The 113,220-nt window shown below is 63.8% G+C and carries 98 protein-coding genes and 26 tRNA genes (2 of these 124 cut by a window edge); 84 read left to right on the forward strand and 40 right to left on the reverse strand.

Annotation, left to right across the window (positions count from 1 at the left end):
• The 36 genes from KUF59_RS13475 to KUF59_RS13650 all read left to right on the forward strand — a co-directional run.
• Nucleotides 1-456, forward strand: partial view of an extracellular solute-binding protein gene (locus KUF59_RS13475; protein ID WP_408918095.1) — the end only. Its footprint begins 876 nt before the window's first position; the window shows 456 of its 1,332 coding nt (coding positions 877-1,332); its start codon lies off the left edge, out of view; its stop codon occupies nt 454-456.
• Between the two features lie 110 nt (nt 457-566).
• Nucleotides 567-1,493 (forward strand): ABC transporter permease subunit, encoded by a 927-nt coding sequence (locus KUF59_RS13480; RefSeq protein WP_258769555.1) that lies wholly within the window; start codon nt 567-569, stop codon nt 1,491-1,493.
• A 4-nt stretch (nt 1,494-1,497) separates the two neighbouring features.
• The gene (locus tag KUF59_RS13485; protein WP_212461644.1) at nt 1,498-2,418 is read left to right on the forward strand and encodes an ABC transporter permease subunit; all 921 of its coding nucleotides are present in this window, start codon (nt 1,498-1,500) and stop codon (nt 2,416-2,418) included.
• A gap of 9 nt (nt 2,419-2,427) precedes the next feature.
• Nucleotides 2,428-3,189 carry a glycerophosphodiester phosphodiesterase family protein gene (locus tag KUF59_RS13490; protein ID WP_212461645.1) on the forward strand — a complete coding sequence of 254 codons (762 nt, stop codon included), beginning with the start codon at nt 2,428-2,430 and terminating at the stop codon, nt 3,187-3,189.
• On the forward strand, nt 3,186-4,715 hold the full coding sequence (locus KUF59_RS13495) for an alkaline phosphatase D family protein (protein WP_212461646.1): 1,530 nt from the start codon (nt 3,186-3,188) through the stop codon (nt 4,713-4,715). Before KUF59_RS13490 ends, KUF59_RS13495 begins: the two co-directional genes overlap by 4 nt.
• Before the next feature lie 98 nt (nt 4,716-4,813).
• Nucleotides 4,814-5,761 (forward strand): sugar-binding transcriptional regulator, encoded by a 948-nt coding sequence (locus tag KUF59_RS13500; protein WP_258769556.1) that lies wholly within the window; start codon nt 4,814-4,816, stop codon nt 5,759-5,761.
• A 155-nt stretch (nt 5,762-5,916) separates the two neighbouring features.
• Nucleotides 5,917-6,936: a zinc-dependent alcohol dehydrogenase gene (locus tag KUF59_RS13505; protein WP_212461648.1), complete on the forward strand. Its 1,020-nt coding sequence runs from the start codon at nt 5,917-5,919 to the stop codon at nt 6,934-6,936.
• Between the two features lie 64 nt (nt 6,937-7,000).
• Entirely contained in the window at nt 7,001-7,390 is a 390-nt protein-coding gene (locus KUF59_RS13510; protein WP_212461649.1) for an NUDIX hydrolase, read from the forward strand.
• 465 nt (nt 7,391-7,855) lie between these two features.
• Complete coding sequence (locus KUF59_RS13515; protein ID WP_212461760.1) at nt 7,856-8,059, forward strand: hypothetical protein; 204 nt, start codon at nt 7,856-7,858, stop codon at nt 8,057-8,059.
• Between the two features lie 153 nt (nt 8,060-8,212).
• Nucleotides 8,213-8,286 (forward strand) — tRNA-OTHER (locus tag KUF59_RS13520).
• Nucleotides 8,287-8,290: 4 nt separating this feature from the next.
• A tRNA-Leu gene (locus tag KUF59_RS13525) sits at nt 8,291-8,367 on the forward strand.
• A 63-nt stretch (nt 8,368-8,430) separates the two neighbouring features.
• Nucleotides 8,431-8,505, forward strand: a tRNA-Val gene (locus tag KUF59_RS13530).
• A 4-nt stretch (nt 8,506-8,509) separates the two neighbouring features.
• Nucleotides 8,510-8,585, forward strand: a tRNA-Val gene (locus tag KUF59_RS13535).
• A 7-nt stretch (nt 8,586-8,592) separates the two neighbouring features.
• Nucleotides 8,593-8,666 (forward strand) — tRNA-Ile (locus KUF59_RS13540).
• 8 nt (nt 8,667-8,674) lie between these two features.
• Nucleotides 8,675-8,758, forward strand: a tRNA-Lys gene (locus KUF59_RS13545).
• A 10-nt stretch (nt 8,759-8,768) separates the two neighbouring features.
• A tRNA-Leu gene (locus KUF59_RS13550) sits at nt 8,769-8,851 on the forward strand.
• Between the two features lie 3 nt (nt 8,852-8,854).
• Nucleotides 8,855-8,929, forward strand: a tRNA-Asp gene (locus KUF59_RS13555).
• Nucleotides 8,930-8,966: 37 nt separating this feature from the next.
• Nucleotides 8,967-9,041, forward strand: a tRNA-Ile gene (locus KUF59_RS13560).
• A 19-nt stretch (nt 9,042-9,060) separates the two neighbouring features.
• Complete coding sequence (locus tag KUF59_RS13565) at nt 9,061-9,597, forward strand: HNH endonuclease (protein ID WP_212461650.1); 537 nt, start codon at nt 9,061-9,063, stop codon at nt 9,595-9,597.
• Between the two features lie 37 nt (nt 9,598-9,634).
• A tRNA-Arg gene (locus KUF59_RS13570) sits at nt 9,635-9,710 on the forward strand.
• 400 nt (nt 9,711-10,110) lie between these two features.
• Nucleotides 10,111-10,195 (forward strand) — tRNA-Tyr (locus KUF59_RS13575).
• Nucleotides 10,196-10,201: 6 nt separating this feature from the next.
• Nucleotides 10,202-10,275, forward strand: a tRNA-Gly gene (locus KUF59_RS13580).
• 4 nt (nt 10,276-10,279) lie between these two features.
• Nucleotides 10,280-10,355 (forward strand) — tRNA-Phe (locus KUF59_RS13585).
• A gap of 84 nt (nt 10,356-10,439) precedes the next feature.
• A tRNA-Asn gene (locus KUF59_RS13590) sits at nt 10,440-10,515 on the forward strand.
• A gap of 54 nt (nt 10,516-10,569) precedes the next feature.
• Nucleotides 10,570-10,644 (forward strand) — tRNA-Glu (locus tag KUF59_RS13595).
• Between the two features lie 7 nt (nt 10,645-10,651).
• Nucleotides 10,652-10,728 (forward strand) — tRNA-Arg (locus KUF59_RS13600).
• 8 nt (nt 10,729-10,736) lie between these two features.
• A tRNA-Pro gene (locus tag KUF59_RS13605) sits at nt 10,737-10,815 on the forward strand.
• Nucleotides 10,816-10,818: 3 nt separating this feature from the next.
• A tRNA-Gln gene (locus KUF59_RS13610) sits at nt 10,819-10,893 on the forward strand.
• Nucleotides 10,894-10,896: 3 nt separating this feature from the next.
• A tRNA-Cys gene (locus tag KUF59_RS13615) sits at nt 10,897-10,972 on the forward strand.
• 25 nt (nt 10,973-10,997) lie between these two features.
• Nucleotides 10,998-11,084: transfer RNA gene (locus KUF59_RS13620), tRNA-Ser, on the forward strand.
• Between the two features lie 26 nt (nt 11,085-11,110).
• A tRNA-Gly gene (locus KUF59_RS13625) sits at nt 11,111-11,186 on the forward strand.
• 1 nt (nt 11,187) lies between these two features.
• A tRNA-Glu gene (locus KUF59_RS13630) sits at nt 11,188-11,264 on the forward strand.
• 31 nt (nt 11,265-11,295) lie between these two features.
• Nucleotides 11,296-11,372, forward strand: a tRNA-Gln gene (locus tag KUF59_RS13635).
• A gap of 7 nt (nt 11,373-11,379) precedes the next feature.
• Nucleotides 11,380-11,449 (forward strand) — tRNA-Met (locus tag KUF59_RS13640).
• Nucleotides 11,450-11,516: 67 nt separating this feature from the next.
• A tRNA-His gene (locus KUF59_RS13645) sits at nt 11,517-11,591 on the forward strand.
• 3 nt (nt 11,592-11,594) lie between these two features.
• A tRNA-Trp gene (locus KUF59_RS13650) sits at nt 11,595-11,669 on the forward strand.
• A 252-nt stretch (nt 11,670-11,921) separates the two neighbouring features.
• Here the strand turns inward: KUF59_RS13650 and KUF59_RS13655 are convergent.
• On the reverse strand, nt 11,922-12,605 hold the full coding sequence (locus KUF59_RS13655; RefSeq protein WP_212461651.1) for a response regulator: 684 nt from the start codon (nt 12,603-12,605) through the stop codon (nt 11,922-11,924).
• A 126-nt stretch (nt 12,606-12,731) separates the two neighbouring features.
• Nucleotides 12,732-13,262, reverse strand: coding sequence for a MarR family winged helix-turn-helix transcriptional regulator (locus KUF59_RS13660; protein WP_258769557.1), 531 nt, complete (start codon nt 13,260-13,262; stop codon nt 12,732-12,734).
• Nucleotides 13,263-13,420: 158 nt separating this feature from the next.
• Here KUF59_RS13660 and KUF59_RS13665 point away from each other — a divergent pair, with 158 nt between their 5' ends.
• The 4 genes from KUF59_RS13665 to KUF59_RS13680 all read left to right on the forward strand — a co-directional run bounded on the left by KUF59_RS13665 (nt 13,421) and on the right by KUF59_RS13680 (nt 19,803).
• The gene (locus KUF59_RS13665; RefSeq protein ID WP_258769558.1) at nt 13,421-15,379 is read left to right on the forward strand and encodes an autotransporter domain-containing protein; all 1,959 of its coding nucleotides are present in this window, start codon (nt 13,421-13,423) and stop codon (nt 15,377-15,379) included.
• Nucleotides 15,380-15,395: 16 nt separating this feature from the next.
• The gene (locus tag KUF59_RS13670) at nt 15,396-16,598 is read left to right on the forward strand and encodes an ABC transporter substrate-binding protein (protein ID WP_212461750.1); all 1,203 of its coding nucleotides are present in this window, start codon (nt 15,396-15,398) and stop codon (nt 16,596-16,598) included.
• Nucleotides 16,599-16,604: 6 nt separating this feature from the next.
• Nucleotides 16,605-17,669 (forward strand): alkene reductase, encoded by a 1,065-nt coding sequence (locus tag KUF59_RS13675; protein ID WP_212461654.1) that lies wholly within the window; start codon nt 16,605-16,607, stop codon nt 17,667-17,669.
• A 352-nt stretch (nt 17,670-18,021) separates the two neighbouring features.
• The gene (locus KUF59_RS13680) at nt 18,022-19,803 is read left to right on the forward strand and encodes an acyl-CoA dehydrogenase family protein (protein ID WP_212461655.1); all 1,782 of its coding nucleotides are present in this window, start codon (nt 18,022-18,024) and stop codon (nt 19,801-19,803) included.
• Nucleotides 19,804-19,831: 28 nt separating this feature from the next.
• Here KUF59_RS13680 and KUF59_RS13685 read toward each other — a convergent pair whose 3' ends face one another.
• Nucleotides 19,832-20,872 (reverse strand): LacI family DNA-binding transcriptional regulator, encoded by a 1,041-nt coding sequence (locus KUF59_RS13685; protein WP_212461656.1) that lies wholly within the window; start codon nt 20,870-20,872, stop codon nt 19,832-19,834.
• 262 nt (nt 20,873-21,134) lie between these two features.
• On the opposite strand from KUF59_RS13685, the gene KUF59_RS13690 reads away from it, so the two are divergent.
• The 17 genes from KUF59_RS13690 (at nt 21,135) to arfA (ending at nt 41,550) form a co-directional block, all read left to right on the forward strand.
• On the forward strand, nt 21,135-22,208 hold the full coding sequence (locus tag KUF59_RS13690) for an ABC transporter ATP-binding protein (protein ID WP_212461657.1): 1,074 nt from the start codon (nt 21,135-21,137) through the stop codon (nt 22,206-22,208).
• A 99-nt stretch (nt 22,209-22,307) separates the two neighbouring features.
• Nucleotides 22,308-23,528 (forward strand): ABC transporter substrate-binding protein, encoded by a 1,221-nt coding sequence (locus KUF59_RS13695; RefSeq protein WP_212461658.1) that lies wholly within the window; start codon nt 22,308-22,310, stop codon nt 23,526-23,528.
• Nucleotides 23,529-23,634: 106 nt separating this feature from the next.
• Nucleotides 23,635-24,567 (forward strand): carbohydrate ABC transporter permease, encoded by a 933-nt coding sequence (locus KUF59_RS13700; RefSeq protein ID WP_212461659.1) that lies wholly within the window; start codon nt 23,635-23,637, stop codon nt 24,565-24,567.
• Nucleotides 24,564-25,418, forward strand: coding sequence for a carbohydrate ABC transporter permease (locus KUF59_RS13705; protein ID WP_212461660.1), 855 nt, complete (start codon nt 24,564-24,566; stop codon nt 25,416-25,418). The genes KUF59_RS13700 and KUF59_RS13705 overlap by 4 nt, the downstream gene beginning before the upstream one ends.
• Nucleotides 25,419-25,445: 27 nt before the next feature.
• Entirely contained in the window at nt 25,446-26,201 is a 756-nt protein-coding gene (locus KUF59_RS13710; RefSeq protein ID WP_212461661.1) for an SDR family NAD(P)-dependent oxidoreductase, read from the forward strand.
• Nucleotides 26,202-26,221: 20 nt separating this feature from the next.
• The gene (locus KUF59_RS13715; RefSeq protein WP_212461751.1) at nt 26,222-28,213 is read left to right on the forward strand and encodes an alpha-glucosidase; all 1,992 of its coding nucleotides are present in this window, start codon (nt 26,222-26,224) and stop codon (nt 28,211-28,213) included.
• 163 nt (nt 28,214-28,376) lie between these two features.
• A complete protein-coding gene (locus KUF59_RS13720) occupies nt 28,377-29,975 on the forward strand; it encodes an ABC transporter substrate-binding protein (protein ID WP_212461662.1) in 1,599 nt (532 codons plus the stop codon).
• Nucleotides 29,976-30,059: 84 nt separating this feature from the next.
• Complete coding sequence (locus KUF59_RS13725) at nt 30,060-31,070, forward strand: ABC transporter permease subunit (protein ID WP_212402907.1); 1,011 nt, start codon at nt 30,060-30,062, stop codon at nt 31,068-31,070.
• Nucleotides 31,067-31,975, forward strand: coding sequence for an ABC transporter permease subunit (locus tag KUF59_RS13730; RefSeq protein WP_212461663.1), 909 nt, complete (start codon nt 31,067-31,069; stop codon nt 31,973-31,975). Before KUF59_RS13725 ends, KUF59_RS13730 begins: the two co-directional genes overlap by 4 nt.
• A gap of 18 nt (nt 31,976-31,993) precedes the next feature.
• Nucleotides 31,994-33,022, forward strand: coding sequence for an ABC transporter ATP-binding protein (locus tag KUF59_RS13735; RefSeq protein ID WP_212461664.1), 1,029 nt, complete (start codon nt 31,994-31,996; stop codon nt 33,020-33,022).
• Nucleotides 33,019-33,996, forward strand: coding sequence for a peptide ABC transporter ATP-binding protein (locus KUF59_RS13740; RefSeq protein ID WP_212461665.1), 978 nt, complete (start codon nt 33,019-33,021; stop codon nt 33,994-33,996). The genes KUF59_RS13735 and KUF59_RS13740 overlap by 4 nt, the downstream gene beginning before the upstream one ends.
• A gap of 341 nt (nt 33,997-34,337) precedes the next feature.
• Nucleotides 34,338-36,239: an ABC transporter substrate-binding protein gene (locus KUF59_RS13745; RefSeq protein WP_212461666.1), complete on the forward strand. Its 1,902-nt coding sequence runs from the start codon at nt 34,338-34,340 to the stop codon at nt 36,237-36,239.
• A 6-nt stretch (nt 36,240-36,245) separates the two neighbouring features.
• Nucleotides 36,246-37,256, forward strand: coding sequence for an ABC transporter permease (locus KUF59_RS13750; protein ID WP_212461667.1), 1,011 nt, complete (start codon nt 36,246-36,248; stop codon nt 37,254-37,256).
• The gene (locus tag KUF59_RS13755; protein WP_212461668.1) at nt 37,256-38,119 is read left to right on the forward strand and encodes an ABC transporter permease; all 864 of its coding nucleotides are present in this window, start codon (nt 37,256-37,258) and stop codon (nt 38,117-38,119) included. The genes KUF59_RS13750 and KUF59_RS13755 overlap by 1 nt, the downstream gene beginning before the upstream one ends.
• Nucleotides 38,119-39,150: an ABC transporter ATP-binding protein gene (locus tag KUF59_RS13760; protein ID WP_249140734.1), complete on the forward strand. Its 1,032-nt coding sequence runs from the start codon at nt 38,119-38,121 to the stop codon at nt 39,148-39,150. The genes KUF59_RS13755 and KUF59_RS13760 overlap by 1 nt, the downstream gene beginning before the upstream one ends.
• A complete protein-coding gene (locus KUF59_RS13765; RefSeq protein ID WP_212461669.1) occupies nt 39,147-39,968 on the forward strand; it encodes an ABC transporter ATP-binding protein in 822 nt (273 codons plus the stop codon). Before KUF59_RS13760 ends, KUF59_RS13765 begins: the two co-directional genes overlap by 4 nt.
• Nucleotides 39,969-40,005: 37 nt before the next feature.
• The gene (gene arfA / locus KUF59_RS13770) at nt 40,006-41,550 is read left to right on the forward strand and encodes an arabinosylfuranosidase ArfA (protein WP_212461670.1); all 1,545 of its coding nucleotides are present in this window, start codon (nt 40,006-40,008) and stop codon (nt 41,548-41,550) included.
• A 16-nt stretch (nt 41,551-41,566) separates the two neighbouring features.
• On the opposite strand, the gene KUF59_RS13775 is transcribed toward arfA, so the two are convergent.
• On the reverse strand, nt 41,567-47,818 hold the full coding sequence (locus KUF59_RS13775; protein WP_212461671.1) for an AAA family ATPase: 6,252 nt from the start codon (nt 47,816-47,818) through the stop codon (nt 41,567-41,569).
• A gap of 418 nt (nt 47,819-48,236) precedes the next feature.
• On the opposite strand from KUF59_RS13775, the gene KUF59_RS13780 reads away from it, so the two are divergent.
• Together KUF59_RS13780 and KUF59_RS13785 are read left to right on the forward strand one after the other, a co-directional pair.
• Nucleotides 48,237-48,437, forward strand: coding sequence for a DUF1858 domain-containing protein (locus KUF59_RS13780; RefSeq protein ID WP_212461672.1), 201 nt, complete (start codon nt 48,237-48,239; stop codon nt 48,435-48,437).
• A gap of 222 nt (nt 48,438-48,659) precedes the next feature.
• Nucleotides 48,660-49,403 carry a CbiX/SirB N-terminal domain-containing protein gene (locus KUF59_RS13785; protein ID WP_212461673.1) on the forward strand — a complete coding sequence of 248 codons (744 nt, stop codon included), beginning with the start codon at nt 48,660-48,662 and terminating at the stop codon, nt 49,401-49,403.
• 5 nt (nt 49,404-49,408) lie between these two features.
• Here the strand turns inward: KUF59_RS13785 and KUF59_RS13790 are convergent, their stop codons facing one another.
• Nucleotides 49,409-50,002 carry a UbiX family flavin prenyltransferase gene (locus KUF59_RS13790; RefSeq protein WP_212461674.1) on the reverse strand — a complete coding sequence of 198 codons (594 nt, stop codon included), beginning with the start codon at nt 50,000-50,002 and terminating at the stop codon, nt 49,409-49,411.
• The gene (locus tag KUF59_RS13795) at nt 49,999-51,519 is read right to left on the reverse strand and encodes a UbiD family decarboxylase (RefSeq protein ID WP_212461675.1); all 1,521 of its coding nucleotides are present in this window, start codon (nt 51,517-51,519) and stop codon (nt 49,999-50,001) included. The genes KUF59_RS13790 and KUF59_RS13795 overlap by 4 nt, the downstream gene beginning before the upstream one ends.
• A 101-nt stretch (nt 51,520-51,620) precedes the next feature.
• Here KUF59_RS13795 and ubiT point away from each other — a divergent pair, with 101 nt between their 5' ends.
• The 6 genes from ubiT (at nt 51,621) to KUF59_RS13825 (ending at nt 56,392) form a co-directional block, all read left to right on the forward strand.
• Nucleotides 51,621-52,163 carry a ubiquinone anaerobic biosynthesis accessory factor UbiT gene (gene ubiT / locus KUF59_RS13800; protein WP_212461676.1) on the forward strand — a complete coding sequence of 181 codons (543 nt, stop codon included), beginning with the start codon at nt 51,621-51,623 and terminating at the stop codon, nt 52,161-52,163.
• Between the two features lie 2 nt (nt 52,164-52,165).
• Nucleotides 52,166-53,143 carry a ubiquinone anaerobic biosynthesis protein UbiU gene (gene ubiU / locus KUF59_RS13805; protein ID WP_212461677.1) on the forward strand — a complete coding sequence of 326 codons (978 nt, stop codon included), beginning with the start codon at nt 52,166-52,168 and terminating at the stop codon, nt 53,141-53,143.
• A 39-nt stretch (nt 53,144-53,182) separates the two neighbouring features.
• Complete coding sequence (ubiV, locus tag KUF59_RS13810; protein ID WP_212461753.1) at nt 53,183-54,070, forward strand: ubiquinone anaerobic biosynthesis protein UbiV; 888 nt, start codon at nt 53,183-53,185, stop codon at nt 54,068-54,070.
• Nucleotides 54,071-54,216: 146 nt separating this feature from the next.
• On the forward strand, nt 54,217-55,554 hold the full coding sequence (locus KUF59_RS13815) for a hypothetical protein (protein WP_258769559.1): 1,338 nt from the start codon (nt 54,217-54,219) through the stop codon (nt 55,552-55,554).
• Nucleotides 55,555-55,580: 26 nt separating this feature from the next.
• The gene (locus tag KUF59_RS13820; RefSeq protein ID WP_212461679.1) at nt 55,581-56,084 is read left to right on the forward strand and encodes a DUF2249 domain-containing protein; all 504 of its coding nucleotides are present in this window, start codon (nt 55,581-55,583) and stop codon (nt 56,082-56,084) included.
• Nucleotides 56,081-56,392 (forward strand): metal-sulfur cluster assembly factor, encoded by a 312-nt coding sequence (locus KUF59_RS13825; RefSeq protein ID WP_212461680.1) that lies wholly within the window; start codon nt 56,081-56,083, stop codon nt 56,390-56,392. The genes KUF59_RS13820 and KUF59_RS13825 overlap by 4 nt, the downstream gene beginning before the upstream one ends.
• Before the next feature lie 113 nt (nt 56,393-56,505).
• Here KUF59_RS13825 and KUF59_RS13830 read toward each other — a convergent pair whose 3' ends face one another.
• Nucleotides 56,506-57,693: a GGDEF domain-containing protein gene (locus KUF59_RS13830; RefSeq protein WP_212461681.1), complete on the reverse strand. Its 1,188-nt coding sequence runs from the start codon at nt 57,691-57,693 to the stop codon at nt 56,506-56,508.
• 164 nt (nt 57,694-57,857) lie between these two features.
• Entirely contained in the window at nt 57,858-59,876 is a 2,019-nt protein-coding gene (locus KUF59_RS13835) for a putative bifunctional diguanylate cyclase/phosphodiesterase (RefSeq protein ID WP_212461682.1), read from the reverse strand.
• A 330-nt stretch (nt 59,877-60,206) separates the two neighbouring features.
• On the opposite strand from KUF59_RS13835, the gene KUF59_RS13840 reads away from it, so the two are divergent.
• The 5 genes from KUF59_RS13840 (at nt 60,207) to KUF59_RS13860 (ending at nt 66,302) form a co-directional block, all read left to right on the forward strand.
• The gene (locus KUF59_RS13840; RefSeq protein ID WP_212461683.1) at nt 60,207-61,058 is read left to right on the forward strand and encodes a 3-hydroxybutyryl-CoA dehydrogenase; all 852 of its coding nucleotides are present in this window, start codon (nt 60,207-60,209) and stop codon (nt 61,056-61,058) included.
• Nucleotides 61,059-61,354: 296 nt separating this feature from the next.
• Entirely contained in the window at nt 61,355-62,839 is a 1,485-nt protein-coding gene (ccoG, locus tag KUF59_RS13845) for a cytochrome c oxidase accessory protein CcoG (RefSeq protein ID WP_212461684.1), read from the forward strand.
• A 71-nt stretch (nt 62,840-62,910) separates the two neighbouring features.
• The gene (locus tag KUF59_RS13850; protein ID WP_212461685.1) at nt 62,911-63,375 is read left to right on the forward strand and encodes a group III truncated hemoglobin; all 465 of its coding nucleotides are present in this window, start codon (nt 62,911-62,913) and stop codon (nt 63,373-63,375) included.
• A 345-nt stretch (nt 63,376-63,720) separates the two neighbouring features.
• Entirely contained in the window at nt 63,721-64,377 is a 657-nt protein-coding gene (locus KUF59_RS13855; protein ID WP_212461686.1) for a QcrA and Rieske domain-containing protein, read from the forward strand.
• 197 nt (nt 64,378-64,574) lie between these two features.
• Nucleotides 64,575-66,302, forward strand: a complete 1,728-nt coding sequence (locus KUF59_RS13860) for a methanol/ethanol family PQQ-dependent dehydrogenase (RefSeq protein ID WP_212461687.1) — start codon at nt 64,575-64,577, stop codon at nt 66,300-66,302.
• A gap of 305 nt (nt 66,303-66,607) precedes the next feature.
• Here the strand turns inward: KUF59_RS13860 and KUF59_RS13865 are convergent, their stop codons facing one another.
• The 7 genes from KUF59_RS13865 to xoxF5 form a co-directional block, all read right to left on the reverse strand.
• The gene (locus KUF59_RS13865) at nt 66,608-66,877 is read right to left on the reverse strand and encodes a hypothetical protein (protein WP_212461688.1); all 270 of its coding nucleotides are present in this window, start codon (nt 66,875-66,877) and stop codon (nt 66,608-66,610) included.
• 55 nt (nt 66,878-66,932) lie between these two features.
• A complete protein-coding gene (locus tag KUF59_RS13870; RefSeq protein WP_212461689.1) occupies nt 66,933-69,248 on the reverse strand; it encodes a xanthine dehydrogenase family protein molybdopterin-binding subunit in 2,316 nt (771 codons plus the stop codon).
• A 2-nt stretch (nt 69,249-69,250) separates the two neighbouring features.
• Nucleotides 69,251-69,703 carry a (2Fe-2S)-binding protein gene (locus tag KUF59_RS13875; RefSeq protein ID WP_212461690.1) on the reverse strand — a complete coding sequence of 151 codons (453 nt, stop codon included), beginning with the start codon at nt 69,701-69,703 and terminating at the stop codon, nt 69,251-69,253.
• A 690-nt stretch (nt 69,704-70,393) separates the two neighbouring features.
• Nucleotides 70,394-70,957, reverse strand: coding sequence for an S-(hydroxymethyl)glutathione synthase (gene gfa / locus KUF59_RS13880; RefSeq protein WP_212461691.1), 564 nt, complete (start codon nt 70,955-70,957; stop codon nt 70,394-70,396).
• A 32-nt stretch (nt 70,958-70,989) separates the two neighbouring features.
• On the reverse strand, nt 70,990-72,099 hold the full coding sequence (locus KUF59_RS13885) for an S-(hydroxymethyl)glutathione dehydrogenase/class III alcohol dehydrogenase (RefSeq protein WP_212402830.1): 1,110 nt from the start codon (nt 72,097-72,099) through the stop codon (nt 70,990-70,992).
• Between the two features lie 61 nt (nt 72,100-72,160).
• Nucleotides 72,161-72,682: a c-type cytochrome, methanol metabolism-related gene (locus KUF59_RS13890; RefSeq protein WP_249140706.1), complete on the reverse strand. Its 522-nt coding sequence runs from the start codon at nt 72,680-72,682 to the stop codon at nt 72,161-72,163.
• A gap of 80 nt (nt 72,683-72,762) precedes the next feature.
• Entirely contained in the window at nt 72,763-74,571 is a 1,809-nt protein-coding gene (xoxF5, locus tag KUF59_RS13895) for a lanthanide-dependent methanol dehydrogenase XoxF5 (RefSeq protein WP_212461692.1), read from the reverse strand.
• A gap of 520 nt (nt 74,572-75,091) precedes the next feature.
• Between xoxF5 and KUF59_RS13900 the strand changes: the two genes are divergently transcribed.
• The gene (locus KUF59_RS13900) at nt 75,092-76,060 is read left to right on the forward strand and encodes a helix-turn-helix domain-containing protein (RefSeq protein ID WP_212461693.1); all 969 of its coding nucleotides are present in this window, start codon (nt 75,092-75,094) and stop codon (nt 76,058-76,060) included.
• A 78-nt stretch (nt 76,061-76,138) separates the two neighbouring features.
• Here the strand turns inward: KUF59_RS13900 and KUF59_RS13905 are convergent, their stop codons facing one another.
• The 4 genes from KUF59_RS13905 to KUF59_RS13920 form a co-directional block, all read right to left on the reverse strand.
• Nucleotides 76,139-76,564, reverse strand: a complete 426-nt coding sequence (locus KUF59_RS13905) for a hypothetical protein (protein ID WP_212461694.1) — start codon at nt 76,562-76,564, stop codon at nt 76,139-76,141.
• A 150-nt stretch (nt 76,565-76,714) separates the two neighbouring features.
• Entirely contained in the window at nt 76,715-77,737 is a 1,023-nt protein-coding gene (locus tag KUF59_RS13910) for an FUSC family protein (RefSeq protein WP_212461695.1), read from the reverse strand.
• A gap of 85 nt (nt 77,738-77,822) precedes the next feature.
• Nucleotides 77,823-78,794, reverse strand: coding sequence for an ABC transporter substrate-binding protein (locus KUF59_RS13915; RefSeq protein ID WP_309500978.1), 972 nt, complete (start codon nt 78,792-78,794; stop codon nt 77,823-77,825).
• 97 nt (nt 78,795-78,891) lie between these two features.
• Entirely contained in the window at nt 78,892-79,518 is a 627-nt protein-coding gene (locus KUF59_RS13920) for a LysE family translocator (RefSeq protein WP_212461697.1), read from the reverse strand.
• 205 nt (nt 79,519-79,723) lie between these two features.
• Between KUF59_RS13920 and KUF59_RS13925 the strand changes: the two genes are divergently transcribed.
• Nucleotides 79,724-81,187, forward strand: a complete 1,464-nt coding sequence (locus KUF59_RS13925; protein ID WP_212461698.1) for an FAD-dependent monooxygenase — start codon at nt 79,724-79,726, stop codon at nt 81,185-81,187.
• 70 nt (nt 81,188-81,257) lie between these two features.
• On the forward strand, nt 81,258-81,923 hold the full coding sequence (locus KUF59_RS13930) for an HAD hydrolase-like protein (RefSeq protein ID WP_258769562.1): 666 nt from the start codon (nt 81,258-81,260) through the stop codon (nt 81,921-81,923).
• Nucleotides 81,924-81,953: 30 nt separating this feature from the next.
• Here the strand turns inward: KUF59_RS13930 and KUF59_RS13935 are convergent, their stop codons facing one another.
• From KUF59_RS13935 to KUF59_RS13945, 3 genes are all read right to left on the reverse strand, one after another.
• The gene (locus tag KUF59_RS13935) at nt 81,954-82,991 is read right to left on the reverse strand and encodes a medium chain dehydrogenase/reductase family protein (RefSeq protein ID WP_212461700.1); all 1,038 of its coding nucleotides are present in this window, start codon (nt 82,989-82,991) and stop codon (nt 81,954-81,956) included.
• Nucleotides 82,992-83,139: 148 nt separating this feature from the next.
• Nucleotides 83,140-84,678: a L,D-transpeptidase gene (locus KUF59_RS13940; RefSeq protein WP_212461701.1), complete on the reverse strand. Its 1,539-nt coding sequence runs from the start codon at nt 84,676-84,678 to the stop codon at nt 83,140-83,142.
• A 273-nt stretch (nt 84,679-84,951) separates the two neighbouring features.
• Entirely contained in the window at nt 84,952-88,020 is a 3,069-nt protein-coding gene (locus KUF59_RS13945) for an ABC transporter substrate-binding protein (RefSeq protein ID WP_212461702.1), read from the reverse strand.
• 301 nt (nt 88,021-88,321) lie between these two features.
• Here KUF59_RS13945 and KUF59_RS13950 point away from each other — a divergent pair, with 301 nt between their 5' ends.
• A complete protein-coding gene (locus KUF59_RS13950) occupies nt 88,322-89,641 on the forward strand; it encodes a solute carrier family 23 protein (RefSeq protein WP_212461703.1) in 1,320 nt (439 codons plus the stop codon).
• Here KUF59_RS13950 and KUF59_RS13955 read toward each other — a convergent pair.
• The 3 genes from KUF59_RS13955 to KUF59_RS13965 are packed head-to-tail and all read right to left on the reverse strand — an operon-like array spanning nt 89,638 to nt 92,649.
• Nucleotides 89,638-90,606 (reverse strand): type 2 periplasmic-binding domain-containing protein, encoded by a 969-nt coding sequence (locus KUF59_RS13955; RefSeq protein ID WP_249140707.1) that lies wholly within the window; start codon nt 90,604-90,606, stop codon nt 89,638-89,640. The two genes, KUF59_RS13950 and KUF59_RS13955, sit on opposite strands and share 4 nt — an antisense overlap.
• Nucleotides 90,603-90,971: a c-type cytochrome gene (locus tag KUF59_RS13960; protein ID WP_212461704.1), complete on the reverse strand. Its 369-nt coding sequence runs from the start codon at nt 90,969-90,971 to the stop codon at nt 90,603-90,605. The genes KUF59_RS13955 and KUF59_RS13960 overlap by 4 nt, the downstream gene beginning before the upstream one ends.
• Nucleotides 90,972-90,984: 13 nt before the next feature.
• Entirely contained in the window at nt 90,985-92,649 is a 1,665-nt protein-coding gene (locus KUF59_RS13965) for a methanol/ethanol family PQQ-dependent dehydrogenase (RefSeq protein ID WP_212461705.1), read from the reverse strand.
• Nucleotides 92,650-93,053: 404 nt separating this feature from the next.
• Between KUF59_RS13965 and KUF59_RS13970 the strand changes: the two genes are divergently transcribed.
• The 4 genes from KUF59_RS13970 (at nt 93,054) to KUF59_RS13985 (ending at nt 95,162) form a co-directional block, all read left to right on the forward strand.
• Nucleotides 93,054-93,458 carry an EF-hand domain-containing protein gene (locus tag KUF59_RS13970; protein WP_212461706.1) on the forward strand — a complete coding sequence of 135 codons (405 nt, stop codon included), beginning with the start codon at nt 93,054-93,056 and terminating at the stop codon, nt 93,456-93,458.
• Nucleotides 93,459-93,635: 177 nt separating this feature from the next.
• On the forward strand, nt 93,636-93,716 hold the full coding sequence (gene pqqA / locus KUF59_RS13975) for a pyrroloquinoline quinone precursor peptide PqqA (protein WP_012029362.1): 81 nt from the start codon (nt 93,636-93,638) through the stop codon (nt 93,714-93,716).
• Nucleotides 93,717-93,963: 247 nt separating this feature from the next.
• Entirely contained in the window at nt 93,964-94,842 is an 879-nt protein-coding gene (locus KUF59_RS13980; RefSeq protein ID WP_212461707.1) for a hypothetical protein, read from the forward strand.
• 110 nt (nt 94,843-94,952) lie between these two features.
• Nucleotides 94,953-95,162 carry a hypothetical protein gene (locus KUF59_RS13985; RefSeq protein ID WP_212402846.1) on the forward strand — a complete coding sequence of 70 codons (210 nt, stop codon included), beginning with the start codon at nt 94,953-94,955 and terminating at the stop codon, nt 95,160-95,162.
• Between the two features lie 11 nt (nt 95,163-95,173).
• Here the strand turns inward: KUF59_RS13985 and KUF59_RS13990 are convergent, their stop codons facing one another.
• From KUF59_RS13990 to KUF59_RS14010, 5 genes are read right to left on the reverse strand one after another with little or no spacing between them, the layout of a single operon-like run.
• On the reverse strand, nt 95,174-95,521 hold the full coding sequence (locus KUF59_RS13990; protein ID WP_212461708.1) for a hypothetical protein: 348 nt from the start codon (nt 95,519-95,521) through the stop codon (nt 95,174-95,176).
• Nucleotides 95,522-95,547: 26 nt separating this feature from the next.
• The gene (locus KUF59_RS13995) at nt 95,548-96,339 is read right to left on the reverse strand and encodes a pentapeptide repeat-containing protein (RefSeq protein ID WP_475647874.1); all 792 of its coding nucleotides are present in this window, start codon (nt 96,337-96,339) and stop codon (nt 95,548-95,550) included.
• A gap of 43 nt (nt 96,340-96,382) precedes the next feature.
• On the reverse strand, nt 96,383-97,111 hold the full coding sequence (locus KUF59_RS14000) for an ABC transporter ATP-binding protein (RefSeq protein WP_212461709.1): 729 nt from the start codon (nt 97,109-97,111) through the stop codon (nt 96,383-96,385).
• Complete coding sequence (locus KUF59_RS14005; protein WP_212461757.1) at nt 97,101-97,838, reverse strand: ABC transporter permease; 738 nt, start codon at nt 97,836-97,838, stop codon at nt 97,101-97,103. The genes KUF59_RS14000 and KUF59_RS14005 overlap by 11 nt, the downstream gene beginning before the upstream one ends.
• Nucleotide 97,839: 1 nt before the next feature.
• Complete coding sequence (locus tag KUF59_RS14010) at nt 97,840-98,820, reverse strand: ABC transporter substrate-binding protein (protein ID WP_212461710.1); 981 nt, start codon at nt 98,818-98,820, stop codon at nt 97,840-97,842.
• An 86-nt stretch (nt 98,821-98,906) separates the two neighbouring features.
• On the opposite strand from KUF59_RS14010, the gene KUF59_RS14015 reads away from it, so the two are divergent.
• Nucleotides 98,907-99,266: a hypothetical protein gene (locus KUF59_RS14015; RefSeq protein ID WP_212461711.1), complete on the forward strand. Its 360-nt coding sequence runs from the start codon at nt 98,907-98,909 to the stop codon at nt 99,264-99,266.
• Between the two features lie 125 nt (nt 99,267-99,391).
• On the opposite strand, the gene KUF59_RS14020 is transcribed toward KUF59_RS14015, so the two are convergent.
• Together KUF59_RS14020 and KUF59_RS14025 are read right to left on the reverse strand one after the other, a co-directional pair.
• Complete coding sequence (locus KUF59_RS14020; protein WP_212461758.1) at nt 99,392-100,213, reverse strand: quinoprotein dehydrogenase-associated SoxYZ-like carrier; 822 nt, start codon at nt 100,211-100,213, stop codon at nt 99,392-99,394.
• 47 nt (nt 100,214-100,260) lie between these two features.
• Nucleotides 100,261-101,187 carry a quinoprotein relay system zinc metallohydrolase 2 gene (locus KUF59_RS14025; RefSeq protein ID WP_212461712.1) on the reverse strand — a complete coding sequence of 309 codons (927 nt, stop codon included), beginning with the start codon at nt 101,185-101,187 and terminating at the stop codon, nt 100,261-100,263.
• A gap of 129 nt (nt 101,188-101,316) precedes the next feature.
• Between KUF59_RS14025 and KUF59_RS14030 the strand changes: the two genes are divergently transcribed.
• The gene (locus KUF59_RS14030) at nt 101,317-102,201 is read left to right on the forward strand and encodes a substrate-binding domain-containing protein (RefSeq protein WP_212461713.1); all 885 of its coding nucleotides are present in this window, start codon (nt 101,317-101,319) and stop codon (nt 102,199-102,201) included.
• Between the two features lie 6 nt (nt 102,202-102,207).
• Nucleotides 102,208-102,762, forward strand: a complete 555-nt coding sequence (locus KUF59_RS14035; protein WP_212461714.1) for a PQQ-dependent catabolism-associated CXXCW motif protein — start codon at nt 102,208-102,210, stop codon at nt 102,760-102,762.
• A gap of 19 nt (nt 102,763-102,781) precedes the next feature.
• Here the strand turns inward: KUF59_RS14035 and KUF59_RS14040 are convergent, their stop codons facing one another.
• The 6 genes from KUF59_RS14040 to KUF59_RS14065 form a co-directional block, all read right to left on the reverse strand.
• The gene (locus KUF59_RS14040) at nt 102,782-103,081 is read right to left on the reverse strand and encodes a copper-binding protein (protein ID WP_212461715.1); all 300 of its coding nucleotides are present in this window, start codon (nt 103,079-103,081) and stop codon (nt 102,782-102,784) included.
• A gap of 136 nt (nt 103,082-103,217) precedes the next feature.
• Complete coding sequence (locus tag KUF59_RS14045; protein ID WP_212461716.1) at nt 103,218-103,832, reverse strand: BAR domain-containing protein; 615 nt, start codon at nt 103,830-103,832, stop codon at nt 103,218-103,220.
• The gene (locus KUF59_RS14050) at nt 103,829-104,677 is read right to left on the reverse strand and encodes an ABC transporter permease (RefSeq protein WP_212461717.1); all 849 of its coding nucleotides are present in this window, start codon (nt 104,675-104,677) and stop codon (nt 103,829-103,831) included. Before KUF59_RS14050 ends, KUF59_RS14045 begins: the two co-directional genes overlap by 4 nt.
• Nucleotides 104,674-105,483 (reverse strand): ABC transporter ATP-binding protein, encoded by an 810-nt coding sequence (locus tag KUF59_RS14055; RefSeq protein ID WP_212461718.1) that lies wholly within the window; start codon nt 105,481-105,483, stop codon nt 104,674-104,676. Before KUF59_RS14055 ends, KUF59_RS14050 begins: the two co-directional genes overlap by 4 nt.
• Complete coding sequence (locus KUF59_RS14060; protein ID WP_212461719.1) at nt 105,480-106,448, reverse strand: YVTN family beta-propeller repeat protein; 969 nt, start codon at nt 106,446-106,448, stop codon at nt 105,480-105,482. The genes KUF59_RS14055 and KUF59_RS14060 overlap by 4 nt, the downstream gene beginning before the upstream one ends.
• Nucleotides 106,449-106,470: 22 nt before the next feature.
• Entirely contained in the window at nt 106,471-107,652 is a 1,182-nt protein-coding gene (locus KUF59_RS14065) for an ABC transporter substrate-binding protein (protein ID WP_212461720.1), read from the reverse strand.
• A gap of 140 nt (nt 107,653-107,792) precedes the next feature.
• Here KUF59_RS14065 and KUF59_RS14070 point away from each other — a divergent pair, with 140 nt between their 5' ends.
• A complete protein-coding gene (locus KUF59_RS14070; RefSeq protein WP_212461721.1) occupies nt 107,793-108,296 on the forward strand; it encodes a DUF3280 domain-containing protein in 504 nt (167 codons plus the stop codon).
• A 177-nt stretch (nt 108,297-108,473) separates the two neighbouring features.
• On the opposite strand, the gene fghA is transcribed toward KUF59_RS14070, so the two are convergent.
• Both fghA and KUF59_RS14080 read right to left on the reverse strand, forming a co-directional pair.
• Nucleotides 108,474-109,319, reverse strand: a complete 846-nt coding sequence (gene fghA / locus KUF59_RS14075; protein ID WP_212461722.1) for an S-formylglutathione hydrolase — start codon at nt 109,317-109,319, stop codon at nt 108,474-108,476.
• Nucleotides 109,320-109,400: 81 nt separating this feature from the next.
• Nucleotides 109,401-110,021 (reverse strand): response regulator, encoded by a 621-nt coding sequence (locus KUF59_RS14080; protein WP_212461723.1) that lies wholly within the window; start codon nt 110,019-110,021, stop codon nt 109,401-109,403.
• A 148-nt stretch (nt 110,022-110,169) separates the two neighbouring features.
• Between KUF59_RS14080 and KUF59_RS14085 the strand changes: the two genes are divergently transcribed.
• Both KUF59_RS14085 and KUF59_RS14090 read left to right on the forward strand, forming a co-directional pair.
• Complete coding sequence (locus tag KUF59_RS14085; RefSeq protein WP_212461724.1) at nt 110,170-111,534, forward strand: ATP-binding protein; 1,365 nt, start codon at nt 110,170-110,172, stop codon at nt 111,532-111,534.
• A 157-nt stretch (nt 111,535-111,691) separates the two neighbouring features.
• On the forward strand, nt 111,692-113,220 hold the 5' portion of the coding sequence (locus KUF59_RS14090; RefSeq protein ID WP_212461725.1) for a TonB-dependent receptor. It continues 910 nt past the right edge of the window; 1,529 of the gene's 2,439 nt are visible here — the first part of the coding sequence; it begins with the start codon at nt 111,692-111,694; the stop codon falls past the right edge of the window.

Below are 113,220 nucleotides of genomic sequence, written 5' to 3' on the forward strand. Positions count from 1 at the left end.
GATATCAATCCGCCCCTCAACAGCACCATCGGCGGCGGCGCCATCTGGGTCTTGAAGGGCCACACGCCCGAGCGCTATGAGGCGGTCGCAGCCTTTCTGAATTTCGTCGCGCAGCCGGAAACCCAGGTGTGGTGGCATGGCGCAACCGGCTACGTTCCCGCCACGAACCGTGCCTATGCACTTGCGCGAGAACGTGGCTACTACAAGGATCATCCGACCAGAGAGATCGCGGTACTACAGCTTTCACGTGGTACGCCGAACGAAAACTCGCGCGGCTTCCGCTTCGGCAATTTCGTGCAGACCATGCTGGCGCAGCGCCAGGAGGTCGAGGCGGTGTTTGCGGGCCAGAAGCAGCCGCAGCAGGCGATGGATGATGCGGTCAAGCGGGGCAACGAGATCTTGCGGCAGTTCGAGAAGCTCAATGCCGGGAAGACTCCGGAAACCGAGCGTCCATGACCTTGCGCCTGTCCCTCGCGTGGCGTGACGCGCGCGCCCCCGTGCTTCAGAGAACGCACGGGGGCGGCCAGTCCAAGGCCGGGCCGGGTGCGGCCGTCGGCCGATCCCGCGTGTCGGGGAAGACACGTCGTCCCGCGCAAGAGGCAGGGCTGAAGCGCGCCAATTTCGGCGACGGCCCCGGCCTGCCGACGCTGCTTCTGCTGCCGCAATTGCTGATTCTCCTGTTCTTCTTCTTCATCCCGTCGCTGCGGGCGCTGACCCAATCCGTCCTGCTCAGCGATCCCTTCGGAACCACCGTTCAGTTCGTGTGGTTCGATAACTTCAAGACGCTGTTTGCGAGCAGCGAGTACCGCCAGTCGATCGCGGTGACGTTCTGGTTCACGGTGGCGCAGAATGTGCTCACGCTGGGCAGTGCACTGGTGCTCGCCTTTGCCACCGACAGGATCGTACGGGCGCGTTCGGTCTATCGCACGATCATTCTGTTGCCATATGCGATTGCGCCGGCGATCGCGGGTATCTTGTGGGCCTTCCTGTTCAATCCGGCGGTTGGCCCGCTCGCGCAGATGCTGCACAGGCTCGGCATCGCCTGGGACCCCAACCTCAATCCGACCGATGCGCTGATCCTGGTGACGCTCGCCGCGTCATGGAAGCACATCTGCTACGACTACATCTTTCTGGTCGTGGGTTTGCTCGCGGTGCCGGTGTCGCTGATGGAGGCCGCCGCGGTGGACGGCGCCGGTCCGATCCGCCGCTTCGTCTCCATCGCGCTGCCGATGCTCGGACCCACCATCTTCTTCCTCACCGTGATGAACTTCATCTATGGCTTCTTCGAAACCTTCGCCATCATCGATGCAGTCACCAAGGGTGGTCCGGCCGGTGCAACCAACATTCTGGTCTACAAGGTCTTCGTCGACGGCTTCGTCAATCTCGACCTCGGCTCTTCGGCCGCACAGTCGGTTCTTTTGATGAGCTTCGCGCTGATCTGCACGCTGCTGCAATTCCGCTACTTCGACCGCAAGGTCAATTACGGAGTCTAGCCGTATGGTGGAGCGCTCGCCCGTCCTTAGCATGGTCTGTCACGCGATCCTGATCGCCGGCGCGCTGACGGTCTGCATACCCCTGTATTTCGCGTTCGTGGCGGGTTCGCTCACGGTGGCCGAGGTTCAGAAGGTGCCGCTGCCATGGGTTCCGGGCGGCCAGTTCTTCGATAACCTGCAACTGGCCTGGAGCAAGGGCAATTTCAGTCGCACCTTCACCAATTCGATCGTCGTGGCTCTCGGCATCACCGCCGGTAAGATCGCGGTGTCGCTGCTCTCGGCCTTCGCGATCACCTACTTCCGGTTCCGCTACCGGATGCTCGCATTCTGGCTCATCTTCGTTTCGCTGATGCTGCCGATCGAGGTCCGGATCGTGCCGACCTTCGAAGCCGTGGCCAATGCGGCAGTGCCGCTGCAATGGCTCGCCGACGCCCTGCATGTGGCAGACCTGTGGGGCTGGATCAGCGGCCACGACGTCGCGATCAGCCTCGAATGGAACATGGTCAACACCTATCCCGGGCTGATCCTGCCGCTGATCGCCTCGGCCACCGCCACCTTCCTGTTTCGCCAGTTCTTCCTGACGGTCCCGGACGAACTGTGCGAGGCGGCGAGGCTGGACGGCGCGTCGCCGCTGCATTTCTTCTGGAGCATCCTGCTGCCGCTGTCCGTGCCGAACATGGTGGCGCTCGCCATCATCCTGTTCCTGTTCGGCTGGAATCAATATCTCTGGCCGCTGCTGTTCACGACCGATAAGGACATGGCAACGGCCGTCATTGCCCTGAAGGGGCTGATCCCCCGCTCCGACAGCGAGCCAGCCTGGAACGTTGCCATGAGCGGCGCGCTCCTCACAATGTTGCCACCGGCGCTGGTCGTCCTGCTGTTACAGCGCTGGTTCATCAAGGGTCTCATCGACAGCAGCAAGTAGGGACTGACCATGGTTTTCATCGCCGGGCATCGCGGCGCGCGCAATCTTTGGCCGGAGAACAGCCTTACGGGCTTCCGCAACCTGTGCAAGGAGGGTGTCGATGCGGTCGAGTTCGACGTCCATCAGAGCGCGGATGGCGGGCTTGTCGTGATCCATGACCCGCTGCTCGACCGCACCGCATTCGATAGCGGACCGGTTGGCGAGCGCAGCCTGAGACGGCTGACGGCAACGCGTCTTCGCGATGCCGGCGACGAATGCATTCCGACCCTTGGCGAGGTGCTCGATGTGTTCAGCGAAACGACGCTCGAGCTCCACATCGAGATCAAGACGGATGCGCTCGGCAATCCCTATTCGAGCCTCGAGGCGCGGCTGATCGACGAGATCAAGCGCCGGGGCCTGGAACGGCGTGCCGTCATCACCTGCTTCGTGCCCGGCGTGATCGCGACCGTGCGCCGGCTGTGGCCGGAGGCGCGGGTGCTCGCCTCGCTCGACCGCCGTTCGGCGGAGATGATGGGCGGAATCGCGTGCGCGCTGGCGCAATTTGCCGCCATTCCCGGCTGCATCGTCGCGGTCGAAAAATCGCTCCTCGCCCTCACACTGCCGCTGGCCCTTCAAATGCTCGGATCCGAGCGTCTCGGTGCATGGGTGATCAATGAGCCGGAGGATATCACCTACTGGCTTGCCCAACCGGTGCGGCAGATCACGACCGATCGGCCTGATCTTGCCGTGAGCATTCGCCGCAAGCTCGAAACCGTGCCGGCGCGTCCATGATTCCCCGCCGCCGCTTTCTCGTGGGATCGCTGGCGAGCGCCGCCTTCGCCGCGCCCGCCGGGTTCGTGCGGGGAACGCCGGTCGCCTTCAGCGCAGATCCCTTCACGCTCGGTGTTGCGTCCGGATGCCCGCGACAGGATCGTGTCATCCTGTGGACCCGGCTTGCGCCACAACCTCTCGACGGCGGCGGCATGGGCGACGCTCCCGTGGATGTCGAGTGGCAGGTCGCCGAGGACGAGGCCTTCTCCCGCATCGCCTCCCGCGGCGTGGTGCGGACGACGGCAGAGCTTGCGCATTCCGTGCATGCCGAGGCGACGAGATTGCGGCCGGATCGCGTCTACTGGTATCGCTTCCGCGCCGGTCCGGCGCTTAGCCCGGTGGGACGCACCCGGACCGCGCCGGCCGAGTCCGCGCGCCCGTTCCGTTTTGCCTTCGCATCCTGCCAGCAATACGAGCAGGGCTATTTTGCCGCCTACCGCGACATGGCCGCGCGCGATCTCGACCTGGTCGTGCATCTCGGCGACTACATCTATGAGAAATCCTGGGGATCGCACCACGTCCGCCAGCACGGCGTCGGCATCCCGACGACGCTCGAGGAATTCCGCAACCGCTACGCGCTCTACAAGAGCGATCACGACCTGCAAGCCGCGCACGCCGCCTTTCCCTGGCTGTCGATCTGGGACGACCATGAGGTGATGGACGACTATGCCAATGATCGCTCCTACACCGTGCGCGATCCCGGGCAATTCCTGAGGATCCGTGCGGCAGCCTATCAGGCCTATTACGAGCACATGCCGTTACCGCCCTCGGCACGTCCACGCGGCGCGGATGCCACGATCTACGAGCACTATCGCTTCGGCGACATGCTCGACGTGCTGCTGCTCGACGATCGACAATATCGTTCGGCATCGGCCTGTGTCGGAAGCGGGCGTCCGACCTGGGTGTCCGACTGTGCGGGCCGGACGGACGAAACGCGGACGATGCTGGGCGAGAAACAGGAACAATGGCTCGATGCGCGCCTGCGCGAGTCTCGCGGCCGCTGGACGATCGTCGCGCAGCAGACATTGATGGCGCAGGACAAGCGGGAAGGGGACGACGGCGCGCATTTCTGGATGGACGGCTGGGACGGCTATCCCAACGCCCGCCGCCGTCTGCTTGATTCGCTCGTTGCGCATCGCAGGCGAAACCCGATCGTGATCGGCGGCGACCGTCACGCCTTCTTTGCCGCCGATCTCAAGCATGATTTTGCCCGGCCTGGCGGTCCCACCATTGCGACCGAGTTCGTCGGCACCTCCATCAGCTCGGACGGGCCGAGCGAGAGCAGTGTGCGCAAGGCACTGGCGGAAAATCCGCATCTCGCCTATGCGCGTGGCGACAGGCGCGGCTATGCGACCGTCGAGCTCGACGCCCGCCATTGCACCGTGGGGTTCGAGGCGCTCGACGACGTCAAGGACGCTGGGAGTGCCGTGCGCCGGCTGACGACATTTGTGGTCGAGGACGGCGCGCCGGGGGCGAAGGCCGCATGACGAGCACCCGCATGTCCCCGCATTTGACGAATGATGAAGGATCGCCTCAAATGATCCGACGTCTGACCATGCCTTAGGCCGCTGCGGGGGGCTGCGCCGTGACCGATCAAACTATCCTGCGGGTCGCCTGGCTCTACTACATGGAGAACCTGACCCAGGCCGAGATCGGCGAGCGGCTGGGGCTGACCCGCGCCCGCGTCAACCGCATGCTGTCGGATGCTCGGCAGACCGGCATCGTCAACATCCGCCTCAACTCCGCCTTTGCGAGCTGCACGGAGCTGGAGCACCGGTTGCGTCGGGAATGCGGCCTCGAGGACGCGGTCGTCATCCCGAGCCCGGAGAATCCCGAGCTGGTCGGAAGCCTGATCGGGATGGCGGCGGGAGCCAATCTGTCGAAATTTCTCGAACAGAAGCGCCCGCGCATCATCGGGATCGGCTGGGGCGCGACCTTGCGCGAGACCATCCGTTACGTCACGCCGGCGGACTATCCCGATCTTTCAATCGTCTCGATGATGGGCGGCCTGTCGCGCGGACTCGAGCTCAACACCTTCGAGATCGCGGGCGAGCTCGCGCACCGGCTGCATGCCCAGTGCAGCTATCTGGCCGCGCCGATTTTTGCCAGCAGCCGGCGCTCGCGCGACACCTTCCTGGCCCAGGAGGTCTATCAGGAGGTGCTGAACAGCGTCGAGCGGATCGACCTTGCGCTGTTGAGCATGGGAGACCTGACGCCGCGTTCGCTGCTGGTGCGGCATGGGCTGCCGCCGGACGTGAAGGCCGAGCATCTGCGGGCTGCGGGCGCCGTCGGCGACGTGCTCGCACAGTTTCTCGACAAGTCCGGCCGGCCCATCGATCACGGCATCAACAGCCGCGCCATCGCGCTGTCGCTCGAGAAGCTGGCGCGCGTGCCGACCTCGATGCTGATCGCCGGGGGCCTCAACAAGGCGCCGATCATCGCCGCGGTGCTGCGCGGCCGGATCGGCAAGGTGCTGGTGACGGACGAGAACGCCGCCATCGCCGCGCTGAAACTGATCGACAAGCAGAAATAGCCGCGTTTTCGCAAACGAACGTTTGATCTGCGCTTTCGACGCTGATGCCGGCGTGATCGCCGACTTGCGCCCCGAGGGATGCAAAAGCATTTGTCACTTCAGCGTTACATATGTAATATGAGGAAAACAATTGCTCAAAGAGGGATGGCGTCGACATGCGCGCTGCGGTGCTCCAGGACATTCGCGATATCCGCATCCTCGATATCCCCGAGCCGAGGCCGGTGGCGGAGGACGATCTCATCGTTCGCGTCAAGGCTGTCGGCGTCTGCGGCAGCGACCTGCATTCCTACCTCGAGGGCGGAACGACCGGCCCGACGCGGGTCAGGCCGTTCGTCCTGGGTCATGAATTCTCGGGTGTCCTCACGCCGGACTCGGCGCGCAAGGCGGGACTGTCGGCTGATGCGCTGGTGGCTGTCGACCCGTCCATTCCCTGCGATCATTGTGAATGGTGCCGCCGCGGTCAGACCAATCTGTGCCCCAACGTGAAGTTCCTCGGCTATGCGCCACACAACGGCGCCATGGCCGAATTTGTCTGCGTGCCCCGATCCGCCGTGCATGTGGTGCCTGACAGCATCGACCCGGCCGGCGCAGCGATCCTGGAGACGCTCGGCGTTGCGATCCATGCCATGGATCTGGCGCGTCCGCGACTTCTGGAAACCGTGGCGGTGCTTGGCTGCGGGCCGGTGGGATTGCTGTTGGTGCAACTCGCGCGGCTCGCGGGTAGCGGAAAGATCATCGCGATCGACCCGGTCGAGCAGCGGACCGCGCTGGCGTGCGACCTCGGTGCGGATGGGGCGTGCCGCAGCTACGCCGGGGTTGGCGACCTCACCGAAGGCCGCGGCGTCGATCTGGTGATCGAGGCGACCGACTCCTCGCACGGCTTCGAGCATGCCGCGCGCTGTGCCCGTATCGGTGGCCGGGTCGTTCTCGTCGGCATTCCCGAGAACAACCAGTACATCCTGAGCGGCGCGGAATCGCGTCGCAAAGGCTTGTCGATCAAATTTTCACGCCGCATGCCGGAGGTCTATCCGCGGGCCATCGCGCTTGCGCAGGGAGGGCAGGTCAAGCTCACGCCGCTCGCCACGCATCGCTTCTCGCTCGACCAGACGCCTGCCGCGTTCGAGCAACAGGTCGCGCGACGAGACGGAATCATCAAGGCGATCATTAGTCCGTAGATTGACGGGTTGTCTCGCCGAGAATCCGGCGCAATGATTGCTGGCAAGAAGCTGGTTGGTGGTGATGGCGAAATCGTCGAAACTGGTTGTCGCGAAAAAGGGCCGCGTCCTGATGGTCAGACGCAGGCGCGACGGTCTATGGATGTTTCCAGGGGGCCGCCGGCGGGCGGGTGAGAGCGAAAGGAGCTGCCTTCGTCGCGAGATCAAGGAGGAGCTCCCCAAGCTGAAGCTTGGGCCGTTGAAGCTCTGGAAGGAAGTGAAGGCGAAGAACCGCCTGTCCGGCCGCCGGATGAGTGACGCGATTTTCCTGGCGAAGAAGGTGTCAGGTGACCTGAAAGTCGGGGACAAGAAGGAGATCGACAGAGCAGTCTGGCGGAAGCCGCGCGGCGTCAGATTGACGCCGACCTCGCGCTACATTCGCGACAAGCTGTTTCCAAGACGAGGGCGCCGTTAAGTTCAGCTCGCAGGGTCCAAAACGAAGATTGCCTGAAATTGTTGGCCCTCGATCTTCACGCCGCCGACAGCCGTCGATCGACCGGATAGCTGTGTCATTGGAACGTATTAGCCTTCCGAAAACGTTCGTTAACGCTGCCGGCGGGCAGCGCTCGTTGCAAAATAGTTTGGCGACGGCTCTTGACGGATTCGCCAATCTCTGTGCATACCGCTGCCCGACAAAACGCCGTCGAACTCGCCGGCGCTCTTTAAGGACCGAAACCGTGTTGCGATTGCGCTCACATATCGTCGCGAAAGCCGCCGCCGCGCTGCCGTTTAATCGGCCGTGCGATTGGTCGTGCATGTCCGCGACGGAACAAGGTCCAAGCTATCTGACGAAGCCCGATCATCTCGGGACGACCAGGATAGCAGGCAGAGCGTAACAGGCAGCGGGAATCCGCCCTCTGCCAAAAAGGCGGAGGGCAATATGGCCCGCAACAGCACCACCAAGACAGGACTCGAGAGCCGTACCCGCGAGAAGATTTTCTCCTCGCCGGTCGCGCTCGCCTTCGTGCGCACCGTTGTGGCGCTCCGAGGGATCTCCGAGACCGAAGCCCGCCAGATTTATCTCGACTACATCAACCGATCGCCGCGGTCGGCGGATCACCGTGGCCGCCGCGTGATGACGTGAAGTGATGTCGAATTCAGGATGATCGCCCCTGCAAGGACATAAGGCGATCCGCTGACCGGTACCGGTCTCCTTTGGTGGAGCGGCAAACGGTGGTTTCAGGCAGCGAATGTTTTTCTGTTGGCCGGGGTCGTCCCGGTCGTTTGTAGATTTTACGCCGGCGCAGCGCAGCGGAAGAGTACGTTCTTGAGGTGCGAGACCGCGCGTTCGCTTCTGCGCCGCTGGCACCATTTCGCTCCACTAGCCCAACTGGTAGAGGCGACGGACTTAGATTCCGTGCGGTGGCGGTTCGAATCCGTCGTGGAGCACCAAACATTGCATCACCGCTATCATCTATCTGCCGTGGTTCTTGCCCGGCGAACCCATCCTTTAGCGCGCGCTTAGCTCAGCGGAAGAGCGCCTGTCTTACATGCAGGATGTCGGCCGTTCGATCCGGTCAGCGCGCACCAGCTCGCGTCCGTAGCTCAGTCAGGAGAGCGCCGCTGTGACACGGCGGAGGTGGCAGGGGCAGAGCCTGCCGGACGCACCATCAATTCCCTCTCGTAGCTCAGTGGTAGAGCAATCGCTTGATAAGCGATCGACGGATGTTCGATTCATCACGGGAGGACCAGACACAACGGACCTGTGCCCCCAGCGGCGAAGGGAGCGGATTCTTAATCCGTCGCGAAAGCATCGTCGGTTCGAGTCCGACCAGGTCCTCCAAGCAAAATTCGCGCTCGTGGCGAAACTGGTAGACGCGCCGTCTTGAGAGGGCGGTGGGAGACCATGCCGGTTCGACCCCGGCCGAGCGCACCAATGGCCCATGTACCCATCTGGCGAAGGGACCGGATTGTCGATCCGGGAAGGCGAGTTCGATCCTCGTCATGGGCGCCAAATTCCAGGATGTAGCTTAGCCCGCCATCCTGACCACGGGCGTCTAGCTCAACGGTAGAGCCGGCGGCTCATAACAGTCCAAGTATCGATTCAAATCCGGTGGCGCCCACCACCAAACAGAGGAGAGGGCAATGTTCGCAGCAAACCCGGCCCTTGTCCTCAACGCCGACTTCCAGCCGCTGTCCTATTTCCCGTTGTCGCTGTTCAACTGGGAGGACGCCGTCAAGGCGGTCGTGAGGGGATCGCATGTCGTGGTCGCCGAATACGACCAGGTCGTCCGCAGCCCCTCGACCGTGATGCGGCTGCCGTCGGTGATCGCACTGCGCGAGTATGTGCGGCCGCCGGTTCGGGTCGCCTTCACCCGGTTCAATGTCTTTCTCCGCGATCGCTTTCGTTGCCAGTATTGCGGCGACCAGCATCTGCGCGGCGAATTGACGTTCGATCACGTCATCCCGCGGGCGGACGGCGGCCAGACGTCCTGGACCAACATCGTGGCAGCCTGCAGCCCCTGCAACACGCGCAAGGACCGCTTGCATCTCAGGCCGCTGCGGAAGCCGTTCGAGCCGACGCAGCACGACCTGATGGCAGCCCAGCGTCTGTTCCCGCCGAACTTTCTGCACGAGACCTGGCGCGACTATCTGTACTGGGATGTCGAGCTCGAGAAGTAACGGCGCCGGCGGCGGGCTGCTGCCGTCGGCGAACCATCACCACGTAGCTCAACTGGATGAGTGCGACCCTCCGAAGGTCGAGGATGCAGGTTCGAGTCCTGCCGTGGTGGCCAATTCGATACTCGTCAATCTGGACAGTGAACCGGCGCCGCCGGCCTCGATTGGAAATCGAGTGGGCGCTTCGGCGCTGGGGATCAGGGCCTCCGCTGTCCGCCAACTAAAGCGCGATGAGATTTGGATAAATCGTCATCGCGCTTTAGCTCTTTGTTTGATCATGATCTCCGCGCAAACGCGTTCCGCGTTTGTCGCGAGGGAAAACCGCTTCACACTTTTCCGGATCATGCTCTAGGAGAGTCAACCGGACAGGCGCGCCGGCACGGCTTCGAACACCGATGGCACCGCAAGGTGTGAGGCTCAGGTCCTCGGCTCTCCGCCAAAAACGATCGCGCCAGGCCGGATGTACGCCGGCGCCGCTGAGGAGTTTGTAGCCTCGGCACCATTTCGCGACAATCCGGGTAACGTCAAGTCTGGGGACTGAGCGGGCCTGTAAAGCCTGCGCCTTTGTGCCTGCCTGGTTCGATTCCAGGGTTACCCACCACCACATGCAGACGTAGCTGGAAGGTCGAGCACCTGAGTGCCACTCAGGAGATTCGGTTTCGATTACCGACGTCCGCACCATCTAGCCCAGTTAGCAAATCTGGTGATTGCACGCGTTTGAAGAACGCAGGAGGCCAGTTCAAATCTGGCGCTGGGCACCATTTTCAGGGGCAGGCAGCGGGCTGCAGTTGATCCTTGCAAGATCGACGTCCGGAGTTCGACTCTCCGTTGCTCCACCACTTCATTCCCGTCGAGCCATCTCGGTGAAGGCGCTCCGCTGTTAACGGAGGAAGGCACGTTCGAATCGTGCGGCGGGAGCCAATTCACTACTTCCGATCTCCGGTCTGACTTAGGCCGCCGAAGCGGAAGCGACATGCTGCCATCGTCTAGCGGCAAGGATGCCCGGTTTTCAACCGGTCGACGCGGGTTCGATTCCCGCTGGCAGTACCACATTCATCTTCCCGTAGCTCAACTGGATGAGTAGCGCGCTACGAACGCGAAGGTATGCAGGTTCGAGTCCTGCCGGGAAGGCCAATCATCATCAGCGCGTAGGGGAGCCCGGCCGTCCCCACCTGCCTTGGAAGCAGGGGATCGGTGGTTCGAATCCACCCACGCTGACCATTATGGCGCGCTGGCCGATCGGCTAGGCGACGGATTCTGAATCCGTCCAGACAGGTTCGACTCCTGTGCGCGCAGCCAATTTGGCCCCGTGGCGAAACAGGAACGCGGCGGTCTGCAAAACCGCCATGAGCCGGGGCAGCACCGGCCGGGGCATCCAGCATGCCGGGATCATCATGTGAATTGGAGAGTTGGCCGAGCGGTAAGGCAACGCGGTGCTAACGCGTCGAGTCCTTTGGGATGCACAGGTTCGATCCCTGTACTCTCCGCCAATCAGTCGTTGCGGCTACTCAGTCTTGCGGGCGTGGCGTAGTGGGCTGCGTGCCTGTCTTCCAAACAGGAGGTGTTCGGTTCGATCCCGGCCGCCCGCGCCAGCCTGCCATCGCCTGGTGCTAAGGGTACGGCGCCTTCAACGCTGGACTTCGCGGGTTGAACTCCCGTTGGCAGGACCAAATAGCAAGACCAAATAGCAAGACCAATTCTGGGCGCGCCGCCAAGTTGGCCAGGGCGCCGGATTTTGATTCCGGTTACCGCAGGTTCGAGCCCTGCTGCGCTTACCAATTCCTCGCGGGGCCTCGGTAGGGAAGGGGCCGGCTCTCATAAGGCTGGAGTGGCGGGTTCGACCCCCGCACCCGCGACTATGTCTGGCGCTCGCTGCCTACCTGCGCCGCTCCCTCCGGCGCGGATGGTGGCCATCAATCTCTCCTGATTTCGTTCAATGGCAGGATGCTCGGTTGTGGACCGGGAGACGCGGAGTTCGATTCTCCCAATCAGGACCAGATACCGGCTTAGTTCAGTGGCAGAACGCGGGCCTCCAAAACCCGATGTCGACTGTTCGATTCAGTCAGCCGGTGCCAACTCCGGAGAGAAGAACAGCTCGGGGTAAAGCTCTTCGCGAAACCCATCTATTATGCTGATGGGTATCGCAAGGGCTCTGCCCATCCTGCGAGCTGACGCAGTGATAGCGATGTCGTCACTCGGGTGAGGGCTGATGGCTGATAGCCCAGACGTAAGCCGCCACCGCGTCGACATCCGCTAGCTCCAAGTCGCCGTCCCTTCCAGGGGGCAGTGGCAGGGGCTGTCGAGCCCACAATGCGGCCTGCGGCCTATCAGGCGAATCCTTGCGCAAACCTGCCGGAGCCATCGCCGGCCAGGTTCGCGAACTCGATCTTCGACATCTCGACGATGGCCTTGGTGCGGCTTGCGACCTTGAGCTTGCGGAGGATCTCGGAGACATGCACCTTGACCGTCGACTCGCAGACATGCAGTTCGTGAGCGATCTGTTTGTTCTGCAGCCCGCGGTGGATCAGCTCCAGAACCCGCACTTGCTGTACGGTAAGATCATTCATGCGCTTCAGCAGCTCTTGCACCGGTCCGTTGCAGAGATCTGCACAGCCAATTGTGCGGTAGCCGCTGGGAAGATAAATCGAACCTCCCAGCACGATGCCGATAGCACGCACGAGTTCTTCCTTCGAGGTCGATTTGGGAACGTATCCGGATACGCCCAGAGAGAGTGCGCTTGCAATGATTTGGGGATCCTTGTGGCACGAAACGACGGCGATCGGATTCCGGGGAAAGGCTTTACGGATGCGAACAAGGCCGGATAGTCCCGTCGTTCCGGGCAGGGAAAGGTCGAAGATGGTCAGATCGATCTCGCTCGACGAGAGCGCGGCAAGCGCCTCGTCGACGGTCGCCGCCTCAAGGATTTCGACATCCGGCACGGCGAGGCGAACGCTGTTTTCCAGCGCCTCGCGGAACAGCGGATGATCGTCGACAATGAGGAATCGCCCCACGCGTGCAACTCCAGAATCCCTGACAAGAACCAAGGATGACTGAACCGCGCAATTCAGGCTTGATCTGAGTCAAGTCGGAGGGGCAACATGATCGGCGTGGTCGTGCACCGCTCCTGGACATCCCCGCTATGGCTGCTTCCCAAACACGCTAAGGATCTGCAGCAATTGCTTGTGGCCGCTAGCGCCGACCTTCTTCACCAGGCGTTTCTCGTGCTCCTGGACGAGCGCCTCGGCGCGCTCCAGCAGGGCCTTTCCTTCCGGCGTCAGATAGAGCGCATGGGACCTCCGGTCGGTCTTTGACGGCGTGCGATCGAGCAGGTCTCTGGCTTCCAGCCCGTCCAGCATCGGCACCAGGGCCGATCGCACGACGCCCAGCACCTGCGATAACGCCATCTGCGACAGGCCCGGGTTTTCCCCCACGATCGTCAGGATCGAGAAGTAAACCGGCCGCAACTGCAGCGGGCCGAGCGTCGCGTTGAAGTCCTCGAAGACCCAGAGCTGAGCCTGCCGGATCAGGTAGCCCGCGAGGCCATTGAGCTTCTTCAGGCTGACGGCCGACTCGCTGGCGCGATCAGCCTGCTGCGGCCGCGTATCAGCCCGCGACGCCTGTCTGCGGGCCGGTATCGGCGCTGCCGAGCGAAGCTTCGGGTTGGACACGCGTTTCCTTTGGTCGATTTGCGAACTCCGTTCTTCGCTTGGTTCGCATTGCGGCGCAAATGCTTTTTTGAATTGTTCTTGACAAGAACAGTTCATGGAATGAACAATATCCCACGGAACGGCGCGACAAGCGCGGGGGCAAAAAGGGGAGGAGCGCCATGGTTGAGCGGCGCAATATGCGTTTTGGGGTTCACCGCAGCGGTGGATTTGGTGCGCGGGGGCGTCAACTGGGCGCTGCCGCAGCGACGGCCGTCCTCATGGCGGCAGCCGCACCCGCGCCGGTCGCGGCGCAATCCAAGTTCACGAGCATCACGGGATTCGGCGACAGCTATGCCGATACGGGCAGCGCGCCGGGCGGTGCATTCCGCCTGCTCGGTTTCCCCTGTCCGGCGGGGCCGCCGACCTATCCGACCTGCCGGTTCAGCGGCGGCACCAACTTCGTGGACTCGCTGCAGTCGACCTACAATTTGCCGCCACTCACGAACTACGCGGTCGGCGGCGCGCAGACCGGCAGCACCAACGTGATCCCCGGGCTTCCCGGCTTTGCCGACGAGGTCGCGACCTTCGTCGCGAGCGGCAAGCGTTTTTCGTCCAGCGACCTGATCGCGCTGTCGATCGGCGGCAATGATCAGGCGCAGTTCAACAGCGGCAACACGCTCGCGCAGATCAATGCTATGGCGGTTGCCTCGGCCACCAACGCAACGACCGGCGTCCGGCAATTGATCGCGCTCGGAGCCAATAACATCGCCTGGGTGAGCCCGGGAAATCCGTTCTATTTCCCGGCGCCCTTCGGCGACCCGGCGCTCACATTTGCACAGCGCGAGGAATGGGCGCGGACCTATTTCCAGCAGCTTCAGCTGCAGCTCGCGCCATCAGCCAACGCAGGCACCCGGATCTTCCTGTTCGATCTCGAAACCCTGCAGGCGCGAATCGTCGCCAATCCCGGCCAATACGGCTTCCTCAGCGCCAGCTCTTGTCAGCTCGTGCTCGGCATTCCCGGCTGCCTTGCCGCATCGAGCGCCGTGCAGAACAGCTACTTCTATTGGGATACGGTGCATCCGACGAGCGCCGGCTTTGCCCTGATCGCCCGCTACATGGCCAATCAGATCGATGCGCCGCTGACGGTTGCGCCGCAGGGCGACGTCGCGATGTCGATTGCGTCAGGCTTCGCCAACTCGATCTTCGGCCATCTCGACGCCTATCGCACTTTCTCGTCCTATGGTGCGGGCAACGTCATGAACGCGATGGCTGCGGACATGCCGGCGAAGGCGACGCGGCCGCCTCTCGCGCAGAGCCCGTGGAGCATCTATGGAGACGTCGCCTATGCCGGCGGCAACCGCGACGCCCAGGCGCTGCTGTCGTCATACAACTACAATTCCGTCGGCGGCTGGATCGGCATCGACTACAAGGTCCAGCCCGATCTCCTGGTCGGCGGCATCTTCAGCTACGCCCAGCCCAACGTGAACCTGGCCACCCAGAACGCCCGCTACAAGATCGATGCCTATCAGCTCGGCGGCTACACCTCGTACACGCGCCAAAACTGGTTTGCCGACGCGCTGATCGCCTATGGCCGCCAGGCCTTCGCTACCAGCCGGCAGGGCGTGATCGACACCATTACCGGCTCGACCAACGCCGACACGTTCACGGTGGCGGCCAAGGGCGGCTATCTCTGGGATGTCGGCCGCTTCCGCGTCGGACCGGTCGCGGGCCTCGCCTACACCAACGCGCAGATCGGCGGTTACACCGAAACCGGCGACATCCTGCTCACCAATGTGGTCAATCGACAGACGTTGGAGAGCCTCACCGGCAGCGCCGGCGTGCAGGTCCGCGCGCCCTTCATGATGGCGGGCGGCCTCTACAGCCCGTACATCAACGTCACCGCCGAGCACGATTTCATCGGGTCGGCGCGAACGCTGATCACCACCCAGGTCACCACGCCGCTCTTGCCAGTGCTGACGCCGATCGATGGCCGCACCAGCACCTACGGTCGGGTCAATGCCGGCATCGCTGCCGCCATCACCGACAAGGTGAGCGCCAATGTGCAGGTGGTCAGCACTTTTGCGCGCAACGACGGCAACGACTACGGCGTCAGCGGCGGCGTCAAGGTCAGGTTCTGAGTGGGAGTTTGACGTGATGAAGCGACTCTTCTGCGCCCTCCTGTTCCTATGGGGGGCGGGCGCGCCGGCGCTCGCCCAATTGTCCGACGACGCGGTCAGGATCGGCGTCATGACCGACTTGTCGAGCTGGGGCCGCGACAATACCGGCCCCGGATCGGTCGAGGCCGCCAAGATGGCGATCGAGGAGTTCGGCCCGACGGTGCTTGGCAAGCCAATCGAGCTGATCAGTGCCGACCACCAGATGAAGGTGGATGTCGGCACGCAGCTCGCCCGCGGCTGGTTCGACAACGGCAAGATCGACGCGATCGTCGACGTTCCCAATTCCGCCATCGCGATTGCGCTTCACAACATGGTGAGCGAGCGCAACAAGGTCTTGCTGCTGTCGGGAGCCGGCGCAAGCTCGCTCACCGACGATCTCTGCAGTCCCAACACCGTGCAGTTCACCTACGACACCTACGCGCTGGCAAAGGTGACGGCATCAGCGATGGTCGCCGAAGGCGGCAAATCCTGGTTCTTCGTCACCGCGGATTACACCTTTGGGCACCAGCTCGAGCAGGACGCGACCCGCTTCATCAAGCAGGCCGGCGGCGAGGTGCTCGGCAGCGTGCGTCATCCCTCCAACACGTCGGATTTCTCGTCCTTTGCCCTGCAGGCGCAGAACTCCAAGGCAAACGTCGTCGCCTTCGCCAATGCCGGCCAGGACACGCAGAATGCGATCAAGCAGGCCAACGAGTTCGGCCTCGTCCGCAGCGGACAGAAGCTGGTCGGGCTTTTGCTGTTCGACGCCGACGTGCACGCGATCGGCCTGCGCGAAGCGCAGGGAACCTACATGACGACGGCGTCGTACTGGAACATGGATGAGAAGACCCGCGCATGGTCCAAAAAGTTCTTCGCGCGGACCGGTGTCATGCCCTCCATGATCCACACCGGCGTCTACGGGGCCGTGCTGCACTACCTCAAGGCCATCGCATCAGCGGGAAGCGACGAGGCCGCAAAAGTGATGCCAAAGATGCGCGAACTGCCGATCGAGGATGCCTTCGTGCATCAGGGCAAGTTGCGCGAGGACGGCCGCGTGATCCGCGACATGTATCTGGCGCGGGTCAAGAAGCCGGAGCAATCGAAGGAGCCGTGGGACTATCTCGAGATCGTCAGGAGGGTGAAGGGCGACGACGCTTTCAGGCCGGTCTCGGAATCGAAGTGTCCGCTGCTGAAGCGTTGAGTTCCCATGGTCAGTCTGTTCGATCCGATCCGGCTCGGCACCGTCCAAGCGCCGAACCGCATTTTCATGGCGCCGATGACCAGGGGGCGGGCCACGCTCGACCACGTGCCGACCCCTGTCATGGCGCAGTACTACGGACAGCGCGCATCTGCGGGGCTGATCCTCACCGAGGCGACTGGCATAAGCCTCGAAGGTCACGCTTGGCCCTACGCGCCAGGGATCTGGAATAGCGAACAAGTCGAAGGGTGGAGAGCCGTCACCGAAGCCGTGCACGACGCCGGTGGACGGATCTTTGCGCAGTTGTGGCACATGGGCAGGCTGACCCATTCGCGTTTTCCCGGACGCGGCCGGCCCGTCTCGGCATCCGCCACGACGGCGCCGGGTCTCGCCCAGACCTATGATGGGAAACTGCCCTACGAAGAGGCGAGGGCGCTCGACCTCGCCGAGATTCCCGCTCTCGTCGACCAGTTCGCGAATGCGGCCTGCAATGCCGTTCGTGCAGGGTTCGACGGCGTTCAGATTCATGCGGCGAATGGCTATCTGCTCGATCAGTTTCTGCGCAGCAGCTCCAATCAGCGGCGCGACAGCTATGGCGGCGGTCCCGAGAACCGCATCCGCATTCTTGAGGACGTGACGGTCGCGGTTGCCCAATGCATCGGTGCTGACCGGACCGCGGTGCGCCTCTCCCCGAATGGCGAGATCAAGGGCATCAACGACGACGATCCGGAAGCGCTGTTCGTAACAGCCGCAAAAATGCTCTCCACGCTCGGAATTGCGTTTCTGGAAGTCCGCGAGCCCGACTTCAACGGCACCAACGGCAAGGCCGACCGGCTGCCCGTCGCGCCGCTGATGCGCGCGGTCTTCGACGGTCCCCTGGTGCTGAACTCGGACTACGACGCGGACAGGGGGCAGGCCGTGCTCGATGCGGGACAGGCGGACGCGATCTCGTTCGGGCGGCCCTTCATTGCCAACCCTGACTTGCCCGATCGATTTGCGCGGCGCCTGGCGCTTCGGCCGTCCGACCAGGCAACCTGGTATTCACGCGGCGCGGAAGGGTACTGTGAGCTCTGATCGGGAGTTATCTTGCAGAGGTTGATCCGAAGTGCCGCGCAATGCCGCGACTGCGGGGGGTCGATGCGACGCTTCGTCGGACTTCCCCATTCACCCCGACGAACGCCGGGCGTCATCTATCTCGTCTGCCCGCACTGCGATGCCGGCTTTCTCGAGAAGATGGAGCGCTTCAGGCAGCGAGGCATTGCTCCTGCGAAACGGGATGAGACGACTGACGCCTGAACTGGCAACGCACGCAGCCAGCCCGGTCGCGCAAATTCGATTGACTCATAATAGTTATATTTAATAACTAAACTTGCTGATGTCGCGAAGATCGCGAGCAGGTCATCTCAATTGCGTGCCGGAGAAAGACATGAACTACGTTGCGCCTGTGCGCGCGATGGCATTCGCGCTGGACGCCGTCGCGGATCTCAGCGAGAACATCCGCACTGGCATGCACGAGCGTGCCGACGCCGATACCATCCAGAGCGTCCTTGACGAAGCAGGGACATTCGCCGGCGAAATCCTCTCACCGCTCAATCGGCAGGGCGATCTTGTCGGCGCCTGCCTCAAGGATGGGCACGTCACGCTGCCGGCTGGATGGCGCCAGGCCTACACCGCTTGGCGCGATGCTGGCTGGAACGCCATCGACCTGCCGGAGCAATGGGGCGGCATGGGTCTGCCGACGCGCCTTGCAGCTGCCTGCATGGAGATGTGGACGAGCGCCTGCATGTCGTTCGCGCTTGGCCCGGTGTTGACCCAGGGTGCGAGCGAGGCCCTGCTCTTCCACGCCGACGAGGCAATCAAGGCGCTCTACCTCCCAAAGCTCGTCAGCGGCGAATGGTCGGCGACGATGAATCTGACGGAGCCTCAAGCCGGCTCCGATCTCGGAGCACTTCGCACCAAGGCAGTGCCCGTCGGCGACGGCACCTACCGCATCACCGGCCAAAAAATCTTCATCACCTATGGCGAGCACGATCTGACCGACAACATCGTGCACCTCGTACTCGCACGCCTGCCCGATGCACCTGCCGGCACAAAGGGAATCTCGCTCTTCCTTGTGCCAAAATTTCTGCCCGATGCGGAAGGCGGCATCGGTCGGCGCAACGATGTGACATGCACGCGGCTCGAGGAGAAGCTCGGCATTCACGCCAGTCCGACCTGCGCGATGTCCTTTGGTGAAAACGGCGGTGCGCTGGGGTGGCTGGTCGGCAAGGAGAACGAGGGCCTGGCCTGCATGTTCACGATGATGAACCGGGCGCGTCTCTACACGGGCATCCAGGGCGTTGCCGTCGCCGAGAGGGCGTACCAGCAGGCGCTCGCATTCGCAAAACTTCGAAGGCAGGGCCGCGCGCCGGGCGCCTCGCAAGCGTGTCCGATCATCGAGCATCCGGATGTCCGCCGCAACTTGATGACGATGAAGGCGCTCACGGCTGCGTCGCGCGCGATCGCCTACGCTGCCGCGGCAGCCATCGAACAGGCCGAACACGGATCAGTTGCATTGCGCGAAGAAGCCGCCGCGCGCGCAGGCCTGCTCACTCCGCTCACCAAGGCGTTTTGCAGCGAGGTCGGCGTCGAGGTCGCCTCGATCGGGCTGCAGGTCCACGGCGGAATGGGCTACGTGGAGGAAACCGGCGCGGCGCAGCTTTACCGCGATGCCCGGATAACGCCGATCTACGAAGGCACCAACGGAATCCAGGCCATCGACCTCGTGACCCGCAAGCTTCCGCGCGGACAAACGGCCGCGACGCTGTTCGACGAGTACGAGGGTTACGGGCGCGCGGCCGAGAAACATGCCGACCCTCTGCTCGGACGAACGGGAGCCGCCGTCTGCGAAGCCGTGACCGATCTTCGCCGTGCCTCCGCCTACTTCCTGCAAGCGGAAACCTCGATGGAGGACCGACTGGCCGTAGCGACGCCTTATCTGCGCTTGTTCGCCGTTACCGCGGGCGCCGCCTATCTCGCCAAGGGAGCTTTGACCGCCGCGGAGCGTCTCAAGCAGGATCGCCACAACAGCTTTCTTCAGGACGAGATCGCGACCGCTCGCTTCTTCGCCGAGACCATGGCGGTTCAGAGCTTTGGGCTGGCACGGGCGGTCATGAACGGCGCCGGCGTCTTGAAGACGGGTTGTGTTTCCGACTTCGCCTGCTTTTGACCGGCACCGAGCGGCGCTGAATTTCCGATCAACTGCTCTGCCGATGGAGCAGGGTGAAACGCGTATCGATGACGGCGTGTTCGGGCGCGCCATTGGAGTGCAAGATCCTTGCGATGATCAGCCGCGCGGCTTCCTTCCCGATCAGGTCGCCAGGCGGGCGGATGGTCGTCAACGACGGATTGGAGGCCGCGCTGAAGCTCAAGTCGCCGAAGCCCACCACCGACAGGCGCGCGGGGATTGCAATGCCGAGGCGCTGGCACTCGAAGATCACGCCGAGGGCGATGTGGTCGTTGGAGCAGGCAATCCCGTTCACGTTCGGAAAGCGATGCACGGCCTCGCCGAGCAGCATGGCGCCGACCTCGGCGCTGGCCGGCGCAGGATGCTGGATAATGTCAGCGGTGACATCAGGCAGATTCCGCGCCGTCTCGACAAAACCCTGGGCGCGCCGTGCAGCGCGGCGATCCTCGTGCAGGCGGGCCCCGAGAAACAGCAATCGCTTGCGTCCGCGCTGAACGAGATGCGACGCGGCGGCGTGGCCGACCTGATCGTGGTGAAAACCGACCGCCATGTCCATGGTCTGGGAACCGAGCTCCCAGATTTCGACAACCGGGACCTTGCTGTCGCGCAACAGCCTGCGCGTCGCGGTGCTGTGGGAGAGGCCGGTCAAGACGACGGCGGCGGGGGCCCAGGACAGCGCCGTGCGGACCAGACCCTCCTCGTCGTGCTCCCTGTACTCGGTGTGGCTGAGCATCACCTGGAGTCGTTGCTTGCCGAGCTCGTCCTGCAGGGCCGCGACGGTTTCGGCGAAGAACGCATTGCGGACGGACGGCACGATGATGCTCACGACACGCGATGAGGCCGCCGCCAGGCCGCCAGCCATCAGGTTCGGCACATAGTCGAGCGCTTCGATGGCGCGTGCGATCTGTTCGCTCGCCGCCGCCGATACCGCATCGGGCTTCCTGAAATAGAGGGACACCGTGGACGGCGACAACTCGGCGCGCGCCGCCACATCCATGATCGTGACCCGCTGCATCTTGCGTCGGGTGCGTGTGGGCTTTGGTGCCGCCATTCCCTTGGTGGTCCAAAAATAATAGCGCTATTATATAGCTGAGGTTTTGTTACGATACAATCGCATTCTTCCTTCAAGGAGGAATAAGATTATCATATTCAGAGAGATACAACAGTATTTCCATCTCCCAACTTGCTGGATTCAGCTGGAATCGTCGAGAGATTCCTTGGCCGTTGATTTCCAAAAATCGTAGCGCTACCATCGGCAACTACCGCGGCGTCAAGAACCGTCGGGACGCGGGGCGGACGGGAGAACAGGGCTCATGGCTTCGGTCAGCCTGCGCAAGCTTGAGAAGAGCTATGGCGCGTTCCGCGTCGTGAAGGCGATCGACCTCGAGATCGCCGATGGCGAGTTCGTGGTGCTGGTGGGTCCGTCGGGCTGTGGCAAATCGACGACGCTGCGCATGATTGCAGGCCTCGAAAGCATCAGCGGTGGTGAAATCCGGATCGGCGATCGTATCGTCAACGATCTGCCGCCGCGCGCGCGCGACATCGCCATGGTGTTCCAGGACTACGCGCTCTACCCGCACAAGACGGTGCGCGAGAACATGGGCTTCAGCCTGAAGGTGCGGGGCGCGAACGCGGCGGAAGCGGACGCAAAGATCAGGGCTGCGGCGGAGATGCTCGGCATCACCCATCTTCTCGACCGGCGGCCGGGACAGCTCTCCGGCGGACAGCGCCAGCGGGTTGCGATGGGCCGGGCCATCGTTCGGCGACCGCAGGTGTTCCTGTTCGATGAGCCGCTGTCCAATCTCGACGCGAAGCTGCGCGGTCAGGTCCGCACCGAAATCAAGCGGCTGCACCAGACGATCGGGACCACCATCGTCTATGTCACCCATGATCAGGTCGAGGCGATGACGCTGGCCGATCGCATCGTCATCCTTCGCGGCGGCGACATCGAGCAGATCGGAACGCCCGACGAGGTCTACAACAATCCGGCCAGCGTTTTTGTCGGCGGCTTCGTCGGCTCGCCGTCGATGAATTTTGCCAAGGCCAGGGCCGCCCACGGCTATCTCGATTTTGCCGACGGCAATCGTCTGCCTCTCGCGCCTTTGGCCGGTAGCGGAATCTCGGCGGCTGATGGGCGCGAATTCATCGTTGGCATCAGGCCCGAGCATTTCACGTCCGGGGCATCGGATATCGGCCTGAACTGCGAGGTTCAGGTCGTCGAGCCGCTCGGCTCCGATACGCTGGTGCATTTCTCGGTGGGCGGCGCGACATTGACCGCGCGGCTGCCGCCCGAGTTGCGCCCGCGAACCGGTGAGGCCTTCAAGCTGGGCCTCGATCCCGGCAAGATCCACCTGTTCGATGCGGAGACGGAGCGGGCCTTGCACTAGGAGCTGCGCAGCGAGGCTATCAATCACAAACCAATGATGTCGCAAGTAAGCGACGATCTTATTCGGGAGGACGCCATGAGTTCGGGATGCATTTCAAGGATGGCAGGACTGCTGCTCGGGTTCGGAGCATTCGCATTCGCAACCGCTGCATCCGCCGAAACCACGTTAAAAATGTTCGTCACGAGCCAGGGGCAGCCCGGCATCTGGCGCAAGGTGCTCGATCAATACGAAGCGCGCAATCCCGGCGTCAAGGTCGCGATCGAACTGGGCGGCGCGACCTCGGATCTCCAGGCGCAGTATCTCAACACGGTGCTCACGGCGAAGGATTCTTCGCTCGACGTGCTGATGTTGGACGTCATACGGCCGGCACAGTTCGCGGCTGCGGGCTGGACCAGTCCGATCGCAAGCGCAAACATGTCGTCTTATCTGCGCGCCTATGCCGAGGCCAACACCGTCGACGGCAAGGTCGTGGCGCTGCCCGCCTTTGCGGATTCCATGTTCCTCTATTATCGCAAGGACCTGCTCGACAAATACGGGCTCAAGCCGCCGACGACCTGGGACGAGCTCGCCACGGCCGCGAAGAAGATCGCGGACGGTGAGCAGAATCCGGGCCTCCAGGGCCTCTCGTTCCAGGGCAAGGCGATCGAAGGTGCGGTCTGCACCTTCCTCGTGCCGTATTGGAGCCAGGGCAAGGCGGTGGTGAAGGACGGCAAGCTCGATTTCGATCGCGAGGCGGCCACGAAGTCGCTCGCGCTCTGGAAGAGCTTTGCCGACAATGGTGTTGCCAAGAAGAACATTGCCGAGGTTGCGACCGACGACACGCGCAAGGAGTTCCAGGCCGGCAACGTCGTTTTCGCGGTGAACTGGGCCTATGCGTGGGCCATGACGCAGGGCGCGGACTCCGCCGTGGTCGGCAAGGTCGGCGTCGCGCGGCTCCCGGCGGTCACGGGCGGCGAGCAGGCAACCTGTCTTGGAGGTTGGGAGTGGGGCGTTTCGGCCTTTTCCAAGAACCAGGAGGAGGCGAAGAAGCTCGTCGAATATCTGTCGAGCCCGGAAGTCTCCAAATTCATGGCAATCAACGGTTCGTTGCTGCCGAGTTACCCCAATCTCTACAGGGATGCCGACGTGACCAAGGCGGTGCCGTGGTTCGCCGACGCCCAGCCGATTGTCGAGACCGCAAAACCGCGTCCGGTGACGCCTCGCTACAACGAGGTCAGCGAAGCGATCCGGACCACGGTCAATGCGGTGCTCGCGGGCGTGACCACGCCGGCGGACGGCGCCGCCCAGATCGAGGCGCGCCTGAAGCGAATCCTTCGCTGATGCATGATCCGGCGACGAGCGGGTGCTTCTCGCGCCCCGCTCGTGGTCGCGACCTCCTGCGGCGCCCTGTGCGCAATCCGGATCGGACCTGACGACGATGGAATCCATGGTCAAGAACGCAGCCGCTCGCGTCGATACGCGACGTGCTACGCTGTCGCGCTGGCTCGATCCGGACGAGACGACGCTCGCCATCCTGCTCCTGGCACCCACCGCGATCCTGCTCAGCGTGATGATCGTTTATCCGGTGGGCCGGCTCATCTACACGAGCTTCCTCGACCTGTCGCTGACCTCGGGCCTGCCGTCGCGATTCTCCGGGCTCGCGAACTATCAGCAGATGCTGGACGATCCCGTCTTCTGGCAGGCGACCTGGAACACGATCCTGATCACGCTGATCACGGTGCCGGGCTCGCTGCTCGTCGGGCTCGGACTCGCGCTGCTCGCCAACCTGCCGTTCCAGATGAAGTGGCCGATGAGGCTTTCGCTTCTGATTCCGTGGGCGCTGCCGCTTTCGTTCGCGGGCCTGATCTTCGCCTGGTTCTTTCATTCGGAATATGGCGTCGTCAACGACATGCTCAACCGGATCGGCCTGCCGGGCGTGATCTGGTTCAATTCGCCGCGTCTCGCCTTCACCGCGATCTGCCTCACCATCATCTGGAAGGCCTCGTCCTTTATGGCAATGATCATTCTTGCCGGGTTGCAGACCATTCCGCGATCGCTTTACGAGGCTGCTGATGTCGACGGAGCAGGGCGCGTGCGGCAGTTCTTTGAGATCACGCTTCCGCTCCTAAAGCCCACGATCGTGGTCGCGCTGATCTTCCGCACCATCACGTCGCTCCAGACTTTTGACATTCCCTACATGATGACGGGCGGCGGGCCGGGCACCTCAACTGCGACGCTGGCCATGTACATCCATCAGAACACCGTATCCTTCCTCGATCTCGGCTACGGATCGGCGCTTGCGGTGGTGATGTTCGGCCTTTCGATGTGCGTCACGGCGCTCTACCTGCGCATGATCCGCGGCAGCGAGACCGTATCATGAGCGCTTCCGTCTCTTCAGGTACCGGCTCGCTCCTGTCCGGCAAGCCGTTGCGGGTCATCGCCGCGCTCATTCTCGTCGTGAACGGCCTGTTCCCGGCGCTGTGGATTCTGCTGACCTCGTTCAAGACCGAGGCGGAGCTCACGGCGAAGCCGATCACCTGGCTGCCGCACGCGGCGACGCTGCGGAATTACCACCAGGCGTTCTCCGATCAACCCCTGCTCACCTTCCTGTTCAACAGCTTCATGGTCGCGCTGCTGTCGACCGCGTTGACCCTGCTGGTCTCGGTTCTTGCGGCCTACGCGCTTGCGCGGCTGAATCTCCGCTTCAGGGGATTGATCATGTCCGTCATCATCGCGGTCTCCACCTTTCCTCTGGTGACGCTGCTGGTCCCCCTGTTCGAGACGATGCGCGCGCTCAATCTGCTCAACTCCTGGACCGCGTTGATCCTGCCCTACACCGTGCTCAGCCTGCCGGTCTGCACCCTGGTGCTGACGTCCTTTTTCGAGGCCATTCCGCGCGACCTGGAGAATGCCGCCATGATTGACGGCTGCACGCGATTTGGCGCGCTTTTCAAGGTGGTGGTCCCGCTCTCGGCGCCGGGCGTGTTCACCGCCGGTATCCTCGCCTTCGTCAATTCCTGGGACGAATTTCTGCTGGCCCTGTCATTCAACTCCAATCCGGGACTGCGGACGCTCCCTGTCGGCATCCAGCTTTACCAGGGCGAGTTTGCGTTTCCGTGGCCGATCATTTCGGCGGCGCTGGTGGTAGGCATCGTACCGGTCGCGATCCTGATCGTGATCTTCCAGGAGCGCGTGGTCTCCGGGCTGACCGCGGGTGGCCTCAAGGGATAAGGTCCGGGGCTTTACAAGGTTTGCAAAATGGCAGTCTACGATTCCGTTCGCTACGCGTCACTTGATGGCCGCAACGTGCTGATTACCGGCGGAGCGTCTGGTATTGGCGCCGAGATGGTGAAGGCGTTTGCATCCCAGGGTGCGATCGTCTCGTTCGTCGACATCGACCGCGAGGCGGGGCAGGCGACCGCGGCAACCACGGGCGCGGAGTTCATTGCGTGCGACGTCACCGACATCCAGGCTCTGCGCTGCGCAATCGCGGGCGTTGAAGACAAGCATGGACCGGTCGCAGTGCTCGTCAACAATGCCGCCCGCGATGATCGCCACGCGATGGCCGACGTCGAGCCGGAGGCCTGGCGGCGAACGCTGGCGCTGAACCTCGATCATCAGTTTTTCGCCACCCAGGCCGTGAGCAGGCGCATGACCGACGCCGGCCGCGGCGCCATCATCATGTTCGGGTCGATCTCCTGGATGCGCGGAATCACGGGAATGGTCGGCTATACGGCGGCAAAGGCCGCAATCAACGGCATGACCAGGACGCTTGCCCGCGAATTGGGGCCGGCGGGCATTCGCGTCAACTGCATCGTGCCGGGCGCGATCGTGACCGAACGTCAATTGCGGCTCTGGGCAACACCCGACAGCAATCAGGAGTTCATTGACAGTCAGGCGCTCAAATTTCGGCTCGATCCCACGCATGTTGCGCGCGTCGCGCTGTTCCTCGGCTCCGACGAGAGCGCGGGCTGTACGGGCGCGAACTTTGTGGTCGATGCCGGCCGGAGCTGAAGGGACGAAGAGGAATGCATCTGGAACTTGAGACGACCTCATCCGGCTTCGCGGTGTCCATGGCTGGCCGCCGGATTCTCAGTCACAGTGCTACAGCGCCATGCTTCTTCGTGGGCCAGGGGACCGATCGCATCGCGATGGATCGCGGTCGCTTCGAGATCGAGGATCGCCTGGCCGAACGCTGTCCACTGGCCCATGCCGAGATCGAAGGCGAGACGATCATGCTTGCAGCGGCCAAGGGGCAACCCCCGCGGCTGGCCGTCACGCGCGAGGGCAATGCGCTGGTGCTGCGGGCGCTTGATCCATCCGTCAACCGGTTTTGGTTGCGTGTGATTGCCGACCGGGACGAGAACGTCTGGGGCGGCGGCGAGCAATTCTCCTACTTTGACCTGCGCGGGCGGCGGTTTCCGTTGTGGACCTCGGAGCCGGGCGTCGGTCGCGACAAGACCACCGAAATCACGTTCAAGGCGGACGTGGCGGGTCACGCGGGCGGCGACTACTATCATACGAACTATCCCCAGCCGACCTATGTGTCCTCGGCGCGCTATGCGCTTCATGTCGAAACGTCAGCCTATAGTGTCTTTGATTTTTGTGATCCTTCATTTCACGAGATCGAAGTCTGGGCTGTGCCGGAGCGCATCGAGCTGTTTGCCGCGCCGTCCTTCGTCGGCCTGGTGGAGATGCTGTCCAGCCGTTTTGGGCGCCAGCCTCCGCTTCCGGAGTGGATCTACAACGGCGCGATCGTCGGCCTGAAGGATGGAGCGAACTCATTCAATCGCCTTGCAAGGATACGCGAGGCCGGCGTCAAGGTTGCCGGCCTGTGGTGCGAGGACTGGGTCGGTATCAGGCAGACGGCCTTCGGCTCGCGACTGTTCTGGGACTGGCAGGCCAACGAGACGCGCTATCCGGGCCTGCGACAGCGCATCGCCGAACTGAACAGCGAGGGCATCCGCTTCCTCGGTTATGTGAATCCGTATCTCTGCGACGATGGCGTGCTGTTCAGGGAGGCTGAGGCCGCGAATTATTTCGTCAAGGATGATTCAGGGCGAGTCGCCCGGATCGACTTCGGACAATTTCACTGCGGTATCGTCGACTTCACCAATCCGGACGCTGCGGCGTGGTTTTCCGAAGAGATCATCGGCAAGCGGATGCTCGACTATGGCCTGTCAGGCTGGATGGCCGATTTCGGCGAGTATCTGCCAGTCGATGTGCATCTTGCCAGCGGGGCCGACGCCAGGCTTGCGCATAACCGTTGGCCAACGCTTTGGGCCGACGTCAACGCGAAGGCGGTGGCGTCTCGTGGCCGGACCGGCGAGGCCGTGTTCTTCATGCGGGCTGGCTTCACAGGCGTCCAGAAATCGTGCCCGTTGCTGTGGGCCGGCGATCAATCGGTCGATTTTTCGCGACACGACGGGCTGGTCACGGTCATCTGCGCCGCGCTGTCATCGGGGTTGCTCGGCAATGCCTTTCATCATTCCGATATCGGTGGCTATACCAGCCTGTTCGGCAATGTCCGCACGCCCGAGCTCGTCATGCGCTGGGCCGAGATGGCGGCATTCACATCGTTGATGCGTACCCACGAAGGCAACCGGCCTCGTGACAATGTGCAGATCGACAGCGATCCCGCGGTCCTCAAGCACTTCGCCCGGATGACCGCGATCTACGTTCACCTCGCGCCCTATCTCAGGAGCTTGTCGCTGGAAGCCGCCAGCCGCGGCCTTCCGGTCCAGCGCCCGTTGTTCCTGCATCACGAAGAAGACCGGCGAACCTACGGCATTCAGGACTGCTATCTCTATGGCCGGGACGTGCTGGTCGCACCCGTCTGGCAGGCATCACAAGAGATGCGGAAACTCTACCTTCCGGCGGGGACCGACTGGATTCACGTCTGGACGGGCCAGTCATTTGCCGGCGGCCGGGACATGTCGATCGAGGCGCCGCTGGGGCGGCCCGCGGTTTTCTATCGGGCAGATACCGAATTCGAAAAGCTGTTTGCTGGACTGCTGGATCTATAGTTGCGAGTTGAAAATTCGTAAAATTTGCAGTGCTGCGCGGCGTTCGATGATGCATCACCTCAGGACGCATTGACAGCCGCAATACGCGATAGCAAGCTCGTTCAGGCGTCTCTGGCGCAGCCTGAACCAACCGCGCCGAAAGAATCCAGCTGGAGTTCCAAAAGTGGCCAGATCAACTCTGCTCGCCGCCGTCTGCGCTTCGGCGCTTGTCGTGGCTTCGGCTGCTTCCGCCAAAACCCTGGTTTTCTGCTCGGAAGGCAGCCCGGAGAACTTCTATCCCGGCGTCAACACCACCGGCACGTCGTTCGACGGCAATGAGCCGATCTACAATCGCATTGTCGAGTTCGAGCGCGGCGGCACGAAGGTGGTGCCGGGCCTCGCGGAAAAATGGACGATCTCACCTGACGGCATCACCTATACCTTCAACTTGCGCAAGGGCGTGAAGTGGCACGCGACGTCCAAATCGTTCAAGCCGACGCGAGAGTTCAATGCTGACGACGTCCTGTTCTCGATCGAGCGGCAATGGAAGGACGACAATCCGTATTTCAAGGTGACGAGCCCGAACCATTCCTATTTCGGCGACATGGGCATGCCGAAATTGTTGAAGTCGGTCGAAAAGCTCGATGACTACACGATCAAGATAACGCTCAACCAGCCGGAAGCGCCTTTTCTCGCCGATCTTGCGATGCCCTACGCGGCTATCCAGTCCAAGGAGTATGCGGATGCCATGCTGAAGGCCGGCACCCCCGAGAAGATCGATCAGGATCCGATCGGCACCGGCCCATTCTATCTGGTGCAGTACCAGAAGGACGCCGTGATCCGCTACAAGGCGTTCCCCGAATTCTGGGGCGGCAAGGCGAAGATCGACGACCTCGTCTATGCGATCACGCCGGATGCATCCGTTCGCTGGGCCAAGCTCCAGAAGGGCGAATGCGACGTGATGCCCTATCCGAACCCGGCCGACATCGACGCGATCAAGAAGGATCCGAACGTCACGGTTTTGGAGCAGCCGGGCCTCAACGTCGGCTATCTCGCGTTCCAGACGCAGAAAAAACCCTTCGACGACGTGCGCGTGCGCAAGGCCGTCAGCATGGCGATCGACAAGAAGGCGATCATCGATGCCGTCTATCTGTCGACCGGCATCGCGGCCAAGAACCCAATCCCGCCCACCATGTGGTCATACAACGACAGCGTCAAGGACGACCCCTATGATCCGGCGGCGGCCAAGAAGCTTCTGGCCGACGCAGGATTTCCGGACGGCTTCGAAACCGATCTATGGGCCATGCCGGTGCAACGCCCCTACAATCCGAACGCCAAGCGCATTGCCGAACTGATGCAGGCCGACCTCGCCAAGATCGGCGTCAAGGCCGAGATCAAGTCGTTTGAATGGGGCGAATACCGCAAGCGGTTGCAGGTCGGCGAGCACCAGATGGGCATGTTTGGGTGGACCGGCGACAACGGCGACCCCGACAACTTCTTGCACACGCTGCTGGGCTGCGACTCGGCGAAATCGGGGGGATCGAATATCGCCAAGTTCTGCTACAAGCCGTTCGACGATCTGGTCGTGAAGGCCAAGGCCGTCAGCGATCAGGCCGAGCGCACCAAGCTGTACGAACAGGCCCAGGTGATCTTCAAGGAGCAGGCGCCGTGGTTCACCATCGCGCATGCGGTGCAGTTGAAGCCCGTCAGCAAGAGGGTGATTGACTTCAAGCTGTCGCCGTTCGGCCGCCACAACTTCTATGGCGTCGACGTCAAGGAATAGCAGAGACAAGGGCGGAGCGGCTTAGCGTTACTCCGCCCGTTTTTCTTTACCTCTTCCGTTGCGGGGAGGGTGGCGGGGAACGGCATGCTCCGGTTCATCTTTACCCGGCTGAGCCTCGTGGTTCCGACCTTTATCGGGATCACGTTGCTGGTGTTCGTGCTTATCCGCCTCATCCCCGGCGATCCCATCGAGACGATGGCGGGCGAACGCGGCATCGATCCGGCCCGGCACGCGCAATTGCGCAAGGACTACGGCTTCGATCAGCCGGTTCTGGTGCAATACGGCCTCTATCTGTCGAGGCTGGTTCATGGCGACCTCGGCCGCTCGATCGTAACCCATGAGCCGGTGATTTCCGAGTTCGGGACGTTATTCCCGGCGACGATCGAACTATCGGTCTGCGCGATCCTGTTTGCGTTATGCCTCGGCTTGCCGGCCGGTATCATCGCGGCGGTCCGGCGCAACTCCATCTTCGATCATGGCGTGATGGGTGTCTCGCTCACCGGATATTCGATGCCGATCTTCTGGTGGGGATTGCTGCTGATCCTGCTTTTTTCCGTGCAGCTTGGATGGACTCCGGTGTCGGGCCGGATCGCGGTGCAATACTACATCGAACCGGTGACCGGCTTCCTGCTGATCGATGCATTGCTGGCCGGTGATTTCGGCGCGTTTCGTTCGGCGCTGTCGCATCTCGTGCTGCCGATGATCGTGCTCGGCACGGTGCCGCTCGCCGTCATCGCCCGCATGACGCGGTCCGCCATGCTGGAGGTGCTGGGCGAAGATTACATCCGCACCGCCCGCGCCAAGGGGGTGCCGCGTTGGCGGGTGATCGCGATCCATGCGTTGCGTAACGCGCTGATCCCGGTGGTGACGGTGATCGGGCTGCAGGTCGGCGTTCTCTTTACCGGCGCGATCCTCACCGAGACCATCTTCTCCTGGCCGGGTGTGGGTAAATGGCTGATCGAGGGCATCAACCGCCGCGACTATCCGGTGCTGCAGGGTGGCACGTTGTTGATCGGCGCGATCGTCATGATCGTCAATCTGTTGGTTGATGTCGCCTATGGGCTGATCAATCCCCGTATCCGGTACACGAGATGACAGCCGAAGCCCTCAAGACGCCCGTCGTGGCGCAACCGAGCGCGCCGCCGCATCCGCTGTTGCAGTTCTGGTCCGACTTCACGGCCAATTTCGGCGCCGTGGCGGGCCTCGCCGTGATCGTGGTTCTGGTTCTGCTCGCGCTCCTTGCCGATGTCGTCGCGCCACATTCCCCGATCCTCACCAACAATGCGGTCTTCCTCAAGCCCCCGTTCTGGCAGCAGGGCGGGTCGATGGCCTATCCGCTTGGTACCGATGCGATCGGCCGCGATATTCTATCCCGTCTCATCCATGGCGCGCGGCTGTCGCTTCTGATCGGCATTGCGGTGGTCACCTTGTCGGTGGTCGTCGGCACGATCCTCGGTCTGATCGCGGGTTTCTTCCGCGGCGTGATCGAGATCGCGATCATGCGGCTGATGGACATCACGCTGACGCTGCCGAGCCTTTTGCTTGCGATCGTGATCGTTGCGATCCTGGGACCAGGCCTGATGAACGCGATGCTGGCGGTCGCGATCGTGCTGCTGCCGCACTATGTGCGGATAGCGCGCGCCGCCGTGATCAGCGAAGTTTCGAAGGATTACGTCGTCGCGGCCAGGGTCGCAGGCGCCGGCCGGCTTCGGTTGATGTTCAAGGAGGTATTGCCGAATTGCGCAGCGCCCCTGATCGTGCAGGCGACGCTCGGCATTTCGACCGCGATCCTCGACGCGGCAGCGCTCGGCTTTCTCGGTCTCGGTGCGCAGCCGCCGCTGCCGGAATGGGGCACCATGCTGGCGGACGCGCGCGAATTCGTGCTGCGGGCCTGGTGGGTCGTCACGCTTCCGGGCCTGGCGATCCTCGTCACCGTGCTGGCCTTCAACCTTCTGGGCGACGGATTGCGCGACGCGCTCGATCCCAAGCTCAAGCGATAGTTTCCTGAAGTCGATCCGATGCCGCTTCTCGAGATCAAGAATCTGTCGGTCGAGTTTCCATCCCAGAACGGGATGGTGCGCGCCGTGGATGGCGTCAGCATGACGCTCGAAAAAGGCGAGGTGCTGGGAATCGTCGGCGAATCCGGCTCCGGCAAGAGCGTCGGCATGCTGGCCCTGATGGGACTCGTGCCCTATCCGGGACGCGTCCGGGCCGACAGACTGTCGTTTCAGGGAAGGGATCTGCAGGCCTTGTCCGACCGCGAGCGAAACGCGCTCGTCGGCAAGGATATGGCTATGATCTTTCAGGAGCCGACGACATCGCTCAATCCTTCCTTCACGATCGGCTATCAGCTGGCTGAGACGTTGCACATCCATGAAGGGATGGATCGCAAGGCGGCGCGGCGCCGCGTGATCCAGCTCCTGGAGCAAGTCGGCATTCCGGCGCCGGAGAGCCGGCTGTCGGCCTATCCGCACCAGCTCTCGGGCGGCATGAATCAGCGCGTCATGATCGCGATGGCGATCGCCTGTAATCCAAAACTCCTGATCGCCGATGAGCCGACGACGGCGCTCGATGTCACTATCCAGGCGCAGATACTCGATCTGCTGCTATCCCTGCAGCGCGATCGTGGCATGGCGCTGATTCTCATCACGCACAACATGGGCGTGGTCTCGGACACGACCGAGCGCGTCGCCGTGATGTATGCGGGCCAGATCATGGAACAGCGCCCGACGCAGAGCCTGTTCGCCTCGCCTCAGCATCCCTATACGGCCGCCCTGCTGGCGGCGCGCCCGGAGGCGAGCGATGGCGGACGGCTCGCCACCATTCCGGGCGTGGTGCCGGGACTTCACGACCGGCCGACCGGGTGCCTGTTCAGTCCGCGTTGCGGCTATGCGACGCCGCTGGCGGACGAATCGCGCCCCGCGCTGCGTCCCTGGATGGACGGCCTGATCCGCTGTCATTATCCGCTCGGCGATTCGACGCGGGAGGAGCGCATCGCGGCCGATCGAAGCGGCGCGCCGATCCCCGAGCACGGGACAGCGTCATGACGGCGCTCGTTACCGCCACCGATCTCAAGCGCAGCTACGAGATCAGGCAGGGCTGGCTTCGTGCCCCGGCACATCTGCAGGCCGTAGGCGGCGTTTCGTTCGCACTTCAAGCCGGCAAGACGCTGGCGGTGGTCGGCGAGTCCGGTTGCGGCAAGTCGACGCTCGCAAGGCTCGTGACGCTGATCGAGAAGCCGAGCGCCGGCACGCTGATGCTCGACGGCGTCGATGCGGTCAATCCCCCGGCGAGCGCCGTCAAGACGTTGCGCCGCACCGTGCAGATCGTGTTTCAGAACCCCTATGGATCGCTCAATCCGCGCAAGCGCATCGGCGCCATACTGGAAGAGCCGCTGATCATCAACACAACGCTCTCGAAGCAGGAGCGGCGCGCGCAAGCGCTCGACATGATGGCGAGGGTCGGGCTGCGGCCGGAGCAATATGGCCGCTATCCGCACATGTTCTCGGGCGGCCAGCGTCAGCGTATCGCGATCGCGCGCGCCTTGATGTTGCGGCCGAAGCTGCTGGTTGCCGACGAACCGGTCTCCGCGCTCGACATGTCGGTGCAAGCGCAGGTTCTCAACCTGCTGGTCGATCTGCAGCGCGAGCTGGGGCTGGCCTACCTCTTCATCTCGCACGATCTCGGCGTGGTGCGTCACATCGCAGATGACGTGATGATCATGTATCTGGGGATCGCAGTCGAGCACGGACCGAAAGAGCGCATCTTTGCGCGGCCGCTGCACCCCTATGCGCAGGCCTTGCTCGACGCGACTCCAGGCCTTGGCCGCAAACGCCAGCGGATCGTGCCGAAAGGCGAGGTGCCTTCGCCGCTCGATCCGCCGAAGGGCTGCGTCTTCTCGACCCGCTGTCCCCATGTGACAGACCTGTGCCGCGCGCAGCGTCCGCCCTTGCGCCCGCTCGACGGTCGCCTCGTCGCCTGCCATTACGCCGAGCGTTTCCTGGAAGGTCAGGCGGCTTAACGATCGGCCTGCCAATTAGGTTCGGTTGCGCGAATTGGGGGCGGGCGTGAGCAATTTAGGAGTCTTCCAATGATGCGATCTTACCCCCGATTTGCCCGACGCGTCAAGCGAAATTCGTAAAATACGAATCTTTCGCTATCCGCCCGACCGTCCGGCTACTTTGCATGGGGTTGTTTTCGACATTTCTTGTTGGCCCCGAACGGCCCGCGCAAATTCCTCCGCGGCAGGGCGACCAACTCCCTCTGATATCGTTCAGATTTCTGTTGTTCGCCGACCCCGCCGCCTCTACCATTCGCCCGCAAGGCAAGCGTGGTGATCAACTGCACGAGAGGGAGGTTGCGATGAGCCGTACCCGTGCATTGTTGCTGGTCGCGTGCGTGCTGGTGCCGCAGCTTCTGGTGCTGGCGGGATCGGGCCATGCCCAGGGCATCCCGCAAAACATTCCCCGGCGCGAGCTTTTGATCCTGGAGAACCCGGAAGGAACCATCAAGAACGCGGGCTGGTTCAACATCTGGGCGATCAATGCCGGCTCGCAGTCCAATGGGCTGCAGCAGGTCGCGCTCGACACGCTCTGGTACATCGATCCCGAAAGCGGCCTCGACGGGGTCTGGGACAATTCGCTCGCCGCCGACAAGCCGCAATACAATGCCGATTTCACCGAGATGACTGCAAAGCTGCGCCAGGGCATCTTCTGGAGCGACGGGGTCGAGTTCACCGCCGACGACGTCGTCGCGACGGTGACGACCCAGATCAAGAATCCTGCGATGCGTTTCAGCGCAGTGCTCGCGAGCAATGTCGCATCCGTCACTGCGCCCGATCCCACCACGGTGGTGTTCAAGCTCAAGAAGCCGAACTCGCGCTTCCACGCCAACTTCACGGTGCGCTGGGGCGCGGTGTGGATCTTGCCCAAGCACGTCTTCGAGAAGGTCGAGGATCCCGCAAAGTTCGATTTCAACAAGCCGGTCTCGCTCAGTGCCTATGTGCTGTCGAGCTACGATCCTGATGGCAAATGGTACATCTGGCAGCTCCGCGACGACTGGCAGCGCTCGTCGCTCGGCCGCTTCGGCAAGCCCGGACCAAAATATCTCGCCTATGTCGATCCCGGCCCGCCGGACAAGCGGGTGATCGCGCAGCTCAACCACGAGCTCGACGTCGTCCACGACATCGCGCCCGAGGGCATGTTTGCGCTCGCCAAGCAGAGCAAGGCGACGCGGGCCTGGTTCAAGGGTTTTCCGTACGGCCATCCGGACCCGACGCTACCCGCGGTGATCTTCAATACGCAAAACGAGCTGTTCAAAAATCCCGACGTGCGCTGGGCGCTGGCGCTGCTGATCGACATCAAGGCGGTGTCGATGGCGGCTTACCGCGGCGCTGCCACCATCTCGGCGATCGGCGTGCCGCCGACCGGCACCCATCCGGCAACCTATCACCAGCCGATGGAGGCATGGCTGAGGGAGTTTGAGCTCGACACCGGCAAGCGCAAGATCAAGCCGTACGATCCCACGGTCGGCAAGCAGATCGCCGACATGCTGCGGCCGTCGATGGGCGAGCAGATCCCGTCCGATCCCGCCGACATCGCCCGCGCCTTCGGCATGGGCTGGTGGAAGGCCGATCCGCAAGGAGCGCAGGAGCTGTTGGAGAAGGCCGGCTTTGCCAAGCGCGGCGGCGCCTGGACCACGCCGGACGGCAAGCCGTTCACCGTTCGCGTCATGGTCGAAGGCGATCTGCGCCCGGTGATGACGCGCGCCGGCACCATGATCGTGCAGCAATGGAAGCAGGCCGGCATCGATGCCAGGATCGACGTGGCGCAGGGCACGCTGCCGACCCGCCGCGCCGCCGGCGATTTCGACAGCTTCATCGGCTGGAGCGTCGAGACTTTTGGCGGCCACCAGGATCTGTCCTATTTCCTCGACAGTTGGCACTCGCAATTCGTCGCCGCGCCCGGCAAGGTACAGCCGCTGCGCAACTGGCAGCGTTGGTCTAGCCCCGCGCTCGATGGGATCATCGAGCAGATCCGCACCGTCGGCTTCGACGATCCCCGGTCGATCGAGCTCGGCAAGGACTACGTCAAGCTTGCGGTGAAGGAGATGCCGACCATCCCGCTGATGGCCTACAACGTCTTCACCGCCATGGACCAGACCTACTGGACGGGATTTCCGACCTCGGACAACCCCTACGCCAATCCGGTCCCGAATTGGGGGAATTCGCGTTACATGTTCGTCAAGCTCAAGCCGGCCGGTTAGCGCGCGGTGGGGAAGAGGCGATACCTCGCTTATGCGATCCGGCGGCTGGCGCAGTTCGCGCTCGTGGTCTTCATCGGCGTCAACCTCGCCTATGTCATCACCCACGCCACGCCGATCGATCCGGTCGAGCAGTCGATCTCGGCGGTCACCTACTATGGCAACACCGCGCCTGCCGCGATCGAGCAGATGCGCAGCTCGCTGCGCGAGCTCTACGGCCTGTCCGGCTCGCCGGTCGAGCAGTATCTGGTGTTCTGGAAACGGATCTTGCGTGCTGATTTCGGTCCTTCGTTGTCGGCATTCCCAACCCCGGTTTCAACCCTGGTCACCCGGGCGCTGCCCTGGACGGTTGGCCTGCTCACGGTCTCGACCATCGTGGCCTGGGGGCTTGGAACGCTGCTCGGCGGTCTTGCCGGCTACGACCGGACCAATCGCGGGCTGAAGCTGATGGGCGTGGTCGCGATGGGGCTGCACCCGATTCCCTACTACATCCTGGCGCTGCTGCTGCTGATCGTGTTCGGCTTCCTCTGGCCGGTGCTTCCGATATCGGGCGGTTCGGCGATGAACCTGCCGCAGACGCTGAGCGTCGATTTCGTCCTCAGCGTCCTACTGCACGCCATCCTGCCCGCGCTCTCGCTGATCCTGATCGGCGTGGGGAGCTGGTTCTTGGGCATGCGCGCGCTGGTGTCGAACGTCGTGACCGAGGATTACGTCGTCTATGCCGAACTGGCGGGCGTCCAGCCCTGGCGCATCCTGTCGTCCTATGTGATGCGCAACGCGCTGGTGCCGCAGGTGACGGGGCTTGCCATCTCGCTCGGCGGCATCTTCAACGGCGCCGTGATCACCGAAAAGGTCTTTGGCTATCCCGGCCTCGGCTCGCTCCTGGTCGATGCGGTCTACGCCGGTGATTATGGCCTCGTGCTCGGCGTCACTACCGTCTCCATCCTCGGCGTCTCCGTCGCCGTGCTCGCAATCGATCTGCTGTACCCGCTGCTCGATCCCAGGGTGAAGGTGCGCTGATGACCGCAATCCTGCGCGATCTCTTGCGCCACAACGCCGAATTCCGGATCGGCGCCGTGCTCGTCGGCGCGGTGCTGCTGCTCTCGGTGCTGGCGAGTTTTTCGCCCTATCCGCCGCAGGACGTCTATGTGGTGCCGCCGGACCTGCCGCCGTCGCCGTCCCACTGGTTCGGCACCACGTCGCGCGGCCAGGACGTGTTCTGGCAGCTGAGTTTTGCCCTGCGCAACACGCTGCTGTTCGGATGCACCGTGGCCCTGATCAGCCGCCTGCTGGCGCTCGCGATCGGGCTCCTCAGCGGCTACAGCGGCGGCTGGATCGACCGCGCGCTGATGTCGGTCAACGACACCTTCATCGTCATTCCCCTGCTTCCGCTCCTCGTGCTGTTCTATTTCGTGATGCGCGACCGCATGTCCTGGCTGATGCTGGCGCTGATCATGGCCTGTCTCGGTTGGGCCTATGACGCGCGGCTGATCCGTTCGGTGGCCATGAGCTTGAAGAGCCGCGAATTCACCGAGACCAGCCTGTTCTCCGGCATGACCACGCGCGAGATTTTGGTGCAGGAGCATCTGCCTTACGTGCTGCCGATCGTCTTCTCGACGACCATGAACAACATGGTCTGGTCGATCGGGCTAGAGGTGACGCTGGCGGTGCTCGGCTTCACCGACATCAACACGCCGACCATCGGCGGCATGATCTATTGGGCCAATCAGCACACTGCGATGGTGGCAGGGGTCTGGTGGTGGATCGCCTTTCCGACCATCGCCGTGATCATGATTTTCATCGGGTTGTTCCTGCTGGCGGTGTCGATGAACGACTATATCGATCCGCGCAGCCGCCTCCGTAGCGTCGGAAGGGCGTCATGATGCACGCCAAGGCCGCGCAGGCGCAGATGGTGGGCGAGGTCGAGCCGATCCTGTCGGTCCGCGACCTCAGAGCGAGCTATCGGACCAGCCGTTTCGGGATCGAACGCGACGTGAGGGCGGTCGATGGCGTCAGCTTCACGGTGCGCCGCGGCGAGATTTACGGGCTCGCCGGCGAATCCTCTTCCGGCAAGACCACGCTGATCAAGGCGATCGCGGGCGCGGTCAAACCGCCGCTGGAGGTCGTCTCCGGCAGCGTGGATTTCGCATTTTTGCCCGGCTATGGCGGGCTGCATCGTGCGCCGCCGGCGGAGGTGGCGCGGATTCGCTGGCGGCACTTGTCCTACGTCATGCAGGGCTCGATGAGCGTGCTCAATCCGGTGCGCCGGATCCGCGCGTCCTTCTACGACTTCGCCTATCCGCATGTCGGCGGAAGCCGGGCGCAGTTCGAGCAGCAGGTCATCGCGCATCTGGCGCGGGTCAGGCTGGACTCGTCGGTGCTGGCGGCCTATCCGCACGAACTCTCCGGCGGGATGCGTCAACGCGCCACGCTCGCGCTTGCCACCATCTGCCGCCCCGATTTCATCATCGCCGACGAGCCCACGACTGCGCTCGACGTCGTGGTGCAGAAGGAGGTGCTCGGCATGATCACGGACCTACAGCGCGAGATCGGCGCCTCGGTCCTGTTCGTGACCCACGACATGAGCGTCCACGCCCACGTGGCCGATCGCCTCGGCATCATGTATGCCGGCCGGCTCATCGAGGAGGCCGCGACCGCGGAGATCTTTCGCAATCCGCTGCACCCCTATACCAGGCACCTCATTTCGAGCCTGCCCCGAATCGGCGATGATCGGCCCCGTCAGGGACTGGAGGGCGCGCCTCCCAATCTCGCCGACCCGCCTGCGGGATGCCGCTTTCATCCGCGCTGTCCGTTGGCGATGGAGGTCTGCAGCCGCGAGGTCCCCGCCATGATCGAGGCCGCGCCGGCGCATCGTGTGGCGTGCTTTGCGGTCAACCGGAGCGATCGGGCATGAGCGACGTCCTGCTCGATGTTTCAGAGGTCAGCAAGACCTTCGTTCGGGGAGGATTGCTGTCGGGCAGGCGCATTGCGGCCGTCAGGGATGTGAGTTTTCGGCTCGACGCACGGCGGCCGGAGATTTTGGCTGTTATCGGCGAAACCGGCAGCGGCAAGACGACGCTCGCGCGGATGATTTTGAATATCGAGACGCCGACCAGCGGCAGGCTGCTGTTCGACGGCGTCGACCTGGCGACGATCCGAACCGGTGCGCGCCGGCTGGCGTTCATGCACGACGTGCAGCCGATCTTTCAGAATCCGTTCGAAGCCTTCAATCCGCTGAAGCGGCTTGAGCGCTATCTGTTCATGACGCAGCGCCGGTTCGTGGCGTCCACCACTCAGGTTGCGCCCGAGACGGCCGTCGACGAGGCGCTGCGCAAGGTCGGGCTTTCGCTGAAGGAGGTCAGGCATCGCTATCCGCACGAATTGTCCGGCGGGCAGCTCCAGCGGGTCGCGATCGCCCGTGCACTGCTGTCCAATCCCAGGCTGATCGTGGCCGACGAGCCGGTGTCCATGATCGATGCGTCGCTCCGCATCTCCATCGTCAATCTGTTCAAAGCGCTGCGCGACGACCTCGGCATCTCCATTATCTATGTGACGCACGATCTGGCTACCGCCTATTATGTCGCCGACCGCATCATGATCATGCAGAATGGGAGCGTCGTCGAAAGCGGCGATGCCAAAACGATTTTGACTGCACCGCAGCAACCTTATTCCCGTCAGTTGCGCGACGCCGTGCTATTGCCCGATGTCGCGAACCGCGCCGCGTCCGTTTGATCCATTTCACCAGCCCGAGGGCGTCAGAGAGAAGCGCATGAGAAAAGCCAACGTTCTGATGGACCGCGACTTTGCCATCGGGCAAACCGATCCCCGTCTGTTCGGCGCGTTCGTCGAGCATCTCGGTCGCTGCGTGTATGGCGGCATCTTTGAGCCCGGCCATCCCACGGCGGACGAAAAGGGGTTTCGCCGGGATGTGCTGGCGCTGGTGAAGGAGCTCGGCCCGACCATCATCCGCTACCCCGGCGGCAATTTTGTCTCCGGCTATAATTGGGAGGATGGCGTCGGCCCGGTGGAGAAACGCCCGGCGCGTCTCGACCTCGCATGGTTCAGCACCGAACCGAACAGCTTTGGCACCAACGAGTTCATGGACTGGTGCAAGACCGCCGCGGTCGAACCGATGCTGGCGGTCAACCTCGGCACAAGGGGCGGCGACGCTGCGCGCAACCTGGTGGAGTACTGCAACCACCCCAGCGGATCCGCCTGGTCGGATCTTCGCCGCGCACACGGCTGGGAGCAGCCGCACGGGGTGAAGTTCTGGTGCCTGGGCAACGAAATGGATGGCCCCTGGCAGATGGAGTACAAGAGCGCCGATGCCTACGGCACGGTGGCGCGCGAAGCCGCCAAAATGATGCGTTGGATCGATCCATCCATCGAGCTTGCAGCTTGCGGTTCGTCGGGGCGTAACATGCCGACGTTCGGCCAGTGGGAAGACACCGTGATCGAGCACACCTTCGATCATGCCGAATACATTTCGCTCCATACCTATCTCAACAACTACAAGCAGGACACGCCGTCCTTCCTCGCCAGCCCCGATCTGATGGATCGCTTCATCGACGAGGTCGTCGCCATTGCGGATGCGGTGGCCGCGAAGCGGCGTTCCCACAGGCGCATGATGCTGAGCTTCGATGAATGGAACGTCTGGTATCGAACCCGGCGCAACCGGGCCGATCGGGTCTGGGAGGGCTGGCCGGTGGCGCCGTCGATCCTGGAGGAAATCTACACCATGGAGGATGCGCTCGCCTTCGGCGGCGCCTGCATTTCCCTGCTCAATCATGCCGATCGGGTGAGAACCGCCTGCCTCGCGCAGCTCGTCAATGCGATTGCGCCGATCATGACGGAGACGGGCGGAGCCGCATGGCGCCAGACCATCTTCTTCCCGTTTGCCCAGATGAGCCGCCTCGGCCGCGGCAAGGTTTTGCGCACGCAGGTCGAGTCGGATGCTTACGATTCGTCCTACTATGATCCGCGCGGCGAGCAGCAATCGATGTTTCCGATTCCCAACGTCGCCTATCTCAAGATCGCGGCCGTCGCGGGAGAAGGGGGCGGTCTGTCGCTCTTCATGCTCAACCGCGACCTGATGCAGGAGATGGAGGTGAACCTCGAGGCGCGGAGTTTTGGCCGGCTCACCGTCGGCGAAGCGCTCGAATTGCGGCACGACGATCTCAAGGCCACAAACACCAAGACTACGCCGGAGCGGGTGAAGCCGGCGCCGTTGCAGGGCGCGAGCGTCGATGGCGGAAAGCTGCGGGTTACGCTGAAGCCGGCGTCCTGGAACGTGATCCATCTGTCGGCGGGCTGACGGAAGGCGGCGCGGATCAGCTCGGACTGTCCTGATTGGTCCTTGAGCCGAGGACTTGCCGAACCAAGCGTGACATTTCTGCGGGGCGATAGGGCTTGTTGAGCAAGGTCACGCCGGGTTCGATGCGACCGTTCTGCGTCAAGGCGGCTTCCGGATAGCCGGACATATAGAGGACCGCCATGCCGGGCCGCAGTTGCGTGACGGCGTCGGCGAGTTCGCGTCCGTTCATGCCGCCGGGCATGACGACGTCGGTAAACAGCAGGTCGAACGCCAGGCCCTGGTTCACCAGGGTCAGCGCTTCGGGACCGTTGCCGGCGCTGATCGTGCGATAGCCGAGGCCTTCGAGCTGCGTCACCACGTAACTGCGCACCAGCGGGTCGTCTTCAACGACCAAAATGGTCTCGTTACCGCGCTGCGGGCCGCCGGCAGCGGGCATGTTCGGCAGGGCCGCACCCCGCTCGCCGCGCGGTAGATACAGGCTGATGGTCGTGCCCCGTCCTTCCTCGCTGTCGATCTTGATGTGACCGCCGGACTGCTTGACGAAGCCGTAGACCATGCTCAATCCGAGCCCGGTGCCTTTGCCAAGCTCCTTGGTCGTGAAGAACGGCTCGAACACCTTGTCGCGGATTGCCACCGGGATGCCCGACCCGGTGTCGCTGACGGTGACCATGATGTAGTCGCCGGGAATGCCTTCCACGCCCGTCTCGGACATCGGCGGCTTGAAGCCCACCACATTGACGGTGCCGAACGTGACCCTGCCGCCGGCCGGCATCGCATCGCGGGCGTTGACGGCAAGATTGATCAGGGCAGTCGAGAGTTGACTCGGGTCGATCAGCGCGCGCCAGCAATCTGCTTGCAGCCTCGAGCCGATCGCGACCTGTTCGCCCAGCGTCGGCCGCAACAGCTTGGCCGTGTCGACGATCAGGTTGTTGATGTCGGTCACACTCGGTTGCAGCGGCTGCCTGCGGGCGAACGCCAGGAGCTGCCTGGTCAGATCGGCGCCGCGGTTTGCCGCCTCGTCGATCATGCGGCCGATGGCCGCGAGCTCGGGCTGGTCGGCAAGACCCTCGATCAAAATCTCGATGGTTCCCGTGATCACGGTCAGCAGGTTGTTGAAGTCATGGGCAACGCCGCCGGTCAACTGGCCGATCGCGTCCATCTTTTGCGACTGGCGCAATTGCTGCTCGAGTCGCAGGCGGTGGGTGATGTCGCGCACGATGACGATGACGAGCTCCTGACCGCCGGTCGAGACGCGCGCCGCCGATATCTCAGCGTCGAGGCCAATGCCGTCGGCCCCGGCCAGGCGGAGCTGGACCAAGCCGGTCGAGCCGGGCGCGAGCAGGCTGTCCAGCTCGTGCGTATCAGCGGGATCCGCAACGGATCGCAACGGCTGCCCAACGATGTCCTCGCGGTGCCGCCCGAGCATGACGGCGGCCGTGCGGTTCGCTTCGATCACGAGACCGCTTTGATCGAGCACCAAAATGGCGTCGTGGGCCTGCTCCATCAGCAGGCGGGATTTCTCTTCCGCCTGCTTTCGCGCGGTGAGATCGAGCACAAAGGAAATGCTTTCGTCGGATCCCGTCAGCAAGGCCGAGCCGATCAGCACCGGAATCCGGCTGCCGTCCTTTCTGAAGAACTCCTTCTCGCGCGGCTCGAGCTGTCCTGACACTCGGAGCTGATCGACCCGTTGCGCATCGTGCGCGTGATGTTCTACGGGCGTCATGTCCCGCCAACCGACGGCGCCCGAGACCAGCTCCTGCCGCGTATAGCCGGTCATGCTCAGGAAAGCGTCGTTGGCGTAGCTGATGTCGCCATGGGCATCCCAGAACAGGATTCCGATGATGTTGGAATCGACGAGCCGCCCGATACGGGCTTCACGTTCCCTGAGGTCGCGGTAGAGCAGGGTGTTCTCGAGCGAGATCGCGGCCTGAGCTGCGAGCAGCTCCAGCACCGCGACCCTGTCAGGCGTGAACGCGTGGGTGGCGAGCGTATTCTCGAAGTAGAGCAAGCCGATCAGCTTGGCCTGCTTGACCAGCGGTAGGCAAAGGATCGATCGCGGATGCCGGCGCTGCAAATAGTCCTCGTCGCACAGCGGACTGGGTCGCGATGCGTCGTCGAGGATGAGGGTTTTTTCCGTGCGGATGACATAGCGCAGCAACGCCTCGGGACAATCGGGACCGGAGACCGGTGCCTGGTGCATCACTACGGTGAATTCGTCGCCGCTCGACGTTCCCTCCGCCTCGATGCGGAAATCGTTGTGCCGTGACAGGATCAGCAGGCCGCGATCTGCGCCGGCGTTTTGCAGCGCGATCTTCATCAAGGTTTCGATGAGCCTCGGCAGCTCGATCTCGCTCGATACGGCTTGCGATGCCTTGACTACCGCGGTGACGTCCATCTGCTGGACCGACTCGCTCGCCTTGCCGATCGCGCCGCCGCCGTCTTCCGCCACATGCAGCCGCGGATAAAGCCGTTCGAGCTGCCTCACCTTGGCGTCCGCCCCCCAGCGAAGATAGCCGTAGCGGGCATCGCGCAGATAGGCGTAGGCGATCTTCTCGAACCCGCGCGTTGCGTAGAAGCGGCCGGCAAGTTCGTTGGCGATTGCTTCGTTCTGGACAAAACCGCTTGCGCGCGCCGCGTCGATGGCGCGGTCGTAGAGCCGCATGGCATCGAGTTCTCGACTTTCGATGCGCGCGATTTCCGCGCCGATCAGCGCGGCACGGTCGGCAAAGTCCTCCGGACAGATGTTGGCCCACTCTTGAAGCTGGCTGTGATGGGCTGCCAAGGCTGCGGGATGTGAGGTGCGCTCTGCAGCAGATTCTGCATCAATGTGTGCGGCCAGAGCCAGCGCGGCATAGAAATGGAACGCCACCCGATCGAACAGAGCCTTGGAGGTCCAGAGATATTGCGCCGCCTTGGCTGCGGATGCGATGGCGGTGGGGTCATCGGCGAGGACCAAGGCCTGAAGCTTGCGAATCCAGTACCAGTGGGCGGCATGCAACAGATGCGGCTCGGTCTCCAGACGGCGCTCGAACTGCTCCTCGTTGAATTCGGCGTCGTCGAAGCTGCCGAATCTGGGCGTCAGTCCGCGCAGAGTCCGGATGAGTTGGAGTTGCCCGACGATCCTGTCGACGGCGAGGCCGACCTGCGCCCGGCGCGCATAGTCGAGCCCGGCCTCTGCCTCGCGCTGCACTTCGCCGAGCGGATCGCCGCAGGCAAGCAGATGCGTTACGAGGTGATGATAGGTAAAGCTGGCGTAGTTGAAATCGCCGACCTGCTGCGCCACGTCGAAGGCCTTCCGCAACAACGGTCGTCCGGCCCGGATATGTTGCGTCCAGCTCCCGTAGCCCAGATAGACGCGGGCCTTGAAGCGATCCGAGTCGAGCCGTTCAACCAGGTCGAGACCGAGCTGGGTGAAACGAAATCCGGCGTCATAGTCGCCGAAATCCGGCCCGAGCACGGTGCCGAGCAGAATGTAGGCGAGGCACGACGCATCCGAGTTGCCATACTCCATGCTCAGATTGGCCATGCGTGCGATGATGAGGCGGCGCAGATTCTCTTCGATGTACCAGGCGGGCGACACCAGCACGGTGAGGACGTCCATGGTCCCCGATGCGACCGGATCGGCCATCCGCGGCAGGTCCAGCAGCGCCTCGATCGGGCGCTCGCCGATCTGCCGCCACATCCGCTCATATTCCTGCGCGACCTCTTCGGACGTCGGTCGCGCCGACCAATCGATGCCGACGCGATGCAGATAATTGAGCGCGATTTCGACGTCGCGGTCGTTCGGCTCCATCTGCAGCCGGGTGACCGCGGCCAGATCGGGGAGGCTGGCGGCACGGCCCGCCAGTTCGGCGAGGCGAAATTTTGCCGCCGCCCGATCGCTGGTCAGGAATTCGCACTCGGCGCGGTTCAACGCCAGCGCGAAGCTCAGCGCATAGTGCCGCTCCCAACGATCTTCCGCCAGCATGGCTTCGCCTGCGCTGAAATGGGCCAGCGCCATCGCAAAAGCCGTCGCGGCCTTGGCGCGTCGGCCGGCGAGCAGATTCAGCTCGGCCACCTTCTCGCGCTCCGTCGCCGCGGTAATGAGATCGGCGCCGCGATTGAGCTGGCTCACGATGTCGAAGACGTTCTCCTCGATCGCCTCCGGCGCCGTGCGCGCCGCAAACAGTCGGCCGATCCGCAAATGGGCTGCGCCCCGTTCGCCCTCGGGGATCAGCGCGTAGGCCGCTTCCTGGAAGCGATCGTGGACGAACCGATAAGCGTCCGCCTGGGGCTCGACCAGTTCCTGACGGACGGCCGGCCACAGATCCGAATGCACCTGCTTTTCGGATGTCCCTAGAACGATCGCCAGCATCGCTGTCTCGGCGACGCTTCCGAGGCAGGACATCTGCTGGAGTGCGGTCTGCGTCGTGGCCGGCAGCCGGGTGAGTTTCCCGAGCATGAGGTCGATCACGTTTTCGGTGTAGCGCTTGGCGTTGATGCGATCGAGATCCCAGGACCAGCGCGCTGCGTCATGGTCGAAGGTGAGCAATCCCTCGTCCGCTAGCGAGAACATGAACTGAATGGCGAAGAAGGGATTGCCACCGGTCTTATCGAGCACGAGCTGGGCGAGCAGCTCGACGCGCTCCGGATCGCAACGTAACGCCTCCGCAAGCAGCTGCCCGAGATGCTCCCGGCCGAGCGGCGCAAGCGTGATCTCTGTGAGAGTTTCGCCAGCGGTCTTGACGGCACCGAGCATGCGTATCAAGGGATGAGCGGCATCGACCTCGTTGTCGCGATAGGCGCCGATCAGCATCAGGTGCTTCGGATCCGACCGGGTCAGGAGATCCTCGAGCAGATCGAGCGTCGCCGTGTCGAGCCATTGCAGATCGTCGAGAAAGAGCACAAGCGGATGTTCGGGGCGGGCAAACACGCTGACGAACCGCTCAAACGCGTGGTGAAAGCGGCTCTGCGCGTGCTGCGGCGAAAGCTCCGGAACCGGTCCCTGTTCGCCGATGATCAGCTTCAGCTCGGGGATCAGGTCGACGATCAACTGTCCGTTTGGACCGAGCGCCTCGAGAAAATCGTGGCGCCATCCGCCGAGCTCGGTGTCGCTCTTGGCGAGAAGCGGTGAAACGAGGCTCTGGAAGGCCTGGCAGAGCGTCGCATAGGGAACGTCGCGCTTGTGCTGATCGAACTTGCCCGACGCGAACAACCCGCGCAACGGCACCAGCACCTTGTGCAGTTCGTTGACGACCGAGGATTTGCCGATGCCGGAGTAACCCGAAACCAGCACAAGCTCCGCTGCGCCGCGCGTGCCGATGCGATCGAATGAATTGAGCAGGCTTTCGACCTCGCGCGCCCTGCCGTACAGCTTCTCGGGGATCAGCAACCGGTCCGGCGTGTCGTGCTGACCGAGCGGGAAATCGTCGATGCGGCCGTGATGCTCCCATTCAGCCAGGCAATGCCGGAGGTCCCGCTCGGCGCCCGCTGCAGTTTGGTAACGCTCCTCGGCCATCTTCGCGAGCAGCTTCATGATGACCTGGGACACCGCGTCCGGGACATTCTTCAGCCGGGTGGCCGGCGGTGCCGGCTTCCTGGCGACATGACAATGCACCCATTCCATCGGGTCGGACGCGGTGAATGGAAGCGCGCCGGTGAGCATCTGGTAGAGCGTGACGCCGAGCGCGTAGAGGTCGCTTCGCGAGTCGATCGAACGGTTCATGCGTCCGGTCTGCTCGGGTGCCATGTAGGCAAGGGTGCCGGCAATCGACTCCGGCGGCGCGGGGGACTGCCGTTCGCGCGGACGGCGCGAGGCGAAGCCGAAGCCGGTGAGCCGCACCTTTCCGGTGCCACGGTTGACCAGGATGTTCGCCGGCTTGATGTCCTTATGCACGAGGCCGCGCTGATGGACCTTGCCCAGCGTTGCCGCGATCTCGATGGCAAGGCGCAAGAAGGCTGCCGCCTCCATCGGCGCGCCGATCTGCCAGGTGAGCGGCTCGCCGCCGAGGTCCTCGAGCACGAGAATGGTCCGTGTGCGATCCTGCAGGAGCTCCAGCGGCTTCGCCGCCCAGGCGCTGTCCAGCTCGTCCCTCAGCTCATATTCGTGCATGAGGCGATCGAGGCTTTGCGGTGTGGGATGCTCCGTAGCTGAAAGCACGGCCAGCACGACGTCGCGCTTGCTGTCGGCACCTTCACGGCCGGCCCGGCACAACAGAATCCCTTCGTCGTCGGCCAAGACCTGCGGACCGTAGGCCCAACCTGCGCCCATGAACGATGAAAGATTCATTCGGACAAACCATGCCGCTGCCTGACTCCGATCCCGAGCCGAAAGTGGCTCGCCAGATCGGCCCCGAACTCAACGAGAGAGGCAGGACACGCGTGCGATGCGCGACTTACTGGCCCCAAGCCCTCACGCCCTTATTCCGACGCCATGCTTCGAGTGTTCCGCCAGGCGCGCTCGCAATCTATCATTAAAAACGCATAAGTCCCTTATCCACGCTTATATGACTCGGCCGACATTCGTCAACTTGCTGCATTTGCGAAGCTTTTACCGAAGCGCTAGCCCGGCCCACCCAGCACGCAGCAGGCGAGCACTCTCATCCAGCAACTTGGCCGGGAAGTTCGAAAGCGCGGGGAGTTTGTGCCTCGACAAAGAGCTTGCGGAGCGATGGAGCGATTGTGTTTCCTCAACAGGAATATCTCAGATGCCGATCGAGGCCGACGATTTGGTGGAGGAGGTGATGAGGAGCCGCCCGACGACGATCCGCGTCTTCCTCGACTTCAAGATGAATTGCGTCGGCTGTCCGATTGCCTGCTTCCACACGGTGAACGATAGCTGCATCGAGCATGGCGTCGATCGGAGCGAGTTTCTCGGGGCGCTGCGACAGGCCGAGAGCGCTCTCTAGGTCAGCATCCCCGACACGAACGTCACGCAAGAGGAAACTCCGCGGCGATGGATGACCGACAGGCGGTCAACAGGATCAGACATCGAGCGGACGACGCGCCTTGCGATCCGGGAAGACAGGAACGCGCTCGTGGTCTACGATGTCGGAACCCTCTCTGAGTGAAGCGCGTTCCGATCTTGCGCTTCGCAAGAGAACGACGCTCGAACGAGATCCCGCCTTCCGATGCCACCTGTCATTGAGCAAACCGGCGCTGCATCACGGGTCGCCCTGCTGCTCGCCGCTCATGGCGAGCGACGCCCGGACGCTGACAACGGTGGCGTCTTTCGCATCGCTCAAGCACTCGCCGGTCGCGGCTTGGAGGTCGCTGTCGGTTTCATCTCGGGCGCGCCAACGATCAGGGAGGCGCTGCAAACGCTGGTTGCCGACCGCGTCCTGGTTTACCCGCTGTTCGCGTCCAATGGTTATTTCACCCGGGATCGGCTGGTGCAGATCCTCGACGAGGCCAACGATGCCGGTCGCAGCGTCGAGATGCTGACGCCGCTCGGGCTCGATCCGGGCTTGCCCAGCGTCGTGATGCAGCAGGCAAGGGGCGCGGCGCAAGAGCACGGACTGGCGCCGGGCGCCTGCACGATGATCCTGCTGGCGCATGGCTCGCAGCGCAACCCGGCCTCTCGCCAATCCACCGAGGAGTTGGCGCGTGCGATCGAACGGCACGGCGTCTTCCGCAAGGTCGAGGTCGCCTTCCTGGAGGAGCAGCCCTCGCTGGATGACGCGGCCGCCGCTGTCGCGGGGCCTGGCGTCGTCGTCGGGGTGTTCTCCGGCGAGGGCCTGCATGGGGCAAGGGATGCGCCGGGCTTGGTCGCGCGGCTCGGCCGCAGCGAAATCGTGTTTGCCGGCATCATGGGAACTGCTCCCGGCATCGCCGAACTGGTGGCGCAAGCGGTCGCCGCGCGGCAGGCGACCTGACGCCGTCAGGGGCCGGTTGCGGCAGTCCCCCAGGCTTGCGCCGGCGCCGACACGTTTGCGATGTCGAGCAGGTTGATCGCGCGACAGGCAATCTGGTCGACGACCTCCGCGAGCGATTGCGGCTTCAGGTAAAAGGCCGGCAGCGGCGGCGCGACGATTGCGCCGGTTTCGGTCACCTGTTGCATGGCCCTGATATGGCCGAGATGCAGCGGGCTCTCGCGCACCAGAAGCACCAGGCGTCGCCGTTCCTTGAGCTGCACGTCGGCGGCGCGCACCAGGAGATTGTCGAGCTGCCCGTAGGCGATGGCCGACAGGGTGCGGACGGAGCAGGGCGCCACGATCATCCCTCGTATCGGAAACGAGCCGCTGGCGATGCTGGCGCCGATATCGGAATGGCCGTGGTGGCGGAACGCGAGGTCGCGCAGGCGCAGCAGCGCGCCGGAACCGACTTCCTCGCTCAGCGTGCGCTCCGCAGCCGGAGAGACCACGAGATGGACCGCGCAGCACGGATTCTCCGCCAGCCGTTCGACGATCCGCACGCCGATCGCCGCGCCCGAAGCGCCGCTGATGCCGACGATGACGCCCTGCCGCTCGCTCATGCCGGCTCGCGTGCTGAGCCCGTGAGGCCGAGGCGCGACCACATCGCGTCGATCCGCCCGATCACGGTCGGATCCATGGCGAGCGGCTCACCCCAGAGCCGTTCCGTCTCCGGCGCGATCTTGCTGGTGGCGTCGATGCCGAGCTTGCCGCCGAGCCCGGATTTCGGGGAGGCGAAGTCGAGATAGTCGATCGGCGTGTCCGTAAGCGTCACCAGATCGCGCGAACTGTCGCTGCGGGTCGAGACCGCCCACATCACGGCGCGCCAGTCGCGGATGTCGATGTCGTCGTCGACCACGATCAGGAGTTTTGTGTAGCTGAACTGCGGCAGCATCGACCACAGGCCGAGCATCAGCCGCCGCGCCTGGCCGGGATATCGCTTCTTGATCGACGCAATCGCGATCCTGTAGGAGCAGGCCTCCGGCGGAAGATGGCAGTCGACCACTTCAGGAAATTGCTGCCGGATCAGCGGCACGAACAGCCGGTTCATCGCTTCGCCGATCCGCGACGGCTCGTCCGGCGGTCGGCCGGTGAAGGTCGAGAGATAGATCGGCTGGCGCCGGCTGGTTACGGCGGTGACGCGCAGCACCGGAAACGGCTCGACCGAATTGTAGTAGCCGGTGTGGTCGCCGTAAGGTCCCTCCGGTGCCGTCTCGGTCGCCGAGACAAAGCCCTCGATGACGATCTCGGCGTGGGCCGGAACGGCGAGCGGCACGGTGAGGCACGGCGTGAGGTCGGGGCGCTCGCCGCGCAGGATGCCGGCAAAGCGCAACTCGGAGATTGTCTCGGGAAGCGGCAGCACCGCGGCGAGGATGGTCGCGGGATCGGCGCCGATCACGATCGCGACCGGCATGTCGCGACCAAGCGCCTTCCACTGCTGATGATGGCGGGCGCCGCCGCGATGGGCGAGCCAGCGGATGATGGCCCGGTCGCGGCCGAGCACCTGCATCCGGTAGACGCCGACATTCTCCTCCTGGTCGGCGGTCGGCGAGTCCGGCGGGGCGGTGATGACCAGAGGCCAGGTGAAGAGCGGTGCCGGCTCGCCGGGCCAGCAGATCTGTGCCGGCAGCCGGCCAAGGTCGATGTCGTCGCCCATCGCGACGCAGTCCTGCACCGGCGCGGCAGCTCGTGTTCGCGGCCGGGTCGCAAGCGCCGCGCGTGCCAGCGGCAGCTTGTCCCAGGCCTCGCGGAGCCCGTGCGGCGGACGGGGCGCGCGCAGGTCCGCCATCAACGTGCCCAGCTCCTCGAGACGATCCGGCACGATGCCCATTCCCCACGCGATCCGCTCGACGGTGCCGAAGAGGTTGGTAAGGAGCGGCATGCCGGACGGTGTGCCGTCCGCCTTGATCGGCCGCTCGAACAATAGTGCAGGGCCATGCCCGGCGAGCATGCGGCGATGGATTTCGGTGATCTCGTGAACCACCGAGACCTCGTCCCGGATGCGTCGCAACTGCCCCTTGCCTTCGAGGAAGTGCAGGAAGTCGGATAGTTCCCGGAAGCGCGGGAGATCACGCTGCAATTGAACGGCTCCTCAAAAAAGGCAGAGCTAGCCGGGATGATCTTGGCCTTCATTGTTCCGGCTCAAATACAACCCCGTCGGATACGTCCAGATGTGGTCCCATGAGTGATCCGTCCGCCGCACAATCCGGCTCGTTACCCGTCGTCCCGCCGCTTCTCGCCGCTGCGATGCGGCCCCTGCCGCTGCTGCCCTTGCAGCTCATTCTCTCCGGCGTGCTGCAACGGATCTTGCGGCGCAATCCCGCCATCTTCGACCGGCTCGGGGAGCATTCGCGCGCGCGGTTCGGCATCGAGCCGACCGACCTGCCGTTTTTCTTCGTCGTCGAGGCGTCACCGCCGCGCCTCAGCGTGGTGCACGCCCTGCCGCGCGATCTGGATGCGCGCATCCGCACCTCGCTTGCCAATCTGCTGGCCCTGCTCGAGGGCAAGGTCGATGGCGACGCCTTGATGTTCTCGCGCGATCTCGTGATCGAGGGCGACGTCGAGGCGGTGCTGGCGTTGCGCAATGCGATCGACGACGCACAGCTCGACCTCGTCGAGGAGCTTTCCTCCCTGTTCGGACCACTCGGCGGTCCGGCCCGGCGCGCCCTTGCCATGGCACGCGCGCGCGTGCTCGGCGCGTCCCAACGGCACGGTGGATCTTGATCATGGAGCTGATCTGTCCCGCCGGAACGCCGGCCGCGTTGAAGAGCGCCATCGAAGCCGGAGCCGACGCGATCTATTGCGGCTTCAACGACGAAACCAACGCCCGCAACTTTCCCGGGTTGAACTTCAGCCGCGACGAGCTGCGCAAGGGGATCGCACTCGCTCACAGAAGCGGGGCGAAGGTGCTGGTCGCTATCAACACGTTTCCGCGTGCTGGAGGCGTCGACCTGTGGCACCGCGCCGTGGACGATGCGGTCGGCGCCGGGGCCGATGCGCTGATCCTCGCCGACATCGGTCTGATGGATTACACGGCAAGGCGCCATCCGGACCAGCGCCTGCACGTTTCGGTGCAGGCGGCGGCCGCAAACCCCGATGCCATCGCCTTCTATGTCGAAACGTTCGGGGCGCGCCGCGTCGTGCTGCCCCGCGTGCTGAGCGTGCCGGAGATTGCCGAGATCACGCGTGAGGCCGCCTGCGAGACCGAGGTCTTCGTGTTCGGCGGCCTCTGCGTGATGGCTGAGGGACGCTGCTCGCTGTCGTCCTATGCCACCGGCAAATCGCCCAACATGCAAGGGGTCTGCTCGCCGCCAAGCCACGTCGCCTACCAGCAGACGCCGCAGGGGACGAATTCGCGCCTTGGCGGCTTCACAATCAACCGGTTTGGACCCGACGAGCCCGCCGGCTATCCGACACTGTGCAAGGGACGCTTCTCGACTGAACTCGGCACCGGTTACATCTTCGAGGATCCCGTCAGTCTTGATGCCACGACGCTGCTCAAGGGCTTACGCGATGCCGGAGTCACTGCGCTCAAGATCGAGGGACGGCAGCGTGGACGGGCCTATGTCGACAGCGTGGTGCGCCATTTTCGCGGCGCCCTCGATGCGCTCGCAAGCGGGCGCGAGGCCGACATCGCAAGCCTAAAACCCTTCACCGAGGGCCAGGCGAGCACGGTCGGCGCCTATCGCAAGACGTGGAAGTGAAGTGACATGAGCAGCGCGTTTGCACGCGAGGACGGCCGGATGCAGCTCAGCCTTGGTCCGGTCCTCTACAACTGGACGCCGGACCGCTGGCGCGACTTCTACTTTGCGATTGCGGACGAAGCACCGGTCGACGTCGTCTCGGTCGGCGAGATCGTCTGCTCGAAGCGATCACCGTTCTTCGACGACCATCTGCCGGCCGTGATCGAGCGGCTGCGGAGTGCCGGCAAGCAGGTGTTGCTCGGCTCCCTGATCCTAGTGTCGCAGCGGCGCGAGCGGCGTCAGACCGAAGAGCTCGCGGCGGTGACGGACATGCTGGTCGAGGTCAACGATCTGACGTGCCTCCGGGCACTGGCCGGCCGCCGCCATGCGATCGGGCCCTTCGTCAACATCTATAATGAGTCCGCCGCGGCCTTTCACGCTGCGCACGGGGCTGCGCGCATCTGCCTGCCGCCGGAGTTGCCGCTGTCGTCGGTGGCAGCGATCGCGGCCGGGGTTCCCAATGTCGCAATCGAAGTGTTCGCGTTCGGCCGCGTGCCGCTCGCGATCTCTGCGCGCTGCTACCATGCGCGTGTGCACAAGCTCGCCAAGGACAATTGCCGCTTCGTCTGCGACAAAGATCCGGACGGGCTCGCGTTGAAGACACTGGAGCAGCAGGATTTTCTGGTGATCAACGGCGTCCAGACCCTGTCCTACGCCTGCACGAATCTTCTCGGCGACGCCGGTCGGCTGCGCGGGGCCGGGGTCGCGTCGCTCCGCCTGTCGCCGCAGGATTGCGACATGGTCGCCGTCGCAAAAGTCTTTCGCGGCGTGCTGGATGGCCGCGACGACGCCGAAGGCGGAAACCGGAGCCTGGCCGCGCTCTATCCGAACGCGCCGTTCTCGAACGGATTTTTGCACGGATCGGCCGGTGTCTCCTACGTGCCGTGACGCTGCAACCTGAAGGCTCGCTGCCGCGGCCAGCTTGAGCCACCGCACCGAAGTTTGCGTCCGGACAAAGATACCGGGCCGCTGTCGCTCCTATGTTTGAAGCCTGAGGGGTGCTTGGAGCGTGGCGGGCAGGAACCGGACAGATCATGATCGGCGGCAGCGTATCCAAATGGACCATGAGCTATTTTGCGATGGGCATCGCGTGGCTGTTCGCGGCCGAGGCGCTGATGATCGCGGGCTTTGGCTATCCGGCCGCCGATATCGCGGCGTCCGGGACGCTCGTGCTCGTCCACGTCGTCGCGATCGGCTGGCTCAGCATGTGCATTTGCGGTGCGTTGCTGCAATTCGTGCCTGTTCTGGTTGGCAAGGCCCTGTTCTCGGAGGCCGCCGCGCTTCCGGTGCTCGGCCTGCTCACCGCTGGATTGATCGCCCTGCTGCTCGGATTTCTGGCGCTGGGCGGGCGGCTTCCGCCCTGGCTCTGGCTGCTTCCGCTCGGCGCGACCCTGCTGGTCGCAGGCTTCGGCCTGTTCGCCGCAAACCTCGTTCTGACGATGTGGTATGCCCGTCCCTTGGCGGCTGCCGCACGCTTTGTCCTCGTTGGCCTGGCCGCACTCGGAGCGACGGCTGCCTTGGGCACGTCCTTCGCATGGGCGTTGGCAGGCTATGGCGGGTCGGTGCTCAATGCCGTGCTCGAAGCCGGTATTCCCTTGCACGCCATCGCCGGGCTCGGCGGCTGGCTGACGCTGACCGCGATGGGCGTGAGCTATCGCCTGCTCGCGATGTTCATGATGTCGCCCGACGTCGACAGCGGAAGAAGCCGCACGACTCTCCTCGTAGGAGCAGTGACGCTTGGCCTTGCCATTGCCGGCGGCCTCGCCGCGATCGCGATCCAGGCCGGGCTTGATCTGGTCTTCGTCCTGACAAGCATTTGTGGCGTTGCAACCGTCGCGCTGTATGGCAGGGACGTCGCCGATCTCTATCGCAAGCGCAAGCGGCGCGTGCTCGAGCTCAATACATCGATGGCCGTCTACGCCTTCACCAGCCTCGCGGCGTCGGTGGTGCTGGGGCTCGCGCTGGCGCTGCGCGGATCCTTTGCCGCTGATATCGGTGCGTTCGTCTTCCTCATCGGATTCGGTTGGTTGTCCGGGCTTGTGCTTGCAAAACTCTACAAGATCGTGGCCTTCCTGACCTGGCTCGAAACCTATGGTCCGGTGATGGGGCGGGTGCCGACGCCACGGGTTCAGGATCTGGTGGTTGAGCCGCGCGCGACGAAATGGTTCGCGGCCTATTTTGCTTCTGTCTGGCTCGCCACTGCCCTGCTGCTTGCCGGCCAGGCTCCGGCGTTTCGTGTCGCCGCGTTCGGCATGATGCTGGCGACGGCCGGGATCGTGCAGGAACTGCTGCGGACGCGGACGCTCGCCGACGTGACCACGAATGCGCGATTGCCGCAGGGCGCTAAACTGCCGCGCCTCCTGCATTCCTGAGAACAGGGAAGTCAAAGGAAAACGAAATGACCGAGTATCTCGACGTCGATGTCCGTCCCATCCTGCGCGCGGGCGGCGAACCATTCTCTGTCATCATGGCCGCCGTGGACAATATCGCGCCGGGGCAGGGCATCCGGCTCTTCGCGCCGTTCAAGCCGGTGCCGCTGTTCGGCGTGATGGCCGGCAAGGGGTTTGACCATTCCGAGACGGAGATCGGCGGCGGCGAATGGCAAGTCCTGTTCACGCCGATGGAAGCGCCACCGCCGGCTCCGGTACCGGCAGCGCAGGCGGGCGGCCAATGGCCCGAGCCAAAAATACGGCTCGACAACCGTGAACTCGATCCGCCGGAGCCGATGGTCAGGATTTTGGCCGCGGCCGAAACGCTTGGCCCCGGCGAGACGCTGAGCGCGCTTCTCGCGCGCGAACCGGTGTTCCTGTTTCCGCAACTGGAACGACGCGGGTTCAACTGGCTCGGAGGCTTCCTGCCCGACGGCGTGACCTACGAGCTGACGGTGAGGGCACCCTCATGACTCCTGACGTTGCACAGATCAGGGAAGCGCTGCGGGTCGTGATCGATCCCGAACTCGGCGTGAACATCGTCGACCTCGGGTTTGTCTATGACATCGCCGTCGCAGAGGGCGATGTGCGCATCACGATGACCGCTACCACCAAGGGATGCCCGGCCTCCGGCTTCCTCAAGGAGGGCGTCGCGCGCAGCGCCGCGCAAGTGGACGGGGTTCGTTCGGTCGATGTCGTCATGACGTTCGAGCCGGCCTGGGACCCGTCGATGATCTCGGCGGACGCGAGGGCAGGTCTCGGATTCGCATCCGTCCACTAAAGCGCGATGGCTTTAGGTTGAATTTCCATCGCGCTTTAGCTCTTTTTTGGCACGATCTTTTCGGAAAACCGCTGCACACTTTTCCGGATCGTGCTCTAGCCGCTTCGTGCAGGCTATCGCGCGAGGACCGCGACCTCGCCCTGGGCATCCATGGCAGGCGCGAGGCTCACATTCTCTACGCACGGAGCGTGGATCACGAAGCCGCCCTTGCCGTGGCGCTTGGCCTCGTACAGGGCGCGGTCGGCTGCGCTGAGCAGCTCGTCGGCCGTGACCCCGTCGCGCGGCGCAGCCGCGATACCGATGCTGACGCCGATCCGCGCAGCGGGCGCGAACGCGAACGGCTCGGAGACACGTGAGATCACCCGCCGGGCGATCGACACCGCTTCATCGTCGGTGAGATCTGGCAGCAGGATGACGAACTCGTCGCCGCCGAGACGGCATGCGAAGTCGACCTCGCGAACGCTCGCGCGCAGACGCTCCGCCACCGCGACGAGGACGGCGTCGCCCGTCGCATGTCCAAATCCGTCGTTCACGGCCTTGAAGCCGTCGAGGTCGAGACAGAACACGGTGAGCTTCGACTTCGGCGACGTCGTATCGGGAGCAGGGCCGGCAAGCAGCTCGCCGAACAGCTTCAGGTTCTGGGCGCGGTTGGGAAGCCCGGTGAGCAGGTCGTGATGCGCCATCTGGCGATTGCTGAGCTCGGAGCGGTGCAGGTCGAGCAGGACTTTATGATTCTCCAGCAGCAGGAAGATCATGCCGACGGTGTAGAGCGGCGTCTGGACACCGACGAGAAACATATAGGGGATCGGCGACAGGATCGTCGCGACCGCAAACGGCAGCGTCAGGATGCAGATCAGCAGCGCACCGTAGCGCGGCGTACCGGCGTTGCGCGAGGAGATGCCGCCGACCAGATTGGCGATGCCGATGCCGGCAAGCAGGATCAGCGGCAGCACGCCAGAGGTGACGCATTTAAAACAGCCCGCGGAAATCAGGATGGCCGAGGCGAGCCCCGCCCAGATCGGCGCAATCGTCGTTCCTGTCAGCTGCGCGGCTTTCGCCTTCGCAACGTCCTTCATCATCAGATAGACCCTTGTGATGCCCAGGAGCACTTCGGCCGCGAGCCAGGCATAGGCCCATTGGGCTCCCGTCAATGCAACCGCAATCGTTGCCGTGAGCAGGGAGGCGAATATCGCGACCGCGAGCGTCTTGGTCTTGCTCGCGCGCTGATGCAGCAGATCCTTGCGTATTTCGTCCGGCTCCGGATGCGTGCCGGCGAGAAGCCAGTCGACGCAGGCGCGCATATGCGATCTCGGCCGCCGTGGTTGCGCGGCGCAAATGGAGGTGGCGGTCGTCGAGACTGCGGTTGACATGGCGCCAGTCTCGCGGAGATGCATTGAATACCGTTTAAGCGGACGGGCAAAGTTCCAAAGAGCGTAAAGATTTAACTTCCGGTCCGAGAGGCGGCTCACGCCGGGATCTTGGCCGCGTCTTTCGCGCCCTCGCCGAGCCGCTTCGCCTCCACAGTGAGATAGTCGGCGATCGCGTGGCCCGGCATCGGCTTGGCGAAATAGTAGCCCTGGATGAAGTCGCATCCGAGGCGCCGCAGGCTGTCGAGCTGGGCGCGGGTCTCGACGCCCTCGACGACGCAGGCGATCTCCATGTCCGCACACAGGCCGGTCAGCGACTTGATGATCTTGTGGCTCACCGGATTCTCGTTGACGTCGGCGACGAAGCTGCGGTCGATCTTGATCTTGTCGAGCGGCAGCCGGTGCACATGGCTGAGCGAGGAATAGCCGGTGCCAAAATCATCCAATGAAATGCCGCAGCCCATCGCCTTCAGCGTCGCGATCGCCTGCTGCGCACGGACGAAATCGAAGGTCACGGCGGTCTCGGTGATCTCGAAGTCGATGCGGCGCGGCGCCACGCCGCTGGCGTTGATGATCGCGATCAGCGGCAAAATGCCGTCGGAGGCGCAGACGTCGTGCGCCGACAGATTGAACGACACGCGGATGTCATCGGGCCAGCCCTTGGCCGCGGCGAGCGCGCGGACCAGCAGCGCCTGCGTCAGCGGGCGGATCAGGCCGATGCGCTCGGCGGCGGGGATGAAGTCGGCCGGGGACACCAGCCCGAGTCGCGGGCTGTTCCAGCGCGACAGGACCTCGAAGCCATTGGTGCGTTCGCTCATGGCGTCGACGATCGGCTGGAACACCAGATCCATCTCGGTCGCAAAGTCGGAGGTCCGCAACAGGTTTTCGATGACGCCGCGGCTGCGGATTTCTGCTTCGAGCTCGCTGGAGAAGATCACGGTGCGGCCGCGCATCTGACGCTTGGCGTGGTAGAGCGCGTAGTCCGCGCATTCGTACAGCGCTTCGGCGTCGGTCGCGGAATTCGGGAACAGCGCGAAACCGACCGAGCAGGACAGCGCGGTATGGGCGGTGTCGATCTGGTAGGGCAACTTGACGCGCTCGCCGATGCGGCGGCCGAGTTCGGCGAGATCCTCGTCGGTCGGATCGCCGCACACGACCAGCCCGAACTCGTCGCCGCCGAGGCGGGTGAACGCCACGCGGTTCGCGGCAAAGCCCTCGCAGACGTCGCGGATGCGGCGTCCGGCCTCGATCAGCACGCGATCGCCGACCGAGTGACCGTAATTGTCGTTGATCGGCTTGAAGCCGTCGAGGTCGATGATGCCGACCGCAAGCCGGATGCCGCGGCGCTCGGCCTCGCCGAAGGCGCTCGACAGCTCAGCGAAGAAGCGGCGGCGATTCGGCAGCTCGGTCAGCGAATCGAGATTGGCGAGACGAAAATTCTCGTCCGACAGCGCCTGCGTCGCCGCCTGCTGCGCGATCAGAGATTTGCGGCTGGAGACGAGGTCGGCGAAGTCGCGGTAGTAGATGAAGAGCACCGTCACCATCGCGCCCGACACCAGGAGATTGTTGACCGCAATCGCTTTCAGCGTCGGTTCACCGGTGGAGAAGAAGTAGAGGACGTAAGGTACGTCGACGATCAGCGTCACGATCAGCGCCGCAGAGCGCAGGTGCATGAGGCTGAAGATGCAGCCGATCACGGTCACCGCCATGTAGAAGGCGACCTGTCCTTTGGCGAAGGGATCGCCATAAGGAAAGAGCGCGAACGACCAGGCGGTGAAGCCGGCGCCGATCGGGAGCGCCAGCCAGTTGGTGGCGCGCAGGTTACGCAGGATGTCGGCGTCGCTGCGCACGAGATGGCGCTGCCGCAACCACCAGAAGGTCCGCAAGGCAGCGAGCGCCGTCAGCACGCCCGGCACCACGACCGTAAGCCAGAACGGCGCCACCGGCACGTAGGTGTAGGCGACCGCCAGCGTGTTGGTGATCAGGATGAAATAGAGCAGAGGGACTTGCTTGGAGAAGGCGTCGAATTGGGCGCGCGTCAGGTCGGGGTTGTCGGCCGGCACGCGAAACAGCCCTGCCGCCGCGGCCAGATGAGACTTCAAATCTGCAATACGCATGGAAAACGAACCCCAGAACCAAAGCAATCAAAGGCGCGATGGTGCATGGGGCGGGTAAAGGTGGGGTTAGATGGGCTCGCGGCGGCGGCGCGGCAAGGCTGCAAATGGTTGCTTGCTGCCGCAAATTTTGCTGTGCTGGCCGCCCCCGGTGAGGCTCCGTTAAGGATAGGCGCGGGAATGGCGCTTCGGCGTCCCGAAGGACGCGGTATCGGCGGCGGTTACGGCCTGCTAACTAAGGGCCTCGGTGGGCGAGATATCGGCTCAAGATTTCAAGCGGATGCGCGCTGCCTCAGGCGGCCGTGTCCGATCAAGGAGAAGGACGAAACAACTATGATCGAAACCGTTGGCATCATCGGCGCTGGCACCATGGGGAACGGCATTGCCCAGGTCAGCGCGGCAGCCGGGCTCAAGGTGGTGATGGTCGACATCTCCGACGCGGCCGTCTCGCGCGGGGTCGCGACCGTCGGCGGCAGCCTCGAGCGGCTGGTCAAGAAGGAGAAGATGAGTGCCGCCGATCGCGATGCGACGCTCAAGCGCATCACTGGCACGACCGACCGGGCGAAGCTTTCCGATTGCGACCTCGTGATCGAGGCCGCCACGGAGAATGAGGAGTTGAAGGTCAAGATCCTGAAGGACCTCTGCGCGACCCTGTCGCCGCGCACCCTGGTCGCCACCAACACGTCCTCGATCTCGATCACCAAGCTCGCTGCTGCGACCGATCGTCCGGATCGCTTCATCGGCATGCACTTCTTCAACCCGGTGCCGGTAATGGCATTGCTGGAACTGATCCGCGGCCTGCAGACGTCCGACGACACCCACGCCAAGGCGCTGGATTTCGCCAAGCGCGTCGGCAAGGTCGCGATCACGGCAAAAAACAGCCCCGGCTTTGCCGTCAACCGTATCCTCTGCCCGATGATCAATGAGGCGATCTTCGCGCTCCAGGAGGGCATCGCAAGCGCCGAGGAGATCGACGCCGGCATGAAGCTCGGCTGCAACCATCCTATCGGACCGCTGGCGCTCGCCGACCTCGTCGGCCTCGACACCATGCTCTCGGTGATGGAGGTGTTCTACAAGGGCTTCAACGATCCCAAATATCGCCCGGCGCCGCTGTTGAAGGAAATGGTCGATGCCGGCCATCTCGGGCGCAAGACCGGCCAGGGCTTTTACACCTACGGCACGTGACCCGATCCGCCGCCGGCCGATGCCGGCGGTTGCCTGACTGACGAAGCGGTGCCCTGACGGGCACCGTTTTGCTTTTCCACGCCTTTTTCCGCTTCCGTGGGCCTGAAGGATCCCCGTTCGCTCCGCAATTTGCGCTTGGTCAAAGTGGAACCGGCTGATGTGCCTATGGTGGCCGGGTAGGGGAAGCCCCCACCAGATCCTGGCTGCAATTCGACCATGTGCTTCGTCGTGGCCGCGCGTCGTTCGCGCGCCTGCGCGATGGGCGGTGGAGCCGGGCGACAGGCAAATGAAGAGCGATGACCGTCATCGAAATCGACCACTCCCGCACGCGCGCCAAGGCGGCTCTGCACAGGAGCGAGGCCGACAAGACCGTGCTGAAGAAGGCGGGCGCGAACCGCGTCGCCGCACACCGCATCTCGCGCGTGGTGCCGCAAGCGGTGTCGGGCCGGCTGCGACGGATCAAATGGGCGATCCTGCTCCTGACGCTGTCGATCTACTACGTCACGCCGTTCCTGCGCTGGGATCGCGGACCGAATGCACCAGACCAGGCGGTCCTGCTCGATTTCGCGCATGGCCGGCTCTACGCGTTCTTCATCGAGATCTGGCCGCAGGACCTCTACATCGTCACCGGCCTGCTGATCCTCGCCTCCGTCATCCTGATCCTGGCCAACGCGCTTGCGGGGCGGGTGTGGTGCGGCTTTGCCTGCCCGCAGACGGTGTGGACCGATTTGTTTCTGCTAGTCGAGCGCCTGATCGAAGGCGATCGCCGCCAGCGGCTGAAAAACATCGAGGCGCCGCTCAGTGCCGTACGGCTGGCCCAGATTGGCGCCAAGCACACCGCCTGGATTCTGATCTCGCTTCTGACCGGCGGCACGCTGATCTTCTACTTCACGGATGCACCTGATCTCGTCCTCGCGCTCGCAAGCGGCGAGGCATCAGTGACCGCGCTGACCTGGATCGCCGTCTTCGCCGGCACGACCTATGGCCTCGCCGGCTTCGCCCGCGAGCAGGTCTGCACCTTCATGTGCCCGTGGCCGCGGCTGCAGGGCGCGATCTGGGATCCCGAGGCCTTCACCGTCAATTATCGTGATTATCGCGGCGAGCAGCGCATGTCGGTCAAGAAGGCCGCCGATCTTCGCGCGCGCGGCGAGGCGGCCGGCGACTGCGTCGATTGCGGCCTTTGCGTCAATGTCTGCCCGATCGGCATCGACATTCGCGAGGGGCCGAATTTCGCCTGCATCAATTGCGGGCTCTGCGTCGATGCCTGCGACAGCGTAATGACCAAGCTCGACCGGCCGCGCGGGCTGATCGATTTCGAGAGCTGGGACAACATCGAACGCGGGCGTCGCGGCGAGGCACCCGTTACGCGCCTGATGCGGCCGAAGACGGTGGCCCTCACGGCCATCGCGATTGGCCTCGCTGCAGGTTTGGCCCTGTTGTTGGCAACGCGTGCGACCGGCGCCCTGGCGGTGCTGCACGACCGCGATCCGCTTGCGATCACCCTGTCCGACGGCTCGGTCCGCAACGCCTATACGGTCAAGCTTCTCAACAAGGCGCAGGTGACGCAGCACTTCACTTTGGCTATTCAGGGCATAGATGCTGTCATGTCCATTGTCGGAAAAGACGATGGAACTCCCATTGCGGTCGAGCCGGACGGATCGGAATCGCTACGCGTCACCCTGACCATGGCGAATCCGAAGGACGCCAACGTCGTGTTCGTCGCCAGGGACGAAACCGGCGGAACGGTGCTGTCGGCCTCAGACAGGTTTGTGGTGCGGTAAAGCGTTTTCAAGCGAAGTGGACACCGGTTCGCGTCAAGAAAACGCGGCAAGACAAATACAACGAGAGGAACATGTCAGATCGACTGAAGATCGACCGCGAAGAAGCGGCAGCACGGCGGAACCTGCTGGTTCAGGACGTCATCGAGCGCACCGGGATCACCGAAGTCATGATCGGGGAACTCGTCGCGAAATTTTATGGGCGTGTGCGCGAGGATGCTCTCCTCGGTCCGATCTTCGCGGTCGTGCAGAATTGGGACGAGCATCTCGCCAAGCTCAGGGATTTCTGGTCGTCGGTGGTGCTGATGAGCGGCCGTTATCACGGCCAACCAATGCGCGCGCATCTGCCGCTGAAATTGATCGGCGATCATTTCGACCGCTGGCTCGATCTGTTCGAGAAGACCGCACATGAGGTGTGTCCGCCCGCGGCTGCGGCGCTCTTCATCGACAAGGCGCGCCGCATCGCCGACAGTTTTGAGATGGCCGCAGGCACTCAGACCGGCCGCATCGTGACGCCGCGCCACGTCTATAGGTCTTGAATTCCGCCGTCATACCCCGCGAAGGCGGGGTATCCAGTACGCTGCGGCTTCTCCGTATCATTCCGACGTCTCTGGAATACTGGATCACCCGCCTTCGCGGGTGATGACACCGTGAGTGTGGTTGCGTGGGTCGCCTCATCCGCGAACGCATCGCACCAATACCAACTCGTCGAGTCTGATCTGCGAAATGATCATGACGCGATCGCGTGTTCGCGACGTTGCAATCGAAAAATGCCGTTCGTTGCGCAAATCTGCCTTCAATCTCCGCGAGCAGGAATAAAATGATGCACCGCGGCGCACAGGTGCCGCCTTTTTTTCGGCTGAGTTGCGGCGCCAGCTTGTGCTATGTCGCATTCATATCCCAGCATCACATCGTCACCATCCACCGACAATGCTGCGGAACCTGAAGCCGCACATTGCCAATGCACGACGCGGCGATCGCTTCTGCTCGCCGCGCTGGCTTCCACAGCCTGCCTCGCAAGTTCCGGAGACGTCGCCGCGGCCGAGGATCAGCCCGGTGCCGATGAGCGTCCGAAGAAGGGCGATCTGCTGGTGCAATCGGAAGGCGATCGCGAAGGCAGCCTCGTCACCCTGGCCGACCTGCCCGTCGGCGGACCGCCCGTGCATGCCTGGCCGAAGGATCCGAAGACCTCGGTGGTGCGCAGCGGCTCGCGGCTGAACGAGATCCTGATCATCCGGCTCGATCCCGCCGATCTCGACGAGCAGACGCGCTCGCGCGCACAAGACGGCATCATCGCTTATTCGGCGATCTGCTCGCATGCCGGCTGTCCCGTCACCGCCTGGGTCAAGAGCGATGTCGGCGACAAGGACGTGTTCAAGTGCATGTGCCACAACTCCGAATACGATCCTCGCAAGGGTGCTCAGGTCGTGTTCGGGCCCGCGCCGCGCAGGCTCGCAGCGCTGCCGCTCGCATTGAATGAGGGTGCGCTGTCGATCGCCGGCAGCTTCATCGGAAAGGTAGGTGGCCAGCAGCCAGGATGACCGCACGCCGCGGGTCGCGCCCGCGCGCCACGAGAGCCTGATCCGGAAAAGTGCGCAGCGGTTTTCCGATGAGATCATGCTCAAACTTTCGAGGCCGCCCCGCCAACGCGCGGTGCCGGAAGCACGACAAGAATTCAGGCCAACAAGAATTCAAAACGCAAGAATTCAAAACGGATGAATCAAAAGGGGAAACGTCGATGACCAGAAGAGAATGGTTACTGTCCGGCTTTGTCGCCTTCACGTGCCTTGTCTCGACCGCTGCCGGCGCCGGCCCGATCGAGAATTACAGCCCGGTGAACGCGGCGCGCCTCGAAAATCCCGAACCCGGCAATTGGATGCTCTATCGCCGCACCTATGACGGCCAGGGTTACAGCCCGCTCGACCAGATCAACAACACCAACGTTCAAAATCTGACGCCGGTCTGGACTTTTGCCACCGGCGTGGTCGAGGGCCATGAGGCGCCGCCGATCATCAACAACGGTGTGATGTTCGTGGCGACTCCGATGGGGCAGGTGATCGCGCTCAACGCCAAGACTGGTGACGAGTACTGGCGCTACAAGCGGCAGCTCCCCGACGATCTGTTCCAGTTGCATCCGACCAGCCGCGGCGTCGGCCTGTGGGACGACAAGCTCTATCTCGCAACCACCGACGACTATGTCGTCGCGCTCGATGCCAAGACCGGCAAGGTAGCCTGGGAGACGAAGGTCCAGGACTACAAGAAGGGCCAGTACATGACCCTGATGCCGCTCATCATCGACGGCAAGGTCATCGTCGGCGGCTCCGGCGGCGAACTCGGCGTGCGCGGCTATGTCGCCGCCTACGACGCCAAGGATGGCAAGGAGCTGTGGCGGACCTACACCATTCCCGGCGAAGGCGAACCTGGCCACGACACCTGGCAGGGCGACGACTGGAAGAACGGCGGCGGCTCCGCCTGGATGACCGGCAATTACGACAAGGACACCAAGACGATCTATTGGGGCGTCGGCAACGCTGCACCCTGGCCCGGCGATGCGCATCCCGGCGACAACCTCTACACGTCGTCCGTGCTGGCGCTCGATCCCAACACCGGCAAGATCAAGACCCATCACCAGTACCATCAGAACGATTCCTGGGACTGGGACGAGGTCGAGGCGCCAATCCTGGTCGACCTTCAGCGCGATGGCCGCACCATCAAGAGCCTGATCCATCCGGGACGCGATGCGATCTTCTGGGTGCTCGAGCGCACCCCGACCAAGATCAACTACGTTGCCGGTTGGCCCTTCGTCTCGACCGACGTCTGGAAGGGCATCGACGCCGAAAGCGGCAAGCCGATCGTCGATCCCGCGCACAAGCCGGTCATCGGCAAGCGCGTCGAGTTCTGCCCGTCGCTGTGGGGCGGCAAGGACTGGCCGTCGGCGGCCTATAGCGAGAAGACGAAGCTCGTCTATGTTCCCGCCAACGAAAACTTCTGCGGCGGCTTCACCGGCGAGAAGGTGGCGCTGAAGCCGGGTGAGCTCTGGCTCGGCACCAAGCCCGAGGATATCGGGCTCAAGGCCAAGCCGGGCGCGGATCATTTCGGCGAACTTCAGGCCTGGGATCCGGCGACGGGAAAGAAGGTGTGGCAGCACAACTTCCCGAAGTCGCAGCTCTTTGGCTCGGTGACGGCGACGGCGGGTGACCTCGTCTTCGCCGGCGGCACCAACGACCGCAACTTCCGCGCCTTCGACGCCAAGAGCGGAAAGCTGTTGTGGGAGCAGAAGACCAACTCCGGCATCATGGGCATGCCGGTGTCCTATGAGGTGGACGGCACGCAATATGTCGCGATCCAGTCCGGCTGGGGCGTTGACGCCCAACGCATCCAGGACGCACTCGCGACCAACAATATCGGCATCGAGGCCAATGTGCCCCAAGGCGGCGTCATCTGGGTCTTTGCGCTGAAGAAGTAGGTAGCGGCGGATCGATTGAGCATGATCCCGGAAAAGTGTGCAGCGGTTTTCCGCCGGGATCATGCTCAAACAAAAAGCTGACGCGCGGCCTTTCGCGCGTTTGCGGCGTGGTGTGCGGCGGGCGGAAACGTCCGCCGCATTCTACATGTGTCATGCGATGTCGTTGAGCCCGTGCCACAGACTCGTCATGCCCGGGCCTGTCCCGGGCATCCACGTTCTTCGTCTCGCGTGAAAGGTCGTGGATGGCCGGGACAAGCCCGGCCATGACGAGATGGATGAGTTTTGTAGTTGAAGGCGCAAGGCCACTACTTCCCCTGCCGCTCGACCTTGCCCTTTTCCTTCTCGTTCATCTCCTTGATCTTCGGAACCTGGCTGGCCTGCCCTGTGGTCTGGGTGGTCGATGCGGGCGGGTTGTTGTTGGGGATCGAGGTCTGGTCCGGCGTGGTCGGACGCGTGGCCGTGGTCGGCGGCGTCGTATTGCTCTGCGCGTGGGCTGAGGGGATCGCCGAAAGTACTACCAAAAGAAAGGCGCTCGACAGCACCGAGACTGCGAGCGCCCTGGAGTGAATGATCATCGATCTGCTCCTGTGTCAGATCGATGGGAACGGCCAAAAGGCCGTTATCGTTCCTTTACGCCTCCAATTGCTTGCCGATCGGCAAGGACCGGATGCGTTTTCCCGTGGCCGCGAAGATCGCGTTGATCAGCGCGGGCGCGAAGGGCGGCACGCCGGGTTCGCCGACGCCGCTCGGGGGCGTGTCGGCGCCAGGCGGCACGATGTGGACGTTGGTCACCAGCGGCGACTCGTCGATCCGGATCACCGGGAAGTCGTCATAGTTCTTCTGCTGGACTTTTCCGTCCTTGAAGGTGATCTCGCCATATTTGGCGAGACTGAGCCCCATGATCGCAGCACCCTCGATCTGGGAGTGGATGCGCTCGGGGTTGACGTAGGTGCCGCAGTCGATCGCGGTATCGACTCGCGGGATCGTCAGCTTGCCCTTGTCGTCGACGGCCACCTCGACGATGGTTGCGATGTAGCTGACGAAGCTGCGATGCGCGGCGATGCCGAGCCCGCGTCCCTTGGGCAACGAGCGGCCCCATTCGCCCTTCTCCGCGACCAGCTCGACCACCTTGCGCAGGCGCGCGGTGTCGATCGGGTAGCTGTCGTAGGGCTCGCCGTAGTTCCAGAGGTCCTTCACCGATGCGAGCTTGATGATGCGGGGCGAGCCGATCAGCTCGAGCAGCATCTCCTTCTGGTCGCGCCCCGTCGCCTGGGCGATCTCGCCGACCATCGACTGCACGGCGAAGGCGCGCGGGATGTTGGAGACCGAGCGGAACCAGCCGATGCGGGTATGCGCGGCCGCCTCCGGGTTCTCGCAACTGATATTGGCGATCTCGAAGGGCATGTCGACGAGACCCATGCCGAGCTCGAACGGGGCCTGGTGCACCGTTCCGGCGGCAAAGGTCGAGGCTATGCTGGGGGCCACGCTGCGGTGGCGCCAGGCAATCACCTTGCCTGATTTGTCGAGCCCGGCCTCGATCCGTTCGACCGAGACGGTGTGCAGGAAGCCGTTATGGATGTCGTCTTCCCGCGTCCACTGCACCTTGACCGGCGCGCCGAGCTCCTTCGAGAGCAGGGCGGCTTCCAGCGCGAAGTCGCATTTCGACTTGCGGCCAAAACCGCCGCCGAGCAGCGTCACGTTGACGGTGACGGCGTCCTCGGGAATGCCGAGCGTCTTGGCGACGTCCTCGCGGGTGCCGCCGGCGCTCTGCACCGGCCCCCAGATCTCGGCCTTGCCGTCCTTGACGTTGGCAACCGCGACCGGCGGCTCCATGCTGACATGAGCGAGGTGGGGGATGTAGTACTCGCCGACGATGACCTTGTCGGCGGTCTTCAAGGCGGCGTCAGCGTCGCCTTCGTTGCGCACGACCAGACCGGGCTTGCGCGAGGCCTCTTCGAGCTCCTTGCGATAGGCGACCGATTCGTATTTTCCGTTCGGTCCGTCGTCCCAGACGATCTTCAGCGCGTCGCGGCCCTTGATCGCGGCACCCGTGTTGCGCGCGATCACAGCGACACCGCCGAGCGGCTGGAATTTCGAGGGCCACGGCCAGCCGCGGACCTCCATCACCTTCTCCACGCCCGAGACCTTCAGCGCCTCGGCCGGATCGAACGAAACCAGCTTGCCGCCGGTCACCGGCGGCCGAGCGATGACGGCGTATTTCATGCCGGGGAGGCGGACGTCGGCGCCATAGCGCGCCTGGCCCGTGGTGATGTCGCGCAGATCGACAATCGAGACCTGGCCCTTGGTCAGGTAACGGAAGTCCTTCGGGTCCTTCAGCTTGAGGCCTTCGATGCTCGGCAGCGGCTCCTTGGCGGCATCGGCCGCGAGCTCGCCAAAGCCGAGCTTACGCGAGGTTGCGCTGTGGACGACCTCGTGGTTGACGGCCTTGACCTCGGTCGCGGGCACACCCCAGCGCTTGGCGGCGGCCTGCTCCAGCATGGTGCGCGCGGAAGCGCCGATCTGCCGCATCGGGATCAGATAATGCCGCGTGCTGCGCGAACCGTCGGTGTCCTGGTTGCCGAACTTGACCTCGTCGCCATGGGCCTGCTGGACGCGCACCTTGGTCCAGTCTGCCTCGAGCTCCTCGGCGACGATCAGCGGCAGGCTGGTGCGAACGCCGGTGCCCATCTCCGCGCGATGCGCGACGATGGTCACGATGCCGTCGGGCGCGATCGCGACGAACACACGTGGGTCGACCACGACGCCATGCGGCATCTTGCCGGCGCCGGTTTCATAGGCAAAAGCCTGGCGCGACATCACGGGGGCGGCCAGCACGAAGCCGCCGGTGATGCCAAGGCCCTTCAGGATGCTGCGGCGTGATACCTTCTCGATCCTGACATGCTTCTCGAAGCCGCGAAGGCTTGCAGGGTTCTCGATGAAATTCATGGTCACACCCCCGTCGATGCGAGATGGACGGCGTTCTCGATGCGCTGGTAGCAGCCGCAACGGCAGATGTTGCCGGACATCGCCTCGCGGATCTGGTCGTGCGAGGGCTTCTGGTTGTCCATCAGCAGCGCGGCGGCCTGCATGATCTGGCCGGCCTGGCAGAAGCCGCATTGCGGCACGTTGAGCTGGCGCCAGGCTTTTTGCACGGGATGATCGCCGTTCGGGTGCAGGCCTTCGATGGTGGTGACCTCGCGGCCGGCGACATCGTTGACCGAGGTGACGCAGGCGCGCACGGCTTCCTTGTCGATGATCACGGTGCAGGCGCCGCACAGGGCCTGGCCGCAGCCGAATTTTGTGCCGGTCAGGCCGGCCTCATCGCGAAGATACCAGAGGAGGGGAAGATCCGGGTCGCCGTCCCAGCTTTGTTCCTGGCCGTTGATTTTTATTTTGATCATGATTGGTCCTCGCTCTTTTTAAGCTGTTGAACTGCTCTGGCGTGAATTCGGACGGCGATGGTTTGCCATGCATCCCGCTTCCCACGCCGGGCAAATCCCGGGAGGGCGGTCGGGATAGATGGGATGTGTCTGGAATGTGCGCGATATCTCCCGTTTTGAACTAAAATTGAATTGCCATTTGCGTGCGCCGCGGCCCGCGTAGCGCGGCCGGAGACCGGCAGGGCCGGCATCACGGCCGCTTGCCCTCCACGTGCAGAGATTGCATCGACGGTTTGTCAAAAGCAGGGCGCGACAGGCGCAGCGCAGCTCGCGTTGCCTTGCAAGGCAGCCAAAACAAGGCGGCCAAAAAAATGCTTCGCCCGCAAGTTTGCACGGACGAAGCAAGAGACCTCAGTCGAGGGAGAGAGAAACGCTTGAAGCCATCTTCAATCAGGAAGGTGGCGACACTGCGGAGTCCAACGGACTTTAAGACTGAGGGCAGTCAAAATTTGGGGCAGTCAAAATTCGAAGTCCGGCCGCGTCACGCAGAAAATGAGGCGGAATGGCTGACCATTCCCGCGCGAAACGCCCGAAGATCGATCGCTGTCCCGCCGGTGAATGTCTCAACCGGCGGGACGGCAGCGTTGTCTCAGACTACGCGGCCTAGTCTCAGGCAGCCTCGTCTCAGGCGGCCTTGTTAGGCAGCCTTTGTCAGGCGGCCTTGGACTTTGCCACATGGGTTGCGATCGCGTCCATCAGCGGCGGCGACAGGCAGTCATAGGGCTCGAGCCCGATCTCCTTCAGACGTCCGCGAATGGCGCCCATCTGCTCCGGCTTGACGCCGGACTCGATGATCGAGGAGACGAAGGCGGCGAATTGCGGCGCCTGCGAGCCCTGCTCCTGGAACAGCTCGGGATGGATGAAGTCGAGGCCGTAGAAGGGGTGACCCTTGTTCTCGATGCGGCCGTACATGTGGGTGCCGCAGGCCTTGCAGGCGTAGCGTTGGATCACCGCTGCCGGATCGACGATCGCGAGCTTGTCGCCGTTCTCGAGCACGCTGACGTTCTGGCGCGGTACCACGGCGACGACGGAGAACGTCGCGCCCGACGGCTTCCAGCACTTGGTGCAGCCGCAGGCGTGGTTATGGGCGACGTCGCCCTTGATGCCGACCTTGACCTGATGGTCCTTGCATTTGCAGGCCAGGGTACCGCCGGCAAAGCTGCCGCTGCCCTGTTTAAGGCCGTTGTCGATCGAGGGATGAAGAGCAACAGACATGGGTCAATCCTCCTTGGTGAGCCGGTTTTGGTTTAGTAGACGACGACGGAACGGATGGATTTGCCCTCGTGCATGAGGTCAAAACCTTTGTTGATCTCTTCGAGCTTCAGCACGTGGGTGATCATCGGATCGATCTGGATCTTTCCGTTCATGTACCAGTCGACGATCTTTGGCACGTCGGTGCGGCCGCGCGCGCCGCCGAAGGCGGTGCCTCGCCAGTTCCGGCCGGTGACGAGCTGGAACGGACGGGTGGCGATCTCCTTGCCGGCTTCGGCAACGCCGATGATGATCGAGGTGCCCCAGCCGCGGTGGCAGCACTCCAGCGCCTGGCGCATCACGGTGGTGTTGCCGGTGCAGTCGAAGGTGTAGTCGGCGCCGCCGTCGGTCAGCGTCACCAGATGGGCCACGACGTCGCCGGTGACCTTCTTGGGATTCACGAAGTCGGTCATGCCGAACCTGCGGCCCCAGTCTTCCTTGGAGTCGTTGATGTCGACGCCGATGATCTTGTCTGCGCCGGCCATCTTGGCGCCCTGGATGACGTTGAGGCCGATGCCGCCGAGGCCGAACACGACGACGTTGGAGCCGGGCGTGACCTTGGCGGTGTTGACGACGGCGCCGACGCCGGTGGTCACGCCGCAGCCGATGTAGCAGCTCTTGTCGAAGGGGGCGTCCTGCCGGATCTTGGCGACTGCGATCTCCGGCAGCACCGTGAAGTTCGAGAAGGTCGAGCAGCCCATATAGTGGTAGATCGGCTTGCCCTTGTAGGAGAAGCGGCTGGTGCCGTCGGGCATCACGCCCTTGCCCTGCGTCGCGCGGATCGCGGTGCAGAGATTGGTCTTTCCGCTCAGGCAGCTTTTGCACTGCCGGCATTCCGGCGTGTAGAGCGGGATGACGTGATCGCCCGGCTTCACCGAGGTCACGCCCGCGCCGATCTCGCGGATGATGCCGGCGCCTTCATGACCCAGGATCGACGGGAAGATTCCTTCACTGTCGAAGCCGTCGAGCGTGTAGGCGTCGGTGTGGCAGATACCCGTCGCCTTGATCTCGACCAGGACTTCGCCGGCCTTCGGCCCTTCGAGGTCGACCTCGACGATCTCAAGTGGTTTCTTCGCTTCGAAAGCGACGGCGGCACGTGTCTTCATCGTAAACTCCTCAAATTCTCGCAGGGACGCCGAGAAGTAGTCTCGGCAGCCTTCGTAACGTTCATTTCTTGCCCATGCAGGAGTCTTCCGCCTTGGTGTAGGCCTCCGGTTTCTCCTCTTTCTTGCCAGGACGCTGCCGGCCCCAGGCCTCCGTAGAGCGGGCGCGCAGATAGACGTACAGATCGTCCATGTAGCAGGCGACGTTCGGGTTATCGCCGAAGGCCGGCATCACGTTCTCCGCCGCGGTCGAGATGTTTTTGCGGCCGGAGGCGATCACGCCGATGAAGTCGCCATAGCTCATGGTCTTGACCGAATCCTTCAGCGCCGGTGCGTAGGTGGATCCCATGCCGTCCGGACCATGGCAGACGTGACAGTCGGAGTGATAGCGGCGGTATCCGGAATAGGTGAACCAGTCCACGGTGCCGTCGGCCGAAATCTTGTAGGTCGGGTTTCCGTCCTTATCGAGCCACTTGCCGTCCTCTTCCTTCTGGACGGCAGTCGGGTCGCCGGGGCCGTCCGCACGTGCAAGTCCTCCGGACGCAGCGACGACGATGGCGACGATGGCAATGCAGATTTTACGCAAGAGAGTTTCCTCGAAGACGCTCGGTGAGACGAGCCGGCGCGTGGATTGGATCCACGCGCCGGGACGAGACGAAGGTGACGCTAGTTCGACGGCAGCGCGAACACCGTCAGCGTTCCGCCGAGCGCCGTGTAGTTCGAGAGCGCCGCGTAGCCGCCGACTGCGCCGAGGCCTGCGGTCGGATCGGTCAGACCTGCCGCCAGACCGATGCCGGCCCAGCCGCCCACACCGGAGAGCACTGCGACATACTGCTTGCCGCCGTTCTCATAGGTGGTGACGTTGCCGATGATGCCGGAAGGAGTCTTGAACTTGTAGAGCTCCTTGCCGGACTTGGCGTCGACCGCCTTCAGGTAGCCTTCGAGCGTGCCGTAGAACACCACGCCGCCGGCCGTTGCGAGAGCGCCTGACCAGACCGAGAACTGCTCCTTGTTCGACCAGACGATCTTGCCGGTCTTGCCGTCCCAGGCGATGAAGTTACCCATATGGGTCTCACCCTGCGGCGGATACATCGAGAGCGTCGCACCCACATAGGGCTGGCCCGCGGTGTAGCTCACCTTGAACGGTTCGTAGTCCATGCAGACGTGGTTGGTCGGAACGTAGAACAGTTGCGTGTCCGGCGAGTAGGCTGCCGGCTGCTCGTCCTTGGTGCCGAGCGCGGCCGGGCAGATGCCCTTGGTGTTCTTGTCCTCGCCGCCTTTTTCAGTCGAAGCCGCGTCAAGAACCTTCGGACGGCCGTAGGTCGGCGAGTTCTTGTCCATGTCGACGCCGGAGGTCCAGTTCACCTTCGGATCGTACTTCTCGGCGACCAGAAGTTCGCCGGTCTCACGATCGAGGGTGTAGCCGAGACCGTTGCGATCGAAATGGGTCAGGATCTTGCGCGCCTGGCCGTTGATCTGCTGGTCGGAGAGGATCATCTCGTTGACGCCGTCATAGTCCCACTCGTCGTGGGGCGTCATCTGATAGACCCACTTGGCCATGCCGGTGTCCGCATCGCGCGCGAAAATGGTCATCGACCACTTGTTGTCGCCCGGACGCTGCTTCGGATTCCAGGTCGAGGGGTTGCCCGACCCGTAGTAGACGAGGTTCAGAGCGGGATCGTAGGACATCCAGCCCCAGGTGCAGCCGCCGCCGATCTTCCACTGATCGCCTTGCCAGGTCTTCAAGCTGGAGTCGGCACCGACCGGCTTGCCGAGTGCCGTGGTCTTGGCCGGATCGAACTTGATCTGGTCATCCGGGCCCTCGGAGTAGGCGCGCCAGGCCTGCTTGCCGGTCTTGAGGTCGTAAGCGGTGACGTGACATTGCACGCCGAACTCACCACCGGAGATGCCGACCAGCACCTTGTCCTTGACGACGAGCGCTGCCGAGGTACCGGTCTCGCCCTTCGCAGGGTTGCCGTTGGTCGAGCTCCAGGCGACCTGACCGGTCTTGGCGTCGAGCGCAACGAGGTTGGTGTCGGCCTGATGCAGGATGATCTTGCCGTCGCCGTAGGCGAGGCCGCGATTGACGGTGTCGCAGCACATCACGGGGATGACGTTCGGATCCTGCTTCGGCTCGTACTTCCAGACGATCTTGTTCTCGTTTGAAAGGTCAATGGCGTAGACCTTGTTCGGGAACGGCGTATGGACGTACATCATGTTGCCGATGATGAGCGGTCCACCTTCGTGACCGCGCAGCACGCCGGTGGAGAAGGTCCACGCGACCTGCAGCTTGCCGACGTTCGCGGCGGTAATCTGGTTGAGCTTGGAGTAGCGGGTGTTGGCGTAGTCACCCGCCGGCATCACCCAGTCTTTCGGGTTCTGCGACATCTTTATCAGCTCATCGTTGGCTGAGGCGCTGCCGGCGGCGAAAATCGCCGCAGAGCCGAGATAGGTCGCGAGTAGTGCCTTGCGCATAGTCATTCCTCCTAGGTCTCGTTTATCTGTTTCCGAAGCATTGCTTTTCGCTGGGCATTGTCGTCCAGCGTCTGCTCGTGCAGGGCGGTCACGTTCTGGACCAGAAACGATGTGGGGCTGTTTCCTCCTCCTGGTATGAGCCATTCCTGGTATGGGCTCTGGGGCCGCGATTTGAGGGTGCGGTCCATTTTCTTGTTGTTCCTGCCGCAATCCCTAATCCGTTCGGCAACGGGAAACTTGCCCAAGAGGGAAACCGCTTTGCTTCACAGCGCATGGAGTCAATTTTTTTGATTTTGCAGTAGCGAATTCAGCGGCTTCTGCTTTGCCCAGTCTCGGGCACAGCACTTAGGTTCCCCTTGACGGCGCTGCAACTAAGGCGGAGGATTATCAGTTAAGGATGGCAGCGGAGCAGGGCGCTTGCTCCAAAAGACCGCCCTAATTTGAGGTAAACGTCGCTTTTTCGTGATGGGGGGCCTCTGGGCGTTCCTGTCGCGATTCGGGTCAAATCAGTGGCTGGATCATGTCCGATACAATTCACACGCTCTCGACGACCGGACTGACGCCGAAGAAGCAGATCCAGAGCTGGATCGACGGGTTGACGAGTCTGTGCGGCCATTTCGATGTCGATCCCTTGGAAGCGTCGTCGCTCGAGGGCCGGATCGACTACACCACCATCTCGCGATTGAAGCTCTGCCAGATCGAGGTGAGCCAGCATCGCATCGCGCACACGCTGGCACGCGCGAAGGCGAACGAGCATCCCTACATCAAGATTCACTTCCAGACCTACGGCGTGTCCTATTTCGAGCAGGAGGGCCGCCACATCGAATTGATGCCGGGCGACATCATCGCCTATGACGTGTCCTGCCCGCACTCCATCATCAGCCCGGCCTTCACCCGCCATGACGTCGTGATCGTGCCGAAAGCGCTCTTGCGCGACCGCGGTTTCCCGTCGCAGCGAATGCCCGCCTGCAAGCTGTCGGCGCGCACCGGCACGGGGCGGATCGCCCACGACTTCGTCCACGCCACGTTCGACGAGGCCGCAAAGCTATCGGCGAACAGCGCGGTCGGCGTTGCCGATTCGCTGATCGACCTCCTTCTGCTGCCGTTGCGCGAAGCCGACACGATGTTCGATCGCGTCGGCCCGGAGGCGATGTATGTCCGTGCGCAGTTCTTCATCCGCGAGCATTTGCGCGATCCGGATCTCTGCATCGACCAGATCTCGGCCGAGCTCGGCTGCTCCAAGCGCTATCTGCACATGCTGTTTTCCGAGCGCGGCACCACGGTCAGCGACTACATCTGGCAGGCACGGCTGCAGAACTGCCGCCAGGAGCTCGAGGCGCACGCGGGCAAGACCATCACCGACGTCGCCTTCTCCTGGGGCTTCTCCAGCTCCTCGCATTTCAGCCGGGTGTTCCGGAAGTATTTTGGCGTCGTGCCCTCGTCGATCCACAAGGCGCAGCAGAACGCCGCGTCCTCCGGCGAGCATTAGGCGCAAGGTCGGCAACCAGCCCCGCGCCGAATTCAATCCCGACACTCCGGCGTGCGCGCTGCCTCAGTTCAATAGGGCTCAGGTCAACGGGGCGGCGTAGGGGATGCTCGCTACGAGCGCGACGAGCAGCACCGCGTTGCAGAGCATGCCGACCCAATGCAGCCGGCGCAGCCGTCGCGGCGCCTCGGCGTCACCCGCATCCCGGGCGCTGAGCTGATCATCCATCCGTTGCATGAAGGAGCGGCGTCCCCAGATCGCCAACGCCGTGATCAGGCCGACGCCGATCGCGATCAGCGGTCGGCCTTCCACGAGGAAGGCCACCGTCCCGATCACACCCGCAACCCGCATGACCAGGAAATGGGCATTGAACAGGCCGCGCAACAGTTGCGCGACGGGCTGGATGTCGAGCTTCACCAGCAGGAAGGCCGGCGAGGCCAGGGTAAAATAGCCCATCGGAAAGATCAGGATGATCATGGCGGCGATGGTGACGGGATCAGGCGTCATGCGATCGGCCCTTCGTGTCCGGTCCGCGGGGCGGTTGCTCCGGCATTGGTCCACAATCATAGCGGCAGGATCGGCCTTCGACACTAGGCTTTGGTCGGATATGTCGTCACGAAACCGGGCCTCCGTGCCCCCTGGAGGTCGGGTTCGCGCTTAGCCCGCCTTGGCGGCCTTCTGCGCAAGGCGCCGCCAGACGATGTCCGTGAGCGCCACCGCGATCAGGCCAAAGGTGCCGCCCATGAGCACGTTCGCCACGCGCTCTTCGGCGACGCCGCTTGCGCCGCCGACGAAGGCCGCGGCAAGGGCGATCAGAAAGCAGCGCAGGCCAAAACCCACGGCGTAGCGCGAGAAGGCAATCAGCGTCAGCGTCGCCCCTAACACTGCGAGCGAATAGCCGATCCGGCTCGGCGGCAACGCGATTCCGACCAGCAGGCCGAGCGGTACGCCGACCAGCGCCCCGATCGCCCTCAGCTTCAGCTTGCCGGTGGACGCCGAGAGATCGCCGACCACGACGCTTGCGGCCGACCAGATCACCCATTGGCCCTGCGCGAGGTTCAGCACCTCGACTAACGCGGCTGCTGCGAACACCGCGATGGCGGTCGCGGCCGCCGGCACAAACCATTGCGCTACTGCCGGCCCGTAGGCGGCCGGCACGGCCTCACCGTGCCGCCGGTCGAGAAACTGAATCCCGCAAACGAGGGCCAGCGCAATCGGTGACGACGCGATGATGACACCGGCATGACGGAGCGCCTCCTGCGCACTCACGCCCTCGCGCACCTCGCAGGCGAGATAGACGGCCGGGATGAACACCCAATTGCCCAGCGTTCGCAACGCCTCTCCGTAGCGCGTCACCGCCACCGCCAGGAACGCGGCGAGCGCCGTCAGCGACACGAACAGCGGCTTGACGGGCGCAGCGAGGAAGAGCGTGCCGAAGGTGACGAGGATGACGATGTAGTGCAGGACGACGGCACGCGGCGCCAGCCGAAGTCTTAGCGCGGGGATCAGCAGCGAGATCGCGACCAGGCCGAGGTTGAGCAGTGCCGGCTCGCTCAGGACGAAATAGGCGGCGACCAGCGGACCGACGACGACCAGCGCGCGCGAAAGCTCGCTGGCCTTGATCTCCCTGGCGAGGACATCCCGTAACCTTGCCGCGAGCGGTGCTGTCGGCGGGCTCACGAGTCACCAGATTGACGAGATTGACGAACAACGCGACCGCACGACGAGAGCGCGGCCTCAATGCGAGTCCTGCGCAATCTCTGTGTCATTCGATCACTTCATCGGCGCGGGCGAGGACCGTCGAGGGTAGCTCGATTCCCAGTGCTCGCGCGCTGCGCAAGTTGATTCTCAGGTCGAACTTGGTGGGGCGCTCGAAAGGCAGATCGCCCGGCTTTGCGCCCTTCAGAATGCGATCGAGCAGCGACACCAGGTGACGGGTGGCGTCCGCAAAATCGGGCCCGAACGACATGAGGGCGCCGTTGGCCACCCAGTCCGGTGAAGGAAAGATCGCCGGAGTCTTGCTCTGGCCGACCAGATTGATGATCTCGGACATGTGCGCGCTGAGCACGACGTCCGGGACGAATACGAGTGCGTCGAATTCGGCGAGGATTCCAGGCTTCAGAATCTTGGCCAAGTCCGCGGGATCGTCGACGTTGATGGCTTCGACCGCAAAGCCCAGCTTGCGTCCCGTCTCCAGAACCGGTGTCAGGCTCTGTGCGCCGCTGCTGACTTTCGTTGTCACTGTTCCGAGGCGCACGGCGCGCGGGGCAACTTCCCGCATCAGCTCGACCCGTTTGATGGTCGTCTCTTCGGAAAAGACCGCGATACCGGTCACGTTGCGCCCGGGACGCGCAAGGCTTTCGGCAAGGCCTGACGCTACGGGATCGACGGCAGCCAAAGCGATGATCGGAATCGATTGGGTAGCCTTGTGAGCGGCAAGCGCGGCGGGCGTGCTTATCGCGATGATGGCATCGACGTCACCCTCCTGCACCACGTCCCGCGCGAGCGCAGGAAGCGCGTCGGCATTTCCACCGGCGTTGCGAAACTCAAAGCGAATATTGCGACCTTCGACGTAACCGAGCTCACGCAGCAGACCTCGGATTGTCTCCACCTGCGCTGCAATGTGGACCGGAGCCAGTAGGACTATGCGTGGTGACTTTGCCGCCGGTTGCGCACCTGCGACGCCCGGCCAAGCGGCGGCTGCGCCAAGTAGCGTGATGAACCTGCGTCGTTGCACTTGGCCTCGCGGGGAGTTCTCGGCGCAATGCCGGGATTATAGCAGTCGCGGACCACGCCGGGAGTCGGAATATCGGACCGGTTGGTGGGCGGGGCCGTCACCCCGTGCGGCGCGCGAGCAGCAGTGTCGCGGCGAGCCCGCACATCACGGCACCCGACGCCTGCCGCGTCCTGGCAATGAAGGACGGCCGTCGTGCAAGCCCCGATCTCGCCTTCGCGGCCCAATAAGTCACGATCAGGTCGACGGCGGTGTTGAGCGCCACGGAGATGAGGCCGAGCACCACGAACTGCGCGGCGACGTTGGCAGTGGGGTCGACGAATTGCGGGATGAAGGCAAGAAAGAATGCGGCGGTCTTCGGGTTCAGCGCTTCGACGACGATGCCTTCGCGAAAGGCACGGCGTCCGCCGGTCGTCTCGATCTCGGCCGGTTCGACGATGCGCGCCTCACGCCAGGTCTTGAGGCCGAGCCAGACGAGATACAGCGCGCCCACGATCTTCAGCAGGGTGAATGCCTCGCTGCTCGCCATGACCAGTGCCGATAGGCCGGCGGCGCCGGCGAAGACGTGCACGAGGCCGCCGAGACCGAGGCCAACGCTCGATGCCAGCCCCTCTGTCCTGCCACCCGCGAGCGTGCGCGCTACGATGTAGAAGATGCCCGGTCCCGGCGTGATCGCGACGACGAGCGCGGCGGCGAGAAAGAGGGCGAAGGTCTGGAAGTCAGGCATGGCGCGCTCCGCGATCGGTTCGCCGCCAGTCACCAGCAGAGCGGGGGGCGAGTCAAGTCGAGGTGGGGAAGGCGGCAACGCGTAAACAGCAAGTGCGACGAACCGCACCCCTCAGTCTCTATATGTGGCGCGCAAGGGGCTTGCTTCAAGACCTCGGTCGCCCCGTAGAACCGCCGGCCAAACCACAACCACATGAGGTGTGCCGATGGATCATGCAGTGCTGATCGCAGGAGCCGGTCCGACGGGACTGATGTTGGCGGGCGAGCTGGCATTGGCGGGAATCGACGTTGCGATCGTCGAGCGGCGCGTCGGCGCGGAACTGACCGGTGCGCGCGCCGGCGGCCTGCACGCACGCACGATCGAAGAGCTCGATCAGCGCGGCATCGCCGACCGGTTTCTTGTCCAGGGGAAGGTGGCCCAGGTCGCATGGCTCGCAGGCACGCCGCTCGACATCGGTGACCTTCCCACGCGGCACAATTACGTGCTCGCGCTGTGGCAGCGACATATCGAGCACAGTCTCGCCGGCTGGGTCGAGGAGCTTGCAGTGCCGGTCTATCGCGGCTGTGAGGTGACGGGTTTTGCGCAGGACGATACCGCCGTCGCCGTCGAGCTCGCCGACGGCCGTTCATTGCGCACACAATATCTCGTCGGATGCGACGGAGGACGCAGCCGGGTCCGCAAGGCGGCCGACATCGACTTTCCCGGATGGGATCCGACGGTCAGCCATCTGATCGCCGAAGCCGAGATCGTCGAGGAGCCGGAATGGGGCATCCGTCATGATGCGATCGGCATCCATGCGCTGAGCCGGCTTGAAGATGGCCGCACCGTGCGGATCCTGGTGACCGAGCGGCAGCTCGGCGCCGCCGGCGAACCGACGCTGCGCGATCTCAGCGATGCGCTGATCGCGCACTACGGACGCGATTTCGGCGTCTACAGTCCGGTTTCGCTTTCCAGGTTCACCGACATGACCCGGCAGGCCGAGTCCTATCGCAAGGGACGGGTGCTCCTGGCCGGCGACGCCGCGCATGTGCATTACCCCGCGGGCGGGCAGGGCCTCAACACGGGTGTGCAGGATGCGGTGAATCTGGGATGGAAGCTGGCGCAAGTAGTCAGGCAGACATCGCCGGACAGTCTGCTCGACACTTATCACGCCGAGCGTCACCCCATTGCGGCCCGCGTGCTCCGCAACACCATGGCAGCGGTCGCGCTGCTCCGCCCGGACGACCGCACCAAGGCGTTGGGCAGCCTGGTGTCCGACCTTCTCGGCATGGACGAGCCGCGCAAGCGCATCGCCGCGATGATGTGCGGGCTGGATATCAAATACGATTTTGGCGAGGGACATCCGCTGCTCGGCCGCCGCATGCCCGATCTCGATCTCGTCACAGCCAAGGGCCGGCTGCGGACAGTTTCGCTGCTTCACGACGCGCGGCCGGTATTCCTCAACTTCGGTGCATCAGGCGAACTCCCGATCGCGCGATGGGCCGACCGGGTCGAGCGCGTCGATGCGGAATATGTTGGCGCGTGGGAACTCCCTGCGATCGGTGCGGTCACGGCTCCCGCCGCCGTCCTGATCAGGCCCGATGGCTACGTGGCGTGGGTCGGGGACGAAACTGGCCGAGATCTCGCCGACGCGCTCACCAAATGGTTCGGTCCGCCTGTGCCGGGGTAAGTGCACGGCCATCGGCGCGTGCGATCGGAGCAGACGTTTACGCGTCTGCTGCCGCTCGCTATGTTTGAGCATGTCCCCAGTCCGCGCCGTACTCCTGGATCTCGACGGAACGCTCATCGATTCCCAGTCGGGTATTGCCGCAAGTTGTCTGGCTGCGCTGCGTGCACTCGGGCACGATCCCGGCGAAGCGCTCGATGTGAAGAGCGTGATCGGGCCACCGCTTGAAGACATCTTGCGGGCGTTGCTGCGGGTCTACGGCGACGATCGGGTCGATGAAGCTGTCGTGGCCTATCGTCAGCACTACGGCGAAATGGGTTTGCTTGGAAGCGAACCTTACGCCGGAATTGGCGATGCGCTCCAGGACATGCGGCGGGCCGGTTTGCGAATCTATCTCGCCACATCGAAGCGCGAAGTCTTTGCGCGGCGCATCCTGGAGAACCTGAAATTAGCGACATATTTCGACGGCATCTACGGCTCGGTGCCAGGCGGCGAGCGCGATCACAATCCTGAGCTGCTCGCCCATATCCTGTCCGAACGCGACATCCGCGCCGCGCACAGTCTCATGGTCGGGGATCGCCGGCATGACATCGCCGGAGCTCACGCGGTCAGGATGCGCGGGCTTGGCGTGCTCTGGGGATATGGCAGCCGCGACGAGCTTGAAGCAGCCGGCGCGGACCAGTTAGTGGAAGGGACAGCTGATCTCGCCCGCATGGTTCTGTCGATGCTGGACGGATAGCCACCGTCTCGAGCCGTTGAGCAGGCGCCATCAATGGCGGTTGCGGCGAGACGGGAGATCCGGGCACAGCACGAGCTTGCCATCGAGGCCGCCGGTTTCCAGCCGGCGGTGCGCTTCAGCAACGTCATCGAGCGAGATTCGCTCGGTGACACGTGGCCGGATGGCCCCGCTCGCCAGCATGGCAAGCAAGCGCTGGAGATCCTCAATAAACCATGTGGGATGTCGCAAACGCATTGCGTTTATGGAGTAGAAGAATGCCCGCCTGCCGCCAGGCAACCACCTCCAGAGATACAGGCGCGCGATCCACATCAACATGGTGAGCATGCGCCGCTGACCCTGGACACCGGCGGAGTAACCATAAGCACAGAGCAAGCCGCCAGGTTTGAGTGCTGCGAACGACCGGCGATAGCCGTCCTCGCCGATACCGTCGAACACCACGTCGAAGCCGCCCGGCAGGACGCGAGTGAAGTCTTCGCGCTGATAGTCGATGGGCGTAGCACCGAGTTCTCGAATCAGGTCGGCATGCCGAGCGTGAGCGCCACCCCAGAGTTCGAGCCCAGCGATGCCGCCGAGTACGAGCAGCGCCTGACCGACTGCACCGGCAGCTCCATGCACAAGCACGCGCTGTGCTCGACGCACCTGCGCTGCCCGATGCAACAGTTGGTACGCAGTCATCCAGCTCAAGACCAGCGTGGCGGCCTCAGCGGCATCAAGGCCTTCCGGGACCTGGGTCAAGTCGCTTGCTTGAAGCGTGCGGTACTCGACGTTCGATCCGAGCACCGTCATGTCGGCTACATGTTCGCCAAGCCGAAAGCCGGTCACGCCGGCGCCGAGCTGATCGATTTCGCCGATCAAATCATAGCCCATGACAAGCGGCGGACGGCGGGACGCCGTTTGAGGGTAGAGATGGCGTCGGATCAATGTGTCGGTGTACTCGATCCCCGAGGCCAACACCCGGACCCGCACCTCGCCCGGACCGGCGGTCGGCAAGGGAGCGTCGACGACCTCGAGCTCGTCGGGACCGCCATAGCGCCGGAGTTGAACAACGCGGTTGCGCGGTTCGATCACGTGCCCGTCCTTGCAGTCTCAAACTTTGAAGTAAGAGCATGACAGAAGAACGGAGCGAGAAAATTGATGTCGATCAATTTTTGACCGCTGAGCGGGCTTCGTCTGTCGCCCCCAGGCGGTCACGCCGCCCAGGCGAGGCGTGCCCGCCTCACCACCAGCGCGGTTGCGGCGGATAATTATACTGCTCGCCACGCCGGCGCACATTGCCAGGCTGCGGTTGCGGGTTGGGATTGCGCGGCTGGAAGAAAAAGAAGCCGTTGTCCCAACCGTCGTCACTTGCAATGGCTACGGGAGGCGTCGGCTTGCGCGTGATGAAGCCGCCCTGCGGCTGGTTGCTCAGCACGGCCACGAACTCGGTGCGATAGTTGGTCTCGCTGCTCAGCGGTTCGTCCGAGATGACGATCGAGGATCGCGGCAACGCGGTCGGCGCGATCCGATCGAGCACGTCTTGCGGGATGGTGATGCGGTCGAGCGCGGCCTTGGCCTCGTCGCCATTGTCGATCGTGACCACGCTCCAGCGCAGGCCAGAATCGCTCCTTGCCATGGCCGTGAAGATGTGCGTGCCGAGCGGCCGTTCAGGATTGCGGATCGTGACCGGAACCTCGATGCTGGTATCGAAGACCTCGCCGCCGCCGTCCGGTGCCGGCTTGTGCGTGTTGCGGCGGACGTAGAGTTTTTGCGTCGAACGGCTGATGTAGACCGAGACCGGCTCGAGCGCGAGCTTTGCATCGTTCGCCGCTCTGGCGGTGTCGGCCTTCTTGGTCGCCGCGGCCTTGGCGGCGTCCTTTGCGGCAGCGGCGGCGTCCAGCTTCGTCTTCGCGTCGGCCTTGGCGGTGTCGAGCTGCGTTGCTGCCTCCGCAGCCTTGGGGGCGACCTTCTGCTTCAGCTCCTCAGCCTTCGCCTTGGCCTGGTCCGTCTTGGCGGTGGCGAGCGATTTTTCGGCGAATGCAAGATCGGCCGCGCTGCGGGCCTTTTGCTGTTCCAGCTTGCGCAGTGACGCCGTGAGCGTTGCCGTCTCGCGGGCCGAATTCGCCGCGGCCTTCTTCGCTTCGTCGGCGGCTCTCGCGGCGTCCGCGGCCTCGCGCAGCAGCGTCTCGGCGCGCGCCGGTGCCGCCGCGATGGCCTCGGCCTTCGGCGCGAACAGCGCCGGGTGGGAGATGTCGAGCGGGGCCGCGTCGTTCGGCGAAATGATGATCCGCATGCCGATCCGCGTCTTGTCGAACAGGTTTTCCGCAAAGCCGAAGGGCATCCGCACGCAGCCATGCGAGGCGGCATAGCCGGGCAGCGGCCCGCCATGCAGGGCGATGCCGTTCCAGGTGATGCGCTGCATGTTCGGCATCCAGGCATCGTCATACATGGTCGAGCGGTGGTCCTTGTCCTTCTCGACGATGGCGAAGATGCCGGCCGGGGTCTCGCGTCCCGTCGTTCCGGTCGATACCGGCGCGCGCAGGATCCAGCCCTCGGCGTCGTAGAATGTGACCTGCTGGCTCTTGATCGAGACGATCGCCATGATCGGCTCGCCGGCTTCGCGCGGCGCCACCGCTTCGACGGCGGCTGCGGGGCGCTGTTTGGCCGAAGCGTCGGCGGTCAGGGCCGCGAGGGCGGTCATTGCCGCGAGCGTCACAACGCCGCAGGGCCCCCAACGCCGCATCGTCACGGCGGATTGCGCCATCGCTCGGTTCACCATGCCACGCCCCGGTCGAAATGCCTGTCCATTCCTGCCTCGATCAAGTGTCCACCTCGCGATTGCCGGACCAACGCGCCGCCACCATCCATACCGCAAACTTGTTTAGGGAATCATGCGGCATTTTTGGGGGCAAATCTCTCATATACGACGGCTCCCGCAGGCGGAAGGGCGGCGCGAGGCCGCTGGCTACGTCGATCGCTCGGCCAGGTGTTCATGTCGATGAACGCAAGGCCCCCGGTATAAATCGAAAAAACGCCCTCCAGCGCCGATTGTTCAGGGCACTCCCATTTTTCTGGCAGCCAATTCGGGCAGCTCGAGCATTGCTTTCGCAACGGGATCGTCGGGATGGCGGCCAAGGATATTTCGATAGGCGGTTGCGGCTTCGCGATGGCGGCCGGCTTCAAATAGGGCGGATGCAGCTTCCGTCAGTTTGCTCAATTCCAGGGCGTGGTCGGCCGCCTTCAATTCGGGATCATCGCTATCCCTCACGCCCAGCAGTTCGTAGATCATGAAGCGTTGCTCACGCCCCTTCACGGCAATGCGGCGCAGCGGCCTGACGACGATCCGAGGCCCGACTGCGTTGACCACCGTCTCGCTCACGCAGATCGTCGTTCCGAACTGCTTGTTCATGCCTTCCAGCCGCGAGGCGACATTCACGGCATCACCGATGGCCGTGTAGCTGAAACGTTCGGTCGAGCCGACATTTCCAACCAATGCGTCGCCCGTGTTCAGCCCGATCCGCATCCGGAACGCCAAATGCCCGGCTGCGCGCTGCGTTTCGTTCGCGGCGCTCAGGCGGTGGACGGCGCGAAGCGCGCCGTGGCAGGCGCGCAAGACATGGTCGGGCAATTCGAGCGGTGCGCCCCAGAATGCCATCACGCCGTCGCCGATGAATTTGTCCACGGTGCCGCTCTCATCGGTAACGGCCTTCGACACGATGTCGAAATAGGTCGACATCTGCCTGAGCAGTTGATCGGGATCTGAATGCTCGGCATGGGTGGAGAAGGCCTCGATGTCCGAGAAGAAGACCGTCAGCGGCCGCTTCTCGACGCCGAGCGTGAGCGGGATTCCCGACTTCACCAGGCCCTTGACGACCTCGACGGGCGCAAACGAGGCGAATGACTGGAGCGAGCTGCGCAGCAGCGTCGCCGCCGTCTGCAGCTGGGCGATCTCCTTGATCTTCGATGACGGATCGTGGCTTTCCCGGAAAGTCAGATCCTCGATCGCTTCGAGCTCCCGGGTGACCCTTTCCAGCGGGCGCGTCAACCGTCGCGCGATCAGGAAAATGAACGCCAGTTCGATCGCCGTCAGCGTGACGATGGTCAGGACGATCTTCTGGTTGGTTTCGCGAAGTTGCCCCACGAAGTCGTCGGTCGGTGTCAGGATTACCGATTGCCAGGGGCTGCCGAACGTCTCGGGAAAGCGCGCGAATGACGCGCTCAGCTCGCGGCCGTTTTGCGGCGACTTGAAGACGAAATTGTCCCTGTTGGTCTCGACATGCCGCCGGTAGGCGTCCCGGACGTCGGCGTTGTCAACGGTCGCAAGCGTTGCGATTTGCAGCGTGCCGCCGGCAAACTTGACCGCCTTCTCCCGCTCGGACGAAGCGACGATCTTGCCGTCGTTGGGATCGGCAATCATGGTAACGCTGTGCCGGCTCGGCCGCTGCGTCGACAGATAGCGCGACAAGACGTCGAAAGTGATGTTCACCGACGCACAGCCGAGAAACTCGCCGTCTGTGGTGTAGATCGGGTAGCGCGCCGAGATGATGGGATAGCCGGTATCGGGATTAATTGACGGCGCGGTGACGTAGAGCGCGTGCGAGTCCCTTGCGGCGGCATAGCCGGGCAGGGCGCGGATATCGAGGGATGTCGGCGCGCTGTAACGGCCGATGACGTTCGGCCAGGCATCATAGAATGTACGGTGCCGGTCTCGCGAAAGCCCGGTCGAAAAGGGCTCGATATAGCTCGAATGCCAGTTCGCGCCGGGAGGTATCTGCGTGTCGGCGCGCTTGCGATCCTCGTCGACGCGGGTGACGACCCGATGATAGCCATCCTCGAAGCTGACATAGGCGGCATCGATCTGCGTCGATGAGGTCAGGACCCGATAGAGCGCATCACGGCTGTCCTCCGTCCTGAAGAAGGAGGGCTGCGCCGCCGCCGACTCCGCGAGCAGCCCCAAGACGCCTCCGACGCCGCGCATCAGGTTCTCGATGCTTTCAATGGTCGCGGAGCGCGATTTCGCGATTTGCTCCTGCAGGATCGTAACGATTGCTTCGCTGTTCTTTTGATGGTTGAAGACCAGGATGAAGATCAGGATCGGAATGCTGAGGCAGACGAACAGCCCCGCCATCACGTAGCTCAGGCGGAACTGACTCACGATGGTCCGATTGGCCCTGCGGTAGAGCAGGAATGTGCCGGCGCCGGCCAGGAGCAGGAGAGCCGTGACCGCAGTCAGCTTCAGCCAGTAAAGAAACCTGTCCTCGGATGTCTGGTAGATCGGCGGGGCTGGCAGCTTGCCCTTCGGCAGCATGCCGAGGTCCTGGTAGATCCGGGCAATGGCGTTCCAGCGTTCCGGAGACTGGCTGCCGAGCGGGATCAGACCCGGCTCGATCAGCGCCTCGGTGCGCACAGCCTCGAAGACCAGCGCATCGCGCGATTTGATGACGGGGTAACCGCGCAGGATGATATCGACCGCTTCCTGCTTGTTGGCGAGGGCGTAGTCCCACCCCTTCAGGCTCGCTGCGAGGAATGCCTGGACCATCGCCGGCTTGCGCAGCGCCAGCGCGTCCGTGGTGCAGAGGTTGTCGCCATAAAAGTCGAAGCCGAAAGTGCGTGGCGTGAAGGATCGGTAAGGGACGCGGTTCTGCTCGAGGACGAAGGGCTCATTGGTCACGTAGGAGACCATGGCGTCGGCCTTTCCGGCCACCAGGTCGAGCGGGTTGCCGGTGTGCTCGACGCGTGGGAGCGCCGCATAATCCACGCCCTGCTGTTTCAGCATTGCGGCGAGATCGTCGCTGCCTGACGCATCCATCAGGCGCCGGCCCTTGAGTTCGGGCAGGGCGTTGATCCGGGCCCGGCTCGGCACGAGAATGTTCGCGGCCGAATGCTGGAAGATGACGCCGAGCACCACCACCTTCGGCTGACTGGGCCGCGGCAACAGCACGCCGGTCATGCAGACGCCGAAATCGGCTTTGCCGGAGGCAACGTCGACCATGGCGTCAATGCCGGGGCCGCCGCTGCGGATTTCCACCTCGAGCCCTGTGTCCCGGTAAAACCCCTTCTCCAGGGCAACGTAGTATCCCGCAAACTGAAACTGGTGCAGCCATTTGAGCTGCAGGGACACTTTTTCCAGAGCAAGAGCCGGTCCCGGCAGGAAAAGCGTCGCTAGAATCGCAAGCCTTGTTGCTCTCTTTGTCCAGATCTCGCGGGCGAGCAAGAAAGCGTCCTCTCGATGTCGGAGACGGCATGGGGTCAGGCGCCGTGACCCCGGGGTGCGCTGGCACGCTATGGGCCGAGGTCCGGCAAAGGTTGATCTGAATCAAGGCCTAAAACTGGGGCGGCGCGCCTACGACGTGCGCCGTAGGATTTGCGAAACCGATTGCATTGTCAGACAATCGCACGCAAGCGCGTCTTGGGGGGCAACCATGCCGACGGCCACAGGATCTGACGGACGCGGCGAGGGCTATTTCCCGCGCTGGACGCTGAAGACGACGGGCGTGATCATGCCGGATGAACGGCTGCCCTGGGCCCAGACCCTGGTGTCGGGCCTCCAGCACGGCGTCGCCATGTCGGGCGCCACGATCATCGCCCCGCTGCTGATGGGGTTCGACCCCAACGTCGCCCTGCTGTTCTCGGGCATCGGCACGCTGATCTTCTTCGTCATCGTCGGCGGACGGGTGCCGAGCTATCTCGGCTCCAGCTTCTCCTTCATCGCCGTGGTCATCGCCGTCACCGGCTATTCCGGGCAGGGGCCTAATCCGAACCTGCCGGTTGCGCTCGGCGGCATTGTCGGAGCTGGCGTGCTCTATGGAATCATCGCCCTGATCGTCATGCGGGCGGGGGTGGGATGGATCGAGCATTTGATGCCGCCGGTCGTGACCGGTGCGGTGGTCGGCGTCATCGGCCTCAACCTCGCGCCCGTCGCGGTCAAGGCCGTGAGCGGCAGCCAGTTCGACACCTGTATCGGGCTCGCCGTCGTCCTGATGATCGGCCTGGTCGCGGTGGCGGCGCGCGGCCTCTGGCGCAGGCTGCCGATCATCCTCGGCGCCGTCGGCGGCTATGCCCTGTATCTGCTGCTCGCCAACGGTCTTGGCTGGGGCAAGCCGATCGATTTTGCGCCGCTCGCCGCGGCCCCCTGGATCGGCCTGCCAAGATTCGAGACCCCGGTTTTTCGCACCGACGCGATAATCCTGATCGCGCCGGTCGCCATCATCCTGGTCGCGGAGAACCTCGGGCACATCAAGGCCATCGGTGCCATGACGGGCAGAAGCCTCGACAGTCTCCTCGGCCGCGCATTCCTCGGCGACAGCGTCGCCACGATCTTGTCCGCCTTCGGCGGCGGCACCGGCGTCACCACCTATGCTGAGAATATCGGCGTGATGGCGGCGACCAAGGTCTATTCGACGCTGCTATTCGTCGTTGCCGCCACAGCGTCGGTGCTGCTGGGCTTCTCGCCAAAATTCGGCGCACTCATCCTGTCGATCCCGGGTGCCGTTATCGGCGGCCTGTCGATCGTCGTGTTCGGGTTGATCGCCGCCATGGCCGGCCGGATCTGGGTCGAGAACAAGGTCGACTTCTCCGATCCGCGCAACCTGATCACGGTCGCGGTAGCGCTCACCGCCGGCGCCGGTGACCTCACCTTGAAGTTCAGCGACTTTGCGATGGGCGGCATCGGCACCGCGACCTTCGGTGCCATCATCCTCTATCAGATCCTGCGCGTTACCAGTGCCAGTGAGCAGACCTAGCGCTGGATGATCAGCTTCCAGACGTCGCCGAGGATCGCGGGCTCGCGTGGCGGCAGATAGGTCAGCCCTGCCTGCTTGCCGAACTCGGCGATCTTGCCCTCGGCGGCGAGCTCGCCCAGCGCCTTGTTCACGGCTTCGATCAAGGCGGGATCGCTGGCGAGCCCGACATAACCGCGATTGGCGCCGATCGGATAGTAGTAGCCGGACGCTGATATCGCGGTGTCGGGATGCGCGGTGCGGTGGGCGTCGAAGCGGCCGAGGTCGAGCAGCGTCGCGTCAAAGTCGCCGCGGTTGAGCGCACCGAGCAGATCGTCGCGGCCGGGCACCAGATGCGTGATGCTGTCGATCAACCGTCCCTTGTCGAAGGTCATGAGGATGGCATCGCCCAGTGATCCGCTTTCGATGACGAGCCGCAGGCCGGCGAGATCGCCGATCTCGTTGATCTTGCGGTCGCGTGCCTTCGGTCCGAGCACCACCGTCATCGGCGAATAGACGTAAGGCTGGCTCGGCACCAGCACGCCGAGCTCGATGCGGCGGCGCCGATCCTCGCGCGTGGCGCCGTCGAAATCGGGCATCCGCGCCGTCTTCATGCCGGGCACGACCAGCGTGTCCTTCGTCAGCGCGTAGCCGCCAACCAGCGAGCAGCGCCCGTCGGACAACAGCGCGTTGGCTTCGAGCTGCGGGCTCGCTTCCTCGTCGAGCTTGGTCTCGAACCACTGGATCTTGAGCGGACGGCCAAGCTTGTCCGCGATCGCCTGCGCCAGCGTCACGTCGAAGCCTGCATCCGGTTTGCCGCGGCGATGCGCCGACAGCGGCGGCCGGTCCTCGTCGAGACACACTTTGAGCGGCGGCGCATCGGCCGCGATGGCGACTGTTGCGAAAACAGAGAACAGACTCGAGAGTGTCCAAGCCGAGATCCACGCCGAGATCCGAGCCGAGAACGAAGCCGCGTGCCATAGCCTCATGGCTTCCTCCGGCTCGAGACGAAGGCCCAGAGGTCGGTGATCTCCTCTTCGCTCAAAATGTCGGCCCAGGGCGGCATCTTGTTGTTCTTGCCTTGCTTGACCGTAGTGACGAAGCGCGCCTTATCGTCGGGGAAGGCGCGCAGGTCCGGCGTAATGGTGCCCGAGTTCATCATGCCGGGGCCATGGCAGTGCGAGCACTTCTCGGCATAGGTCGTCTTGCCGTGGTCGATCTGCGCCTGGACCGGATTCTGGACTGGATTGCCGTTCTGTTCGTCCGCGGCACGGACGATCGCCAAAGGTGCGACCGCCAGCACCGTGACGGCGGCGAGGATTGCCGCCGTCTTGCCAATGACTTCTCTCAGCACGTCTGACCCTGGGTTACTGCTTGACCGCGAAAACCCAGAGCGAGCCGCCGGGCGGCACCTTGGCGAGCCGCTCGTCGCCGGAGAACAGCGAGTAGACGCCGCCATAGCCGCTGGTCACGGCCACGTACTGCACGCCATCCTGCTGCCAGGTCACCGGTTGTCCCTCGATGCCGGAGCCGGTCTGGAACTGCCAGAGCTTCTTGCCGGTGTCGGCGTCGAAGGCCTCGAACTCGCCGGTGAGCTGACCCGAGAACACCACGCCGCCGGCGGTCGACAGCACGCCCGAGAAGCGCGGAATGTCGCTCGGCTGTTCCCACTTCGACTTGCCGGTCATGGGGTCGATGGCCTTGAGGTGGCCGCGCGGACCGTCGTCGAACTGCCAGGGATCGGTCAGGTCCATGCCGAGATACCATTCACCCTGCTTGAAGGTGACGGGCTCGGCCTTGTACTTGCCGCCGAAGTTGAGCGTGTTGGCGTAGGCGAGGCCAGTCTGCGGGTTGAAGGACATCGGCTCCCAGTTCTTGCCGCCGAGGATCGACGGATAGACGGTGACCTTCTTGCCTTCGCGCGCGTCCTTGCTGACGTCGGTCTCGATCGGACGGCCGGTCTTCATGTCGATGCCGGTGGCCCAGTTGACCTTCACGTAAGGATTGGCCGCGAGCAGCTTCCCGTTGGTGCGATCGAGCACGTAGAAGAAGCCGTTGCGGTTGGCGTCCATCAGCACCTTGGTCGGCTTGCCCTCGACGTTCATGTCGGCGAGGACCATCTCGGCCACCGAGTCATAGTCGAACGGGTTGTTCGGCGAGAACTGGTAGTGCCACTTGATCTTGCCCGTCTTCGGATCCATCGCGATCACGGAGCAGGTGTAGAGGTTGTCGCCCGGACGCACCGCCGAGTTGAACGGACCCGGGTTGCCGATGCCCCAATAGACCGTGTTCAGCTCCGGATCATACGATCCGGTGATCCAGGTCGAGCCGCCGCCGAGCTTCCAGGTGTCGCCCTTCCAGGTGTCGCCGCCCGGCTCGTCCGGGGAGGGGATCGAGTGGGTGCGCCAGAGATGCTTGCCCGTTGCCGGATCCCAGCCGTCGATGAAGCCGCGGGTGCCGAATTCGGCGCCGGAGATGCCGGTGATGACGACGCCGTCCGCGACCAGCGGCGCGACGGTCATCGAATAGCCTTCCTTGATGTCGGCGGCCTTCTGGCGCCAAAATTCCTTGCCGGTCTTGGCATCGAGCGCGATCACATTGGCGTCGAGCGTGGTGCGGAACACCTTGCCGTCGAACAGCGCGGCGCCGCGATTGATGATGCCGCAGCACACGATACGCGGTGTCTCGGCGGGATATTCGACCTTGGTCTTCCAGATCTGCTTGCCGGTCTTGGCATCGACCGCCATCGTCGCGTTATGGGACGTCACGTAGATCACGCCCTGATAGACGAGCGGCTGCGATTCTTCGCTGCGGTCGTCGTTGAAGCTGTAATTCCAGACCGGGACGAGATTCTTGACGGTGTCCTTGTTGATCTGATTCAGCGTCGAGAAACGCTGAAGATTGTAACCCATGCCGTAGTTGAGAACGTTCGATGTGTCGGTTGCGCCCTTGACGAGCTGTTCGTTGGTTTGTGCGCCCGCAACCGAGCATGCAGATATGACGAGGCTCGCGGCCATCGCAAAGCGTTTCATCCGTTCCTCCCAATATGCGCGCCTTTTGACGCTGCGGTTGCAACACTCCGCTGGATTGCAAAACGCGTCAATACGAAAGTCGTAAACGCATGTGCTGATTTGTTGGACGCTGCATGCCATCTCGCGAGGCCGCCGGTTACGTCGGGGAAACCGACACGCGCGACATGGTCGCGCTATCAAATTCCGTCGGGTAAGATTGCTGCGACTGCGTTGTCGCGGAAAATGCGAGGCGTTTTTCACGCGGGGCGCGATGGTGCGCGCGGTCGGATATCGAACAACAGGACACGCCGCGCGAGGTCCGGTTCTGGGCGGCAGCGTCTGCACGCAAATTTGCGCCGAACCCTTCGCGCCGCTGGCGAATTGTGAAAATGTTTCGATCCCGATTCCGTCTCAAGGAGGTTGTGATGATCTCGCGCCGATCCCTTGCCTTCGTCATGTCGCTCGCGGTCGCCGTTCCCCTGCTTTGCGTGCCGGCCCACGCGGCGCCGCGCAACGCCATCAAGATGTTCGACACGGACAATGACAGTACGCTCGATCTCGCCGAGGTGAAGAAGGCCGCATCGGCGCTGTTCGCAAAGCTCGATCCGGATCGTGACGGCACGCTCGATGCGCGCGAATTGCGCGGCCGCTTGACGGCCAAGGAGCTTGCCGCCGCCGATCCCGATCGCGATGGCACGCTCACGCTCGATGAATATCTTTCCGTGGTCGAGCAGCGCTTCAACGCGGCGAATCCCGACAAGGACGGAACGCTCGATGCGAAGGAGCTGAAGTCGCGTGCCGGGCAGGCGCTGTTAAGGCTCTTGCAATGATTGTCGGGCGCGTTTGACCGAGAGCGAACACGTCTTGCCCGAGAGTGAAATACGACCGCGAAGAATTGACGCGAGGGCGGTTCGAGCAGTGATTCCAGGCTTGCGCTGTGCGCCATGCAGCCCTAGGTTTTGCGCCGGGCGCGATGTCGCGCTCAATGGAGACTTGGGAGACCCCGTATGGCTTGGAAAGCTCCGAAGATCGTGGAAGTGCCGGTGGGCATGGAAATCAACATGTACGCCTGCGCTGCGCGCAAGTAAGAACGTGCCTTGAGACCTGCTGCGGCTTCAATGGCGAAAGCTGTTGAAGCCGCGGCAGTGTCTAGCTGGTCGAATTGATCGCGGCATTGCCTTCGCGCCTGTCGCACCGTATCGACGCAGAGCCACAGTTGGGTTCTCGTCTGCCATCGCGATCCAAAATCTCAACCCTCCATTCCTGCACTGTGCTACGCTGCCGCTTGGTCAGTGCTGTTGCCGCGTGCGTCGCGGCGCGCGCTTGGGAGCGGGAATGCAGGGACGGGGATTCGGCTTCGGCATTTTGATCGCGTGCGGCGTCGCGTTGGCGCCGGCTTGCGCGCCGGCCGACGAACGCGACGGCGGTTTCGACACCGAGCACATCTTCGGCTTCCTGATCGGCACCGACGTCGGCAATGTCGGCGAGCGCGAATTCCAGAGCCAGACCACGGGCCGCTTCGGCAAGAGCGGCGGCACCTATCGCGCGGTCGGGCAGGAAATGGAAATCGAGCTTGTGCCGCTGCCGAATTTTCGGATCGAGGCCGGCGCGAGCACCGCGGCGCACGACATCCGCGGCGTGCCCGATATCGACGACCGCCGCCAGCTGAACTTCCAGGGTTTTTCGCTCGACCTGCGCTACCGCCTGCTCAACCGCGAGACGGCGCCATTCGGCATGACCATTGCCGCCGAATTCCACGGCGACCGCATCGACGAGACGACGGCTGCGAAGGGGCGGAGCTACGGCACGGATTTCACACTGGCTTTCGACCGCGAGCTCGTTCCGAACTACGTCATCAGCGCGCTCAACCTGTTCTATCAGCCGGAATGGAGCCGCTTCGAGGTGACCGGCCTGTCGGAGAAGAGCTCATCCGTCGGCGCGGGCTTCGCCGGCCTCGTGCGGGTGCGTCCCGACATCCTGCTCGGTGGGGAGGTGCGCTACTTCCGGCAGTATGAGGGCATCGGCCTCGGCGAGTTCGCAGGCCAGGCCCTGTTCGTCGGCCCCACCGCCTATTTCCAGCTCTCCGAGCGCTCGCGCCTGACGCTGAGCTGGAGCATGCAGGCCTGGGGCCGCCCGGCCGGTTCAGGTGCGAATCTCGATCTCGTCAACTTCGAGCGGCACCAGGCGCGTGTCGTGTTCGGCGTCAATTTCTAGCCGGTTAGCCTCGGTTCCCGGCGCGTTCTCACGGCGTCTTGAAACTTCCGGCTGCTCGCCCCGTAAGCCTTTTATGTTATCTCTTCACAGCAGTTCCAGGAATTTGGCCCATGAATCCGATTGACCTGATTGTGACCGTCTGCGCCGTGCTCTCGCCTGCGACCTGCGAGGAGCAGCATCTGGTGTTCAACTTTGCGGGCTCGCCGCGGCAGTGCGTGATGGCGGCGCCGCCCTACATCGCGCAATGGGTCGGAGAGCATCCGAAGTGGCAGGCGGTCCGCTGGCGCTGCGAATATCCGCACCCGAACGACAAGGCGTAAGGCGCACCGCGCTATTTCTTGCAGTCCTTCAAATCCTTGTCCGCGATCGAGAACACCGCGTCGGCCTTGATCTCGATGTCGCGGACCATGCATTGCCGTCCATTGGGATAGCCGACCTTGGCGTCGTAGCGGCCGGGCTCGACGCCGGTGATGCGTAGCCGCTCGTCGTGGTCGACCTCCTTGTCCTTGTCGTTCAGGGTCTGGTTCGGTCCCCATTCGGTCTTGCCGGTCGGTGAGAGCTGGAAGCCGGAAATGGTTTCCGAGGTCAGGTTCCAGAGCCGGATGCCCTTGCCCTTGGTTTGCGCGGCCGCTTCGCCTGCAAACGCCACCACCACAATGAAAGCCAGACACCAGCGCATCGAATAGTCCTCCCAAACCGACGCCGTCATTTCGTGATGAGGCGCTCGCGGTTCTTTGCCTTGTCGAAATTTTTGGCGCGGTCAAGCCCGACCGGGTCGATCAGTTTTGCCGAGACGAGGTCGGCGCCGTCGAAATCCGTGTCGGTTACCGTGGCGCCGGTGAGGTCAGCGCCGCCAAGCTGGGCATTCTTCAGCGAAGCACCGCTCAGGTCGGCCGCCCTGAGCACTGCGAATTCGAGATCGACGCGCGACAAATCGGCATTGCGCGCGTTCAGCCGCTCCAGATTGGCGGACCGCAGCACCCCGCGCATCAGGCCCATCGACTGGTTGCGCATGTCGGCACCTAAGCTGGCGCCCGCGATCGACGCGCCCACCAGGCTTGCGCCGGTGAGGTCGCCGGCGATACGCGCGCCGCTCAAATCCGCGCCGTCGAGACGCGCGCGGGCCATTTGCGATGCGAACAGATTGGCGCCTTTCAGGCTCGCGCCAGTGAGATCGGCGTCCAGCAGCCACGCCTGATCGAGGATCGCGCGATCGAGCTTGGCGCCCACAAGCCTCGTCTTGTTGAGCCGCGCGGCGCGAAAGACCGCGCCGGTCAAGTCGAGCCCGGAGAGATCGAGGCCCGACAGGCGCTTGCCTGTGAAATCCGCGGGCGCGGCGGCGCTCGCCTTGGCGATGATGGCCTCGACGTCCTGTCGGCTCATTTCGGCCGAAACCATCGCGGGTGAGCTGAGGTCGACGTCGCGCATCATGTCCTGCGCACCCGCCGCGACCGCCGCGAGTGCGAAGCCAAGTGCAAGGCCAATCGTTCGCATCATCGTCAACTCCGCCGCCTATCTAGCACGCGGCCCGAGCCGATGCCTACGAGACATCTCGCGCGGCGCGTTCGCCCTGCGTCCGCCTCGCCAGGCCGGCCTTGATCGCGGCAATCTCGGCCTCGCCGCGCGCCGCACGCGGGATCGTGATCGGCACCTCGGTGAGGATCCGCGCCGGGCGCGGCGACAGGAAGAACAGGCGGTCGCCGAGCCGCACCGCATCGTCCAGGCTGTGCGTGACCAGCAGCGTCAGCACCGGTCGGCTCGCAACCAGGGTCGCAATCTCCTCGCGCAGGCGCGCGGCGAGCGCGTCGTCGAGCGAGGCCAGGGGTTCGTCGAGCACCAGAATATCCGGCTCGACTGCAAAGGCACGCGCCAGCGCCACGCGGCGGGCGAGCCCGAGCGAGAGCTCGCCGGGAAAGTGGCTGCGATGCGCCTCCAGCTCCAGGATTTTGAACAGCTCCGCCAGTTTCGCGTCGTCGGCGTCGGGCGCGGCCAGCCGCACATTCTGCTCGACCGAGCGCCAGGGCAACAGCCGTGGCTCCTGGAACACCATGCCGATCCGCGCGTCTGGCGGGCGCACCACGGCGCCCTCGAAATCCGGATCGAGCCCGAGGATGATCCGCAGCATCGTGCTCTTGCCGCAGCCGGAGGGACCGACGAGCACGCCGACCTCTCCGCTCACAAGCGCGAGGTTGATCGGCGCCAGCACGTCCTGCGTGTCGCCTGCCGCGTTCTTGAACGCTTTACTCGTAATGTCGACCTCAAGCCGCACGGGGGCGCCACCTTGTTGCGCGGGCTTCAAACGGCTGCACCAGCAGGGTTTCGATGACGAGGACGACGGCCGCGAAAGTTAGCGAATAGGCGAGCAGCCGCGGCGTGTCGAACAGCTGGAACGCGACGCCGATCTCGAAGCCGACACCGTTGGGGCGTCCCAAAAGCTCGGCGACGAGCACGATCTTCCATACCAGCGACAGGCCGGAGCGCGCGGCAGCCGCGATGTAAGGCGCAAGCTGCGGCAGCACCACATGGCGAAACGCGCGCCAGCGCGGCATCGCGAATACGCTCGCCATCTCGTCGAGCGAGCGGTCGAGCGCCCGCGTGCCCTCGCGCAACGTCACGACGGCGGTCGGCAGCTTGTTGATGGCGATGGCCGCGATCGCCGCAGCTTCAGTGAGGCCGGCCCAGATATAGGCGAGCACGATCACTACCAGCGCCGGCAGGTTGAGCAGCAGGATCAGCCAGGGATCGCCGAGCCGGTCGGCGAGCCTGTTCCGTCCCATCAGATAGCCGATGGCGCTGCCGAGCGACATCGCCAGCACGAAGGCTAGCACGACGCGCGCCAGCGTCGCGCCGAGATGCAGGAACAGCGCGCCCGACGCGGCCTCCGCCAGCATCACGTTGAGCACGGCAGGTGGTGACGGCAGTTTTGCGCCGCCGACGAACAATGCGGCGATCCACCAGGTTGCAAGGAACAGGGCAAACGAGACGAGACGCAGCACCTCAGTCTCCGGGCGCTGCGCGATAGAAGGTGCCGGCATCGAGCTCGCTCGCCGGTCCGACCAGGTCGCGGCCGCCGATCTCGGCCAGCACGCGATAGAGCACGCGCGCGTCTGCCTCCTCGTCGGCGATCGTTCGGCGCGGAATGCCCTCGCGATAGCGGGTGCGATAGGTCTGAAGCACGGCGGGGTCGGCAGTGCCGGTGAGCGGCGCGACCTTCTCCCACGCCGCGTCAGACGTCGCCAGCAGCTCCTTCGCCTTGCGGGTCATCGCGATGAAGCGCGCCACCACGTCGCGATTTTTCGCCGCCCAGTCCTCGTCGAAGACGTAACCGACTGCGGCGACTGCGCCCTTGGCGCCGAGCTTTGGCATGATGTCCTCGATGCCGGCGACGCGCCGAAAACCCTTGGCCTCGAGCTGGGCGCAGAAATTCCAGAAGTTGAGGCTCGCATCCATCTCGCCGTCCAGCGCCTTGGCCGCCAGCAAAGGCGGGGCGCCATAGACGATGGTCGCATCCGATTTCAGGTCGATGCCGTCCTGCTTCATCCGCGCCTGCAGCAGCAGCCAGCTCTTGTCGATCGGCCCGCCCGCGATTGCGAGCTTGCGGCCCTTGAGGTCGGCGAGCGTCTTGATCGGCGAATTGGCCGGCACCATCACGGCGCCGAGCGCGCTGGAGTAGGGATAGAAGGTCAGCTTGGCGCCGAGCGCGCGCTCGCGCGACACCCACAGCCAGTCCGACAGCATGATGTCGGCATTGCCGGCGCGCATCGCGATCTTGCCGGCCTCGGTGCTCGCAAGCTCCGTAACCTCAAGCGACAAATTGGCCGCCTTGTCGAGGCCATTCTCGCGAATTGCGGCAAGCTCCCAGGAGAATGTTCCGGTCTTCTGCACCGCAAGGCGGATCGTCTCCGCACCGCAGGGCAGCGCGAAAACCGATAACGCGAGCGCGATCGATGCCGTCAATGTGCGACCAAGATGTCCCATTACCCTTTGCGCCGTTCCCTCGAAGCTGTTCTTGTCGTCACCATACGCATAGCATAGTTTCCATCGCAACCAGCGGGAGGACGGCCATGATCTCGGCATTGCAGCTACGACCGATTGTCGCCGCATGGGCCGTGCTGGCCGCGACCGCGGTCTCCGTGCGGGCCGACGAGGCCAATGATTATCCGACCGCTGCGCGCGCCGAATACGTCTATGGTTGTATGAAGGCCAACGGTGAGTCCCGGCAGTCGATCGAGCAATGTTCCTGCTCGATCGACGTGGTCGCCTCCATCGTGCCCTATGAGCGCTATGTCACCGCCGAGACCGCGCTCAGCATGTCGCAGGTACGAGGAAACCTCGGCGTCCAGTTCCGCACTTCCGAGCAGGCCAACACCGCCGTCAACGATCTCAGGCGCGCGCAGGCGGAAGCCGAGGTGAGGTGTTTCTAGCTTCAATTCCCGTCATTCCGGGGCACGCGAAGCGTGAACCCCAATGCGCAATTGCGCATTGTGGAATCTCGAGATTCCGGGTTCGATGCTGACGCATCGCCCCGGAATGACGGGAGCAACTGAAATTAAGTCCCCGGCTTCTCGACTGGCCATTCGCTCCGGAACACGTGTCCATCCGTATCCTTCGCCTCGGCGCGGAAATATTTTGCGCCGTTGGAGACGTAGGTGAAGCGGAGGTTGGGATCCTCCGAGATCGAGATGCCGCCTTCCATGGACAGCACGAGGCTGTCGTCCTGGGTCAGCCGCAACTGGTTGACGAAGAAGGCCGGGATATAGAGCTGCGTGACCTGGTCCATCTGCAGCCCGGAATTGTTGGGATGGCCGACCATGATCTGGGCCTCGCGGATCCGGCTTGCGGGTGCCTCCTCAGCGCGGGCGAATTGCCGGTAGCGCATCTGGCCGAGCCTGTTTTTGGCCTCCTCGGCATTCTTGCCCGCCGGCGCCGAGCAGCCGCCGGAGGCCTTCACGTAGGTCTTGCTGACATAGAGCTGGCCGTCGCTGAGCTCGGCGACCGCGTGGACATCGGTATAATTGTTGACGCGCACGCGGGCGGAAATCTCCGTGACATTCGCATCCGGCCCGAGCTCGAATATTGCCGCCATCGGCGCGGGGTTGCGATCGATCACCAGCGTGATCGCGCGCACGCGGCGCGAGTCGCCCGGCGAAAGTTTTGTGCGCAACGTGACCGGCACGATCGCGGCATCCTCGGCGCGATACGGCATCTCGATGCCGATGACGTCGCTGCCGTCGTTCATCGGGCGATTGGCAAAAATGTCCTGAACGAGTCCGGGCCAGGGATCATAGGCCTCCTCGGCGCGCGCGGGCATCGCCAGCACAAGGCCGAGCAGGGTGGCCCCAAGGGAAAGGCGTAGCGAATGTCCAATCATGATCGCGGTCTCGCGCGGACGAAGCAGACCGCAGCGTAGCGCGGCAGCTACTCCCATTCAATTTCCGAAAATGCTGCGGTTGCGTTGCGGGCATTGTAGTCGTCAAACAATTGCCAGCTTGACCGCTCCGACGCGCCGGCCTTGTCCGCGGCCGTCTTGATCGGCTCGCCCTTCTGGTTGAGTGCGCGGACGTCCGTGAGCAGGGTTTCGAGATAGCGGCGCTCATCAGCCAAGCTAGCCGGAAAGTCGCTCACGGGACCGTGACCGGGAACCACGCGGCGCGCGGGCAGGGCGTTGAGATCTGCGAGCGCCTTCAGCCAGCCGCGAATGCTGCCGTCCACTACGGGGATATGGCCGAGGAAGACGAGGTCGCCGGCGAACAGCGTTGCCGTCGTCTCGTCCAGCACCGTCAGGTCATTATCGCTGTGAGCGGCCGGCCACGCCCGTAGCATGAGGCTGCGCGATCCCAGATCGAGCTTCATGGTATCCGTGATGAGCAACGTCGGCGGCACGATCTTGACGGGGTCGATCAGCTCGCTGCCCATGATGCGGCGGAAATTGTCGAGATAGAACGCCCCGCGCGCGGCCAGCGCTGCCGGCAGCTTGCTGTGGCCGACGAAAATCGTGCCTCCTTCTGCAAAGGCGGCGTTGCCAAAGACGTGGTCGGGATGGCCGTGGGTGTTGATGACATAGCGGATCGGCTTGTCGGTCCGCGCCCGCACCGCGGCCAGCAGCGCCTCGCCCTCGCGAAAACTGCCGCCGGTGTCGATGACGGCGACGGCGCTGTCGCCGATGATGAAGCCGACATTGGCGATGGCCCCTTCGTTCTCGCGGGTCATCAGTTGAGTTGTCCCTGCGTGCACGAAGATTCCCGGGGCTACTTCGCTCACAGGCAATTCAGCCGCCGTGACGCGTGCTAGCGTCGTCAGCCCCAGCAGGGCGACGGCTGCGATTTTTGAAGCGAGATGGGCCACTTTTCCGCCTCAGTTCCTCAATCCGCGGCGTTGCACTGCAGCAACGCGAAGCCAACACCAAGCTTGGCAAACCATGGATGCAGGCTCACATCCGTGGATAGCATTCAATCGAAATGAGGAGGAAGGGCGATGACGGAGGCCGGGCGACATCGTCGCTGGTTGTTCTTGCTGTTGGTGACGGCGACCGCATTCGTTGCCGGCGATGTCGCGCGCGGGCAGACCAGCGATAGCGGCGATCTCTCCTTCGAGCTCGTCGATCCCAAGGTGCTGCGGGTCTGCGCCGATCCGCGCAACCTGCCTTTCTCCAATGAGAAGGGCGAAGGGTTCGAGAACAAGCTTGCGGAGTTTCTCGCCGAGAAGCTGCAGAAGAAGCTCGATTACGTGTTCTTCCCGCAGGCGACCGGCTTCGTACGCATGACGCTCGGCGCGCATCGCTGCGACGTCATCATGGGTTTTCCGCAAGGCGACGACCTCGTGCAGGGCACCAATCCATATTACCGCACGTCCTACGCGCTGGTCGCCAAGCCCGGCAGTGGCCTCGAGGATGTCGATACGCTGGAAGATGCGCGGCTCAAGGGCAAGCATATCGGCATCGTCGCCGGTACGCCGCCGGCGACCAACATGGCGCTCGCGGGCCTGATGGGTGACGCAAAACCCTATCCGCTGATGATCGACACGCGTTTCGACAACTCGGCGGACGCGATGATCAAGGACCTCGTCGCCGGCACCATCGATGCCGGCGTGTTGTGGGGGCCGATGGCCGGCTACTACGCCAAGAAACAGGCGCAGCCGCTGCACGTCACGCCGCTGGTCAAGGAAACGACCGGACCAAAACTCGCCTACCGGATCGGCATGGGCGTGCGTCCTGCGGACCAGAACTGGAAACGACAGCTCAACCGTTTGATCCAGGAGAACCAAGGCGCGATCAACAAGATCCTGCTCGAATATGGCGTGCCTCTGCTCGACGAGAAGGACCAGCCGATCGGGGCGGAGACGGCCAAGAAGGCGCCATAGGACAACATGAGGCGACATCTTGCCGCTGTGCTCGTTGCCGCCACGCTCGCGATGCCGGCGATGGCGCAGCAGCAGGAGCCGTTTGAGCCGGAGGGCTATCGCACCGACAATTACCGTGCGCCGGTGCCGGCCACGCTGCAAGGCGCGCGCGTTCTCACGACGATGGAGGCCGAAACCATCTGGCGTGAGAAGAGCGGCGCATTCGTCGACGTCATGCCGCGCCCACCGAAGCCGAAGAATCTGCCCCCAGGCACGGTCTGGCGCGATGCGCCACGCTTCGACATTCCCGGCAGCATCTGGCTGCCCGATACCGGCTACGGCACGCTGCCGCCGGCCATGGACGATTATTTTCGCCGCGGCCTCGAGCGCGCCTCACGCGGCAGCAAATCGGCGCTGCTGGTGATCTACTGCCTCGCCGATTGCTGGATGTCGTGGAACGCCGCCAAGCGCGCGCTCGCCTACGGTTATTCCAACGTCGCCTGGTACCCCGACGGCACCGACGGCTGGGAGCGTGCCAAATTGATGACGTCAGAAGCGCAGCCCGATCCGCGGCCCGATTAGGCGGCTGCGCGTTCAGTCGTCATTTCGCCTTCTGCAGCTTGGTAATGGTCTTCGTGCCGCCGGCCTCGGTGGCGGAGTAGCTGACGCGGTCGCCGACGTGGACGGGTTCCAGCATGCCGGCGTCCTTGGCCTTGAACTCCTGCACTGCGCCGCCGCCGCTCGCGCCGACCGTGCCGCCCTGCATCTGCTGGATCGAGATGGTGCTGTTGAGCCGGTCGATCCGGGTGACCATGCCGGTCATGTCGTCAGCGGCGAATGCGCTGGATGCAAGCATGCCCAGGGCGGCAGCGCCTGCGAAAATGAATTGTCTGGTTCCCATCGAGGCCTCCCGACGTCTAGGATTCACTTCGACAAGACATCCTAGATCGATTTGGTTCCGGCAGATAGCGCCGGCCAAGGTAAACGATTGCGATGGAATCGCGGGAACTTAACCGGAGCCGTCAGCGAAGCTGACGCTATTCCATTTCCTGCTGGATCACGCGTCCGAGCGCAAACAGGCGCTGATCGATCGTTGTCGGAACCTCGCAGACGAATCGCACCACCTTGTTACGGTCCTCGAAAATGCGGGTCTTCCAGATCAGCTCGTTGCTGAGCGCCTCGACTTTGGCCTCATCGCGCTGTGTTGCACCCTGGAGCGCCTGGAGCTGAAGCGTCTCGTCGCGGATCTTGTCGGCGGCCTCGCGCTGCTTGCGGCTCACTCGTTCAAGCCCGTTCATGACCTGGGAGCGCTGGGCGTTGAGCGTGTCGAACAGGCCGGCAAACAGCAATTTGGCATTAGCCGTCTTGTCGGTAGCGGAGGCGGCCAGAAACTCCTTCACCAGCTTCTCCGCCTCGTCGATCGGCGTTCTGCGCGCCGATAGCTTTGAGACCAATGCGCTGACCTTGGCGTCGTCCTTCCACTTGTTCTGTACGTCGTCAAGCGCCGGTCCAGCCCATACGGCGGCAAGCGAGATCTCCGGCACCTTGGCCTGCGTACAAGGCCAGTCCGGATAGCGCGGATCGGCCGCGCGGCTGACGCCGCTCGTCGCTGCGAGCGCCAATGCGGCCGTGAGAACAATCCGCAACTTCATCCTTCGCCTCCCGCAGGGCCACGCCGTGCCAGCCCGCGCGACGGATCATAGGCATAGATCGCCCCGATCATGAAGACGATTGTACAGGTCGCGACCACCGCCAGCGAGGTCCAGTTGACCTGCCCGTAGAACGCAAAGCGGATCAGCTCGACCGCATGGGTGAACGGATTGGCCTGGCAGAGGTAGTAGAGATAGGGGCTGCCTTCCTGAACCCGCCAGAGCGGGTAGAGGGCGGAGGAGGCGAAGAACATCGGAAAAATCACGAAGTTCATGACGCCGGCAAAGTTCTCGAGCTGCTTGATTCCGGAAGAGATCAGCATGCCGAGCGAGCCCAACATCAGCCCGGACAGGATCAGCGCCGGCAGCACGGTGAGATAGCCGAACGACGGCGGCGAAATGTCCCAGAACCAGGCGATCAGCAGGAACGCATAGACTTGGAGCAGCGACACCGCGGTGCCGGCGAGCAGCTTGCAGAACAGCAGGAACCAGCGCGGCAGCGGGCTCACCAAGAGGGTGCGCATGTTGCCCATCTCGCGGTCATAGACCATCGAGAGCGAGGACTGCATGCCGTTGAAGAGCTGGATCATCGCCATCAGGCCCGGCGCGATATAGACCTCGTAGAGGATGTAGGTCTCGTAGGGCGGGATGATGGAGATGCCGAGCACCTGGCGGAAGCCGGCGGCGAAGATGAACAGCCACACCAGCGGCCGCACCAGTGCGGAGACGAAGCGCTCGCGCTGATGCAGGAAGCGCAGGCCCTCGCGCCAGACGATGCCGGCGAGGCAGGTCATGTACTCCGACAGCGAGAAGCCGCGCGGCGAGTCGTGGGCCGTGATGCTGCTCATGCGCCGCCTCCCGGCATCGTCTGCGCGCCCGTCAGGCGCATGAAGGCGGAATTGACATCCGGCGCGCCGGCCTCGCCCAGTACGCGCGCGACCGGCCCCTGTGCCAGCACCTTGCCCTGGTGCAGCACCACGAGGTCGTCGCTGGCCGTGATCTCGTCGAACAGATGCGTCGCCCAGAGCACGCCGATGCCCTGTTCGGTCACGAGTTGCCGGACATGGCTGATGATGTCGGCGCGCGCCTTGACGTCGAGCCCGACGGTCGGCTCGTCCAGCAGCAGCAGGCGCGGCCGGTGCAGCAGCGCACGCGCAATCTCGAGCCGGCGCATCTGTCCGCCGGAGAGATCGCGCACCTTGTTGCCGGCGCGGTCCGCAAGCCCGATGCGGCCGAGCAGCTCGGCCGCACGCGCCGCGGCCTCGCGGCGACCGATGCCGTGCAGGGCGGCGTGATAGAGCAGGTTTTGCGTCAGCGACAGATCGAGATCGAGCGTGCGTTGCTGGAACACGACCCCGAGCAGCCGCAGCGCTTCGCCCGGCGTGCGGCTGATGTCATGGCCAAAAATGCCGACGCGGCCCGACTGGATGCCGAACAGGCGCGTGATGAGCGAGAACAGCGTGCTCTTGCCGGCGCCATTGAGGCCGAGCAATGCGGTAAAACTCGCCGGCGCCACATTGAAGCTGACGTCCATCAGTGCCCGCCGCGCGCCGTAAGCATGGCTGACGCCGTCGATCGACAGCGCCGCCACTGCTGCCGGATCTGACGTCGGCGCCGGCGCACGGGGGTCGGTGATGGGCGCAGGTGTCGTCATGGCGCGATCGCAATGCCCCAGGGCAGTTCGCCGACCTGGATGGTCTTGATCACCTTTTGCGCGGCAACGTCGATGACCGAGACGTCGTTGGACACGCCATTGGTGGTGAGCAGGTATTTTTCGTCCGGGGTGAAGGCCATGTGCCAGACCCGCTGCCCGACCAGAAGATATTTTGTCACCTTGCGCGTAGCCGCATCCACCACTGCAATACGGTTGGCAGGGCCGAGCGCGACAAAGGCGGTCTTGTCGTCCTTGGTCATGCCGATGCCGACCGGCTGGATCGCCTCTTTCCGCAGGCCCGGGATCTCGAAGGTGACCTTACCGATCACCTCATGCTTCTTGGGGTCGATGATCGAGACCGTGCCGCCGATCTCGGAGGAGATCCACACTTCAGAGCTGTCATGCTTGAACTCGGCAAAGCGCGGCCGCGCGTCGACCAGCACGTTGGCGACGATCTGACGCGTGGCCGTGTCGATGAAATGCGCCATGTTGGTCGTCTCGGACGTGTTGATCAGCGTCTTGCCGTCCGGGCTGATCGTCATGCCCTCCGGCTCGACGCCGACCTGGATATCGCCGAGGCGCACGCGCTTTTCGAGATCGATCACGGTGACCGTGTTGTCGTTCTCGTTGGCGACATAGAGGGTCTTGCCGGCCGCATCCTGCGCGAACAGTTCGGGGTCGGGGCCGGAGGGCAGGCTGTCCACCACGGCTTGCGTCTTGGCGTCGATCACCTGGATGGTGTCGTCGTCGCCGACTGCGACCATCACGAATTTGCCGTCGCGGGTGAAATCGATGCCGCGCGGCCGCTGCCCGACCTTGATGGTCTTGGTCACGGTCCAGCTCTCGGTGTCGATGACAGACACCGTGTTGCTCTTCTCGTTCGAGACATAGGCGATGAACGCGTGCGCGGGTGCAGCCGCAAGCACAGTTGCGGATAGCAGGCCAACACGCCACATGCGCGGCATCCAAGTCTTCACTTCAAAGTCCTCACTTCAATTTGCATTTGCTCTCCGGGCGGTCATAGCCGAGCGTATCGAGCTCCGAGACCTGGTGCAAAAAGCCTTCCTGCGGCGAAACCGACACCACCATGCGGCCGTCAACCAGCAGGATCGGTTGGCGAAGCTGCAGATTCCAGTCGCGCAGGGTCAGCCTTGTGCCCTTGAAGGCGGCGACCGAAAAGTCCGGTCCCCTAATGAAATCGGTGACTTTCTTGATGTCGCCCGAATTGGTGCGCGAGGTGGCCTCGCCGATGATGCGCACGGCAGTCCAGGCCTGCATGTCCAGCGCGCTCATGCGGCGCTGGTTGAGCTTGATGAAGCGGTTCTGCATCTGCACTGCGCCCCATTGGTCCTGCGCCGCGTCCCAGCTTCGCGGCACGAGGCCCGCCGAGCCCGCGACGGGCCGGGGGTCCCAGGTGCGGTAGGGCAGGTAGGCACCGAACACCTCGCTCTCGTCGGCCGCGACCAGAACGTCATACGCGGGCGCCTGCTGCGTGAACACCGGCATCTGCCGCTGGATCAGCGTTACGCCGGAATCGGTGCGGCGGGCGCCGCCGGCATCCTCAAAGGTGCGCTCCTGCACGATCTTGGCACCAAATCGCGTCGCCGTGCGGCGGAGCGCGTCAGCAAACAGCTTGTCCTCGTCATGCGAGCCGACCACCAGCAGCCAGCGCTTCCACTGCTTCCACACCAGATATTGCCCGAGGGCGTCCGCGAGCATCGCCCGCGTTGGTGCCGTGTGGATGACATTGGGGCGGCAATCGGCCTCGCGCAGCCGCTCGTCGATTGCGCCAGCATTGAGGAGCAGCGTGCCGCGCTCGCGCAGCGCGTCGGCCGCTTTCAGCAGCGCGTCCGCCGGCAGGTCGGCGACGATGAAACTGTTGCGCTCGGCGAGCTCGGTCGCCGCCTTCGCGACGTCGTCGCCGTCCTTCAGGCGCCGCTCCTCGAGCTTGAAGCGCTGGTTGAGGAATTTTCCGGTCGTGTTGTTGTCGTCGATGGCGAGCCGGGCGCCGGCGATTCCGTCATTCTCGGCGGGCTGATCGACGAGGGAGAGCGTCTGCTTGACGCCGGCCCGGCCGAGATAGCCGATGCCGATCTCGGTTGGGTCGGCCGCAAGCGTCTGCGTCGCCGCAAGACTCAGAGACAGCAGGCCGACCAACCATCGCAACATGTTTCCTCCTCGTGTCCTCCCCGCCTTGTGCCGGTGGAGGCATTTCCTGCCTTGAAACATGACCGATTTGGCTTAGCTTGCAACCCCGCATTTCGTCGTCGCGACGCAAGAGGCAAGAATCACGCGTAGGAATCACAATCATGCGAGCGCTGCTGCTTATTGCCTCATTGCTGCTCATGAGCTCGGTCGCCTCAGCCGAACCGCCGAAGCTTGTGGTATTCGATTTCGAATTGATCGATACCAGCCTGCCGGGCGAGTTCTACGGCTCGAAACCGGAACTGGTGCGGCTCGATCGCATCAGCGAGCAGTTGCGCCAGGAATTGGCGCAGTCAGGCAAGTTTAGGATGCTCGACATCGCGCCCGTCAGGGACGCCGCCCGTCACGCCAATTTGCAGGCTTGCGGCGGCTGCGACCTCAAGCTCGCCGGACAGTTGGGCGCCGATCTCGAGATCACCGGCGTGGTGCAAAAGGTCTCGAACCTGATCATCAACCTCAACATCTATCTGCGCGACGTGCACACCGGAAACATGGTCACCGTCGCCAGCGCCGACATGCGCGGCAACACGGATGAATCCTGGACCCGCACCATGAGCTATCTCATCCGCAACCGCATTCTGGCACCCAACTACGGCAAGCCGGAGTAAGGTAGCCTTACCCTCCCCTGGAGGGGGAGGGTCGCTGTGCATGTAGCGAAGCGAAATGCGCAGCGGGGTGGGGTGATCTCTCCACTCGGGCACTGTTTGTCGCGGAGGGACCGTCACCCCACCCCGCTCGCGCTTTGCGCGATCGACCCTCCCCCTCCAGGGGAGGGTAAGAAAGGCTCACGCCGTCAATCTCGCCGCGTGCCAGTGCAGATGGTCGCTCATGAAGGTCGAGATGAAGTAGTAGCTGTGGTCGTAGCCCGGCTGCCGCCGCAGCGTCAGCGGGATGTTGGCCTTGCTGCAGGCCGCCTGCAAAAGCTCAGGGCGCAACTGCTCGGTCAAAAAGTTGTCGGCATCGCCGTAGTCGACCAGAAAGCCCGAATATTTCGCGCCGTCCTCGATCAGCGCCACCGTGTCATGCGCGCGCCAGGCGTCCTTGTTGGGGCCGAGATAGCCGCCGAGCGCCTTGGTGCCCCAGGGCACCTGCGAGGGCGCCACGATCGGCGCGAAGGCGCTCGCGGCGCGATAGCGGTGTGGATTGCGCAGCGCGACCGTCAGCGCGCCGTGGCCGCCCATCGAATGCCCCATCACTGATTGCCGTTTGGCATCGACCGGAAAATTGGCGGCGACGAGCTTTGGCAGCTCATCGGTGACGTAGCTCCACATGCGGTAGTTTTTCGCAAAGGGCTCTTGCGTCGCATCGACATAGAAGCCGGCCCCTAAGCCGAAATCATAGGCGTTGTTGGCATCGCTAGGCACGTCTGCGCCGCGCGGGCTGGTGTCGGGTGCAACGAAGATCAAGCCGAGCTCGGCGCAGGCGCGGCGGAATTCGCCCTTTTCGGTGACGTTGGCATGGGTGCAGGTCAGCCCCGAGAGATACCAGACCACCGGCAGCTTTGCGCCGTCCGCGTGTGGCGGCACATAGACCGAGAACGTCATGTCGGTCTTGGTCTCGGCGCTCGCGTGCCGGTACACACCCTGCACGCCGCCATGGGATTTGTTGGTCGAAACAGTCTGGATCGTCATGTCAGAAAACTCCGTGGCGCCTTAACCACATGATGATTGCAACGCTTGTGTGACCGAATTTGTGGCGGCTTCCCGTCTGCCTTACGCCACGCCGCTGTCGATCGCCAGCCGGACCAGCTCGACGGAGGTTTTCACTCCGAGCTTCTGGCGCATGATCGAAGAAGTGTTGGCCACCGTCTTGTAGGAGGACTGCACCAGCCAGGCAATCTCGGAAAGACTTTTCCCGGCGCTGAGCAGTCTTAGAATTTCCATCTCCCGCGCGTTCAGCTTCGACAGCGGGTTTTGCGCCAGCGCCGGTCCCGCAAAGGCGATGCTCCGCGCCATCGCGCTCGGCAGATAGGTCTCGCCGTTGCCGACGGCGCGGATCGCTTCCACGAGGTCGTTGGGGTCGCCGGTCTTGGAGACATAACCCTTGGCGCCGCACTCGATCGCGCGTGCTGCAAAGGCGGGATCGTCGTTCATGCTGAACATGATGATGCGGGCCTCGGGCGCGCGGTCGAGGATGCGGCGCGCGAGCTCGAAGCCGGAGACGGTGGGCAGGTTGATGTCGATGACGCAGAGGTCGGGGCGCTCGACGATGAACACGCACTCGCCGTCTTCGGCGTCGGCGGCCTCCAAAATCTCGATCTCGCCTTCGTCGGCCAGCACGGCACGGCAGCCGGAGGCGACGATGGGATGATCGTCCACGATCAGAATGCGCATCGGCGTTTCCCTCGACAGCCCCCGAAGCCCGTTTTTGCGTCGCATCAGGCCGAGATTGCTGTACGCTTTGGATTAGATATCGGGCGTTTCGGGTCTGTCAACGTTCCCCGGGATTGGCGACAGGCCTCGCAGGTAACGGGCGAAACCAATGTGGCAAAATCTATCCTTGCGCGGGCGCATCAACCTCTTGCTGGCGCTGTTGCTGGCGCTGGGGCTCGCGGTGAACATCGCGCGGCAGGTCGCGGAGGCAGGGCCGCGCGTCCAGGCCGAGGATCAGAGCGTCATTCGCCTGGCGCGCGAGTTCATCGAGATGATCGTGGCCGACCTGAAGGAGGCGCCGGACCCCGATGCCAAGCTGAACCAGATCGCGCGTGACCTCACCCGGCTGCGCCATGTCTCGATCGCGCTGCGGGACGAGACCGGCCAGGCGCTGACGCCGCCGCGGACCGGTGAGAGCGACGATGCGCGCGCGCCGCCGGCCTGGTTCGTGAGCCTCGTTCATCCCGAGCAGACCGCGGTCAGCGTTCCCGTGTCGATCCATGGCAAGCCGGCCTCGCTGGTGATCACCTCGCACCCGAACGACGAGATTGCCGAGATCTGGGACGCCATCCTGACCCAGCTCGAGGTCGGCACGGTCATCGCCCTGGCGCTGTTTCTGGTGATGATGACGGTCGTCGGCCGCGCGCTTGCGCCGCTGCAATCGCTGTCGCAGGCCATGACGGAGCTCGAAGCCGGCCGCTACGACGCCCGCGTCGCGCCGGGCGGAGCGCCCGAGCTCGCCGCCATCTGCACCAAGCTCAATCATCTCGCGGCAACGCTGGGGGAGGCGGTGGAGGAGAAGCGCCGGCTCGCCGAGCGCGCGGTCTCGCTCCAGGATGTCGAGCGCAAGGAGATTGCGCGCGAATTGCACGACGAATTCGGCCCATATCTGTTCTCGCTGCGCGCCCATGCCACTGCGCTGGCAAAACTGTCCGAGGCGCGCGAGCCAAGCGCGGAGGCCTTGCGCAAGCATGGCGCCGCCATCCTCGATCAGCTCAATGCGCTCCAGCAGTTCAATCGCCGCGTGCTGGAGCGCTTGCGGCCGGTTGGCCTCGCCGAGCTCGGCCTGCGCCAGGCGCTGGAATCGCTCTCCCGGCTGTGGCGGGAGTCGCATCCCGACGTCACCATCGCGACCACGATCTCGCCGGCGCTCGGGCCCACCGGCGAGACCGCTGATCTCACCATCTACCGCATCGTGCAGGAGGCGCTTACCAACGTGTTCCGCCACGCCGGCGCGACGTCGGTCGATGTCACGATCGAGCCGGCCCCCCAGCCGGGCAACGCGCGCGACGGCCGCGGCTGCGCGCGGGTACGCGTCCGTGACAACGGCCGCGGCATGGAGCCGGGCCAGAAGGTCGGTTTTGGCCTCGTCGGCATGCGCGAGCGGATTCTGGCGCTGGGCGGCACGCTCAACGTGGCATCTGGCGAGGGTGGCGTGACCGTGGAAGCGCTGGTTCCGACAGCCGCGGCTTGATCGCGCCAGAACTCAAATCGGGAAAAATTCCCGATTTCGTCGGGAAGATGGGTGCGAATGTCCTCCGACCTTTTGGGGCTGGCGCGAGCGCTTCTGCCGACTACACTTTCCTCAAGCGAAACGGCGAAACCGGGACAACAAGCCGTCAGCGAATGGGATGGATGGGACTGGGATGGGCGCGCGACGTCTTTTGATTGCTTCTGTGACGACTGGGCTCGTGCTGGGGACCGATGCGGCGATCGCCGCGCAGGACGAGGAAACCAACGTCCAGAATCTGCCCGCCGTGGAGGTCTCGGCGCCGCCGCCGTCGACACGGCGCGCCGCGCCGCGAACGCCGACGCGGGTTGCCGCGCCGCGGACGCGGATTTACGTCTACCCGACCTCGCCCGGCACCAGCAAAGGCCTCGACGTCGACAAGGTCCCGTCCAGCATCAACGCCGTCGATGCCAACCAGATCAAACGCGCGGGCTCGATGAACGTCACCGATGCGCTGCGCGACAATATCGCCGGCGTCAACATCTCCGAGGTGACCGGCAATCCGTTCACTCCCGACGTCGAATTCCGCGGCTTCGTTGCCTCGCCGGTGACGGGCACGCCGCAGGGGCTTGCGGTCTACCAGAATGGTGTCCGCATCAACGAAGCCTTTTCGGACGCGATGAACTGGGACCTGATCCCGACCGCCGCGATCCGGTCGGTCACGCTCGTGACCAACAATCCCGTCTTCGGCCTCAATGCGCTTGGCGGCGCGATCAATCTCCAGATGAAGGACGGTTTTACCTATCAGGGCGCCGAGATCGACGTCATGGGCGGCTCGTTCGGCCGTGCCCAGGCCTCGGCGCAATGGGGCAAGACTGTCGACAAGAACTACGCCGTTTATGCCGCGCTCGAAGGCTTGCACGACAACGGCTTTCGCAATTTCTCGCAGTCCGACGTGCGGCGCTTCTACAGCGATGTCGGCTACAAGAACGAGAATGCCGAATTCCACGTCAATATCGGCGCCGCCAATAACCACTTCGGTGCCAGTGCCACCGTTCCCGCCGAACTGCTTCAGCAATATTGGGGCGCGACCTACACTACGCCGCAAACCACCGCCAACCGCGTCGGCTATCTCAACCTGACCGGCAAGGTCGAGGCGACGCCGACCTGGACCTTCGAGGGTACGGCGCATGTGCGCAGGTTCGAGCAGAACGTCGTCGACGGCAATCCGACCGACGTGCAGGAATGTGCCACTGCCGGGCTGCTCTGCTTCGGCAATGATACAACGCCCGCAAATGGCGTGAACGGCGTACAGCTTGCCAATCCCTTTCCGGCGGGGACGATCCTCGGCGAGATCGACCGGGGCTCGATCCGTTCGACCACCTTCGGCGTGTCGGGCCAGGCCACCAACACCGATCAACTGCTCGGGCACGACAATCGCTTCGTGGTGGGGGCGAGCTATGACGCCAGCGTCACGCGCTACAACGCGACCGCCGAGATCGGTACGATCGGCGAAAACTACGTCGTCAGCGGTAGTGGCATCTTCCTGGGACCGACCGGCACACCAGAGCCAGTTGCCGGTCCTGTCTCGCTGCGGACCGTCAATCAATACAACGGCCTGTACGCGATGGACACGTTCAACGTCACGGATGCCTTTGCCATCACTGGCGGCGGCCGCTTCAACGTGGCGCGCATCTCGCTGGAGGATCA

Origin of the sequence: Bradyrhizobium arachidis (genome assembly GCF_024758505.1) — a bacterium.
Classification (GTDB): Bacteria; Pseudomonadota; Alphaproteobacteria; order Rhizobiales; family Xanthobacteraceae; genus Bradyrhizobium; species Bradyrhizobium manausense_C.

Excerpts from the sequence above, each read along its gene's own strand:
- KUF59_RS13485 (WP_212461644.1), top strand. The coding sequence starts at position 1,498 with ATGGTGGAGCGCTCGCCCGTCCTTAGCATGGTCTGTCACGCGATCCTG.
- KUF59_RS13490 (WP_212461645.1), top strand. The coding sequence starts at position 2,428 with ATGGTTTTCATCGCCGGGCATCGCGGCGCGCGCAATCTTTGGCCGGAG.
- KUF59_RS13495 (WP_212461646.1), top strand. The coding sequence starts at position 3,186 with ATGATTCCCCGCCGCCGCTTTCTCGTGGGATCGCTGGCGAGCGCCGCC.
- KUF59_RS13505 (WP_212461648.1), top strand. The coding sequence starts at position 5,917 with ATGCGCGCTGCGGTGCTCCAGGACATTCGCGATATCCGCATCCTCGAT.
- KUF59_RS13510 (WP_212461649.1), top strand. The coding sequence starts at position 7,001 with ATGGCGAAATCGTCGAAACTGGTTGTCGCGAAAAAGGGCCGCGTCCTG.
- KUF59_RS13515 (WP_212461760.1), top strand. The coding sequence starts at position 7,856 with ATGGCCCGCAACAGCACCACCAAGACAGGACTCGAGAGCCGTACCCGC.
- KUF59_RS13565 (WP_212461650.1), top strand. The coding sequence starts at position 9,061 with ATGTTCGCAGCAAACCCGGCCCTTGTCCTCAACGCCGACTTCCAGCCG.
- KUF59_RS13665 (WP_258769558.1), top strand. The coding sequence starts at position 13,421 with ATGGTTGAGCGGCGCAATATGCGTTTTGGGGTTCACCGCAGCGGTGGA.
- KUF59_RS13670 (WP_212461750.1), top strand. The coding sequence starts at position 15,396 with ATGAAGCGACTCTTCTGCGCCCTCCTGTTCCTATGGGGGGCGGGCGCG.
- KUF59_RS13675 (WP_212461654.1), top strand. The coding sequence starts at position 16,605 with ATGGTCAGTCTGTTCGATCCGATCCGGCTCGGCACCGTCCAAGCGCCG.
- KUF59_RS13680 (WP_212461655.1), top strand. The coding sequence starts at position 18,022 with ATGAACTACGTTGCGCCTGTGCGCGCGATGGCATTCGCGCTGGACGCC.
- KUF59_RS13685 (WP_212461656.1), bottom strand. The coding sequence starts at position 20,872 with ATGGCGGCACCAAAGCCCACACGCACCCGACGCAAGATGCAGCGGGTC.
- KUF59_RS13690 (WP_212461657.1), top strand. The coding sequence starts at position 21,135 with ATGGCTTCGGTCAGCCTGCGCAAGCTTGAGAAGAGCTATGGCGCGTTC.
- KUF59_RS13695 (WP_212461658.1), top strand. The coding sequence starts at position 22,308 with ATGGCAGGACTGCTGCTCGGGTTCGGAGCATTCGCATTCGCAACCGCT.
- KUF59_RS13700 (WP_212461659.1), top strand. The coding sequence starts at position 23,635 with ATGGTCAAGAACGCAGCCGCTCGCGTCGATACGCGACGTGCTACGCTG.
- KUF59_RS13705 (WP_212461660.1), top strand. The coding sequence starts at position 24,564 with ATGAGCGCTTCCGTCTCTTCAGGTACCGGCTCGCTCCTGTCCGGCAAG.
- KUF59_RS13710 (WP_212461661.1), top strand. The coding sequence starts at position 25,446 with ATGGCAGTCTACGATTCCGTTCGCTACGCGTCACTTGATGGCCGCAAC.
- KUF59_RS13725 (WP_212402907.1), top strand. The coding sequence starts at position 30,060 with ATGCTCCGGTTCATCTTTACCCGGCTGAGCCTCGTGGTTCCGACCTTT.
- KUF59_RS13730 (WP_212461663.1), top strand. The coding sequence starts at position 31,067 with ATGACAGCCGAAGCCCTCAAGACGCCCGTCGTGGCGCAACCGAGCGCG.
- KUF59_RS13735 (WP_212461664.1), top strand. The coding sequence starts at position 31,994 with ATGCCGCTTCTCGAGATCAAGAATCTGTCGGTCGAGTTTCCATCCCAG.
- KUF59_RS13740 (WP_212461665.1), top strand. The coding sequence starts at position 33,019 with ATGACGGCGCTCGTTACCGCCACCGATCTCAAGCGCAGCTACGAGATC.
- KUF59_RS13745 (WP_212461666.1), top strand. The coding sequence starts at position 34,338 with ATGAGCCGTACCCGTGCATTGTTGCTGGTCGCGTGCGTGCTGGTGCCG.
- KUF59_RS13755 (WP_212461668.1), top strand. The coding sequence starts at position 37,256 with ATGACCGCAATCCTGCGCGATCTCTTGCGCCACAACGCCGAATTCCGG.
- KUF59_RS13760 (WP_249140734.1), top strand. The coding sequence starts at position 38,119 with ATGCACGCCAAGGCCGCGCAGGCGCAGATGGTGGGCGAGGTCGAGCCG.
- KUF59_RS13765 (WP_212461669.1), top strand. The coding sequence starts at position 39,147 with ATGAGCGACGTCCTGCTCGATGTTTCAGAGGTCAGCAAGACCTTCGTT.
- arfA (WP_212461670.1), top strand. The coding sequence starts at position 40,006 with ATGAGAAAAGCCAACGTTCTGATGGACCGCGACTTTGCCATCGGGCAA.
- KUF59_RS13775 (WP_212461671.1), bottom strand. The coding sequence starts at position 47,818 with ATGAATCTTTCATCGTTCATGGGCGCAGGTTGGGCCTACGGTCCGCAG.
- KUF59_RS13780 (WP_212461672.1), top strand. The coding sequence starts at position 48,237 with ATGCCGATCGAGGCCGACGATTTGGTGGAGGAGGTGATGAGGAGCCGC.
- KUF59_RS13785 (WP_212461673.1), top strand. The coding sequence starts at position 48,660 with ATGCCACCTGTCATTGAGCAAACCGGCGCTGCATCACGGGTCGCCCTG.
- KUF59_RS13790 (WP_212461674.1), bottom strand. The coding sequence starts at position 50,002 with ATGAGCGAGCGGCAGGGCGTCATCGTCGGCATCAGCGGCGCTTCGGGC.
- ubiT (WP_212461676.1), top strand. The coding sequence starts at position 51,621 with ATGAGTGATCCGTCCGCCGCACAATCCGGCTCGTTACCCGTCGTCCCG.
- ubiU (WP_212461677.1), top strand. The coding sequence starts at position 52,166 with ATGGAGCTGATCTGTCCCGCCGGAACGCCGGCCGCGTTGAAGAGCGCC.
- ubiV (WP_212461753.1), top strand. The coding sequence starts at position 53,183 with ATGCAGCTCAGCCTTGGTCCGGTCCTCTACAACTGGACGCCGGACCGC.
- KUF59_RS13815 (WP_258769559.1), top strand. The coding sequence starts at position 54,217 with ATGATCGGCGGCAGCGTATCCAAATGGACCATGAGCTATTTTGCGATG.
- KUF59_RS13820 (WP_212461679.1), top strand. The coding sequence starts at position 55,581 with ATGACCGAGTATCTCGACGTCGATGTCCGTCCCATCCTGCGCGCGGGC.
- KUF59_RS13825 (WP_212461680.1), top strand. The coding sequence starts at position 56,081 with ATGACTCCTGACGTTGCACAGATCAGGGAAGCGCTGCGGGTCGTGATC.
- KUF59_RS13830 (WP_212461681.1), bottom strand. The coding sequence starts at position 57,693 with ATGCGCGCCTGCGTCGACTGGCTTCTCGCCGGCACGCATCCGGAGCCG.
- KUF59_RS13835 (WP_212461682.1), bottom strand. The coding sequence starts at position 59,876 with ATGCGTATTGCAGATTTGAAGTCTCATCTGGCCGCGGCGGCAGGGCTG.
- KUF59_RS13840 (WP_212461683.1), top strand. The coding sequence starts at position 60,207 with ATGATCGAAACCGTTGGCATCATCGGCGCTGGCACCATGGGGAACGGC.
- ccoG (WP_212461684.1), top strand. The coding sequence starts at position 61,355 with ATGACCGTCATCGAAATCGACCACTCCCGCACGCGCGCCAAGGCGGCT.
- KUF59_RS13850 (WP_212461685.1), top strand. The coding sequence starts at position 62,911 with ATGTCAGATCGACTGAAGATCGACCGCGAAGAAGCGGCAGCACGGCGG.
- KUF59_RS13855 (WP_212461686.1), top strand. The coding sequence starts at position 63,721 with ATGTCGCATTCATATCCCAGCATCACATCGTCACCATCCACCGACAAT.
- KUF59_RS13860 (WP_212461687.1), top strand. The coding sequence starts at position 64,575 with ATGACCAGAAGAGAATGGTTACTGTCCGGCTTTGTCGCCTTCACGTGC.
- KUF59_RS13865 (WP_212461688.1), bottom strand. The coding sequence starts at position 66,877 with ATGATCATTCACTCCAGGGCGCTCGCAGTCTCGGTGCTGTCGAGCGCC.
- KUF59_RS13870 (WP_212461689.1), bottom strand. The coding sequence starts at position 69,248 with ATGAATTTCATCGAGAACCCTGCAAGCCTTCGCGGCTTCGAGAAGCAT.
- KUF59_RS13875 (WP_212461690.1), bottom strand. The coding sequence starts at position 69,703 with ATGATCAAAATAAAAATCAACGGCCAGGAACAAAGCTGGGACGGCGAC.
- gfa (WP_212461691.1), bottom strand. The coding sequence starts at position 70,957 with ATGTCTGTTGCTCTTCATCCCTCGATCGACAACGGCCTTAAACAGGGC.
- KUF59_RS13885 (WP_212402830.1), bottom strand. The coding sequence starts at position 72,099 with ATGAAGACACGTGCCGCCGTCGCTTTCGAAGCGAAGAAACCACTTGAG.
- xoxF5 (WP_212461692.1), bottom strand. The coding sequence starts at position 74,571 with ATGCGCAAGGCACTACTCGCGACCTATCTCGGCTCTGCGGCGATTTTC.
- KUF59_RS13900 (WP_212461693.1), top strand. The coding sequence starts at position 75,092 with ATGTCCGATACAATTCACACGCTCTCGACGACCGGACTGACGCCGAAG.
- KUF59_RS13905 (WP_212461694.1), bottom strand. The coding sequence starts at position 76,564 with ATGACGCCTGATCCCGTCACCATCGCCGCCATGATCATCCTGATCTTT.
- KUF59_RS13920 (WP_212461697.1), bottom strand. The coding sequence starts at position 79,518 with ATGCCTGACTTCCAGACCTTCGCCCTCTTTCTCGCCGCCGCGCTCGTC.
- KUF59_RS13925 (WP_212461698.1), top strand. The coding sequence starts at position 79,724 with ATGGATCATGCAGTGCTGATCGCAGGAGCCGGTCCGACGGGACTGATG.
- KUF59_RS13930 (WP_258769562.1), top strand. The coding sequence starts at position 81,258 with ATGTCCCCAGTCCGCGCCGTACTCCTGGATCTCGACGGAACGCTCATC.
- KUF59_RS13940 (WP_212461701.1), bottom strand. The coding sequence starts at position 84,678 with ATGGTGAACCGAGCGATGGCGCAATCCGCCGTGACGATGCGGCGTTGG.
- KUF59_RS13950 (WP_212461703.1), top strand. The coding sequence starts at position 88,322 with ATGCCGACGGCCACAGGATCTGACGGACGCGGCGAGGGCTATTTCCCG.
- KUF59_RS13955 (WP_249140707.1), bottom strand. The coding sequence starts at position 90,606 with ATGAGGCTATGGCACGCGGCTTCGTTCTCGGCTCGGATCTCGGCGTGG.
- KUF59_RS13965 (WP_212461705.1), bottom strand. The coding sequence starts at position 92,649 with ATGAAACGCTTTGCGATGGCCGCGAGCCTCGTCATATCTGCATGCTCG.
- KUF59_RS13970 (WP_212461706.1), top strand. The coding sequence starts at position 93,054 with ATGATCTCGCGCCGATCCCTTGCCTTCGTCATGTCGCTCGCGGTCGCC.
- pqqA (WP_012029362.1), top strand. The coding sequence starts at position 93,636 with ATGGCTTGGAAAGCTCCGAAGATCGTGGAAGTGCCGGTGGGCATGGAA.
- KUF59_RS13980 (WP_212461707.1), top strand. The coding sequence starts at position 93,964 with ATGCAGGGACGGGGATTCGGCTTCGGCATTTTGATCGCGTGCGGCGTC.
- KUF59_RS13985 (WP_212402846.1), top strand. The coding sequence starts at position 94,953 with ATGAATCCGATTGACCTGATTGTGACCGTCTGCGCCGTGCTCTCGCCT.
- KUF59_RS13990 (WP_212461708.1), bottom strand. The coding sequence starts at position 95,521 with ATGCGCTGGTGTCTGGCTTTCATTGTGGTGGTGGCGTTTGCAGGCGAA.
- KUF59_RS13995 (WP_475647874.1), bottom strand. The coding sequence starts at position 96,339 with ATGATGCGAACGATTGGCCTTGCACTTGGCTTCGCACTCGCGGCGGTC.
- KUF59_RS14010 (WP_212461710.1), bottom strand. The coding sequence starts at position 98,820 with ATGGGACATCTTGGTCGCACATTGACGGCATCGATCGCGCTCGCGTTA.
- KUF59_RS14015 (WP_212461711.1), top strand. The coding sequence starts at position 98,907 with ATGATCTCGGCATTGCAGCTACGACCGATTGTCGCCGCATGGGCCGTG.
- KUF59_RS14020 (WP_212461758.1), bottom strand. The coding sequence starts at position 100,213 with ATGATTGGACATTCGCTACGCCTTTCCCTTGGGGCCACCCTGCTCGGC.
- KUF59_RS14030 (WP_212461713.1), top strand. The coding sequence starts at position 101,317 with ATGACGGAGGCCGGGCGACATCGTCGCTGGTTGTTCTTGCTGTTGGTG.
- KUF59_RS14035 (WP_212461714.1), top strand. The coding sequence starts at position 102,208 with ATGAGGCGACATCTTGCCGCTGTGCTCGTTGCCGCCACGCTCGCGATG.
- KUF59_RS14040 (WP_212461715.1), bottom strand. The coding sequence starts at position 103,081 with ATGGGAACCAGACAATTCATTTTCGCAGGCGCTGCCGCCCTGGGCATG.
- KUF59_RS14045 (WP_212461716.1), bottom strand. The coding sequence starts at position 103,832 with ATGAAGTTGCGGATTGTTCTCACGGCCGCATTGGCGCTCGCAGCGACG.
- KUF59_RS14050 (WP_212461717.1), bottom strand. The coding sequence starts at position 104,677 with ATGAGCAGCATCACGGCCCACGACTCGCCGCGCGGCTTCTCGCTGTCG.
- KUF59_RS14055 (WP_212461718.1), bottom strand. The coding sequence starts at position 105,483 with ATGACGACACCTGCGCCCATCACCGACCCCCGTGCGCCGGCGCCGACG.
- KUF59_RS14060 (WP_212461719.1), bottom strand. The coding sequence starts at position 106,448 with ATGCCGCGCATGTGGCGTGTTGGCCTGCTATCCGCAACTGTGCTTGCG.
- KUF59_RS14065 (WP_212461720.1), bottom strand. The coding sequence starts at position 107,652 with ATGTTGCGATGGTTGGTCGGCCTGCTGTCTCTGAGTCTTGCGGCGACG.
- KUF59_RS14070 (WP_212461721.1), top strand. The coding sequence starts at position 107,793 with ATGCGAGCGCTGCTGCTTATTGCCTCATTGCTGCTCATGAGCTCGGTC.
- fghA (WP_212461722.1), bottom strand. The coding sequence starts at position 109,319 with ATGACGATCCAGACTGTTTCGACCAACAAATCCCATGGCGGCGTGCAG.
- KUF59_RS14080 (WP_212461723.1), bottom strand. The coding sequence starts at position 110,021 with ATGCGCATTCTGATCGTGGACGATCATCCCATCGTCGCCTCCGGCTGC.
- KUF59_RS14085 (WP_212461724.1), top strand. The coding sequence starts at position 110,170 with ATGTGGCAAAATCTATCCTTGCGCGGGCGCATCAACCTCTTGCTGGCG.